Here is a 111011-nt window from a genome sequence, read left to right as displayed (position 1 = left end):
CCGCCTCGTTCCCGATCAGATTACGGAGGTAAGCCATGAATATGAATATCACACCACCTTGCGGTGTCGCGCCACAGCCGTTCGCTGCCCCGCCTGCTTCGATTCCCAGCATGGGGCATTCGGTGGTGCTCGATGCGTTCGGGGCGTATCAGCCGACGCGTGTGGCGCGCGCCGCGCCGCCGGCCTCCATGACCGAAACCACGGTTATCGGTAATTTTCCCGCCAAGGTGGAGAAGATCGACGGCGAGATTCGCCAGAAGCTTGATGAAATCATCAGCAAAGCCAGGAACCTCAATCTGGAACGCGTGGAGATCAAGGCATATGCGCCGGTCTTCAAGGAATTCGCCCGTCCGCATGCGAGAGCGGCACGCGAATATCTCCAGAACAACGGTATTCCGGCCGACCTGATCTCCACCAAGGTAAGGGGCAATAGCGGTGCTTTGGCGCGCAACTGGTCGGTGGCGATCGAGATCGTCGGCACACCGAAGCCTCCGCCAGCGTCCGCCATGCCCGTTACTTCTCTTTCGCCGACTGTGCTTCTATAACCAGCGTGTATTGGCCTTTTCCGCTGCCGCACCGCCATATGCACGGTCATCGGCGTGCATGGGCGGGCCGGCAACCGGGTATGCCATCCGGGCGGGTCGCGGCCAGTGCCGCTCCGTCCGGAATCGGAAATGGTCCGCTTTTATAAGGCGGACTACAGGCGGGACACAGCCGCCTATTCAGAATCCGGGTCTACGTCTCGTGCATGGCACTCCCCGGTAATGCATGGTTTCGACGTGATCCAAGTCCGGAAGTGAGAGGCTTATTCGTGCATCGTTCAGCGCAGCGAGCGCGCTTTTCCATATGGCAGATGCTCTATGCGCTCATGGCTGTCGCGTTGCCATTTGTACTTGCCGTTCCCGTCATCCATCACCAGGCTGAGCGCCGGGCCGAAGACCAGCTTCGAGTGGTGGACAATCTGGTGATCTCCCAGTCTGAGAATATCGTCGAGCATGCCATACGCGTGGCGATCGAAATCGATCCGCTGGCCGGCATGCCCTGCGGAGAGGCCTTCGGGCAGATCCACGAAGCGGGTTCGCTACGCCCTTATTTTCGATCGGTGGGATTGATCGCCGGCAATGTGCTGTACTGCTCCTCGGTTGGAGGCAAGCAGGATCGGCCGCTCTCCGAACTGGTTTCGGGCATGAACAAGCTGCCGCCGGGTATCACGCTGTCGATCGTGCGTGGAACGCCGTTGGTCAAGACGCGTCCGGCATTGTTCGTCTTCCTGGGCCTGGACGAAGGGCGCGGCGTATTGGCCAGCGTCGATGGCCAGTACCTGCATGACATCATCGATGCAGCCGACCAGGAAGGACGGTACGCCGTGCAATTGCGCATCGGAGCCGGCTATGCCCTGGGCGCGGGAGGCGTGCAGGAATGGCGGCCGCCGCCTCCGGACGATGGCGGTGTGACCCTCATGCGCACATCGGCCCTGTACCCGATCGAGGCCACCGCCACGCTCAGCGCCGCCCACCTTGTTTCCTATCGGGACGTGCTCTGGATGCAGTACATCCCTTTCCTGGCGATTGCGTCCGCCCTGCTGGCCTATCTGGCCCACCGCTTGAACACCCGGCGTATCGCCATGGCTACCGAGATCCGACGCGGCATGCGCCGGCGGGAATTTTGTGTCTTGTATCAACCCATCGTGGATCTGAGCACCGGTGCCTGCGTCGGCGCGGAAGCGTTGATGCGATGGCAGCATCCTGTCTACGGAATCGTGCAGCCGGAACTCTTTTTTCCCCTGGTGGGGGAAAGTGCCCTGGCCGTGCGCTTGACGCGACATCTTCTGGGGCTGGTCGAGCGGGACCTGGCCGAGGCGGCGTTGCCGCCTGACTTCCATTTGAGCGTGAACCTCAATGCGGAACATCTGTGCCGGCGCGAACTCGTGGGCGACGTGGAGCGCTTTCTTCACGGATTCAGGATCGCGTCGCCCAAGCTGGTATTCGAGCTGACGGAGCGCAAAGGCTTGCCGGATACGTTGGGGGTACTGAGCAATATGCGCGCGTTGCGGGCAATCGGCGTGGCCTTCGCAATCGATGACTTCGGGACTGGCCACAGCTCTCTTGCGTGCCTGGAAAAGATCACCGTCGACTATCTGAAAATCGCCCAGGGCTTTGTGTCCGTGATCGATACCGATGCTGTCAACGCCCCGGTCCTGGAACTGATCATTTCCCTGGGGGCGCGGCTGGGCGTCGCCCTGATCGCCGAGGGAATCGAAACCGAGACACAGGCTGCCTATTTGCGCGCAAAGGGCGTGAAGCTTGCCCAGGGTGGCCTTTTTTCACACCCCGTTCCGGCCATTTCCTTGCTGGCGCTGCTGTCCTGATCCGCGATGCCCCCGCGAGGGGTCACGCGCAATCTGCGGCGAGCTGTTCCTGCAGGGCCTTTTCCAGCTCGGCCAGGTGATCCAGTACCTTGGCTTGCGCCGCGTGTGTTCCCGTATCCGTCAACCGGCGCTGTGCAAGCACGTCGCCAAGGGGCGCGAAAATCGCGGCGGAGTGCTCGGGTTCACCGGTGAGAAAGGAGGCCGTTCCCTGCAGACGGTGGGCAAGATGATGGCTTTCCTCATAAGCATGTCGCGCCAGTGCGTCCTGGAGCGCTCGCCGGTCCGCGCCCAGAATGTCTTTTGCCCTTTGGAGAAAATCGCGTCGTCCTTCCCGATCTGGATAAAGCTCGTTCAAGGTATCAAGGTCCAGTAGCGGCATTGCAGGCTCACGGGGCAGGAGGGCAGGTATCGGCGGCGGGCAGGAAGCGGGCGCGCCGAAGCGCATCCAGCAGTTTTGCCCGCGTGGTGGGTTTGGGTACGTAGTCGTCCATGCCGGCGGCCAGGCAGGCCCGCGCGTCCGACTGCGTTGCGTTTGCGCTGAAGCCAATCAGAACGGTGCGGGGCCAACCGTTGATCATCTCTTGTGTACGGATGCGTCGGGCCAGGTCATAGCCATCCAGCCGGGGCATGTGGCAATCCACCAGCATGATGCGGGGGCGGTTGGCCAGCCATGCGGTATAGCCGGCCTCGCCGTCTTCGGTGGCGTAGGCGCTACAGCCCAGCAACGCCAGCTGCCGCAAGGTGATATCGCGATTGATCTCGTTGTCCTCCACCAGGAGGATATCGGACGCGCCGCGTGCGGGGGCCGCATGGGCGGCGGCATGCCTGCCGGAGCCGTCCGCAACGGTGCCCGGCGGCGCGCATTGCGGTTCGTCGGTCAGGTGCGTGGGCGAGGATGGAGCGGTGGTGGCGGCGCCGTCGACGCCGTCGACGCCTTGGGTGGGGGACTTTGGCGGCGCGAGCAACCGCGGCGTTACCCAAAGCGCTTCCAGTGTGCGCAAAAAGGGGTAGAGGGCATGCAGGGGACCATGGCGCGTTGTCGGCGTCGCGATCCAGAAGCCATCGCCGCCGTCCGTCAGTATCCGTATATCCGCCGGCGCGTCCGCGGGCAGGGTCCGTATCCCTGTCTTGCGGCACCAGGCCATCAGCATGGGCTTGAGCGCCGCATTGGAAAGGTGCAAGGCGGCCGTGTGGCTGGCGTAGTCCGGCCATGTCATGCGTTGCGTGTTCCAGCGTGCCGGAATGCGTATGCGGGCGCACGTGCCGTGTCCACGGCGGCTATGAATCGCGATCCGGCCCCCCATGCGCTCGACGAGATGCTTGACGATGGACAGGCCCAGGCCCGTCCCGCCATGCCGCCGCGTGGTGGACGTGTCCTCTTGGTGGAAGGGGGAGAACAGCCTGCGTTGGTATTCTTCGGACATGCCCGCGCCGGTATCGCGCACGGCAATCTCGATTTCGTCGCGCTGCGTGGACAGATGCCGCCGCGCCGACAGGGTGATGGTGCCGCGTTCGGTGAAGGCGATCGCGTTGCTCAGCAGGTTGCCGACCACCTGGCTTATCCGGATTTCGTCCCCAATGAGGCGCCGGTCGAAATGTGGCATGACGGCGACGCTCATCGTGAGCCCCTTGCGGCGCGCCAGCGGAAGATAGAGTTCCGCCATGTTCTCCATGGCACGGTAGAAGTCATAGGGGGCGTCGCACAGCTGCAGTGTGCCGCTTTCGATCTTGGCGTAATCGAGGATGTCGTTGATTACGCGCAGAAGCAGCCGCGCGGACTGCATGGCGGTGTCGAGGTAATGCTGTTGCTCCGTGCTGAGCGGGGTGTCCTGCAGGATGTCGAGTACGCCGATGACGCCATTCATCGGGGTGCGGATCTCATGGCTGACGGTGGCGAGAAAGGCGGACTTGGCGGAGTCGGCGGCTTCGGCGCGTTCCCGGGCCAGGATGGCTTCCGTGCGCGCTTTCTCCGCCGTGTGCCGCACGATACGCATACGCCATTGGGCCCACAGCAGCGTCGCGATAGCGAACAGCGCCAGGATGGCGCCGAGCGTGGCGAGGAGTATCGGGGTACGCCCATCGAGCATCACAGGCGAAGATCCATCGTACCGGGCCGTCAATCTCAGTCGCCGATGGACTGCTCGAACTTTTCTTTGAGATACAGCGCCAGGGCCAGGTCGTCGGCGAGGTCCAGCTTTTTCATGGCGCGGCGCTTGTGCGTGCTGATGGTCTTCTTGCTGCGCAGCAGCTTGGCGGCGATCTGCGTAACCGACAAGCCCAATGCGATGTTGCGCAGGATCTCCAGTTCCGCGTTGGTCAGCCGTTCTTCCGGCCGCTTGGGACGGCAATCGTGCACATGGCCGTCGGTGCAGGAGTAGAACGCGCGCGGCGTATTGACGGCAAGGCGGATCATGTCGGCGAGGAAGGGCAGGCGTTCGCCTTTGGGCACGTAGCCGTTGGCCCCTGCCTTGAACGCCGCGTACTCCGTGTCGACGATCTTGCCCGCGGAGAAAGTAATGATGACAAGTTCGGGATGCAGGCGCCGGATGCGCTTGATGAAGTGGATGCCTTCCCAGGTTTGCCGCGGCAGATAGAAGTCCACGATGGCGACGTCGCAGGGAACCTGCTTGAGGCTTTCCAGGAAGCGGACCGAAGAGGTTTCGGTATGGACAACTTCGAAATCGGCCTGGTGCTGCAGGAAGGAAGCCATGCCGAGGGCGATGACCGGGTGGTCGTCCAGTATGGAGACGCGAATGCGGTGGCGAGGTCGGGAAGTCAGCAGGTAACGCCGTACGGACGGTTCGCCCGATGTGAGGACCGGCGAGACGGCTGGGGGCAGGGAAGGGAGACAGCGGGCGATGGTCATGCATTTCCTTGCTTGCGGGGAACCGGCCATGCGTACGCGCGGCGCAGCGGCGTGCCAGCTCACGAAAGGGCGGCGCTGGCCGCGGGCGGTTACGGAGTTTAGGGAGGGCAGTTCCATGTCAGCCATTCCTCACAGAAAATAGGACCGGGCTTATGAATGTGGACAGGATCGGTTTCATTGCCGGCAAGGGTCCGCTGTCCGTAACAGCACTGCGCGCTTTGCTCCCCAACGGTGATACAATCGGAAAATTCGTCACGATATTGCTGTGGTGGCCCCCGGGTCGCCGTCCCGATTTCCATGCGCCCCGAGCACGCTTTCCCTTTGGTACGAACGTGGACAACGACTACGACCTGGAGTCATTGTCGGAAACCGCGTTGATCGTCATTCCGTTTGCAACCCCCCGATGGGGATCGCAACGCCAAGCAGAATCACAGAAGACGCGGCTCGTGCCGCGTTTTTTACTTGTTATTCAGGAAACCTAAGATGGTCCAGATCACCTTGCCCGATGGTTCGCGTCGCGAATTTCCGGGTCCTGTCACGGTCGCCGAAGTGGCGCAGTCCATTGGGGCCGGGCTCGCCCGGGCGGCACTCGGTGGGAAGGTGGCTTTCGATGGCGAGCAGCCTCGTCTGGTCGACACCAGCTTCCGCATCGAGCGGGACGCCCGCCTGGGCATCGTTACCCCCAAGGACCCGGATGGCCTTGAGCTGATCCGGCATTCCACGGCGCACCTGCTCGCCTACGCGGTGAAATCGTTGTTTCCCGAGGCGCAGGTCACGATCGGTCCGGTGATCGACAATGGCTTCTACTACGATTTTTCGTACAAGCGCCCGTTTACGCCGGAAGACCTGGAAGCCATTGAAAAGAAAATGGCCGAACTCGCCCGCAAGGACGAGCCGGTCACGCGCGAGGAATGGAAGCGCGACGACGCGGTGGCCTTTTTCAATGGCATCGGCGAAAAGTACAAGGCCGAAATCATTGCCTCCATCCCGTCGAACGAAACCATCAGCCTGTACCGCGAAGGCGATTTCATCGACCTCTGCCGCGGGCCCCACGTCCCCTCCACCGGCAAGCTGAAAGTCTTCAAGCTGATGAAGGTGGCGGGCGCCTACTGGCGCGGCGACAGCAAGAACGAGATGCTCCAGCGCATCTACGGTACTGCCTGGGCGAGCAAGGAAGAGCAGGACGCGTACCTCCACATGCTGGCAGAGGCCGAAAAGCGTGACCATCGCAAGCTGGGACGCGAGCTCGATTTTTTCCATTTCCAGGACGAGGCGCCCGGCCTGATTTTCTGGCACCCCAAGGGCTGGCAGTTGTGGCAACAGGTGGAGCAGTACATGCGCGCCGTCTACCGCGACAATGGCTACCAGGAGGTGAAGGGGCCGCAGATCCTCGATCTGTCGCTATGGAAAAAGACCGGTCATTGGGACAACTACCGTGAAAACATGTTCACGACGGAGTCGGAGAACCGCGTCTACGGCCTGAAGCCCATGAACTGTCCGGGGCATGTGCAGATTTTCAATTCCTCGCTGCACTCCTACCGCGACCTGCCCTTGCGCTATGGCGAGTTCGGCCAGTGCCATCGCAACGAGCCGTCGGGCTCCCTGCACGGCATGATGCGCGTGCGCGGGTTTACCCAGGACGATGGCCACATCTTTTGCACCGAAGCGCAGATGCAGGACGAATGCGCCGACTTCACGGCCTTGCTGCAGAAGGTTTACCGGGATTTTGGCTTCGAAGAGGTGCTCTACAAGGTGGCGACCCGTCCCGGAAAGCGCATCGGCGACGACGCGACCTGGGATGCGGCTGAGCAGGCCCTCATGGACAGCCTGCGGCGCACCGGTTGCGAATTCGAGATTTCACCCGGGGAAGGCGCCTTCTATGGCCCCAAGATCGAATACACCCTGAAGGACGCGATCGGCCGCCACTGGCAGTGCGGTACGCTGCAGGTGGATTTCTCCATGCCCGTGCGCCTGGGCGCCGAGTACGTGGACGCCGACGACCAGCGCAGGCCGCCCGTGATGCTGCACCGGGCCATCCTCGGATCCCTGGAACGATTCATCGGGATGTTGATGGAAAATCACGCCGGCGCCATGCCCGCCTGGCTGTCGCCTGTGCAGGCCGTCGTGTGCTGTATTTCCGACCCATCCGCGGCTTATGCTGCCGAAATCACGCAAACCCTGAAAAAACAAGGCTTTAGGGTAGAGTCGGATTTGCGTGGCGAAAAAATCACTTATAAAATCAGGGAGCACAGCCTGCAAAAGGTCCCGTACATCCTGGTCGTAGGCGACAAAGAGCGGGACGCCGGGTCGGTCGCTGTCCGCGCGCGCGGAGGGCTGGACTTGGGAACGCTTGCGTTGGATGATTTTGTCGCGCGTCTTGCGCAAGAAGTAGCACAACGGCGCGATATCGGCCGTCCCGAGCAGGTTTCGTAAACGTTTTAGGAGTTGTCAACATCGCCACTGAAAAAGCCAACCGCATCAACGGTGAAATTCGTGTTCCCGAGGTGCGTCTGATAGGTCTGGACGGAGAGCAACTGGGCATCGTGAAGATTGCCGACGCTTTCCGCCTGGCGGAGCAAAGCGACGTCGACCTGGTGGAAATCGCGCCCAATGCCGAGCCGCCGGTCTGCCGCCTGATGGACTACGGCAAGTTCAAGTACCAGGAACAGAAGCGCCAGGCCGAAGCTCGTTCCAAGCAGAAGGTCATCCAGGTCAAGGAAGTGAAGTTCCGGCCGGCGACCGACGAGGGCGACTATCAGGTCAAGCTGCGCAATCTGCGGCGCTTCCTGGAAGAAGGCGACAAGGCGAAAGTGACGCTGCGTTTCCGTGGCCGCGAAATGGCGCACCAGGAATTGGGTATGCGGGTGCTTGAGCGGGTGCGCGACGACTTGACGGAATTGGCGTTGGTCGAATCGATGCCGAAGCTCGAAGGCCGTCAGATGATCATGGTGTTGGCGCCGCGCAAGAAGGCGACGCCGGGCAAAGAGGCGACAGGGGCCTGAGGCTTTTTCGTCGCCGTCAATCCGCCGCCCTCCGCAAGGAGGGCGGCGCACGTTCCGGGTGTCGCAATGCATGTGCTTTTCATTATCGATCCCTTGCCGCTGTTGAAGGCGTACAAGGACAGTTCTGTTGCCATGATGCGTGCGCTGGTGGCGCGGGGCCACAGCCTCAGCGTAGCGCTCCAGGGCGATCTCTATATCGAGGAAGGCCAGGTACGGGTGAAATCCACGCCGGTTTCGCTGGTGCCGGACGCGGACCTGCATGGCCATGCATGGTGGCAGGAAACCGGCGACGCGGTGGAGCAACCGTTGTCCGCCCTGGGCGCGGTCTTGATGCGCAAGGACCCTCCTTTCGACATGGAATACGTCTACGCCACGCATCTGCTCGAATACGGGCAGGCGCAAGGCGCCAGGGTCTATAACCATGGCGGCGCCATCCGCAACCACCCTGAAAAGCTCGCCATCACCGAGTTCAGCGAATTCACGGCGCCCACGCTCGTGACGCGCGACATGGCGCGCATCAAGGCTTTCCACGCACGTCACCACGACGTGATCGTCAAGCCGCTGGATGGCATGGGCGGGACCGGAATCTTCCGCCTGCGCCAGGAAGAGCCGAACCTGAATGCCATTCTGGAAACGCTGACGTACGACGGCACGCGCACCATCATGGCCCAGCGTTATATCCCCGACATCGTCAAGGGCGACAAGCGTATCCTGCTGATCGGCGGCGAGGCCGTTCCCTATGCACTGGCGCGTATCCCGCTTGCGGGTGAAACGCGCGGCAACCTGGCGGCGGGCGGTAGAGGCGTGGCGCAACCATTGTCCGACCGCGATCGACAGCTCGCAGCGGCGATCGGTCCGCGCCTTGCGGAACGGGGCCTTCTGTTGGTCGGTCTGGACGTCATCGGCGACTACGTGACCGAGGTCAATGTGACCAGCCCGACCTGCTTCGTCGAGATCACGGAGCAGACCGGCTTCGATGTGCCCGGCATGTTCGTTCAGGCGCTGGAACGCGCGGTGGCCGCGTAAGCGGACCCCTATGACAGGCATCGTCATTGTCGTTCATACCCCGCTGGGCGCCGCGATGATGGATTGCGCCGGCCACGTAATGGGCAACGTCAAGGAGGTGGCCGTGCACGATATCCTGGCCGCCGATATGCCGGAGGAGAAAACGCCCGGCGTGGTGGCGGATATCCTGCGTCTGGGGCAGGACGGCAATGGCGTGCTCGTGCTGACCGACCTGGTCGGCGCCACGCCGGCGAACATCGCCAAGCGTGCGGTGATCGAAGCGCAGGCTCAAGGGGTGCAGTGCGCGGTGCTTGCCGGGCTGAACACCCCCATGTTGTTGCGCGCGCTGACCTACCGCAACCTGCCGCTGGTCGAGACGCGGGAAAAGGCCTTGGCAGGAGGTGTACAGGGCGTGTTGCGCGTGGACTAATGGCAAATTTATCCTATGATGTCATCTGGTCTTTCACCTTCATCGCCAGCGGTTCCGCGCCTGACCTCCCTTATGCCTAATACCGAAATCACGATCAGCAATAAACTCGGTCTGCACGCGCGTGCCGCAGCCAAGCTCACCCAGCTGGCCAGCAAATTCAATAGCGATATCTATATCTCGCGCGGCGCGCAACGCGTGAACGCCAAAAGCATCATGGGCGTCATGATGCTGGCGGCGGGCATGGGCGTCACGGTAAAGCTGGATGCTTCCGGTCCGGACGCCGAGAGCGCGCTGAAGGAAATCGAATCCCTGTTCGACAGCAAATTTGGTGAGCACGAATAAGCCGCTTCCCGCGCAGGCCAAGCCCAGGCCCGCGCGCGCGGGGGCCAGTGGTGCTGCTGTCGCCGAGCGCGTTCCTGCGGGCAGCCCTGCCAATGCCGTGATCTGCCTGTATGGGCAGGGCGTGGCGCGTGGCTATGCCATCGGCCGGGCCGTCGTCATGGGCGCCGCGGCGCTGGAAGTGGCGCACTATCGGATTTCACCGGACGACGTCCAGGCCGAGCGTGACAGGCTTTCCGCGGCGTTGCAGGCCGCCCGCGACGATCTGCTGCAGATGGCCGATACGCTGCCGGACGATGCGCCGCGCGAGCTGGGCGCCATGCTGAACGTGCATGGCCTGTTGCTGGCCGATCCGCTGCTTGCCGAACAGGCGCTGGCGCTCATTACGGAACGCCACTACAACGCCGAATGGGCGTTGACCATGCAAGGCCAGATCCTGGGCGAGCAGTTCGAGGCCATGGAGGACGAGTATCTGCGCGAACGCGGCGCGGATGTGCGCCAGGTGATCGAACGGGTGCTCCACGTGCTGGTGGGGACATCAGGTATTCCTGACGCCAGCCGGGTGGACGGCGACGATCCGCTGGTCGTGGTGGCGCACGATATTTCGCCCGCCGACATGCTGCGCTTGCGTGGCGGGCGTTTCCTCGCCTTCGTCACGGACCTGGGCGGCGCCACTTCCCATACCGCCATCGTGGCGCGCAGCATGGGCGTGCCCGCCGTGGTGGCGCTGGGCAATGTGCGCGAGCTGGTGCGCGACGGCGACATGCTGGTGGTCGACGGTGGCGCCGGCGCGGTCATCGTCAATCCCTCGCCGGCCATCCTCGAAGAGTACCGGCAACGCCAGCGCGCCTATGCAGACGAGCGCGCGGAGCTGGCGCTGCTGCGCGACGAGCCGGCGATCACGCTGGACGGCATCGGCATCGTCATGCACGCGAACATCGAGCTGCCCGACGAAGCCGAACTGGCGCTGGCCGCGGGAGCGCAAGGCATCGGCCTGTTCCGCAGCGAATTCCTGTTCATGGGCCGCCCGGACCTGCCTGGCGAAGAAGAGCAGTACCTGGCCTATTCCGCGGTGGTGAAAGTCATGGCCGGCAGGCCTGTCACCATCCGGACCCTGGACATCGGGGCCGACAAGACGCTGGACGGCGAAGCCACCGTGGCGACCAATCCGGCGCTGGGGCAGCGCGCCATCCGCTATTGCCTGGCGCGGCCGGAGATGTTCGGTACGCAGTTGCGGGCGATCCTGAGGGCGTCCGCGCACGGACCGGTGCGGGTGCTGATCCCCATGATCGCGCACATGCACGAGGTCGCCGCCACGCGCCTGGCACTGGACGCGGCGCGCCGCGAGCTCGACGCCCGCGGGCAGCCGTATGCCGCGCATATCGAACTCGGCGCCATGGTGGAGATACCCGCCATCGCCATCGCCATCGAGCCCTTCGCGCAGGCGCTGGACTTCCTGTCCATAGGCACGAACGACCTGATCCAGTACACGCTGGCCATCGACCGGGGCGACGCGCAGGTGGCTCCCTTGTACGACCCGCTGCATCCCGCGGTGTTGCGCCTGGTCGCCAACACCATCAATGCTGGCGAACGGGCCGGCAAGCCGGTCGCGGTTTGCGGCGAGATGGCGGGCGATGCCACGCTTACCCGCCTGCTGCTCGGACTGGGCCTGACCGAATTCTCCATGCACCCGCAGCAACTCCTGGACGTCAAGCGCGAAGTGCGCCGTGCCCATTCGAATGCGCTTCGGGTGAAGGTCGCGGCCGTCTTGAATCGCGCGCTGCCCGTCGATCTTATTTCGCTGCAGCAGTCCTGACCCCTCGTCCGCCGGTCCCGGCGACACGGTGGCCGCATGGCGCGCCCCGTCACTGTTGCGCGGGTTCGTCATACAGGTGGCAGGCGACAAGAGCCTGTTCGCGCGGCAGCAGCGCGGGCCGGCGCGTGGCGCATACCGGCATGGCATGGCTGCAGCGAGGGTGGAAGGGGCAGCCGGACGGTGGATTCACCGGATCGGGGAAGGACAAGCCCAGGCCCATGTCGGGAATCCCCAGGCCCGGCTCAGGCGTCAGCACCGACGCGAGCAGGGCCTGTGTATACGGGTGGCGCGGCCGCCGAAAGACCTCCGCGGCGGGGCCGGCCTCCACGATCCGGCCCAGATACATCACTGCGACTTCGGTGGCGATATGTTCTACCACCGCCAGGTTGTGGCTGATGAACACGTAGGTCAGGTTGAACTCGCGGCGCAGATCCATCAGGAGGTTCATGATCTGCGCCTGCACCGAGACATCCAGCGCCGACGTCGGCTCGTCACAGATCACCACTTCCGGATTCATGACCAGCGCGCGCGCGATGGCGACGCGCTGGCGTTGTCCGCCCGACAACTGCCCCGGGGTGTTGTTCGCCAGGCGAGCCGGCAAGCCGACACGCTCCAGCATGTCGATGGCCTTGCGTTGTCCGGGGTTGTCGATCCCATGCACCTCCAGGGGCAGCGATACGATGGAGGCGATGGAGCGCCGGGGGTTCAAGGACGAGTACGGGTCCTGGAAAACCGGCTGTACGCGGCGTGCCAGTTTGCGGCGCGGCATCTGCGAAATATCGGTGCCGTCCATCGTGATCGTCCCTTGGGTAGGCGGGATCAATCCCAGCAGCATGCGGGCGAGCGTCGACTTGCCGCAGCCGGACTCCCCCACAATGCCCAGAACGCCGCCGCGGTGGACGGCAAGATCGACGCCGTTGACAGCTTGCAAGGTGCGTTTGGGCCGGAACAGGCCCGCGTTGACGGAATAGCTGCGCGTAACGGCCTGGGCCTGGATGAGGGGCGTCATGGCGATGCGTAAGCTCCTTCGGTCGTTCGGATGCAACGCCATGCCTGCTGTTCGTCTCGATGGACCGGTATGGATTCGGCGCAAATGGCCTGGGCATGGGGGCAGCGGTCGCGGAAGGCGCAGCCATGGAGGTCGCCGAGCAAGGCTGGCACGACGCCCGGAATTGTCCCCAGGTGCTGTCCCGGCGCCGTGCGCCCGGGCACCGGAATACAGTCCAGCAGGCCCTGCGTATAAGGATGGCGCGGGGCGCGGAAAATCGCGTCGACGGCGCCTTCCTCCACGATCTGGCCGGCGTACATCACCGCCACCTTGCGGGCGATGCGCGCGACCACGCCGAGGTCGTGGGTGATCAGCACCATGGCGATGCCCAGTTCGGCTTGCAGGTCGGCCAGCAGACGCAGGATCTGCGCCTGGATGGTCACGTCCAGGGCGGTGCTGGGTTCGTCCGCGATCAGCAGCTCCGGCCCGCACATCAAGGCCATGGCGATCATGACGCGCTGGCGCAGTCCGCCGGATAACTGGTGCGGGTACTGGCCCAGGCGTTGTCCCGCCGAAGCGATGCCGACCTTGTCCAGCAACGCCACGGCCCGATCGCGCGCCTGTGCCTGCGTGGCGCGGCGATGGTACACGTAGTGCTCCGTCAACTGGTCGCCGATGGTGTAGGCGGGATTGAGCGCAGTCATCGGCTCCTGGAAGATCATCGCCATCTTGTCGCCGCGCAGTGCGTTCACCTGATTGCCGCGCAGGGAGGCGATGTCCTGGCCCAGTACGGCGAGCCGGCGCGCGCGGCGCCTGGCGGCCTTGGGCAGCAGGCCCATGATGGCAAGCGAAGTCATGGACTTGCCGCAACCGGATTCACCCACGATGCACAGCGTTTCGCCGCGGGCGACCTGGAACGAAACATCGCGCACCGCGTGCAGCGGACCGCGCGGGGTATCGATATCCACGTGCAGGCCTTGTACGTCCAGAACCACATCGTCCGCGCGCATGCTCAGGTCCTGTCCCCGGGAGTCAGCAACTGGTGCAGGCCGTCGCCGGCGAGGTTGATGGCGAAGATCAGCACCGCCAGCGCCGTGCCGGGGATGGCGATCAGCCAGAAGGAGAAGAACATATAGGCCTTGGCTTCCGAGATCATCAGTCCCCACGATGGCGTGGGGGGCTGCACGCCCAGTCCCAGGAAGGACAGCGCCGCTTCCAGGAGGATGGCGCTGGCGGCTTCGAGCGTCGCGATGACGATCAGGTGCGGAACCACATTGGGCAGCACTTCGCCGCGCACGATGCGCCACGTGGAGGCTCCCGCGGCCTGCGCCGCGGCTACGTATTCGAGCGCGCGGACCTGCTGCGTGGCGCTGCGCATGACGACGGCGAAGCGGTCCCACTTGAGCAGGCCCAGCACCCCGATCACCACCCACAGCGAACCGCCCAGAATGGCGACGGTGGCCAGCGCCACCAGGATGACCGGCATCGACAGACGCGTCGAGACCAGGAAGGACACGGCCATGTCCACCTTGCCGCCGAAGTAGCCGGCCGCCATGCCCAGGGTCGTGCCGATCAAGCCCGATATGGCGGCGACAGACACCCCGATCAGCAAGGAGATGCGTGCGCCATAGAACAGGCGCGACAGGTAGTCGCGCCCCAGCGGGTCGGTGCCGAAGGGATGCGCCCAGGAGCCCTTGGGATACCACACCGGCGGCACGGAGCGCGCTGCCAGGTTCTGCGCATAGGGATCGTGCGGAGACAGCCATGGCGCGAAAAGCGCGACCAGGACGATGAGTAGCAGGATGCCGCCCCCCAGCAGGAGGGCCGTATTGCGACGCAGCCTGCGCCACCGCAAAGGCGCGGGGGCGACCGCCGCGGCGACCGGGGGAACCTCCGCCACGGCGGGCAGGGTGGGCAGGGTGCGCATGACCATCCTCAGGACACCCGTATGCGGGGGTCGAGCCAGGCGTTGGCGATGTCGGCCGCCAGCGTCAGCAATACATAGATCACGGACAGCAGCAGGACGATGAGCTGCATGACGGGATAGTCCTTGAACGTGATGCTCTGGTAAGCCAGATAGCCCAGGCCGTCGAGCGCGAAGATGGTCTCGATGACAACGGAACCGCCGAGCAGGAAACCCAGTTGCACGGCCGCCAGCGCGACCACCGGAACGATCGCGTTGCGCAGCGCGTGCTTGAAGATGACCTTGCTGGCCGGCAGGCCCTTGGCGCGTGCGGTGCGGATGTAGTCGGCCTCCAGGACTTCGATCATGCCGGCGCGGATGAGGCGCATGAAGGCGGGGGCGACGTAATACCCCAGCGCGATGGATGGCATGACCAGGTGCTTCCAGGTACCGCTGCCGGAAACCGGGAGCACGCGCAGGCTGATCGAGAACAGCATGATCAGCAGCAAGGCGAAGAAGAAGTTCGGCAGTGCCTGGCCCAGTACCGCCACCGCCAGGCAGATGCGGTCGACGATACTGTGTTTGTAGAGCGCCGCGAGCACGCCGAAAGGGACCGAGATAAGCAGCGCGACGCCCAGGGAACACACACCCAGCATCAGGGTGGTCTTGAGCTTGGACAGGATAAGCGGGCCGGCGTCCGTCTTGAAGTACACCGAGGTCCCGAAATGGCCACGCACGATGGACCACAGCCAGTCGGCGTACTGGACGACGACGGGGCGGTCCAGGCCGTAGGCCTTGCGTATCATGTCGATGTCCGCCTGCCGCGCGCCTTCCCCGGCCAGCGCGATGGCCGGATCGCCGGACAGGTGCAGCAGCATGAAGGCCAGGACGGAGACGGTCAGGGCCACCAGTATGGCCAGGCCCAGCCTTCTGATCGTGAATCCGAGCATAGGGTCACCTTGGCCGCTATTTCCAGCTCATCTCCCAGAACCGCAGCAGCTCGTCGGGGTAGGGCCTGAAGCTGACTTCATTGCTGGCGACGTAATAGACCGGCAGCGACCACAAGGGCACGGCATAGGCATGTTGTGCGATCAGGTCGAGCGCCTGGCGGTAGGCTTCGTTACGCTTGGCGCTGTCTATGGTGCGGTCACCCAGGTCCAGCAACTCCTTGACCTTCGCATCGTGCGTGACGTCGTCGGACCCGAAGGCGAAGTACACCGGCGTGGATGCGGACACGTCGTTCACGAGGTTGGAGCCCCACGTCTGGTGCGTCAGCGCCGCCTTGCCGGCACGGATCATGTCGCGCATGGCGGCGTACTGCAGGAAATTCAGCTTGGCACGGATCCCGACCGCGCGCAGGTAATTGATGATGGCTTCGGTCTGGTTGCGCTCGCGATAGGCGACGATGTCGATGTCGAACCCGTTCGGGTATCCCGCCTCGGCCAGCAGCTTCTTGGACAGGGCGGGATCGTAGTTGTAGACCGTCGCCCCCTTGTCCGTGCAGCCCACCTGGGAGGGCGTGCAGATCGTGTTCAGGATCCGCGCGTCGCCGCCCACGATATTCTTGACGATGGCGTCGCGGTCGATGGCGTGCGCGATGGCCTTGCGCACCCTTTCGTCCTTCAGTTGCGGCGCGGGCGTATTCGGCAGGATGTTCATCTGCATGAACACGATACGCATCGTGTTGCCGCTGACGACCTGCAGGTTCGGCATGCTGGCCAGTTGCTCCGCCTGGTCCTTCGGCACATGCATGATCAGGTCTTCCTGGCCGGAAATCACTTCGGCCATCTGCGTCTGGCGGTCCGGGATAAAGCGGATCACCACTTTGCCGATCCTGGGCTGGGTCTTCGGCGATGCCTTGAAGTAATCGGCGTTGCGTTCCAGCGTGATGGACTTGCCGGGCTGGTAGTCGACGACCTTGTAGGGCCCCGTGCCCACCGGCTTGGCGTTCATTCCGCTGGGGCCGACTTCCTTGTAATACCTGGCGGGATGGATGGCCACGGTCGTGGACAGATATTCCTTGGCGGCTGGGAACGGCTCCTTGGTGACGATGCGCACCTTGTACGGGTCGATTTTCTCGACGCGCTCGATCCAGCGTACGTTCTGCTGCGTCGTGGCCTTGTTCTTGGGGTCGGACACGAACGTCAGGGTGTAGACGACCGAGTCCGCGTCGAAGGGCTCGCCGTTATGGAACTTGATGCCCTTGCGCAGCTCGAACTCGATCGTCTTGTCATCGATCTGTTTCCAGCTTTCGGCCAACTGGCCCTTGTACTCGTTGGTCAGCGGATCCCGATACAGCAAGGTGTCCCACACATTGGCGGCGATGATCACGCCGATGCGGACGTTGTTGAAATAGGGATCTACGCTCTCGGGCGCCTGGTCATACGCCATGCGCAGGGTGTCGTCCTTCTTGCCGGCCCACGCGGGCACCGTCGACAGGGCCAGCGCCGCGGCCAGCAGGCCGGCTGCCATGGCCCTGAACCTCCCTTGCACGCCGGGTGGCCGCGACGCGGCCCCAGCGCAGGAGCGCAAACTGGCGGAGCGGGCCAACAGCGGTGCAACGGTAACAGCGCGACGATCAACCATGTAAGCTCCTGGCTGTACCAAACGGATGGGACGAGATGCTGCGGTGCTGCGTGTATCGATATCGTTGCTGCGCCCGGCGCCCCGGCTGGGCAGTGCCGTTACGGGTTGACTTGCCACCGGGAATGCCCTAAATCACCGTGCCGGAACAATGGGATAGAGTGATGCCGCCATTTGTATACCAGCGGTATCGGCGCACCCATCCATGTTTTCCCTGAAGACCGGTCGCGCCGGATGCTTCCTCTTCCAACGTCACGCATCTCCCCATAACTTTTTCCCCATCCAAGGTATCGCCATGCCGAGTCCGCTCATGCAGGAAGCCATAGCCTTCGCCAACGCCCATGAAACGGCGTGGGACCGCAGTGTCGGCGGCGTCTGGGGCGTTCACCAGAACGATCCGCCGCCCTGGAACCGCTTGCTGGGCCCCGTGCACGACCGCGGTCCTGTATCGGGCACGGTGGTACTGGATGGCCGCACCGTCGCGTCCTGGGGCGAGCCCGCGCGGGCCGACCTGACCTTCAGCGTCGCCAAGATGTACCTGGCCCTGGTCGCCGGGGTCGCGCACGACCGCGGCCTGCTGCCCGACCTGGACGAGCCGGTGCGTGCGCGGGTGCCGGGTATAGGCTTCGACGCGGGGCGCAATGCCGAGATCACCTGGCGCCAGTTGCTGCAGCAGACCAGCGAATGGGAGGGCGAACGTTTCGGCGTGCCGGACCAGGTGGACCGCTACCGTGCGGTGACGTTCGCGAAACCCCCGGGGGGCAAGAAGGGGGATGCGCGTCCATTGCAGGCGCCCGGCACGTACTGGGAGTACAACGACGTCCGCATCAACCAGCTGTCGTTCGCATTGCTGCATCTGTTCCGGCGTCCCTTGCCGGAGGTATTCCGCGAAGCGATCACGCGCCCTGCGGGCTGCAGCGAGGATTGGCAATGGGTGGGCTACGACAATGCCTGGGTGGAGATCGACGGCAAACGCATGCAGTCGGTCCCTGGCGGCTCCCACTGGGGCGGGGGCATGTCCATCGGCAGCAACGATCAGGCCCTGATCGGCCGCATGCTGGCCCAGAACGGGAGCGCCAACGGGCGGCAGGTGCTATCGCGGGAGTGGATACAGGCCATGCGCACGCCTTGCGCCATTGCCCCGTACTACGGCTTCCTGATCTGGCTCAACCATGAGCGCACGGTGTTTCCGAGCGTGCCGGCGTCCAGCTACTTCGGCATCGGGGCGGGCAGTTCATTCACCTGGGTCGAGCCCGAACGCCGCATGGTGGTCGTGGTGCGATGGCTGGATTCCGCATATGCGAACGACTTCTTCGGCAAGGTGCTGGAGGCCGTGGAGGCGCTTTGATCCCTTCATTCCGTTCGTAGCGCGTCACCACGGCACGGTGCGGCCCATGCGGTCGAGATATTCCAGGCCGGGCCTCCTTCTTTTCGAGAGAAGTACGTCGACGACACCGGGAATGCTTTCTTCCACGCTGAGCGGCGCGTCCGGGCCGCCCAGTTCGGTGCGCACCCAGCCCGGAGCGATCAGCGCCAGCGCGCGCGAACTCCCGGCCCGGCGCGCCGCGTAGCTTCGCATGTACTGGTTCAGCGCCGACTTGCTGCCTCGATAGACCTCATGTCCGCCGTTTTCGTTGTTGCTCACGCTGCCTTGTCCGGACGACATGACGCCGATCAGGCCATCGGCGGTGACGAGATCCTCCAACGCTTCGACGACGCGCATCGGGCCGAGGGCATTCGTGACCATCACGCGCACGAACTCGTCCGTGGACACTTCCGCGATGGTTTCGTGCTGATTGCGGTTCGCGGTGCCGGCGTTCACGAACAGGATGTCGAAGCGGCGGGGCGAAAGGCGATCGCGCAGCCCGGCAATCTCGCCGGATTTCGTTATGTCGAGACACTCGATCTCGACGCGCCCCGGCTGTTCGAAGGCCAGTTCGTGCAGCGCGTTTCTGGCGTTGTCGCGCACCGTGCCGACGACATGCCATCCCTTCTTCAGAAATTCGACGGCCATGGCATAGCCAAGGCCGCGCGATGCGCCAACGAGCAAAATCGAGGGCGCGAGGCGACTGCTGACAGGGGTGACCATAAGGATGCAACCTTTCTTCGGGTAGGAACAGATGCGATTTTGGCCGGACCCCTACGGTTGCACCAGACGCACGAGATGCAATAATCCATTGCACCAAACGCCATGGTTCGCAATGTCGGGAGGCGGAACAACCATGCAGCAACCGGACCTGAATCTCATCACTTCGCTGGATGCGCTGCTCACCGAGCGCAGCGTGACGAAGGCAGCGCGCCGACTTGGGCTGAGCGCCTCGGCCATGAGCCGGACACTCTCCCGCCTGCGCACGGTGACGGGGGACAAGCTGCTCGTGCAGGCGGGCCGCATGCTCGTTCCCACCCCGCATGCCGAAGATATCGCTGAACGCGTCCATGCGCTTGCGCGCGATGCCCGGGCTGTTCTTCAGCCGTCCGGCGGCAGCCTGGACCTTGCCAGGCTCGAACGGACATTCGTGATTCGCGCCAACGACGGCTTCATCGAACGGATGGGGGCCCCGCTGATGGCGGCGCTCGGTCAGGCCGCGCCCCATGTCCGCCTGCAGTTCGTCCCCAAGCCCGACAAGGACGCGCAGCCGCTGCGGGATGGCATCATCGACCTGGAAATCGGCGTGCTCGGTACTAGCGCGCCGGAGTTGCAGACCCGGCTGCTTTTTCGCGATAGGTTCGTCGGCATTTGCCGTTCGGGTCATCCCGTTTTGACCAAACGGGGGGTGACGGCGAAGCGTTATGCGGGCTGCAGGCACGTGGTCGTATCACGTAAACGGGAGTTTCTCGGCCCGGTCGACGACGCCTTGGCGAAGGCGGGCCTGAACAGGATCATCGCCATGGTCGTGCCCACCTACGCTGATGCAGTGCGGATCGCTCGCCACACCGATCTGGTGGGGCTCATCCCGCATTCCTGCCTTGATGATGCGTCACGCCGCGATGACGAGGGCGGCGCGGGCCTTCGGCATTTCGATCTTCCGGTGCGAACGCCGGAGATCGAGGTTTCCGCCATCTGGCACCCGCGCGTCCACGCCGACCCCGCGCACCGCTGGCTACGCCAGATCGTCCTGACCGTTTGCCAAAAATGAAAGGCGCTCCGATCGGAGCGCCTTTTCACCGGACGGGTGATGCCAGGATCAGCTGTGGTACGCCGATTCGCCGTGGCAGGTGATATCCAGGCCTTCGCGCTCGACATCTTCCGGCACACGCAGGCCGCACACCATGTCGGCGATTTTGTATGCGATCCAGGCCACCACGCCGGACCACACGATGGTCAGCAGGACACCTTCCAGTTGTACCCATACCTGGCCGCCGATCTCGGCGGCGGTCTTCAGGCCCGGGCCGCCCAGCGCCTGGGCGTTGAACACGCCGGTCAGCAGGGCGCCGATAATGCCGCCCACGCCGTGCACGCCGAACACGTCCAGCGCGTCGTCCGCCTTCAGGATGCGCTTCAGGCCGTTCACGCCCCACACGCAGATCACGCCGGCGGCAATGCCGATGACGAAGGCGCCCACCATGCCGACCAGGCCGGCGGCCGGTGTGATGCCGACCAGGCCGGCCACCGCACCGGAGGCGGCGCCCAGCATGGACGGCTTGCCCTTGATGGCCCATTCGGTGAACACCCAGGCCAGCACCGCGGCGGCGGTGGCGATCATGGTATTGAAGAAGGCCAGCGTGGCTTGCTCGTTGGCCATCAGCGAGGAACCCGCGTTGAAGCCGAACCAGCCCACCCAGAGCAGCGAGGCGCCGATCATGGTCATGGGCAGGTTGTGCGGCTGCATGGCTTCACGGCCATAGCCCACGCGCTTGCCGATCACGTAGGCGCCGACCAGGCCGGCGATCCCCGCGTTGATGTGCACCACCGTGCCGCCGGCGAAGTCCAGGGCGCCCTTGGCGTTCATCAGCCCAGGCGCGGTCGGGGAGGCGAACCACACCATATGCGCGATGGGCACATAGGCGAAGGTGAACCAGATGACGGTGAAAACGAGCACTGCCGAAAAGCGTGCCCGTTCGGCGAAGCTGCCCACGATCAGGGCGCAGGTGATGCCGGCGAACGTCGCCTGGAACGACGCGAACAGGATTTCGGTCAGCGATCCGGACATGCCGTACTTGCCGTCGGCCGGAGAGAACATGCCGGAAAAGAACACGCGAGAGAAACCACCGAAGAAGGAATTGCCTTCGGTGAAGGCAAGCGAATAACCGTAGATGAACCACAGCACCAGGCCCACGACGAAGGTCCCCATGACCTGCATCAGGACGGACAATACGTTCTTGCTCCGTACCAGCCCGCCGTAGAACAGCGCCAGGCCGGGTACTGCCATCATCAACACGAGCAGTGTCGAGACCAGCATCCACGAGATATCTGCTTTATCCATTTCTAATGGCTCCAATAGCGTCTTTATTTGTATTTACAGTGCCGCTTCACCAGCTTCGCCCGTGCGGATGCGAATGACTTGTTCGAGCGGGGCGACGAAGATCTTGCCGTCGCCGATCTTTCCCGTACGGGCGGCCTGTTCGATGGTCTCGATGGCTTGTTCGACCAGGTTGTCCGGCACCGCGGCTTCCACGCGCAGCTTGGGCAGGAAGTCCACGGCATATTCAGCGCCGCGATAGAGTTCGGTATGGCCTTTCTGCCGTCCGAATCCCTTGACCTCCGTAACGGTGAGTCCTTGGACGCCGATTCCGGACAGAGCCACCCGCACCTCGTCGAGCTTGAATGGCTTGATGATGGCGATGATGAGTTTCATGGCTTGTTCCTCTCATGGTTGCACGTTGGCCCTGCGTCTAAAGCAAGATCGATGCCATGTTTTTCGGCCAGGAAAGGCGGGCTCTACGGGCGGGGCAGGGCCAGGCGGCGGGGAGGTGCGCACCAGGAAAGTGCGCACCGTAAAGTGGCGCGCCCAGGATTGGTGCATAACCGGGTGCGTGCAGGTGAAGGGCCGCGCCTTGCGGCGGAGGCAGCGTCGGCCCCGACGGGTTTTCTCATCCGAATGGCCGAGGCGGGCGGGAGGCTACACTGGAGCCTGTTCAGACCTCCTGTGAGAAAGCCATGAACGCGACGCAATGGATGGAAGACCTGCAGAAGAATATTTCCGACCTCATCGCCCGCAGCCCGGCCGCGGACATTGAACGCAATGTGCGGGCCATGTTGACGCAGGGCTTTTCGCGCCTGGACCTGGTGACCCGCGAGGAGTTCGATGTGCAGGCCGAACTGCTGGCGCGCACCATCGCGCGGGCCGACCAGCTGGCCAGCCAGCTGACCCAACTCGAGGCGCGCATCAACGTGCTGGAGTCCGCGGAAACCAAGGCTGGCTCCCCAACCTGAAGCGCTTAGGTCCGGGGCTCGCCGCCGCGGCCGTCCGCACGGACGCCGGCACGCGGCGGCCGGCGCAGCCTGGCTGCGTGTGCAGCCGGCGTCTTGGCGGTCAGAGGAAGGTCATGATGTCCGCGCGTGGCAGGCGAGACTTGGGAAGGCGGGCGTTGAAATCCTTTTCGCCGTGGTAGCCCAGTGAAAGCAGCACAACGCTGGTGTAACCCTGCTCCCTCAGCCCGAGTTCCGCATCCAGCAGGCGGAAGTCGAAGCCTTCCATGGGCGTGGTATCAATGCCCAGCGTCGGGGCGCCGGCCATGACGGTGCCCAGCGCCAGGTACACCTGCTTCTCCATCCAGTGCTGCAGATCCTTCTGCTCGTAGCGGTGCAGGTCGATGAATGATTTCCGCGCCTTGTCCTGGCCTTCCCTGGCGCCCGCGACGCGGAAACGGCCATCCCGGTCCTCCCGTTGCAGGACCGCTTCGAGATGGGCGGCGGTAATGTCGGTGGCGGCCGCGAACACGATAACGTGCGAGGCATCCATTATCTTGGGCGCGTTGTAGCCATAGGGGCCTTGCGCCGCTTTGGCGATCCTGGCCTTGCCCGCATCGTCCGATGCGATGATGAAATGCCATGGCTGGGAGTTCACCGACGAGGGGCTCTGGCGCAAGGCTTCCAGCAGTCCATCGATCTGCGCCTGCGGGATCTTGCGCGACGTGTCGTAGGCTTTGGTGGTGTAGCGGTTCTGGGCGGCGGTGAAGTAGTCCATGGCGATTTCCTTGAAGATGAAGTGGCATCCGGATGCAGGTCGACGGGCTGGGCTCGTCATGGACGCCATCATCTGCGCAGCTCTCGCTGTGAAAAACCGGTGGAGTCAGCTAAGACTTTCACCGCCGGCGGGGAAATGATGGGCCGCGTCATGCCCGCAGCCACGGGACGTGGCCAAAGGAATCGCGGCCTTCCAGGAGAAAATGATCCCGTGTTCGCGGACTAGCAGGGCTATTCACCTCGAGACCTTCCATGCACGCATACCAGAACCTGCTCTCGCCTTACGATTTCGGCTTCATCACGCTGCGCAACCGCATGGTCATGGGGGCCATGCATACCCGCATCGAGACGCTGGATCGCCCGGTGGCGCGGCAGGTCGAATTCTTCCGCGAACGCGCCCGTGGCGAAGTGGGGTTGATTCTGACCGGCGGCGTCGCGCCCAACCTGGCCGGCAGGATGGAAGAGGACGCACCCGTGCTGGAGGACCGCAGACCACTGGAGGCGCATCGCGCCATCACCGCGGCCGTGCACGAGGAGGGTGGCCGTATCGTGCTGCAGATCCTGCATGCCGGCCGATACGCGAGGCATCCGTTGTGCGTGGGGCCCACGGAAGAACGGGCGCCTATCAATGCATGCGCGCCGCGCGCCATGACCCTGGCAGACATCGCGCAGACCGTGCAGGCCATCGCCAATAGCGCCAGGCTGGCACGCGAGGCCGGCTACGACGGCGTGGAGATCATGGGTTCCGAAGGCTATCTGTTGAACCAGTTCACCAGCCCGAGGACCAATACGCGCACCGACGCCTACGGAGGGAGCTTCGATAGGCGCATACGGTTTCCGCTCGAAACCATACAGGCGGTACGCGCTGCCGCGGGGCCGGGTTTCCTGCTGGTCTACCGGATTTCCGCCATCGATCTGGTCGAGGACGGGATGACGGGCGAAGAGACTGCACGGTTCGCCCAACGCCTGGAGCAGGCCGGCGTCCATATGCTCAATACCGGCATAGGCTGGCACGAATCTGCCATTCCGACCATCGCAGCCTGCGTGCCGCGCGCAGGGTGGAAGTTCGCCGTGCATCCCATCAAGCGGGCGGTATCGATCCCTGTCATCGCCTCCAATCGCATCAATACCCCGGAGCTGGGCGAACGACTGCTCGCCGAGGGCGTGGCCGATTTCGTGTCGATGGCGCGACCGCTGCTGGCCGACCCGGAGTTTGCCCGGAAGGCACGCCAGGGCCGACCCGACCGGATCAACAGTTGTATTGCGTGCAACCAGGCCTGTCTGGACCACATCTTTACGCACCGGACCGCGTCCTGCCTGGTCAATCCACGTGCCGGCCGCGAGCTGGATTTCCCTGTGCGCAAGGCGCCATCGCCCATGCGCATCGCGGTCGCGGGCGGCGGCGCGGCAGGCATGGCGTTCGCGGTGTTCGCCGCCGAACGCGGCCACGAGATCGTGTTGTTCGAGGCGCGCCATACCCTCGGCGGCCTGCTCGACCTGGCACGGCGGATACCCGGTAAGAGCGAGTTCAACGAGACTTTGCGCTATTTCCATGTGAGGCTTGCCGAACTGGGCGTGCGCATCGAGCTCGGCAGGCGGGCCACGGCCGCCGAGCTGCAGCAGGGCGGATTCGGTGCCGTCGTCGTGGCCACGGGCGTTGCAGCGCGCAGGCCGGCCATCGATGGCATCGACCACGGCAAGGTCGCGTACTACGACGAGGTGCTATCCGGCCGGCGCAAGGTGGGCCAGCGCGTCGCCATCATCGGGGCGGGCGGTATCGCTTTCGATACCGCCGAATACTTGCTCGCCGAAGACGATGAATCGCTCGATCCGCGGCAATTCCGGAAACATTGGGGCATCGACGCCTCCCTGCACAGTCCTGGCGGCGTCATCGCGGCCCAGCCGCGCACGGCGGCCCGAGTCATCCATATGCTGCAACGCGGCCACGACAAGCCCGGCGCGCGCCTGGGCAAGAGCACCGGCTGGATCCTCAAGACGCGGCTGCGCGCGGCGAACGTCAAGATGATATCGGGCGCTGCCTACCGCCGGATCGACGACATCGGCCTGGAGTACTCGTGTCAAGGCACGACGCAGGTCTTGCCCGTGGACGACATCATTGTCTGTGCCGGCCAAGTGCCGTGCGATGAACTGAGCCCGGCGTTGGCGGCGTCCGGCATCCCGGTGGCCACCATCGGGGGCGCGCGGATCGCTGCAGAGCTGGATGCCGTGCGCGCCATCGATGAAGCCTTGCAGCTCGCGGACGCTTTCTCCAATGGAACAGCGCTTCCCTTCCAACCTGGACACACGGCACGGAACCCATGAAGGGTCGTTACTCCGCCTATATCTGTTTGACCTTCTATCGACCGCGCGCCGATCCCCTGTGGGCCCGTCCTTGACAAGGCTTGCCGGATGGTCTTCAGCCCACTTCGAGATGCCGCGGTTTGGAGCGAGGCGCGGGAGGCTCGCGCATTACCCGACATCGACAACGATTTTGGCCCGGGCCGTTCCCTGCGCGATGGCGTCGTAGGCCTGTTCGACGCTATCCATGTCGAAACGCCTCGGGTCTACATGCGGGCGCAACCTGCCGGCGTCGACCAGCTTGGCGGCTTCGCGCAGCATCTCGCCGTGGTGTTCGCGGAACTGGCCCGTCAACAGCGGGTGCAGGGTGAATACGCCCGAGTAGCTCGCTTCGCGAAACGACAACGGCGCCAGGGTGTGGGTGCCCCAGCCCAGCGCGCTGACCACATGGCCAAAATGGCTGACGGCGGCGAACGAGGCGTCCAGCGTGGGGCCGCCCACGCTGTCGTAGACGACGTCGAACCCGCGCCCTCCGGTGCGGGATGCGACGTATTGCTCCACAGCCTCGGCCCGATAATCGATAGGCGCGGCGCCCATGGCGGACACGCGCTCCAACTGTGCGCCGGTCGCCGTCGCGCTGACCTGCGCGCCCAAGGCCCGGGCCAGTTGCACCGCGATGTGGCCAACACCGCCGGCGCCGCCCTGGACCAGCACGGTCTGGCCGGCCTGCACATGCGCGCGGTCGACCAGGCCCAGGTAGGCCGTGATGAACGACAAGGGCAGGGCGGCCGCCTCGCGCAGGCTGAGCGTGGCGGGCTTGTGCGCCAGCAAGGCGGCATCGACGGCCGCGTACTGTGCCAGGGAGCCCTGGATGCCGCCCACGCCGCCCGTCATGCCATAGACCTCGTCGCCCGGATGGAAAGCGGTGACGCCGGCGCCCACCGCTTCCACGACGCCCGCCATGTCGATGCCCAGCACCAGCGGCAGGGGATGGCGGGCGTGGGCGGCGGCGCCGGCGCGGATTTTCAGGTCGAGGGGGTTGAGGCCGCTCGCGGCGATACGCACCAGCACCTGGCCCGGGCCAGGCTGGGGACGATCCAGTTCGACGCGCGCCAGCGGCGCGTTGTATTCCCGCAGAATCAAGGCCTGCATGCTCATGATGGACTCCTGTTTAGGAAAGCGATGTGGCATCATCCGTCGTGCATATCCGCATGTAAATCCACGATTTTGTATGTTCGGCAAACAAAAATGCATGGGGGCCTATGGAGTGGGATGACGTCCGGGTGTTTCTCGCCATCGCGCGCCACGGCACGCTAGCCGCGGCGGCACGGTCGATCGGGCAGACGCAACCGACCCTCGGCAGGCGGCTGCGCGCCCTGGAACAGTCCCTGGGACAGACGCTGTTCCAGCGCACGCCGCGCGGCTTCATCCTGACGGAAGCCGGCATGGCCGTGCGCAGTCACGCGGAACGCATGGAAGAAGAGGCCATCGGGTTCGTCCGTACGCTGGCGGGCCAGAGCCAGGCCTTGTCGGGCCTGGTGCGGGTATCGTCATCGGATTGGTTTGGCATCCATGTCCTGACGCCGGTCTTCGCCACTTTTCTGCGCAAGCATCCCCAGGTCAGCATCGAACTGGTCACCGATGCGCGGCGCTACAGCCTGGCGCGCCGTGAAGCGGACCTGGGCGTGCGCATTACGCCGTTCGAAGAGCCCGACATCGTGCAGCGCCGCCTTATGCACATGTCGTACGCCCTGTACGCACACCAGGACCTTGTCGCGCCGACGGGCGACGGGACGGGGCACGCGCTGATCACGATGGACAGCGCCTTCGCGGAATTACCCGATGTGCAATGGCTGCGCCACGTGTTGCCCGGGGCGCGTGTGGCCTACGCCAGCAACAACCGCGGCGCCCAGGCGTACATGTGCGCGCAAGGCATGGGGCTGGCGGTCCTGCCGTGCTCCCTGGGAGATACGACGCCCGGCCTGCGTCGCATCGATGTCGGCGATCCGCCGCCGGGGCGCGATGTGTGGCTGGGCTATCACCGGGACCTGCGGCGCCTGGGTCGATTGCGGGCGCTGATCGACGCAATGGTCGAGCAACTGGGTGGTCCGCCGGCTTAGGGGTGTCCTTGGTCGCCATCCGGCTCCGGCGACTGCGACCTTTTCATCACGCCACATGAGGTTTGCGGGCGGCGTCCTCGCATACTGTGCCGTCTTCCTGCCGGAGGGGCCAGTCGTGAGTCTTGCCATCCTGAACAGCCGTGCCTTGCTGGGGCTGCACGCTGTTTTCGTGCGCGTGGAGACGCACCTGGCCGCGGGACTGCCGTCGTTCACCGTGGTCGGCCTGGCCGGGGTGGAAGTACGCGAAAGCCGCGAGCGCGTGCGCGCGGCCATCCAGAACAGCGGATTCGAGTTTCCCGCTGGCCGCATCACGGTGAACCTGTCTCCCGCGGACCTGCGCAAGGAATCGGCCCGCTTCGACCTGCCGATGGCGCTGGGCGTATTGCTGGCATCGGGGCAGGTGGCGATGCCGGAGCTGAAGACGCACGAGGGCGCGTCATGCCTGGCCAGGCTGGTGGTCGCGGGCGAGCTGTCCTTGACAGGTGTCCTGGTGCCGGTTGCGGCACCGCTGGCGATTGCGCTGGCCGTGGCGCGCGATGATCCCGATGCGACCCTGGTCCTGCCGGCGGCCAGCGCGGCCCAGGCGGCGCATGTGCCAGGGCTGACGGTCCTGGGGGCGCGCACGTTGACGGAAGTAGTCGCGCACCTGGCCGGAACCGCACCGCTGCCGGCCGCCGAGCCGGCGCCCTGGCCGGCGGCGACCGCACCGCCCTGCCTGTCGGATGTGCGCGGCCAGGGCGGCGCGCGACGCGCCCTGGAACTGGCGGCCGCCGGTGGACATAGCCTGTTGATGGTGGGCCCGCCCGGCGCCGGTAAAAGCATGCTGGCGTATCGCATGCCGGGCCTGTTGCCGCCGTTGTCGCACCTGCATGCGCTGGAGGTCGCGGCCATCGCGGGGCTGGCCGGCCGCGGCGCCGGCTTCAGCCTCCAGCCGCCGTTTCGCGCCCCGCACCATTGCGCGACGGCGGTCGCTCTGGTCGGCGGCGGCAGCCGGCCGCGGCCCGGTGAAATCAGCCTGGCGCACCATGGCGTGTTGTTCCTGGATGAGTTGCCTGAGTTCGATCGCGGCGCGCTCGAAGCGCTGCGCGAACCGCTGGAGACCGGCAAGGTGTCGATTGCCCGCGCCGCCGGGACATTGCAGTATCCCGCGCGGTTTCAATTGGTCGCGGCGATGAATCCCTGTCCCTGCGGCTGGCGTGGCCATCCGCGCGTCGCGTGCCGCTGCACGCCCGAGCAGGCCATCCGCTACCGGGCCAGGCTGTCGGGTCCCTTGCTGGACCGCATCGACCTGCAAATCGAGCTGCCGCCGGCGGATCCGGAGTGGATGGATGCGCCGCCCGGGGAGCCGTCGGCCGCGGTACGGGACCGCGTGCTGGCCTGCCGCGCACGCCAGCACGACCGCCAGCGCGGGCTGAATGCCCATCTGGCCGGCGCGGAGCTGGACGCGCACTGTGCCCTGGACGACGATGCGCGCGTCCTGCTGCGCGAGGCCATCAGCCGGCTCAATGCCTCCGGCAGGGCGGCGCATCGGGTATTGCGGGTCGCGCGGACCGCGGCCGACCTGGAAGGCGTGGCCAGGGTAGGCAGCAGGCACATCGCGGAGGGGGTGCAACTGCGCCAGGTGATGAACTGAGAGGGGCTGGGCAAGGCCGGCCGAAGGGCAAGCGGACTGCGGTTAGACAAGTGCCGGAAAAATGCCATATAATCAAAGGCTTTCCGGCTTCGGCGTGTGCTTGTTGAGGCGTCGTGGCGGGGAGAACGGGGAAGTGCCCGGGGGCTAGCCGCAATGGAAACAACGCGCGGTAGCAACAACGGTAGTAACCCAGAGCAATACCCAGAGCAATACCACTACAAGTGGCGCCGGGTGGCCTCAGGCCCTTGAAGCCTTGCGCGGTCTTTCGTAGTTCGGACCGCCAAGCACCTGCGTGACCATAATGTTAACCACGTCCCCGCAACGGACGGTTCGAAACGGACATATCATGCCCAAGATGAAGACCAAGAAAAGCGCTTCCAAGCGCTTTAAGGTTCGCGGCAGCGGATCCATCAAGCGTGGCCAGGCTTTCAAGCGCCACATCCTGACCAAGAAGACCACCAAGAACAAGCGCCAGTTGCGCGGTTCGGCCGCTGTGCACGAGACGAATGTCGCCTCGGTCAAGGCCATGATGCCTTTCGCTTGATAGATCACGGAGATTCACTATGCCTCGCGTAAAACGCGGCGTTACCGCCCGCGCCCGCCACAAGAAAGTCCTCAGCGCCGCCAAGGGTTATCGCGGTCGCCGCGGCAATGTATTCCGCATCGCCAAGCAGGCGGTCATGCGCGCCGGGCAATATGCCTACCGCGACCGCCGCAACAAGAAGCGCACGTTCCGCGCCCTGTGGATCACCCGTATCAACGCCGCCGTGCGTGAACACGGCGTGACCTACAGCGTGTTCATGGCCGGCCTGAAGAAGGCGTCGATCGACCTGGACCGCAAGGTGCTGGCCGACCTGGCCGTGAAGGACAAGGCTGGCTTTGCCGCCGTGGTGCAACAGGCCAAGGCAGCCCTGTCCGCCTGACCGTCTTCACAGGTATCGCGCATTGCTGCAAACGGGGCTGTCATGGCCCTGTTTGCGTTTTGACGGCCGCGTTTCGCGCCGGCGTTTCTTAGGCAGCTTTCCTCATGACTCTGTTGATCGACGACCTGGTGCTCCAGGCGCAAGAACGATTCGCCGCTGCGCGCGACGCCGCGGCGCTCGAGAACGCGAAGGCGCGCTTCCTCGGCAAGGAAGGCGCCTTGACGGGCATGTTGAGGGAGCTGGCCCAACTCGGCCCCGAGCAGAAGCGCGAGATGGGCGCGCGCATCAACCAGGCCAAGCAGCAGATCGAAGGCCTTTTGAACCAGCGCCGTGCCGAGCTGGCCCAGGCGGAGCTGGATGCGCGGCTCGCCGCGGAAACCATCGACGTGACCCTGCCCGGGCGCGGTCGCGCGATGGGCGGTATCCACCCGGTGATCCGTACCTGGGAACGCGTCGAGGAAATTTTTCGTTCCATTGGTTTCGACGTCGCCGACGGCCCGGAGATCGAGAACGACTGGACCAATTTCACCGCGCTGAACAATCCGGAAAATCATCCGGCGCGTTCGATGCAGGACACGTTCTACGTGGACATGCAGGACGCGCAAGGACTGCCGTTGCTGCTGCGCACGCATACCAGTCCCATGCAGGTGCGCTATGCCCGCATGAACAAGCCGCCCATCAAGGTCATCGCGCCGGGGCGTACCTACCGCGTCGACAGCGACGCCACGCATTCCCCGATGTTCCACCAGGTCGAAGGCCTGTGGATCGCGGAAGACATCTCCTTCGCCGACCTGAAGGGCGTATACACCGACTTCCTGCGCTGCTTTTTCGAGAGCGACGATCTGGTGGTGCGTTTCCGGCCGTCCTTCTTTCCTTTTACGGAACCCTCGGCGGAAATCGACATGATGTTCACGAGCGGTCCCAACCGCGGCCGCTGGCTGGAGATTTCCGGCTCGGGCCAGGTGCATCCGGAAGTCGTGCGCAATTTCGGGCTCGATCCCGAGCGCTATATTGGTTTTGCCTTCGGCTCCGGCCTGGAACGCCTGACGATGCTGCGCTATGGCGTCAACGACCTGCGCCAATTCTACGAAGGCGATTTGCGCTTCCTGCGCCAGTTCAACGAATAACCTACGGCTGATCATGCAATTTCCCGAATCCTGGCTGCGCGCGCTGGTCAACCCTCCCATCGATACCCAGGATCTGGCTCATCGCTTGACGATGGCCGGTCTGGAAGTGGAAGAAACGGTCCCCGCCGCGCCGCCGTTCTCCGGTGTGGTGGTCGCGCATATCGTCGACATCGCGCCGCATCCCGACGCCGACAAGCTGCGCGTGTGCCAGGTCGACGATGGATCCGGGCAGCGCTTGCAGATCGTCTGCGGCGCGCCCAATGCAGCCGCGGGCATGAAGGTTCCGCTGGCCCGCGTGGGCGCCGAATTGCCGGGCGGACTGAGCATCCGTACCGCCCGGATGCGCGGCGTGGAGTCGGCCGGCATGCTGTGTTCCGCGCGTGAGCTCGGGCTGTCGCAGGATCATGCCGGCCTGCTGGAGCTGCCCGCCGACAGCGTCCCCGGCACCTCGTTGCGCGAGGCGCTGGACCTGGACGATACGCTGTTCACCCTGAAGCTCACGCCTAACCGGGCGGACTGCCTGTCGATGCTGGGGGTGGCGCGCGAAGTCGCGGCACTGACCGGTGCTGCCTTGCACCTGCCGTCCTCCCAGCCGGTACGCCCGGCGCTGACCGAAGTGCTGCCGGTATCCATCGCGGCGCCCGACCTGTGCGGCCGTTTCGCGGGACGTGTCATCCGCGGCGTGAATGCCCGCGCGGCGACGCCGCCGTGGATGAAGACCCGCCTGGAACGCGCCGGCCAGCGTTCGGTGTCCGCGCTGGTGGATATCTCCAATTACGTCATGCTCGAACTGGGGCGGCCTACGCACGTGTTCGACCTCGACCGGATTTCGGGCGGCCTGACGGTGCGCTGGGCCGAGCCCGGCGAGTCGCTGGCGCTGCTCAACGGGCAGACGATCGCCCTTGACAAGGACGTGGGCGTCATCTCGGCCGGCGCCGCGGTGGAAAGCCTGGCCGGCATCATGGGCGGCGACGCCACCGCCGTCACGCTGGAGACCCGCAATATCTACCTGGAGGCCGCGTTCTGGTGGCCGGAGGCCATTGCGGGGCGCGCACGGCGCTACAAGTTCAGTTCCGAGGCCAGCCATCGCTTCGAACGCGGCGTGGACTACGCCAGCATTCCGGCGGACCTGGAACTGATCACGGGGCTGATCCTGGATATCTGCGGCGGCGAATGCGGTCCCATCGACGACCAGATCGTTAATGTGCCGAGGCGCGAGCCGGTACGCATGCGGCTGGCGCGTTGCCGCCGCGTGCTGGGTATCGACGTGCAGCGCGACGACGTCGCGCAGATTTTCACGCGCCTGGGCCTGCCTCATACCATCGAGGACGACACGTTCGTCGTCGAGCCGCCGTCATACCGCTTCGACTTGCGCATCGAGGAAGACCTGATCGAGGAAGTGGCGCGTATCCACGGCTTCGAGCGTATTCCCGACGTGCCGCCCGTGGCCTTGGCGAAGATGCGCGTGCAGCCCGAGACCCGGCACAGCCCGCATGCCATCCGCCGCGACATGGCAGCGCTGGACTACCAGGAAGTGGTGAACTTCAGCTTTGTCGAAGCGGACTGGGAGCGCGACTACGCCGGCAATGCCGATCCCATCAAGCTGCTCAATCCCATCGCCAGCCAGTTGGCCGTGATGCGCTCGAGCCTGCTGGGCGGTCTGCTGGCCAACATTGTCCATAACGCCAACCGCAAGCAGACCCGGGTGCGCGTGTTCGAGCTGGGTCGCGTCTTCTTCCGCGATGCCGGCGTTGCCGACGGGGAACTGGCGGTGGCCGGGGTGAGGCAGCCGCTGAAGCTGGCGGGCGCCGCCTGGGGACCGCAGGTGGAAGAGCAGTGGGGCATGCCCGCGCGGCCGGTCGATTTCTATGACGTCAAGATGGACGTGCAGGCCTTGTTCGGCGCGCGCGCGTCCGCCCTGCGGTTCGAGGCGGCGGTGCATCCGGCCCTGCATCCGGGCCGCGGCGCGCGCGTCCTTTTCGACGGCAAGGCCATCGGCTGGCTGGGCGAACTGCACCCCCGCTGGGCGCAGCAGGCCGAACTCGCGCACGCGCCCGTATTGTTCGAACTGGACGTAGATGCGCTGGTCCAGGGGCGCCTGCCCGAAGTGCGCGAACTGTCGCGCCAGCCCGTGGTGGTGCGCGACCTGGCCCTTTGGGTGCCGCTGGAACTGCCCGCGCAGGCCTTGCTGGATACCATCGCGCAGGCCGTGGCGAACGATCCCCAACTGGGCATCGTGCAGGATGCACGGCTCTTCGACGTGTGGCGTGAAAAGACGCAAGTCGATGATTCTGCTAAAGAAAAAAGCCTTGCTTTCCGCTTCTGGCTACAGGACACTGATGCAACGCTGGACGAGGCGCGGGTCGCCGAGTGCCTCACGCGCATCAGGGACAGACTGGTCCAGGCACATGGCGCGCGTCAACGCGCGTAGGACAAAGAAAGGGGGATGATATAGCCATGCTTTCCGAGCCACGCACATTGACCAAGGCCGAACTCGCGGAGCTGTTGTTCGAACGGGTAGGTTTGAACAAGCGCGAGGCCAAGGACATCGTCGACACCTTCTTCGAGGAGATCCGCGATGCCCTGGCGCGCGGCGACTCCGTCAAGCTATCCGGTTTCGGCAATTTCCAGGTGCGGGACAAGCCGCCCAGGCCCGGACGCAACCCCAAGACCGGCGAGACCATACCTATTGCCGCACGGCGCGTGGTGACCTTCCACGCCAGCCAGAAGTTGAAGAGCATCGTCGAGCACACTGCGACGCCGGCCGAATCGTCAGCCGACGAATAAGAGCTTGCTTGCAGTGATGTGCCACCGGCCGCTTGGCCCTTGCCGCTGATTCCTACCATGACTCGACCCGAACCTGCCGTCACCCTGCCTCCCATTCCCGCGAAGCGTTACTTCACCATTGGCGAGGTGAGCGAACTATGCGGCGTGAAGCCGCATGTCCTGCGGTACTGGGAGCAGGAGTTCACGCAATTGAAGCCGGTCAAGCGGCGCGGCAACCGGCGCTATTACCAGCACCACGAAGTCCTGTTGATACGCCGCATCCGCTCGCTGCTTTACGAGCAGGGCTTCACGATCAGCGGCGCGCGCAACCGATTGGGCGATACCCGCGACGTGCCGCACGACCAGGATGCCGCCGTGCGTTTCAGCAGCGGGGAAATACAGGCCTTGCGCACCGAACTGAGCGGCGTATCGGCGGTATTGGACGAGGCCTTGAACAGCATCGGCATGAAGCCGAATGCAGCGGACCCGGTCCCTGCAGACCAGGCGCGCTGAACGCCGCACGCTCTGCGGACATCTGATATACTTTCGGTCTTTCGGGGCGTAGCGCAGCCTGGTAGCGCACTTGCATGGGGTGCAAGGGGTCGCGAGTTCGAATCCCGCCGTCCCGACCAGTAAAAACAAGGGCTTAGATGAGAGATCATCTAAGCCCTTGTCCTTTGGTGGACGCCGTCGTGGACATCAGGCATTCCTTCCACCCACGTCCGAGCCTGTGGCGCCTGAAGAAGCGCCTCATTGCGCAGAGAAGCCCTTAATCGCGCAGAGAAGCCCTAAGCGCGCAGACAAGCCCTAAGCGCGCAGACAAGCCCCTGATTGCACAGAACCTTCATTCAAGGAAGCGCCTTGCTGCGAGCCCCCATCGGCGGCGGGACGGGCCTAATTTGATAGGCGATTTGATAGGCGATTTGATAGGCGCTGGGGGCCTGAGGCTCGTGGCCTGACGTTCGAGCCTTGCCGTACAAGGTGGAACGCTGCGAGAGGTCCGCCGGCAGTCGCGGGATCGAAGCTATAGATCCAGGGCTGCCGCTCTTAACGTGCTCTCCAGCGCGAGCACGGCATGCGACACAGCCGCCGGCCGGTCGATGACGAACTCCAGGGTGCCCAGTTCCGGCATGCCGTGCTGCAGCCGGACCAGGCCTTCCGGAACAACGTAGTCGGCGAAGGCGCTGATCCCGAGGCCGGCCATGACGGCGGCCTTCAGCACCGCCACGCTGCTGCTCACCGTGGTGATGCGGTACTCGCGCCCGACCGCCTTCAAGGTCTCGAGCACGCGCGTCCTGGAGACGCTGGGCTCCGGGTGCAGGGCCAGCGGCAACACGGCTTCGCCGCCGGTGATGCGCGACTGCGGCCCCACGCACCAGTACAAGCGCTCGGTGCGCACGATCTGTCCGCGTTGGCTGCCGCTGATGCGCTTCGCGAACACCAGGTCGTGGCGGTCTTGATCCAGCTCACGGAAGAGGTCGCCGCTCATGCCGGTGACGATGTGCAGTTCGACGCCGGGATTGCGCTGCTGGAAGGTACCCAGCGCATCGGTCAGCCGGGTCGAGGCGAAATCCTCGGACATGCCCAGTCTTACCGTGCCGTTCAGCGCAGGGCCACCGACCGCGGTGAACGCCTGCTCCATCAGTTCGAGGATGTCGCGCGCGTAGCGAAACAAGACCTCGCCCTGGCGCGTCATGCGCACGTTGCGCGTATCGCGTTCGAAAAGCGGGCAACCCACGACGTCTTCCAGCCGACGTATGTGCTGGCTGACCGTAGACTGCGACAGGCTGACACGCTCGGACGCCAGCGTGAAGCTGCCGGCCTGCACGACCGCGACGAAGCTGCGCAGTAATTCGGGAGAGAGCGGGCGCATTACGAAACCCTTTGCATGGTGACACTGCGAGGCACCGGATACTGCTTGACCGGACGCTGCAAGGCCGGCTCCCCCAGGGTTGGTGGCTCTGTGGCCGACTGCCGCGTGACTGCATCCTGCATTGCGTATCCCTCTTAATGCCGGGTGACATCTTCATAAATCGCCGTCGCCAACGGTCATATGATTCTACTTGCCGATGGCGGCCCCCGTCGCGGGACCGCGTTTGTGGAGAGATCGATATGTCCAACTGGGACAATGCCAGGCGTGGCAGGCTGTCGCGACTGCAGGCCGGCGCGCACCTCGCCGAGGGCAAGCGCGTGCAGGCGCGGGACGCCACCGCGCTGCTGGAAGCGGTGATCCGGCCGGGCGACCGGGTGTGTCTGGAAGGCGACAACCAGAAGCAGGCCGACCTGCTGGCGGTGGCGCTGGCAGCCGCGGACAACCGCGTGGTGCGCGACCTGCACATGGTGCAATCCGGCATCGTGCTCCCTGAACACCTGGATGTATTCGAAAACGGTATTGCCACCCGCCTGGATTACGCCTACTCCGGCCCGCAGTCGCAGCGCATCGCGCAGCTGCTGTTTGGCGGCAAGATCAGGCTGGGCGCGGTACATACCTACCTGGAACTGTTCGCGCGCTATTTCGTGGACCTGACGCCCCAGGTGGCGCTGATCGCGGCGGTCAGCGCCGATCGTGACGGCAACCTGTACACCGGCCCCAATACCGAAGACACGCCCGTGGTGGTCGAGGCCACCTCCTTCAAGAACGGCGTGGTCATCGCGCAGGTCAATGAGATCGTCGATCGTGTTCCCCGCGTGGACATTCCCGGCGACCGCGTGGACTTTGTCATACAGAGCGACAAGCCCTTCTTCGTGGAGCCGCTGTTCACGCGCGACCCGTCCGCCATCACCGAAACGCAGATACTTACGGCGATGCTGGCGATCAAGGGCATCTACGCGCCCTATGGCGTGCGGCGGCTGAATCACGGTATCGGCTTCAACACCGCCGCCATCGAACTGCTGCTGCCCACCTATGGCGAACGGCTGGGCCTGAAAGGCAAGGTTGCCGCCCAATGGGCGCTGAACCCGCACCCCACGCTGATACCGGCCATCGAATCCGGCTGGGTCGAAAGCGTGCACTGCTTCGGCTCGGAAGTGGGCATGGACGAATACATCCGCGCGCGGCCCGACATTTTCTTCACCGGCCCGGACGGCTCGCTGCGATCGAACCGGGCCTTTAGCCAGACCGCCGGCCTGTATGCGTGCGACCTGTTCATCGGCTCGACGCTGCAGATAGATCTGCAGGGCCATTCGTCCACCGTCACGGCCGGCCGCATCGCCGGTTTCGGCGGCGCTCCGAACATGGGCAGCGACGCGCGCGGCCGCCGCCATCCGAGCGCGCCCTGGTTGCAGGCCGGCCTGGAAGCGGATCCCGATTCGATGCCCGCGCTGCGGCGCGGCCGCAAGCTGATCGTGCAGATCGGCGAGACCTTCGGCGACAAAAACGCGCCCACCTTCGTCGAACGCCTGGATGCGATCGCGCTGGCAGAGAAGCTGTCGCTGGATCTGGCGCCCATCATGATCTATGGCGACGACGTCAGCCACATCGTCACGGAGGAAGGCATTGCCAACCTCCTGCTGTGCCGCGATGCGGACGAGCGTGAACACGCCATTCGCGGTGTCGCCGGCTATACCGCGGTGGGCCGCGGCCGCGACCCGCGCATGGTCGAGCGGCTGCGCGAGCGACGCGTTATCCAGCGGCCCGAGGACCTGGGCATCAATCCGCTGGATGCCAATCGCAATATGCTGGCAGCGCGCTCGGTGAAGGACCTGGTGCGCTGGTCTGGCGGCCTGTACGCGCCCCCCGCGCGCTTCCGGAATTGGTGAGGACCCATCATGGAACATCTGAATTTTCGGCACGCGGGACAACGGCCTGCCGCGGCCACCCGCGCCAGCGCCATCGTCGGCGTGGTGGCATCCGGCAACCTGGAGGTGCTGGTCGAGCGCGTGCTGCCGCAGGATGAATGCGAGGTTGACATTCGTACTCCGGTGACGGGCTTCGATTCCGTCTGGCAGGCGGTGGTGGGCGACTTCGCGGCGCGCGGCGCCGTCGGAGGCCTGCGCTTTTCCATCAACGACGGCGGCGCGCGGCCGGACATGGTCGGCCTGCGGCTGGCGCAGGCGCTGCGCGCCATGGCGGGAGAAACGCCATGAGCACGGCGGCATATTCTTCGACGCCCGCATCGGCGTCAGGATCGGTTTCTTCCCCGGCTTCTGGCCCCGTGCCGGCGGCGGCGGTCTCAGGTGCGGCGTCGGCGCCACCGCGGATGCTCGCCGCTGACGCCAGCTGGTACGAAGCCTCGGCACGCCAGCGCGTGAACGCGCTGCTGGACATCGGCAGTTTCGTGGAATTCATCGGGCCCGAGGCGCGCGAAACCAGTCCCCACCTGGCCCTGTTCGACTTGCCCGAGCAGTTCGACGACGGCATGGTCGTCGGCAAGGGCATGCTGGACGGCAACCCCGTCTTCATCGCTGCGCAGGAAGGCAAGTTCATGGGCGGTGCGTTCGGCGAAGTGCACGGCGCCAAGCTGACGGGCCTGCTGCGCGCGGCTGCGGTACGCAAGACGCCCGTGCTGATCCTGTTCGAAACCGGCGGCGTGCGCCTGCAGGAAGCCAACGCGGGCGAACTGGCCATCGCCGAGATCATGCGCGCGTTGATCGATGCCCGCCTGGCGGGTGTTCCGGTGGTCGGGCTGATCGGCGGCCGTGCCGGCTGCTACGGTGGTGGCAGCCTGATCGCGGGCTGCTGCTCGGCACTCGCCATCTCCGAGCAGGGGCGCCTTGGTGTTTCGGGTCCGGAGGTCATCGAGACCAATCGCGGCGTGGAGGAATTCGACGCCTCGGACCGTCCGCTGATCTGGCGCACGATGGGCGGGAAGCACCGCTATCTGCTTGGCGCGGTGGACGCCTATGCAGACGATACCGTACCCAGCTTCCGCGCGGCCGCCATGCGATTGATCGCGCGAGCATCCGGCGTGAGCGAGGACCTGGGGCTCGCTCGCCTGCAGCGCACGCAGGCCCGGCTTGCCGAACGGCTGGACAAGCTGGGTGGTTGTCCGGACGCGGCCGATCTCTGGCAAGCCCTGGGCGTCGATGAACAAATTGATATCCCCGACCTGTCATACGAAGCATTCGTCCAACTCGCGGATACATTGAAGGAGGCCCGGCATGACGCTGAATGATGTGTTGTGTGCGCTGTTCCCCGCCGGCCATGACGTGGCGGTGCAGGACAACCTGCTGGCCGGTTCCGGCAATCTTGGCCAGGCCGGGCGCGTGCAGGTCATCGGCGTTTGCGGACGCGCACCCGTCGGCGTGGACCAGGCGCTGGTGCTGGCAGGGCGCGTACTGGACATCGTGCAACAGCCGCCTTCCCCCATCCTGGTCCTGATCGACAGCGATAGCCAGCGCATGAGCAAGCGCGACGAATTGCTGGGACTCAGCCAATTCCTTGCGCACCTTGCCACCTGCCTGCGATATGCCGACGCCCGCGGCCATCACACCGTGGGCCTGCTGTACGGCCATACGGCGGCGGGCGCCTTCATCGCCACTGCGCTGGCGACACGTACGCTACTGGCGCTGCCGGGCGCGGACCCGGCGGTAATGGATCTGCCTTCGATGGCACGCGTGACCAAGATGCCCCTGGCCGTGCTGCAAGAGAAGGCGCGCGCCACACCGGTGTTCGCACCGGGACTGGACAACCTGGCGCGAACGGGCGCCATCGCCGCTGTGCTGGACCCTGCCGCGTGTCTTGCGGACCAGGTCATCCAGGCGTTGAAGGACGCCGATGGCATCGACATTCGCGACCAGGCCGGCCGCGAACGCGGAGGCAGGCCCAAGGCGGGCGATATCGCCGCACGTGTCTATGACGCTGCACTCGCTGCCGCTTGAATACTGCCACCGGCGCCATACGCTGGTGTACCTGCATCCGCCGGCGTGGTCATGCCTGCTGCGCGATCATGCGTGGCTGGCGCAGCACGCGCTGGTGCACGCGTGGGCCGCGCGCGGCTGGCCGCTGATCGCGCGGCGGCGTGCTGCGCACGACGGCGATGGCGTCGCGGTGGGGCTGCCTTTGCCGCCCTCCGCAGGCAAGGCGCGAATCGCTCTGATGGTTCGAGAGGGCGACATCGCGCGCGTCACCGCATTACCCGCGCTGGCACAGGTGATATGCAGGGCGCCCGCCCCGTGGCGCCCGAACCTTCACGCCCTGGCAGGTATCGCGGCGGATCATGAAGTTTTTGTTCAAGTGTTCGGCAGCCTGGCCTGGCAGTATCTGACAGGCCTATCCTATGTGACCGATGCGTCCGACCTGGATCTCGCATGGACCGCGCCGCGCGGCCCGCGCATGGCGTCGCTGATGGATGCAATAGCGCGGGCCGATGAGGTCGCGCCCATGCGCGTAGACGGCGAAATCATCTTCGCGGACGGCACGGCGGCCAACTGGCGCGAGCTGCGCGGCCAGGCCGCGCAAGTAATCCTGAAGACATCCGCGGGACTCACATTGGCGAGCCGCGCGGATGTCGCGCAACTGCTGGACGCATGACGATATGAACGCCGCACTCCTTTCCCGCGCCTGGTCCGACCGCACGCCTACCGGGCGTGCCCTTGATTGCGCCGACCATATCGCCGTGCACGCGGAACATTGCCTGCGGCGCGAAGTGGAAACCTGGCCCAAGCCCGGGCTGGTCAGCCACGTCGACAGCGGCAGCCATCGGGACATGGACGTGCATACGTTCCGCCGCAGCGCTCGTGCGCTGCGTCCGTATTTTGCGGAACTGGCGCGCGCGGGTGCGCTAGGCGCGCCCATGGCGGCGCTGCGCAAGATCGGCGTGCGCGCAGAGGCCGCGATGATGAGCGCGACGGGCGGCGTCAACACGCATCGCGGCGCGATCTTCGGCGTAGGCCTGTTGTGCGCGGCAGCGGGAGCGCGTGATGTGCCCGGCGAGGCGTTGGGTGTTGTGGTCACGAACCGCTGGGGCGCGGACATCGGCGCCGGCCCGCGGCCTGCCGACAGCCACGGCGTGGCCGCCGCCCACCGCTACGGTGCCGGCGGCGCCCGCGCCGAGGCCGCGTCGGGTTTCCCCAGCGTGTACGAGATCGGACTGCCTGCGCTGCGCGAAGCCGAACGGATGGCGGCGGGGGATGAAGAGGCAATGCGCGTGCAAGCCTGCTTCGCCCTGATCGCAGTCGTCCAGGACACCAACCTGCTGCACCGGGGCGGCGCCGAAGGCCTGCGCTTCGCGCAGGAAACCGCGCGCCGCTTCATGCGGCAAGGCGGCATCGCCAACCCGCACTGGCGCGAGGCCGCGCGCGCCGCGCATGCCGCATTCGTGGCGCGCAATTTGAGCCCGGGCGGCTCGGCCGACCTGCTCGCCATGAGTCTTTTCGTACACGGCATGCCATGACACTCGCGCTGCTGTGCTCCGGCCAGGGAAACCAGCATGCGGAGATGTTCCGCATGACCGGAACCGCGGCGGCGGCAGAGTCGCTGTTCTTGCATGCGGCGGGACTGCTTGGCGTGGATCCGCGTCGTGCCGTCGGCGATGGCACGACGGACATTTTCGGCAACCGTGCCGCCCAGGTGGTTTGCACTGCCCAGGCCCTGGCCGCGCACGCCGCGTTGCGGGACCTGCTGCCGCGCCGTCTGTGCGTGGCCGGCTACAGCGTGGGCGAAGTGGCCGCCTGGGGCGTGGCGGGGGTGTTTACGCCGGAAGTCACGCTGGATCTCGCAGCCGCGCGCGCCGACGCCATGACGGACGCCAGCGGCGGCATCGTGGCGGCCCGAAACGCGCGCGGCGTGCAGGACACACATCGCGCGGCGGACACACAAGGCGCAAAGATCACAGCAAGGCCCCAGGACTCGCAAGGGATGCTGTTCGTGCGCGGATTGAGCGAACAACGGATAGCCCGCCTGTGCGACGGACGCGATGCCGCGCCCGCCATCGTCAATCCCGGCGATGGATACGTCATCGGCGGCATGCGCGACGCACTGGATCTCATCGCCGCCGACGCCGAACGCGAGGGCGCGTCCAACGTGGGCTTCCTGAAGGTTTCCGTCGCGTCGCATACGCCCTTCATGGCCGGCGCCGCCACGGCATTCGACCGCCACCTCCGCGCAGCGCCGCGCACCGGCAGGCTGGCGCCCGGCGTGCGATTGATCAGCGGCATCGATGGCACAGCCGTCTTCGACGTGGATGATGGCATGATCAAGCTGGCGCGGCAGATCGAACAGACCATTCAATGGAGTGCGTGCCTGCAGGCCTGCGTCGAAGCGGGAAGCACCGCCTTCCTGGAACTGGGGCCCGGCCGCGCGCTCGCGGCCATGGCGAAGCTTGCGTACCCTGCCGTGCCGGCGCGCAGCATGGAGGAATTCCGCGACCTGGAAGGTGTGCGGGCGTGGCTGAAGAAAATGGATCGGAACGCCGCCTAGGCTGCCTGCACTCGACAACACGCCCGCATGCGTGGAGCAGATCGGACCGGCCCCGCCTTGCTGGCGCGGGGCCGGCCGATGGCGTCAGAAGATGTGCCGTATGCCGGTGGCCACGCCCACCTGCGAGGAATGCCCCGCGATTTCGGCCGAGGCGGCGTCATAGACCTTGTTGAAGTCGACGGTGCCGTACACCTGGGTGCGCTTGGACAAGGCATATTCGGCCACGGCCACCAGGGCGTAGCGCTTGCCCTTGTCGCCTTCTTCGATCAGGTTCTTGCTGGTGTCGAAATAGGCGGCTCCCGTAAGGGTCCATTTGGCCATCGGCTGCCATTTGACGCCGGCGTAGTAACCGTTGTCCTTGCGTTCCAGGCCGTTGTCCGGAAGGCTGGTATTGCCCATCACGGCATTGACGAAGCCGGTCTCGTCGCGGCCATTGAAGTAGCCGACGAACAAGCTCGTGTCATCCATCAGTTGATAAACCGCGTTCAGGTTCCATACGCGTTGGCTGTAGTCGGAGTCGGTGGCTGACCGCGTCAGCAGGTAGCCACCGCCCACGGTGAGCGGCCCGGTCGTGTAGCTCAGCGTTCCACCATATTGCTGGCCCAGCTTGTGGTCTTCGAAAGAGTCGCTGAACGCGTACGACAGGATCACGTCGAATCCGCCCAGCTTGTTATTGCGATAACGCACACTGTCGGAATAGCGGCCACGCGACATGGCGACCGGCAGCCAGGAGTTCTGCTCGTAGTTGCCCACCGTCAGGGGATCGAAGGTGTCGCCCAGAATGGTGAAAAGCGGTGTGTCCTGGCGTCCCAGCGAGATGGCGCCGATCTCGCCGCCATCCAGGCCGACGTAGGCGTGGCGATTGAAAAGGCGGCCGGGGTCGCTCTGCGTGCCGTCCTGCATGTTGAAGCCGCTTTCCAGGCGGAAGAAGGCGCTGTTGCCGTTGCCCAGGTCTTCCGTGCCGCGCAAACCGAAGCGGCTGTTGGTGATGGCGCCGTTCTCCATGGAGACGCGGCTGCCGTCGGCCTGGTATCCGGCGCCCGTGCTCAAATATCTGACGCTGACGTCGGCGATGCCGTACAGCGTAACGTTGGTGGCAGCCTGGGCGGCGGGGATCGCCGCGCATACCAGTGCCAGACCCATTGCGGTTCGCTTCATTACTTCTCCTCTCCCAGAAAACGGCACATTTAGTGTCGGCCTCCAGAGCCGTGTCGCCGATCGGTGGATAACCGTGGCGACATCAGTTTTGTGCTGTCCAACATGCCGCGCCTTGGCTTCAGGCGGCGTACGGTGCGCTCTGTTGGACGCAACAGGCCCTGGACCGGCGGTTCGTCTGAACGCATAGACCAGAACAGTCGTGTTCAGCGGCGGGAGTATAGGGGAAACAGATACAGGGGCCTTCAGGGTTAGCCCTATTCTGTTGCGTCGATGACGCAAAGACCTCGTGGAATTACCTCGGCGTTTTGAATTCTTGCGCGAGGACCGCGCGACGCCATGTGCGTATGCGGCCGCAGGCCGGGCGCGGCGCAGGTCGCCGCGGCGTCACGCCCTCGGCAACAGCGCGGCAATGACCTGGAGCAGTTCCCGGGGCTCGAAGGGCTTGTCCAGCACGCTGTTGAAAAGGTCGGGGACCTGCCGCGCCAGCAGGCCTTGCGCGCCTGTCACCAGGATGATCGGCAGCTTGCGCGTGGCCTCGTCGGCGCGTACCGCTTCCGCCAGTTCCAGGCCGGTCATCAGCGGCATCATGAAGTCGGTGATAAGCAGGTCCGGCCGCCGGGCCCGTATCAGGTCCAGTGCGACCCTGCCGTGCGGCGCGGTCACGACGTCGTACCCCGCATCTTCGAGGAGGTCGGCCAGCATCTCGGAGAGCAGGACCTCGTCGTCCGCGACGAGAATCAATGCCATGATGGCCTGCCTCGGGGCGCTTTAGACATCATGGTCAGGACCCGCTGAAGTTGCCGGACGATGGCTGGGCGGTTCCTGAAAACCCCAGGCGAGCCCCGATACGCAAGCCCTTGCTGGTGATCTCCAGTACGCGCGTGCTGGAGTCGAAGGCGCTGTCCCGCATCTTCTGGACGGCAATGGTGCGTATGAGATCGTGGTCCCGCTCGATTTGCCTGAGCAGGATCACGTTGTCGAACATGGCGGACAACTGTTCCGAAGGTGAAGTGACCTCTCTGTCCAGGATTTCGCGCAATTCCCATGTGAACATGGTGGTGACGCCCATGTCCCGCAGCCGGTTGGTCAGCGTGGCGAAAAACTCCACAAGACGCGCACGCTGCGTGGCCGCACGTTCGAATCCTCCAATACCGTCGATGAAAACCCGTTTGGCGCCGTGGCGGGACACGTCGTCCAGCAACTGATGGCCCAGCTTATCCAGCAGGTTCTCGGCGAGGGGATTCCACCTCACATGCAGATGGTCATTCGGCGGAAGCCTGATACCCAGTGCGTCGGCCTTGCGCTTGAGCAGGGCCGGCGTTTCGAAGAATCCGAAATGCAAGGCGGGCGCCTCGGCTGTGCCGACGCTGAGAAAGTGCAAGCCCAGTGTGGTCTTGCCCGTACCGGTCGGGCCGGCGAGCAAGGTCACCGAACCGCAGGGCAGGCCGTCGCCGACCAGCGCGTCCACCCCGGCGTCACCTGTGCTGACACGGTGCGTTGCGATGCGCTCCGGCACGGCTGGCCACTCAACCGCCTCGATGCGCGGGTAGATCGTGATACCCATCGGCGAGATCTCGTACTGGTGCAGCCCGCCGATGGACGCGCTGCCGCGCGACTTGCGGACTTGCAGTTGGCGCACCGAGCGCACGCCGAACAACTCCTCGTTCAGCTCCAGTACCCCGTCGACCATGGTGTGCTCCGGGCTGGCATCATCCAGCCGCGTGCTGGTCAGGAACAATACCGTGCAGCCGACGAATCCCGCCTGCCCCTGGACTTCGGCGACAAAGGTCTTGACGTCCAGGTCGGTCTCGGCAAGCTCGCGCGCATTGAGCAGCCCATCGAAGATCAGGAGGGTGGCGTTGTGGCGCTTGGTTTCCTGGCGCAGCAGCTTGACCACGGCGCCAAGGCCTTCCTCGCGCAGGGCGTGGAAGACGCTGACGTAGGCGATCTCCTGGCCCAGCTTGTCGCGGTCGAAGAAGTCCAGCGTTGACATCGCCTGGAACAGCCGCTCGTGGCTTTCCGCCAGCAGGGTGACGTACAGGACCTTGGCGCCCTTGGCCGCATGCGCGAAGGCGATCTGATTCGAAAGTATGGTCTTGCCTGCTCCGGGGCGGCCCTGGATGATGTAGGAAGCGCCTTCGATGAACCCGCCATTCAGGATGCGGTCCAACCCATCGATCCCACTCGCCATACGCGCGAGATGTCGCACTACCAGTCCTCCCAATCGCCTCCGCCCACGGCGGTCCGGCCAAAGTTTCCCGCATGTTGGATTTGGGCGTCAAGGGAAAACGTCCACGCTTTCCCGTTGGTGCAGCTTGATACGCCGCGGCCAGGTATACCGCTTGCGTTCTGCTCATCCCATGGTAAGAGCCCAGAGGAATCAGAAATGAAGCGAATGCCTATTCTCGTCGCCATCCTGTTCGCCGCTTCGACCGCGCTCGTCAGCGGATGCACGGTGGGCGGCGCGGTGGCTGGCGGTGTAATCGGCCACGAGACCACTCACAGCACGGCGGGTACGGTCGGCGGTGCGGCGCTGGGCGGCATCATAGGCCATGAAATCGGCGAGCACTAGCCCGGCCGTCCCGCCATGCCTGCCGTCGCCGGTGTGCAGTGGCCGGGTCCCGGCGTGATCCAGCCGGCTCCGGTCCCGCGTCCGGCAGCGGCCAGGCCACCGCCCGAGTCGTCAAGCTCTTCAGCCGGATGGTTGAGATACGGTCTAGACCACCCGCGCGGCCCAGCCATAGGGCGCACAATAGGGTCGGAAAAGCGCGGCGGCACCTTGTCGGTTCGCCTTAGTCGGTTGGTATGCGTGTGGCCCCCGGGGGAAAACAAAGGAGCGCCGTCCAAACGGCCATCGTCTCAGCCGGCCACGCCCAGTATGGGACGGCGTCCGCAAGAGGGTCGCGGGGCGTTTTGGGGCGCCATCCAGGGCCCGAGGCCATGCCCGGGCGGATGGCCGTATGCCCGATGCAAAATCGTCAAAGATCCTTGCATTTGCAAGCTTTTTCAGCCTTGGCGTTGCCATGCCGCAGTGCGATAGTACGGCTCGCGTTCAGGTGCGTCGGATTGCTCAAGGGGAAGCTGCGACACGCGTGGCGCGCGATGTGGCGGGGCGGGTTGCGCGACCCGTGCCTTGCCGTCCAGGCGGCGTGCCGCTTGCCTCTGAGATGCGCGGAGCGAGCCCATGATCCAGTACAAAAACTTCGTCATCGAATGTGCCGTGGAAAGCTTGAAGGACGGCCTGTACCGGGCACGTATCTTCATTTCCATGCTGGAAGGCGGTAATCCGGTGAACGGCTTCGCCTTTCCGCCGTACCCCGGCGCGATGATCCAGACCGAAAGCATGGCGCGCAAGGGCGCCGAGCAGTGGGCACGCGAGTGGATCGACGAGAATTTCTAGCCCGGGCGGGGGATGCGGTATTGCCGCATCGGCACGTTACGGCTTGGCGTCGCCGCCATCCTGGCTCTTGGGCTGCGGGATGGGCTCGCAGTTGAAGGTGACGTAGGTGACCTGCTGCCGCGGCCCGGTGGCATGGTTGGATGCCACCTCCGGCTTGGTCATTTTCTGGCCCTGGGATTGGCAATACTGCTTGGCGCGGTCCAGCGCGTCGCTCTTGAGTTGCACCCAGGACGTAGTCCGGCTGCCGGCGCGGCTGGTGAGCGTGTATTGGTTCGGCTCCCCGGTCGGTATGATCGGCCCCATGGCCGACGTGCAGGCCCCCAGCAAGGCCAGCGGGACCGCTAGAAAGGCGGTACGAAAGTGCATGAGTACTCCAATGCGGCGTGTGGCCGACATTATGCAGGAGCGCCCGCGTCGGCGGAAAGACGATTGGCGGGGGCCCCGCGGGCCCGGAACCGGGGCCGGCCGGAGCGCCACCCGCCGGAGAACATCACCGCCATCCGCGTTAGCGCCCGCTCCTGTCCAATTCAATACGGACCGCCCTGCACCGTGCGCCCCATGGCGGGCTGGCGATCGAACTGCGCGGCCAGGGATTCGGTCGCGCGGGCCAGCAAGGTAGCGTCGACCCCCACCGCGACGAAGGTCGCTCCCAACGACAGGAAATGTTTCGCCCGTTCGGGCCTGGTGTGCAGGATGCCGGCTGCCTTGCCGGCGCCGATGATGCGCGCGATGGCCCCGTCGATCGCGGCCGTTACTTCGGGATGCTCGGGGTTGTTCACATAGCCCATGCCGGCAGACAGGTCCGCGGGCCCGATGAACACACCGTCGACGCCGTCCACGGCGAGAATGCCTTCCAACGCTGCCAGTCCTTTCGGCGTTTCTATCTGCAGCAGCACACACATTTCATCGTTCGCGCGCAGCGGGTAATCCGGGATCCGGTTCCAGCGGCTGGACCGAGCCAGGGCGCTGCCCATGCCGCGTATGCCGGCGGGGGGATAGCGCACCGCCGCGACCGCGGCCTGGGCTTCCTCGACCGATTCGATCATGGGAATGAGCAGGTTCTGGGCGCCGATGTCGAGGATCTGCTTGATGCGCACGAAGTCGTTCCAGGGCGGGCGGACCACCGGCGCGACGGGGTAGGGCGCGATGGCCTGCAGTTGGGTCAGCATGCTTTGCAGCTCGTTGGGCGCGTGCTCCCCGTCGATCAATAGCCAGTCGAATCCGGAGCCGGCGCTGATTTCCGCCGTATAGGGATGGGCCAGTGCCGCCCAGAGGCCGATCTGCGGCCGCCGCTCGCGCAGCGCGCGCTTGAAGGGATTGCTGAGGATGTCCATGCGATTGTTGCCCCCGAGTCGATGCAAACCGCCAAGCATACCCGTCGGGCGGGATGGGGGCATGTGGAGGCGCCGACGGCGTCGTCCGCCCGGCAGCGCGCACGGCGCGGCGGCGCGCCTTGGACGATAATAGTGCGGACCGCCACCTAGACGGTCTGGAGAAGCCGGATGGCATTGCATCAATTCAGGAAGGGCGAGCTGGGCTATTGGCTCGGCGTCATCGCCGAAGGCGGCATGGACAAGACCGGGCCGGTGCCCCAGGCCTTCGTCGATGCGCTGGTCACACTGCGCTGCATCGAGATCGATGCATCCGGCGCGCCCGTCATTACCGACAAGGGTCGCCTGGCGCTGCGCATGGAAAACCAAGACCTGCATTCCGGCTCATGAGCACGCCGGCGCCGCGCACCGATGCCGCGCTCGCCGCCCTGGTGGCGGAACTGCGCGCGCACTACCAGGAAGTCATATTGCCCCTCTGGCTCGGACGGGGTTTCAACGAGACGCTCGCGCTTCCGTACGAAGCCGTGTCGGGCGCCACGGGCGTACCGCTGCCGCCGAAGCGCTACCGCGCCATGGCGTGCGCGCGGCAGTTATTCGTGTTTTCGCTGAGCGACGCCCCCGTGGCCACCGCCCACGGCAAGCGCCTGTTCGAATCGCTGCGCGCACGCTTCGGCCATCCCCAGGGGGGCTGGCTGTATAGCATCGATGCGGACGGCGCGGCGCTGGAAACGCATCATGACCTGTACACGTACGCATTCGTCGTGTTCGCGTGCGCAGCCTGGTTCAAGCGCTCGCGCGATCCGCAGGTTCTGCAGCTGATGCGCGACACGGTGTCCATGATCGAGTCACGTTTCGGCGCCACGGGCGGGCTCTACTGGGCACAGCTGGAGGCCGATGGCAGCACGCCGCGCCAAGGACCGCAGCAGAACCCCATCATGCACCTGACCGAGGCCTATCTGGCGGCTCGCGATACAGGCGAGGCGGACTGGTATGACGCGGCGCTGGGCCGTATCGCGCAGGCCGTGGCGGCGCACTTCAGGGATACGGCGACGCAGTGCATCTGCGAACTGCCGGTGCGCGAGCCGCAGAACCGGGTCGAACCCGGGCACCAGTTCGAATGGTATGCGCTGGTGCGGGGCGCACCGGGCGTATTCGGCGATACGGCGCTATGGGAGTCGGCGCCCAAGGCCTTCGAGTACGCCCGCCGGCATGGGGTGGAACCGGACCTGGAAGGCGTCTGCGCCAGCCTGGACCTGGCGGGTGCGATGAGCGACGCGACGCAACGTATCTGGGCGCAGACGGAATATGCCCGCAGCCTTGCCATGCAGCCGGACGACACTGCCCTGCAGGGCTTGAAGCGGCAATTGAGCCACTTCCGCGAGCGCTTCATCCATGCGGGCGGCTGGTATGAATGCCTGGATGGACACGGCCGTGTGGCGCGTGCCGACATGCCTTCCACCACGCCCTACCACCTGGCCACCTGCTACGCCGCCTTGCCGCCCGCGTAGCGGACGAGGCGTTGTCCCGTCCCTGTTATGTTTCGCTTTGTGCGTATTTCTTGCGAAATATGTAGATTTCTGCGATCCTGCGCGCCATTCACCGGCGTGGCCGGTCCTGCACGGGAGCGCACCTATGACACCCAGGTTGATTCAGGGCTTTACCGTATACGCCTATTCGACGCCGCCGCAGGGCCGAGAACCGGCCCGGGCTTTCATGGAGACTCGCAAGGAGGGTCCGGACGCGGAGACCCAGACCTTCGAGATCTACGTGTCGCGTCGCTTCCGCAGCGGCATCGAGGCAATGTCGGCTGCCCGTAATGCGCTGGCTGCCGTCAAGACGGTGGACGAGAACGGCGTGCCCGACCACCTCCCCGAATGACGCCGGCCAGCGGGCGCCGCGCGGCGCCCGCTGTTTCCTATGCGCGCAACTGATCCGCGATGGGCAGCGTGCGGATCCGCTTGCCGGTCGCGGCGAAAATGGCGTTGCACAGGGCCGGCGCGAAGGGCGGCAGGAAAGGCTCGCCGACCCCGCCCAGCGGCATGTCGTAGCCATGAGGGACCATGTGGACGCGGATATCGATGTTCGCGTCCTGCATGCGCGTCACCTGGTACTGGTGGAAGTTGGTCTGCTCGGTCTGCCCGTCCTTGAAGGTGATTTCGCCGAGCGTGGCCAGGCTCAACCCCATGATGCAGGCGCCTTCGGCCTGGGCCCGGATGCGGTCCGGCTGGACCTGCGGACCGCAATCGCCGGCAATGTCCACGCGCTTGACGCTGACCTGGCCGTCCTGCCCCACGGCGACTTCGACCACCATGGCGACGTAGGTGACGAAGCTATAGGCGTAGGCGAGCCCGAGGCCGTGCCCGGGAGGAAGCTTGCGTCCCCAATCGGCTTCCCGGGTGGCCACCTCGATGACCTTGCGGATGCGGCCGGTGTCGACCGGGTAGATCTCTGGCGATTCCCCATAGTTGGTGGTGTCGGCCAGGGCGCGCGGCGAGACGCGGCGTGGCGGCCCGATCAGTTCCAGCAGGAAATCGCGGTGGTCGCGCTTGGCCGCGTGGGCCATTTCGGCGATGAAGGACTGCACGGCGAAGGCATGGGGGATGTTCGAGACCGAACGGAACCAGCCGATGCGCGTGTGTGCTTCCGTTTCCGGCGCTTCGACGCGCATGTTGCGCACGTCGAAGGGGAGGTTGACGGCCGACATGCCCAGTTCCGAGGGCTGTTCGCCCCTGGCCTGCAGCGAGAAGGTCGAGGCGATCGGTGGCGCGGCGGTGCGGTGCAGCCAGGCCACCACCTTGCCCTGGCCGTCCAGGCCGCCTTGCAGGTGCTCGTACGAGACGGTGTGGAAGTAGTCGTTGCGGATGTCGTCTTCGCGGGTCCAGGTGACCTTGACCGGCTTGCCTTCCATCGCCTTGGACAATAGCGCCGCTTCGGCGGCAAAGTCGGGCTTGGATTTGCGGCCGAAGCCGCCGCCCAGCAGGGTAATGTGGACCGTGACGTCCTGCGGCTTGAGGTTCAGGTGCTGGGAGACGATGTCGGCCGTCGCCTGCGGCGCCTGTACGCAGGCCCATATCTCGAATTTGCCCCCTTGCACGCGGGCGACGGCCGCCGGCGGTTCCATGGTGGCGTGGGCGAGGTGCGGCAGGTAGTACTCGGCCTGCACGCGCGTGGCGGCCGAAGCCAGGGCTGCCATGGCGTCGCCGTCGTTGCGGGCGACCTTGCCGGGCTTCTGCACGAGGTCATGCAGATAGGTCTTGTATGCGGCCGAATCGTAGCTGCCGTTGGGACCATTGTCCCAGTCGATCTTCAGGGCCTCGCGGCCCTTGATGGCCGCCCAGGTGTTGGTGGCGATCACGGCGATGCCGCCCAGCGGATGGAACTGCGCGGGCAAGGGCGTCGCGGCGACCTCGACCACCTTGACCACGCCCGGTACTTTCAGGGCGGCGTCGGCGTCGTAATGCCTGACCTTGCCGCCCAGCACGCCGGGCCGGGCAATCACGGCGTACAGCATGCCGTCCAGGCGGGTATCGATGCCGTACTGTGTATTGCCGGTCGCGACGTTGCGCCCGTCGACGTTGCGCACGTCCGGCTTGCCGATATAGCGGAACTGGTCGGGCTGTTTCAGCCGCAATGCCTCGCCCTTGGGCACCGGCATGGCGGCCGCCTGCTGCGCCAGTTCGCCGTACCCCAGCTGCCGTCCCGTCTTGGCATGCACCACCTGATGCTGGCGTGCCTGTACTTCGGATAACGGTACATTCCATTGTTTGGCGGCGGCGGCTTCCAGCATGCCCCGCGCCGCGGCGCCCACGCGCCGCATCGGCGCGAAAAAGTGCCGCGTGCTGCGCGAGCCGTCGGTGTTCTGGTTGCCGTACTTGTTCTGGTCGCCGGGCGCCTGCACGACGCGCACGCGGTCCCAGTCGGCCTCCATTTCGTCGGCGATCACCAGCGGCAGGCCGGTGCGGACGCCTTGTCCCATCTCGGGCCGCAAGGCCATGATGGTCACGATGCCATCCGTGCCGATATTGACGAAGACCGTGGGGTCGTCGACGGTGCCCCCGGGAAAGCCGTCAGCGCCATACTTGCGGGTGTCGGCGGCCAGCACGTTGCCGGACCAGCCGCCCATGAGCACCAGGCCGGTGGCGGCGCCGGCCGCCTTCAACAGCGCACGGCGCTGGGGCGATGCGACGTCGGATCGGACGGCGGACGCGTCGGTGTCATGCGTATCGCGCCCGTTGGCGCCGGCACCGCTGGCGAGCAGGGAAAGGGTGTGCCTGGTCATCATGCCTGGCCTCCCTTGACGGCGGCCGCGGACTGGACGCCGGCTGCCTGCTTGATGGCGGTGCGGATGCGCGTGTAGGTGCCGCAGCGGCAGATGTTGCCGCTCATGGCGCCGTCGATGTCGGCATCGTTCGGTTTGGGGGTATTTTTCAAAAGCGCGGTGGCCGACATGATCTGGCCGGCTTGGCAATAGCCGCATTGCGGGACGCCGACGGCGACCCAGGCGTCCTGGACCTTCTTGCCGACTTCGTCGGCGGCAATGCCTTCGATGGTGGTGATCTGCTTGCCGGCGGCGGCCGAGACAGGCGTGACACAGGAGCGTATCGGTGCGCCGTCCAGATGCACCGTACAGGCGCCGCACAGGGCCATGCCGCAGCCGAATTTGGTGCCGGTCAGTCCGACCACATCGCGCAGGGCCCAGAGGATGGGGGTATCGTCGGGAACATCGACGTCGTGTTGCTTGCCATTGATTGTCAGGCTGGCCATGGATGTGCGGTCCTCATGGTGAATAAGGGGCGTCCGGTACGGGCGGGTAAACTCAGCCGATGAGCATAGTACCGATCAGCCAATTACGGAACGGGTTTGTAGGCGTGCTGCTGGCCGGCGGGCGTGGCGAGCGGTTCCGCGCGTCTGCACAGTGCGCGGATGCTGACAAATTGCTGGCTGTCCTGCCCGACGGGCGATACGTGGCGGCCGCCGCGGCGGCCGCCATGCGGGAAGTGCTGCCCACGGTGGTGGCTGTCGTACGGCCCGGGAATGCTGCCTTGCGGGGGGCGTTGCAGGATGCCGGCTGCATCGTGCTGGAAAGCAGCGCGGCGGTGCGCGGCATGGGCGCCAGCCTGGCACATGCCGCGCAGGCGCTGGCACGCGCGCATGCCGATGCCGATGCCGATGCTGATACCGATGCTGATGCTGATGCTGATGCTGATGCTGATGCTGATGCTGATGCTGATGCCGGTGCGCATGGGCGCGCGGATGCGCCGCCGACGGCGCCACCCCGCGGTTGCGTGGTGGCCTTGGCCGATATGCCATGGGTGGCGCCGGCGACGTTCGAATCGGTGCGGCAAGCCGCGCTGGCGCATCGCATCGCCGCCGCGGCGCACGGCGGACGCCGTGGACATCCGGTGGCTTTCGCGTGGGACCTCCTGCCCGAGCTCGCCGCGCTGGACGGTGACGAGGGCGCGCGTTCCCTGCTGCGGCGCCACGGCGTGTACGAAGTTCCCTGCGACGATCCCGGCGTGCTGCGCGATGTCGACACGGTGGACGATCTGGCCTGAATCATCCTGGCCCGAATCATCGGGGCCTGGATCATCGGCTACGTTCGGCGCCTTGCGCGATCGCAGGCGTGACGGCTCACGTGAGCGTGCAGCGGCGCACGCCCAGGCTTTTGCGGGATGCCCGGCGCTTACGCAGCCGTCTGTGCATCGGCCGCATCCGCGTCGGCATCGGCGTCCGAGCCGCCGTGCGCGGCGCTGCGCTGCTGGCGATTCCACATACCCGCATAGACGCCGTCGCGCGCCAGCAGGGCTGCATGCGTACCGCGCTCCACCACGCGGCCGTCCCCGAGGACGATGATTTCGTCGGCATCGACGACGGTGGACAGGCGGTGCGCGATGATCAGGGTCGTGCGTCCGGCGCTGACTTCGCGTAGGTTGGCCTGGATCTCGCGTTCGGTATGCGTGTCCAGCGCACTGGTGGCTTCATCGAAGACAAAAATGGCGGGCTGCTTCAGCATGGTGCGCGCGATGGCGACGCGTTGTTTCTCGCCGCCGGACAGTTTCAGTCCACGCTCGCCGACCACGGTGTCATAGCCGTCCGGCATGTTCAGGACCAGCGTGTGCACATGCGCCATGCGCGCGGCCGCCTCGACCTCGGCCTCGCTTGCCCCGGGACGGCCGTAGGCGATGTTGTAGCGGATGGTGTCGTTGAACAGTACGGTGTCCTGCGGCACGATGCCGATGGCGGCGCGCACGCTGGCCTGGGCCACCGTGCGGATATCCTGCCCGTCGATCAGGATGGCGCCGGCGTCGACGTCATAGAAGCGGAACAGCAGCCGCGCCAGGGTGGACTTGCCCGCTCCGGATGGCCCGACCACCGCCAGTGTCCTGCCGGCCGGTATGGCGAAGTCGACGCCTTTCAGGATGGGCCTGCGCGCGTCATAGCCGAAGGTCACGCCGCGGAATTCCACGTGCCCGCCCTGCAGCCGCAGCGCCGGCGCGCCCGGCGTATCCTGGATCTCGCGGTCTTCGCCCAGCAATTCGAACATGCGCTCCATGTCGATGATGGATTGCTTGATTTCCCGGTAGATAAAGCCGAAGAAACTCAGCGGATCGTAGAGTTGCAGCAGATAGGTGTTGACCAGGACGAAGTCGCCCAGGGTGTACTGGCCGCGCGTGATGCCGCGCGCGGCCATCCACATGACCAGCGTCAGCCCGACGGAGATGATGACAGCCTGGCCGATATTGAGCAGGGACAGGCTGACCTGGCTGCTGACCGCCGCGCGCTGGTATTGATGCAGCGACATGTCGTAGCGGCGCGCTTCATGTTCCTCGTTGCCGAAGTACTTGACCGTTTCGTAGTTCAACAGGCTTTCGATGGCCTTGGTGTTGGCTTCGGAATCGGTTTCGTTCATGCGGCGCCTGAACTTGGTGCGCCATTCCGTGACCAGCAGCGTATAGGCGAGATACAGCACGACGGTCACGGCGGTGGTCAGCGCCAGCCAGATATCGAACATGCGCCACAGCAGCCCGCACACCAGGGCGATCTCGAAGAAGGTGGGCAGCACGTTGAACAGCAGATACTGCAGCAGCGTCTGGATGCCGCGCGTCCCCCGTTCGATGGCACGTGTCAGCCCTCCGGTGTGCCGGCCCAGGTGAAAGCGCAAGGCCAATGCATGGAGGTGGCGGAAGATCTGCAGGCCGACTTCACGCACGGCGTGCTGGCCGACCTTGGCGAACAGCGCATCGCGCAATTCCGAGAACAGCAGCGACAGGATGCGCGCCGCGCCATAGGCGAGGATCAAGCCGATGGGCAAGGCGGCCGGGCCGGCGTCATGGCCGTGGCTCAGCGCGTCCACGGCGGATTTGTACAGGATGGGGATGTAGACCACGGCCGCCTTGGCCGCGAACAGGCAGGCCAGCGCGGCGATCACGCGCAGCTTGAGCTCAGTCTGTCCGGGAGGCCACAGATAGGGGCCGAGCGACCGCAGTGTCGCGATGCTGCCGCGCGGCGCGCGGGCCGGCGGCGCGGCGGTGGAAGAGGGCGGGGAGGACATGGGAAGCGCCAGGAGCGAAAGGCAGCGATGCAGAGCCGCCATTATCGTCCAAGCCTATCCGGCCATTCACGTCCCGGAGGACGGTTTCTCTCCGGCGGCGAGGAAAGCGCTGAGCATGGACACCTCGGCGCGATTGGTGGCGTCGTCGCGCGCCAAGCGCTCGTACAGGCGCGCCGCGCTTTCGAAGAAGCGGCGTCCGCTTTCGTCGTCCTTCAGGAAGCCGGCGATTTCCTCCATCTCGGCCACCCAGCGGTAGGCCTTGCCATACATATCCGGTACGGTACGCGTGAAGTGCTTGAGCAGGTGCGGCTGGCTATCAGCCAGTTCTTCGTAAAGGGCCTGCGCGGTGCCATTGCGCGTCGCGCCCAGCATCATGGTGCAGGCCAGCGCGACCAGTCCCTTCGTGATGCCGGCATACGACATCTTGAGCGCCGAGGCGGCGCCCAGCGCGTCGGACAGCACCCGTATGCGCAAATTGCCTTCGCGCAGCACGCTCAGGGCCGCTGCGCCAGGGCCGGAGCAGTACAGCACCGGCCCCGGGGCGCCCGGGCGCGGCGGGCCGCCGATGATGCCGCCGTCGACGAAGGCGGCGCCGCTCGGCTGGATGATGCGCGCCACTTCGTCGGCGTTGGCCGGATTGATGGCGTTGCAGTCCACGTAGACCGGCGCGCGCCCCTGTGCCTGGAACAACGGCGCGAAGCGCCGGGCCAGACCGATGGCCTCGGCCGGCGGGACGATGGACAGGAAAATGTCGGCATGCGCCAATTCGGCATCGGGCCGGTGGTGCATCCCGCATGAGCGCGCGCGTTCGATGCTGGCCTGGCTGCGGCCGATAATCGAGGTAAGCACCTGGAATCCATGTTCGTTCAGCCGATGCGCGATGGCGCTGCCCATGGCCCCGGGCGCGACGATTGCGACGCGTGGCTTCATGTCCTTCCTCCTGCGGCGGTATATGTGGCCTGGCCCGGATGACTGTACACGTCCAGCCCGCCGTCAGCCAACGGGACATGTTAGCGTCTACGATCGAGTCCGCCGCCTGGGGCAGGGGACAGGCCGGCGTCGTATCCAGCATGCCCCTGGGATTCATCCACTTTCCGCAGCACGGAATATCGTCATGCCGATTGATCTCCAACGTTTCTCGCGCAATACCGCCGGCAGGGACTGGGCCGTCGGAGACATCCATGGCCATTTTTCGCGGCTGCGCGCGGCGCTGGAAGACGTAGGCTTCGACCCGGAGCGGGACCGGCTGTTTTCCGTGGGCGACCTGACCGACCGCGGCCCCGAATGCGCCGAGGCCCCGCGCTGGCTGGCGCAGCCCTGGTTTCATGCCGTCCAGGGCAATCACGAGGACTATGCGGTTCGTTATGTGCGCACCGGCATGGTAGATACCGAGAACTGGCGCACGAACGGCGGCGGCTGGTTCCTGGAGATGTCGGCGGAAGACCAGCGCACCCATGCCGAAACCTATGCGCAGATGCCGCTGATGATCGAGGTCGAGACCGCAGCGGGCCTGGTCGGCATCGTCCATGCCGACTGTCCCGTACGGGACTGGGCCAAATTGGAACCCTACCTGCGGGACCGCTACAAGCGGGCGCGCGGCATTTGCCAATGGTCGCGGGAGCGGCTGGCGCATGGCGACGCCACGGTGGTCCGCGGCGTGCGCGCCGTCGTGGTGGGGCACACGCCACTGCCGGCGCCGGTCGTGCTGGGCAATGTCTACCACATCGATACCGCCGGCTGGAAGGCCGACGGCTATTTCACCCTGCTGGACCTGGCGACGCTGCGCACCACGCCGGTGGCCGTCGAGGCGGATGCCCCGTACGCATGACCCGCGCGCCCACCCAGAGCGGGCCGCTCAGGGATGAATGGCGATCGCCGTCGCCGGTTGCGGGGCGTCGGCGCGCGGAACCGGAATGGGCGGGAAGGCCGGCGCGGCCGGCGGCGCCGCGCTCGAGCTGGGCGATCCGGCTGGCGGCCGGCCCTGGTCGGCCTGCGGCACCGGAATGGGAGGGATGACGGACCCGGAGGGCATCTGGCCCTGTGCCGGCGAGTTCATCATCGGCACACCGCCGGTGCCACCGCGATTCAGGAAGTCCCCCAGCGGGTCCTCGGTGGGCAGGTCCAGCGACGCCACGGCCTGACCCGGCGGGAATTCCGACAGGTAGTATTCGCCGTTGGCGACGAGCATGCCCGACGGCATGGGCCGTTTCGGCGCCACGGGGACGCCTTTCAATGCGGTCTGCATGTACTGCAGCCAGGCGGAAAGCGTCAGGCCGGCGCCGAACTCGTTCGAGCCCAGCGACTTGGGCTGGTCGAACCCCATCCAGACGGTGGTCGCCAGGGCCGGCGTATAGCCCGAGAACCAGACATCGACCGAATCGTTCGTCGTGCCGGTCTTGCCGCCGACATCGTCGCGCTTGAGCACCTGGTGCGCCCGTGCGGCGGTGCCGTAGGTCGCCACCCCGCGCAGCAGGTCGTCCATGATCCACGCCACGCGGGGGTCGATCACGCGGTTCGCGTCGTTGCCGGCGTGCTGGGGCTGGGCCTGCATCAGGACCTTGCCGCTGCTGTCGGTGACACGGTCGATCAGGAAGGGCGTGACGCGATAGCCGCCATTGGCCCAGACGGCATAGGCGTTCGCCACTTGCAATGGCGTGGCAGAGCCGGCGCCCAGCGCGATCGGCAGCACGGCGGGCCAGCGGCTTTTTTCAAAGCCGAACCGTGTCAGGAAATCCTGCCCGAACGCCGGCGTGATGGCCTGCAGGATGCGGATCGACACCATGTTGCGCGATTTGTAGAGCGCCTGCCGCAAGGTCAGCATGGGCTCGTAGGCATTGCCGTCGTTCTTCGGGTTCCAGGCCTTGGAGCCCGTCTGTTCCGCGGTGAGCGAAAACGGCATGTCGGAAATCTGGGTGGCCGGGGTGAGGCCGCGTTCCAGGGCCGCCGCGTAGATGAAGGGCTTGATGTTCGAACCGGGTTGCCGCCACGCCTGGACCGCGCGGTTGAAGTTGCCCCGGTAGAAATCGAAGCCGCCCACCATGGCGCGGACGGCGCCGTCGTCCGGCATGAGCGACACCAGCGCGCCCTGCAGCGTCGGCATGTTCAGCACTTCCCAGGTGTCGCCGTTCTTGTGCACGTACACCACGGACCCGCGCCGCAGCCTTTCGTCGTCCTTGGCCTTCGGATTGAGCGCGCGCGCGACGATGGCCAGCGCCTTTTTGTCGTCGATGGTGATGATGTCGTGCGAACCGCGCGCCACCGTGATGGAGGTCGGACTGGCGGACAGGACGACGCCGAGGTACAGGTCGCCGCTGTCCGGGTATTTGTCCTGCAGGCCGTCGATCAGGTCGTCCAGCGCCTGCGGGTCTTTCTCGATGTCGTCCGGCAGGTCGACCTGGTCTTCCGGGCCCGGATAGCGGGCGCGCCGCGTGTAGTCCAGGATGCTGGCGCGCACGGCCTGGTAGGCCGCTTCCTGGTCCTTCGCATTGATGGTCGTGTAGACGTTCAGGCCGCGCGAATAGGTCTGGTCGCCATAGATGCCGTACATCAGCTGGCGCGCCAGCTCGGCGGGGTATTCGCCATGCACCCGAAAGCCGCCGGAGCCGTTTTCAGCGGCCCCGCGCAGCGTGATGGGTTGCGCGAGCGCCGCCTGGTACTGGGCTTCGTCCAGCCAGCCCAGCGCACGCATGCGGCCCAGCACGTAATGCTGGCGGATCTGCGCGCGGGGCAGGTTGGTCGCCGGGTTGTAGCGCGACGGGGCCTTGGGGATGCCGGCCAGGATGGCGGCTTCGGCGGGGGTGACGTCGGCCAGGGGCTTGCCGAAATACGTGCGCGCGGCCGCCGCGAAGCCATAGGCGCGATGGCCGAGGTAGATCTGGTTCATGTAGAGCTCCAGGATCTGGTCCTTGGTCAGCGCGGACTCGATCTTGAAGGTCAGGAGCAGCTCATACAGCTTGCGCGTGTAGGTCTTTTCGGAAGACAGATAGAAGTTGCGCGCCACCTGCATGGTGATGGTGCTGGCGCCCTGGGACTTCGACAGGCTCAGCGCGTTGGTCAGCACGGCCCGGATGACGCCGGTCCAATCGACGCCACCGTGTTCGTAGAAGCGATCGTCTTCGGCGGCCAGGACGGCGTGCTTCATGACCTCCGGGATCTCGTCGAAACGCAGGACGTTGCGGTGCTCCTCGCCGAATTCCCCAATGAGGACGTTGTCCGCGGTGTAGACGCGCAAGGGGATGCGTGGCCGGTAGTCCGTCATCGCGTGCAGGTCGGGCAGGCTGGGCCAGGCCAGCGCGATGGCCAGGCAAAGGGCGATCACGCCGCATGCCGCCAGGCCGCCCAGGACCAGGGCCGCCTTGATCGCCAGGCGGGACAGGCGGAAGCCGGACGCTTTGGAGGAATCGGGTTGCTTGGATTGGGGGTGATTGCTCATTCGCTCGCGAGTCTTGGGCAGAGTTGCATAGACCCCGCCTGGAGGCCGAAGGTTTCACGCCGCGCCTACCCCGCGTAGGCAGGAGCCGCGCGGCGGCACAAGCTGCACATTATCGCAGGCCCAGCGGTCCGGCCGTGGGGTGACCGCCCGCGTGGTCGCACGCCGGCGTCGGCGGTGCGCGATTGGCATCCCTGCAATCAATTTGATACAGCTTGATTCAGGTAGGTGTTGGGTGCAGTGCCCATGGCGCGCTTGAACATCGCGGCGAAGGCGCTGGGACTGCGATACCCGAGATCGGCGGCGATGCGGGCCACCGGCTGGCCCAGCGACAGGCGGCCCACCGCTTCGGCCAGGCGCACCTGCTGCACCCATTGCCGGTAGTTCAGGCCCAGTTCCGACTGGAAAAGGCGGATGAGGGTGCGGCCGCTGGCCCCGACCTCGTCGCCCCATTCGTGGACGGTCCGTTCCAGGCCGGGGTGGGCGAGGAGGGCGCGGCATACCGCCTGCAGCCGCCGGTCGCTGGGCCAGGGAATGTGGATGGGGAGGACCTTGGCGTCGGCCAGTTCGGCCAGCGTCAGCGCGGCGATCTGCCCGGCGCGTCCGTTCAACGGATATTCGATGGGAAGGTCGACCAGCGCCAGGATCAGTTCGCGTAGCAGCCCGCTGACCTCGATGACGCAGCACTCCGCCCACAGCGTCCGCGCCGCCGCGGGCGCGACGTAGAGTGTCCGCATCGACACCCGCCCCACCATATCCACCTGGTGATCGATGCCGGCCGGCACCCACAGCGCCCGCAACGAGGGCACGGCCCAGACGCCCTGCGCGGTGGTGATGCGCATGACGCCTTCGACCGCGTAAATGAGCTGGCCACGCTCATGCCGATGCGGACCGGTGGTGAAGCCCGGGGTGAATTCCTTGGCCATGGCGGTAACGGCGCGGGGCACGCCCTGGTAGTCCTCGGGATCGATACTTCTATGGGGCCAACGGGTGGGCGGATGGGCAGGCATGGGCGGGTTCCGGCGCGATGTTCGGAGTGTCACTTATTCGATGATGGTTGTCACTCGGCCGCCCACGTGACTTATTACACTGGGCGTATCCGCTTCCATCCCTTTCAACTGTCGCTGTCCCCTGTTCCGGCCATGAACCCTTCCGTGCCAACTACCGCCCCCGCCTCGGCCCCTGTCGCCCCGCCCACCGCAGCCGCCAACGCCACGGCCTTCAAGGTACTGGGCGCCATCAGTGTCGCGCACCTGATGAACGACATGATCCAGTCGATCCTGTTGGCCATCTACCCGATGCTGAAGGATTCCTTCTCGCTCAGCTTCGCGCAGATCGGCATGATCACGCTGACGTATCAGATCGCCGCGTCGCTGCTCCAGCCTTGCGTGGGGCTTTATACGGACAAGCGGCCCTTGCCGTACTCGCTGCCGGTGGGCATGGGGTTCACGCTGGTCGGGCTGTTGCTGCTGTCGGTGGCGCCGTCCTATCCCGTCCTGCTGATCGCCGCCGTGCTGGTGGGTACGGGTTCCTCCGTATTCCACCCCGAGTCGTCGCGCGTGGCGCGCATGGCGTCCGGTGGGCGCCATGGGCTGGCGCAGTCGCTGTTCCAGGTGGGCGGCAACGTCGGATCGGCGCTGGGACCGCTGCTGGCGGCCCTGGTCATCATTCCGCACGGCCAAGGCAGCGTGGCGTGGTTCTCCCTGGCGGCCCTGTTCGGCATGGTCGTGCTGGTGGGCATCGGACGCTGGTATGGCGCCAATCGCTGGCGGCTCAAGCCCAAGGCCCGTGCCGCCGGCGGCACGGCGCCGCTCGGCCGGCGACGTGTCGCCGCGACGCTGGGCGTGCTGGCGGTGCTGATTTTCTCCAAGTATTTCTACCTGGCCAGCCTGAACAGCTACTTCACGTTCTACCTGATCGACAAGTTCGACCTGCCGGTGCGCTCCGCGCAACTGTACCTGTTCATCTTCCTGGCCGCGGTGGCGGTCGGCACGCTGGTGGGCGGACCGGTGGGCGACCGCGTGGGCCGCAAGGCGGTCATCTGGACCTCGATCCTGGGCGTGACGCCGTTCACGCTGTTGCTGCCTTACGCCGACTTGTTCTGGACCGGGGTGCTGGTTGCCGTGATCGGCGTGATACTGGCGTCCGCGTTCGCCGCGATCGTGGTGTATGCGCAGGAGCTGGTGCCGGGCAAGGTGGGCACCATCGCCGGGCTGTTCTTCGGCTTCGCCTTCGGCATGGGCGGCGTGGGGGCGGCGGTGCTGGGGCATATCGCCGATGTGACCAGCATCTCCTACGTCTACAAGCTTTGTTCCTTCCTGCCGCTGCTCGGCATCATGGCCGTGTTCCTGCCCAATATGGAGCGGCACAAAGAATGATGGTGCGCGGGCCGGCCGCGCAAGGCCGGCCCCCGTGGCGGCGCGTGCTTCAGGGCCGCAGGTGTTGTACGAAGAATTTTTCCATGGCGGCGTAGAACTCGAACTTGTTCTCGTCGTTGTGGAAGCCATGGCCTTCGTTGTCCTTGACCATGTATTCCACCTCGACGCCCCGCGCGCGCAGCGCCTGCACCACCTGGTCGCTCTCCGCCTTGTTCACGCGCGGGTCCTTGGCGCCCTGGGCGATGAACAGCGGTGTCTTGATGCGGTCCACGTGCAAGGCGGGCGAGGTGGCCGCCAGCCGGTCCTTGTCCTTCTCCGGATGGCCGACCATGTCGTACATCTTTTCGAGCATGGGCTTCCAATAGGGCGGTATCGTGTTCATGAAGGTGAACAGGTTCGATACGCCGACATAGTCCACGGCGGCGGCATAGAGATCCGGGGTGAAGGCGATCCCCGCCAGCGTCGCATAGCCGCCGTAGCTGCCGCCGTAGATGCCGAGGCGCTGGGGGTCGGCGATGCCCTGGGTGACCAGCCACTGGACGCCGTCCGTGATGTCATCCTGCATCGACAGGCCCCATTGTCCGAAGCCGGCTTCCCAGAATTTGCGCCCATAGCCCGTGGAGCCGCGGAAATTGATCTGCAGTACGCAGAAACCGCGATTGGCCAGGAACTGCACCTCGGGGTTGTAGCCCCAGCTGTCGCGGGCCCAGGGTCCGCCATGCGGGTTGACGATGCAGGGCAGGCCCTGCGCCGGCCGTCCGACCGGCAGCGTCAGATAGCCGTGCACGGTCAGGCCGTCGCGGCTCTGGAAGCTGATGGGCTGCATCGGCGCCATGTCGGCTTCGGGAATGGCGGGATTGATGTCGGCCAGCTTGACCAGGGCATCGGTCTTCACGTCGTACAGGTAGCGCGATCCCGGCGTGCGGTCGTTGTACGCTGCGACGATGTATTTGTCCTCCGCGCGGGTTTCGCCTTGCAGCGCGAATTCGTAGCCCTGCAGGCGGTCGGCCAGCTTGCGGTACAGCGCTTCGGTCTGCATGTCGAAGAACTTGCGCTGCGGCTTGTCGGTCTGGTAGGTGGCCACGGTCAGCACTTTGCGGCGCCGTGAATAGCCGACGCCGCCGAGGTCCGCCCGGCGCGGGTCGAACAGCATTTCCTCGGCGTCCGGCTGAGCCGGGTCGATGCGCACCAGCGCGAGCGTGTCGCGGCCGCGGTTGCTCAGGGCGTAGAGCTGCTTGTCGTCGAAGGTGAACAGGATGGGACTGACGCTGGTGCGGTAGTCGGTGGTGATGAGCGGGCGGAAGGCCTGGTTTTCGTCGTCGCGGTACAGCAGCGTGGTGTGCAGGCCGTCGCTGGTGACGGCGGCGCGCACCTTGCCGGCATGGTCGGTCTGCCAGCCGACCACATTGCCGGGATTCTGCGCGACCTGGACGGACTCGCCGGTGCGCACATTGACGCGGTAGACGTCGAAGACCTGCGGGTCGCGGTGGTTATGGCCGAGCAGGATGTGGTCCGGATCGTCTTCCAGGTCGTCCTCGATGCCGGCCCTGACCTGTTCGTACGGGGTCAGGTCCACGACCTGGCCCGTATGCACGTTCACGGCCAGGACATGGAAGTTCTCGTCGCCGCCGAAGTCCTTGGCATAGAGTATGGTGTCCGAGCCCTTCCACAGGTAGTTGCTGATATCGCGCGCCGACTCGCTGGTGATCTTGCGCGGTTCGCCGACCGGCGTGGCGCCTTGCAGCGGCTGGACGAAGATATTCATGCGCGGCGGCTGGCCGTCCACGCTGACCGGACGCATGAAGGCAAGCATGGCGCCATCCTCCGACAGGCGGAAGTAGCCGCGGTCGGGGTTGCGGAAGAAGTCTTTCAGGGGATATTGGCGCGGCGGCGTGGCCGAGGCGCCCGGGGCGGCGCCGATCAGGGTGGCGGCCAGCAAGGTGCGCGTCATGAGTTTGAACAAAAGCGGTCTCCGAGGTTGTGCCTATCAACGAATGGGGAGTCCGTTCGATGATAGCGCTTTCGCCACGCCCGGGCCGGCGGCGCGCGGCTGCGCGCGGCTGCGCGCGGCTGCGCGCCGGATGGGGGATAATTGCGCCTCCTTGATCGGAGGACCTATGTTGAGGATATTCGCGGCCGCCGCGGCGCTGGCGCTGGGCCTGGCCGGATGCACACTGGGCATCGCGCCCGGCACGCCATCGCCGTCCGGCGACTACAAGCTGGGCGTCAGCTACCAGGATGCGTACAAGAGCGCCCTGGCGCAGGCCAGGCTTTGCCTGACCGGCGATGATGCGTACAAGATCGAGAACAGCCTGGATACCGCCGGCCGTACGGCGCAGGTGCGCGTCGTGGCGCCGTTCACCAGCAACGATATCGCGCGGGTCGACATCGCGGCCATCGACGACCGCAACAGCCAGGTGAAGGTGGTCATGTGGGGGCGGGGCATCTGGAACGCGGATGCCGTGGTCGCCATGCGCGATGCCATCCGCTTCAACCTGCCGGCGTGCACATCCTATATGCCCAGCGATTCCGTCAAGCCGCTCAAGGCGCCACGCTGACCGGCTTGGGGCGTATGACGCGGAACGTGCCGGACGCCTTGCAGACGACTTCGCCCGCGCCGTTGCGCACTTCGCCTTCGCAGAAGGCGATGGAGCGGCCTCTCTTCAGGCAGCGTGCCTCGATGGAAAGATCGCCCGTGGCGGGCGCGAAGAAGCTGGTGGTCATGTCTATGGTGGCCATGCTGGTGCCATGCTCCAGCCCGCCGCGCGCTGCCGCGCTGAGCGTGAAGTCCAATACGCTCATCAAGGTGCCGCCGTGCACGTCGCCGCGGCTGTTGGTAAGCTCGACGCGCCACGGCAGGCGGGTGCGCGCCAGGCCGGACTCGATGTGTTCAGGCACCAGGCCCAGGAATTCCATGAGGGGGATGCTGGCGCCGAAATAGTCCGTCGTGAAGCGCGGGCCGTCGAAATGCGTTGTGTCCATAATCCTGTGCGTCGATGGGGGCCGCCATGATAGGCTTTTCCCCGCTGTTTCCCGTCCGTGCACGCCGCCGTACCCGCGTTGACTTTCACCATGCGCAAAATCGTACATATCGACATGGACGCCTTCTATGCGTCGGTCGAACAGCGCGATGACCCCACGCTGCGGGGGCTGCCGGTCGTGGTCGCCTGGAAGGGACCCCGTTCGGTGGTGTGCGCGGCGTCGTACGAGGCGCGCCGGTACGGCGTGCATTCGGCGATGTCGGTCGCGCGTGCGCTGCGGCTGTGCCCCCAGGCCGTCTACGTGCCGCCGGATTTTACGCGTTATCGCGAGGCGTCCCTCCAGGTGCGGTCCATTTTCCGGCGGCACACCGATCTGGTGGAACCGCTCTCGCTGGACGAAGCCTATCTGGATGTCACCACCAACAAGACCGGCCTGCCTTCCGCGACCGCCGTCGCGCAGGCCATACGGGGCCAAATCCGCGAGGAAACGGGCCTGACCGCGTCGGCAGGCGTGGCGCCAAACAAATTCCTGGCCAAGATCGCGTCCGACTGGAACAAGCCGGATGGCATTTTCGTGGTGCGTCCGCGCGATGTAATGGACTTCCTGCGTCCCCTGCCGGTGCGCAAGGTGCCGGGCGTGGGCAAGGTCACCCAGGCGCGCCTGCAGGAATTGGGCATCCTCACCGTGGGGGACCTTGAACTCCGGCCGGCGGCGGAGCTGGAGCACCATTTCGGCCGTTATGGCCGGCGCTTGCACGAACTGGCCCATGGGATAGACGAACGCAGCGTCGACGCCGACCAGGTGGCCCAGCAGGTCAGCGCGGAAACCACGTTCGAGCAGGACCTGCGGCTGGACGAGCTGGGGCCGGCGATCGAGCGGCTGGCGGAGCGGGTATGGGAGCAGGCGTCGCGCAAGCGCGGCATCGGCCGCACGGTGACGCTGAAGCTGAAGACCGACCGCTTCCGCCTGCTGACCCGCAGCCATACGTTGACCGGCGCGCTGGCTTCGGCGCAGGCATTGGCCGGGATGGCCAGCCAACTGCGCGGCCGCGTCGAATTGCCGGCGTCGACGCTTTACCGCCTGGTGGGCGTGGGCATGAGCAATTTTCCGGATGGCGACGAAGGGGTACGGCAAGTGGAGCTATTCGGCGCCGAGCCCGAGTATTGAGGCGGCCCGGCGCGGCAGGACCACGCGCCGGCGGCGCCCGCGCGGCGCGCCGTGGCGTCCGCGCTTATGCGAGACGCGCCTTCACCTGCTGCGACACGGCGGACATGTCAGCCTTGCCGGCCAGCGCCGGTTTCAGGATGGCCATGATCTTGCCCATGGCCGCGGGTCCGGTGACGCCCTGCTTGTTGACCTCTGCGACAGCGGCGGCGATGGCGGCGTCGATTTCGGCCGGCGTGGCGGCCTGGGGCAGGAATTCCTGCAGCACGGCCAGCTCGGCCTTCTCCTGTTCGGCGGTTTCCGTGCGGCCCGCCTGTTCGAAGGCGGCGATGGATTCGCGCCGTTGCTTGACCTGCTTCTCGATGATCGCCGTGATCTCGGCGTCCGCCAGTTCGCGGCGTTCGTCGACTTCTTTCTGTTTGACCGCCGCGAGCAGGAAGCGCAGCGTGGCGAGCCGCGCGCTGGCCTTGGCGCGCATGGCGTCCTTGACGGCGGCGGACAGCGTGTCTTTGAGCGTAGAGGTGCTCATGGGGATAAACCTCGTGCGTTGCGCGTGTAGCGATGGGATGGCCGGTTAGTGTAAACCGGCCATCCCCCGATGCGCTTACTTCACCACGGCCAGGTCGCCGCGCAGCGCGACGCCGGCGATGACCGCGCCGGCATGGCATTCGTACTGCTGCGGGTCTTTGCGCTCCACCTTCTTGTAATAGCTGACGATATTGATGACGGCGTTCGCGCCGGCGCTCTTGGCCGCTTCCTGCAGCGAGATGAGCGCGGATTGCGCCGCCCAGTCGCAGGCTTTTTCGTCGCTCTTGCCGAAGGCGTTGGTCTTGCGGTTGGTCACCACGTTGGCTTGCAGCACCTTGCCGGAGGGGCCGGTGCCGGCCAGATAGAACTTCACGCTGCCATCGAGCTTGCCTTCCGCGGTGGCATTCTGGATCGCTTCCTGGAGCGGCCGCATGACCGTGCGGTCGGCGGCGTGCGCGGCGGGGACGCAGGCCAGCGCCAGCGTCAGGCTGGCCAGGGTTTTCAGGCTCGGGGACATCGATGCTTCCTTTGCAGGGTTGAGGGAAAGGGTCAGCGCCAGCGGCGAAAGATCAGCGACGTATTGATGCCGCCGAAGGCGAAATTATTGTTCATGACGTATTCGTTCACCAGCACGCGTCCGTCACCGCGCAGGTAATCCAGTTGCCCGCAGCGCGGGTCGACATTCTCCAGGTTCAGCGTGGGCGCGTACCAGTCGCTGTTCATCATCTCGATGCTGAACCAGGACTCCAGGGCGCCGCACGCGCCGAGGGTATGGCCCAGGTAGCTTTTCTGCGAGCTGATGGCCATGTCCCGCCCGAAGACCGCTTCGGTCGCCTGGGTTTCGGCGATGTCGCCCTGTTCCGTCGCCGTGCCATGGCCGTTCACATAGCCGATCGCCGACGCGGGCAAGCCGGCATCGCGCAGCGCCATCTCCATGGCGATGCGCATGGTGGCCGCTTCCGGCCGCGTGATGTGGGTACCGTCGGAGTTGCAGCCAAAGCCGACGATTTCGGCGTGGATGGGTGCGCCGCGCGCCTGCGCGTGGTCCAGGTCTTCCAGCACCAGCATGCCTGCCCCTTCGCCCACCACCAGGCCATCGCGCGCCGCGTCGTAGGGCCGGGGGCTCAGGTGCGGCGTGTCGTTCTGCTGGCTGGTGGCGTACAGCGCATCGAAGACCAATGCCTCGCTCGGGCAGAGCTCCTCGGCGCCGCCGGCCAGCATCAGGGCCTGGCGCCCGTAGCGGATGGCTTCGAAGGCATAGCCGATGCCCTGGCTGCCCGAGGTGCAGGCGCTGGAGGTCGGGATGATGCGGCCCTTCAGCCCGAAGAAGATGCCGATGTTGGCCGCCGTGGTGTGCGGCATCATGCGGACGTAGGAATTGGCGCTGAGATCTTCCGTCACGCCATTGAGCAGCATGTTGCCGAAGGCCTTGATCTCCGCCGTACTGCCGGTGGACGAGCCGCAGGCCACGCCCATGCGGCCATCCGCGATGTCCGGATCGCCCAGCAGGCCGGCATGGTCCAGCGCGACTTCGGCGGCGCGCACGGAAAGCTGCGACACGCGGCCCATGCTGCGCAACTGCTTGCGTGTCCAGTGCGCGGGCGGGGCGAAGCCGGGCACGGGGCCGGCCAGCCGGGTTCCGAGCTCCTTATAGCGTTCCCATTCGGACATGTACTGGATGGCATTGCGCCTGTTCGCGAACGCCGCGCGCACGGTTGCCCAATCGTCGCCCAGTGCGCAGATGCCGGACATGCCGGTGACCACCACGCGTTTCATCAGCACAGTCCTCCGTTGACGCCCAGCACCTGCCGGGTGATGTAGGCCGCCCCCGGCGATATGAAGAAGGCGACCGCGGCGGCGACTTCGTCCGGCGTGCCCATGCGTTCGGCCGGGACGGCCTTGAGGATCTGCTCCACGGGGACGTCGGCGTCGATCATGTCGGTATCGATAAGGCCCGGCGCCACGCAATTGACCGTGATGCGCCGCTTGGCCAGCTCGACGGCCAGCGCCTTGGCGGCCCCGATCACGCCCGCCTTCGACGCGCTGTAGTTGACCTGGCCGCGGTTGCCGATGATGCCCGATACGGAAGTCAGGCAGACGATGCGGCCGGGCGCGCGGCGCCGGATCATCGGCATGATGAGCGGGTGCAGCACGTTGTAGAAGCCGTCCAGGTTGGTGCGCAGCACGTCGTCCCAGTCGTCGCCCGTGAGCGCCGGGAAGGCGCCGTCGCGGGTCAGGCCGGCGTTGAGTACGACGCCGTAATAGGCGCCGTGTGCGTCGATGTCGGCGTTCAGGGCGGCCGCGGTGGCCGCACGGTCGCGCACGTCGAATTGCAGCACCCGGGCGGCACGGCCCAGGGCCTGCACCTGGGCGCGGACGGCCTCGGCTTCGTCGCGCCGGGCGCGGCAATGCAGGATGGGGGTGTAGCCCTGTCCGGCTAGGGTCAGCGCGATGGCGCGGCCGATGCCGCGGCTCGATCCGGTCACCAGTACCGGCATGGAAGGCGGGGCGGTCTGTGTCATGGGGCGGTGTCGTTGGTGAACAGCAAGGGTTGCGCCGGATCCTGGTCCGGCGTCGCGGCATCGCGCCGCGCCGGCGGGACCGCGATCGTCGCGGGGTCGTCCGGCGGCGCCGATTCCTGGGTAAATGCACGGGCGTCCGCCGGTCGATAGACGTTGAGCCGGGCGTGCGCCAGCAGCGTGTCGCCGGCGTGCAGCGTGCACTCGAATACGCCCATGCCGGCAGCGTCCTGCAATGAGCGCTTCACCTGGACGGCCAGGCGGGTGCCGGGCTGGAAACATGGCGTGTGGCATTCGTAGCGCCGCGTGCCGAGCAGGAAGCCCAGGCCTACGTCCATGCCGGCATGGCGAGCCTGGCAGCCGGCCCAGGCGCCGACGGCCTGCGCCATGATCTCCAGGCCCATCCAGGGCGGCAGGGTGCCGTCCTCGTCGCTGTACGGCCCATCGGCCTTGATGACGGCGGTCGCCCGCAGCGTTTCTTCATCCCAGTCCTCCACGGCGTCGATCAGGATGGCGGCGCCGGCGTGGGGCAGCAGTTGCGATACGGACCACGGAGCGGCGCTCATGGCAGCGCTCCAAGGATCAGGCTGGCATTGCTGCCGCCGAAGGCGAAGGAATTGCTCATGGTCACGCGCGGGCGGTCGGCGGGCAGGCGGCGGCCGGCCGTGGTGAGGTCCAGCGACGGCAGCGCCGCGTCGGCGACACCGTCCCAGGACTGCGGTGGCAGGCGGCCGGCGAGGCCCGCCTCGTCCAGCACGGCCCAGCACAGGGCGGCCTCGATAGCGCCTGCCGCCGCCAGGGTATGGCCGGTGAGCGGCTTGGTGGACGTGCATGCGACACCGTCCGGGAATACCTCGGCCACCGCCTTGCTTTCCATCGCGTCATTGTGCTGCGTGGCGGTGCCGTGCAGATTCAGCCAGCCAATATCGCCGGGCTGCATGCCGGCATCGGCGAGCGCGGCGCGCATGGCGCGCGCAGCGCCCGCGCCGGTGGGGTCGGGGGCCGACATATGCCAGGCGTCGGAACTGGCGCCGCCCCCCAGCAGGGCCGCGGCGCGGCCGGCGGGTCGGTCGCGCTGCATGATGAACAGGGCCGCGCCTTCGCCGATGTTGATGCCGTCGCGATGGGCGGAAAACGGATTGCAGTGTGCGGCGGCCAGGGCTTCCAGCGCGGCGAAGCCGTTGATGGTCAGCCGGCAAAGCGTATCGACACCGCCGCAGACCACCGCGTCGCACACGCCCATGGCCAGCAGGCGCTTGGCCGAGAGCAACGCGCGCGCGCCGGACGTGCAGGCGGTGGAAAGCGTATAGGCAGGACCCGCCAGCCCCAGCCAGTCGGCCAGGAAGGCGGACGGTGCGGCCAGCGCCTGCCGGCGGTAGTCGTACCCGGGCGGCCAGGCGCCGTCTTGCGCCAGCGTGTGGAAGGCGGCGGCGTTTTCGTTGACGCCGGAGGTGCTGGTGCCCAGCACGATACCGACGCGCGTGTTGCCGTACCGCGCGACGGTGGCTCGCAGCGCCGGTTCGATCTGCAGGGCGGCGTCCAGCAGCAGCCGGTTGTTGCGGCTGTCGTAGTGGGAGGGCATGCCCGCCGGCAGCGCCGGCAGGGGCGCCTGCACCGCCCCCACCACGATGCGGCGGTCCCGGACCCAGCCGGCTTGCGCCTGCATGCCGGCGCTCGCGCCGCGCAGCGCCGCCGCCGCGACGTCGTCGATGCCGCGCCCCAGGGCGCACACGATGCCCGGCGTGCCGAGCCAGGCGGTGGGGGCCGACGCAATCACGGCGTATCCTTCAGCGGTTCCACGCGCCAGGTGCTGCCGCCACCCGTGGTGATGGTGAAGGTATCGGCCGCGGCGCCTTGCCGCCATGTGACACGCCAGCGCGTCCCGCATAGTTCGTTCATCACGCGCTCGCGCCCGCCGTCGGGCGTGGCGGTGTCGCGCCAGTCCTCGCCCGCATACGCGGACGGCAGCGCCGCGACCGGCGTCCAGGCGAACAGGATGGCCGAAAACATGTCGCTGGCCTCCCCGTTGGGCCGCATGAACCCATCGTTGCGCCATTGGCCGTCCTGCAGGATCTGCCGCGCCTTGGGCATGCCCAGCGGATCGAACAGCGACCACCGCGTGCCGTGCGCGCCTTCGGCCTGTACGACCAGCAGCGCGTCCTGCCGGACCTCGCCTGGCGATTGCAGGGTGACGTGGACACGGCGCGGCAGTCCCAGATCGGCGGACGCCACCGGTGTGGGCGGCACGCCGGCGCAGCCGGCCAGGACGAGCGCGCAGAGGACCAGCAGCGCGCGCATGGCGGGGCGCAGGGTGGGGTGGGAGGGATGGATCATCGGCGGCAATTGTCTCTTCGGTCTCTTCGGTCGCTTCAGGCCGTCGCGGCCGCGGGAGGTCTGGGCGCGCAGATTTCCGCCAGGGCGCGCAGGCGGCGCGCATGCTCGGCGACGAAAGGATTGGCGCGGTCCCAGGCATAGCCGGCCAGGATGGAGGAAATCATGCGGCGGATATCGGGTTGCGCACGTTCATAGAACACCACGTCGCGGAAAGTGCCCGCATACCAGCCTTCGACATAGGTGCGGAAGGTTTCCACGCCCCGCATGAGCGGCGCGGCGAAGTCGGCTTCCCAATCGACCGCCTGACCGTGCAATTGACGGTGCAGGGCGTCGGTGGCGAGCTTGGACGAATGCAGCGCGATGGTGACGCCCGACGAGAAAACCGGGTCCAGGAACTCCGCCGCGTTGCCCAGCAGGGCATAGCCGGGGCCGTGCAGCCGCGTGACGCTGGCGGCATAGCCGCCTATGGTGTTGGCCGGCGTGTCCCATACGGCGTCGGCCAGCAGCCGCTTCAGGTTCGGCGCGGCGTCGACCAGGCGACGCAGCGTGGCCATGAGGTCCGCATCGTCCCCAAGCAGGCTTTCGCCGCCCACCACCCCCAGCGAGCAGCGCCCGTCGGAGAACGGAATCAGCCAGTACCAGATGGCCGGCTGGTCTGGATGCACGGTGATCAGGATTTTTTCGCGGTCGAAGGCCGGGTCGGTGATGCGGTCCTCGACATGGGTGAAGATCGCCTTGCGGGGCGGCAGGCCACTGGGCCGTTCCAGGTCCAGCAGGCGGGCCAGCACACGGCCGTAGCCGCTGGCGTCCAGGACGAAGCGCGCGCCGATCCGGCGTACCGGCGCGTCAGGCACGCCGGCGTCGCGCACGGACAGCAGGGGCGTCGGGCCCGTGAAATCCGCAGCGACGACTTCCTGTTCGTAGCGCACCTCGGCGCCCTGGCGCGCGGCTTCGTCGGCCAGGATCTTGTCGAAGCGCGCCCGCAATACCTGGAAGGTGGTGCCGGGGCCCGGCGTGACCTTGTCGCGGAAATCGAAGGCGGTGTAGCGATCGCCCCAGGCGAAGGCCGCGCCGTTCTTCACCTGGAAGCCCGCCGCCTCCACGGCCGGCAGCATGCCGGCTTCATCGATGAATTCGATGCAATGGGCCAGCAGGCTTTCGCCGATGGAAAAGCGCGGGAAGCGCTGCCTTTCCAGGACCAGGACCCGATGCCCCTGCCGGCGCAGCAGGCCGGCGGCGACCGCGCCGGCGGGGCCGGCCCCGATGATGACGATTTCGTGGTTTTCCATGTGGGTTCTTATGCTTTTGAGGAAGGGCCGGCGGGCGTCCCGGCAGGGCCGGCAGGCCGTACCCAGGGCGCCCACAGGACGCAGAACGCCACGCCGATGCCGACGGACAGGCCGAAATTGGAAATGGCCGGCGTGGTGCTCAGCGCCAGCAGCCCGAAGGACAGCATGGTCGTCGCCGCGGCGAGCAGGATGCCGACGAAGCTGGCCGGCGCGCCTGCCACGCGCTCGTGCATGACGATGGCGTAATCCAGGCCGATTGCCGACACCAGCAGCAGCCCGAACAGGCTGAACAGGGTGAGCGGCTGTCCCAGCAGTCCCAGCGCGGCCAGGGTGCAGGCGGTGGCCGCGAGCGGGACCGACAGCAGGCGCCAGGTCGCCGCCCGTCCCAGCGTGGCCCAGAGCAGCGCCGCCGCCGCCACATAGGACAATAGCTTCAGTTCGGCCGCCCGGATGCGGGTGGCGGCGAAGGTCCCGTTCAGTTCGCCGCTGCGGTCGACGAAGGACACGCCGTCCAGTCCGCGCGCCGCTTCGGCGGCAGCCTGAGGGTCGCGCAGGCCTTGCAGCGTGACCAGGGCCGCAACCTGGCCGTGGTCCTGGCCCAGCCACAACATGCGCCGGCTCTGGCCCAGCGGGCCGGCGAGCACCTCGTCGATGGTGGCGGGGGGCAGCTCCGTCAGCGCATCGAGCTCCTGTTGCAGGGCTTCGGCCGGGATGCCGACCGCCTCGAAGGACGGTGTCAGGCGGGCCCGCCAGTGGGCGTCCCGCAGGCGGTCGCGCAAGGCCTGTTGCGCACCATCCGGCGCCAGCAACTGGTTCAGCGACAGATAGCCGTCCAGCGCCTTGGAGGCGGTCAGCGCGTCCAGCCGGCGGTCCAGCGCGGCCTGGCGCTGCCACAGCTCATCGGGATCGGCCGCACGCACCAGGTAGTACTGGCTGGTCGGTTCGATCCCGGTGATGCGGCCGATTTGCTGCGCCTGCTGCAGCAAGGGCGCCGGCAGGGCCAGCCATTGGCGCAGGTCGTCCTGCGTGCGCAGATGCAGGACGCCGCCGATGCATACCAGGGCGACGCCGGCGGCCAGCCACGGCAGGGTGCGGCGGGCGCTCCATGCGGCCAGCCTGCGCAGCAGCGCGTCGGCAAGGCCCAGCAGCGGCGTGAAGGGACGCGGCTGCCAGCCGCGCAGCCAGTTCGGCAATTCGCACACGGTGCAGGCATACGCCCCGAGCAGGCCCGCGGCGGAAAATACGGCGGTTTGCGTCAAGGCGGGAAAAGGCGTGAACACCAGCGCCAGGTAGCCCACCAGCGTGGCAGCCAGGCTGATCGTCAGCCCGGGCAGCACGCGATGCAAGACCGGCCAGGCCTGCCAGTCGGCCATGCCGTAGCGCTTGCCCAGCAGGTGCATGGGGAAGTCGATGGCGATGCCGATCAGGCTGGCGCCGATGACCAGCGTCAACACATGGATGGTGCCGAACACGGCCACGCAGGCCACGACGCCGCAGAGCAGGCCCACGGCCACGGGGACGAAGGCCAGCAGCGAGCGCCAGCGCCGCATCGTCAGCAGCAGGACGGCAATGATGCCCAGCATGGCGACGCCGCCGATCCAGCTGCTCTCCTGCACGGCGCGCGCGCGCCCTTCGGCCGCGAACAGGGGGCCGCCGGCCACCAGCAACCGGCCGCCGTCCTGCGCGATGGAGGCGCGCGTCTCGGCGACCAGTGCCGCGACTTTTTCGGGCGAAGCGCCGTCGAAGGCATCGCCGCTGGTCTGGGCGCGCACCAGCACCCAGTCCTTGTCGTCCGCATGCGCGATCAGCGTGCCACTGGACAGGTCCAGCTGTACCGCGCCGGGGCTGCGCAAGGCGCGTTCGGCGGCGCGCGCCAGGCCCAGCAGGTCGTCGTTGGCCGGCACCAGCCCCCCCGACGAAAATGGATCGGACAATTCACGGACGCGGCGCGCGGCATAGCCGGCGGGATCGCGCATGAGGGCGTCGCGGGCCGCGGGCGGCAGCAGCGCCAGGCGCTGCGTCGACAACTGCTTGCGCACGGCATCGACGTCGATGTCGGCGTCCACGTGCACATCGGCGAACAGCCCGGTATGGCGCCACAGGTGGCCCATGCCCCGCGCCAGTTCGATGGCGCGTTCGCGCTCCGGCGCGCTGACCAGGGCGACCAGTTGCCGCTTCAGCGGCGCTTCGATGCGCTCGTCGGCGCGCTGCTGCATGGCATCGCCCCGCGTTGCGGGCACCAGGTCCAGCAGGCTGGCCGATACCGGAAAGCCATGGCGGCACTGCCACAACCCCAGGCATACGACCAGTACCAGGGCGATGCGGAACCACAAAGTCAGGCGGCGTTCTTTGGGAGCGAGTCGTTCAGGGGTTGAAATCGCGGCTTTCATCTTCGTTCAGCTTGGTGTCGGCACGCGCGTTCTTCATTTCCATGACGGTCCGGTCGCCCTGGGTTTCACGCAATTCGATGCGCTGGACCAGCTTGCCGCCGGAGATGCGGATGTCGGTGAATATCTGTTTGAGCAGGGCGGATTTAGGGGTCATGACGAGCTGCCAGTCGCCGGCGCTGCCGCTCAAGGCCATGTCGAAATTGTCCTGCAGGGCCTGGGTGTCGCCCCCCAGCACCGTGAGGAACATGCGCGTTTCGCGCGCCGAGCCGATGGACTGCGGCAGGGCCTGCCACTTGCCGCCGTCGTCGCGGCGGAACATGGCGCTGGGCGTCAGCAGCAGGTCCTGGTGCAGCGGGGCGCGCAATTCCCACAACAGGCCATTGTTCGCGGATAGCGTGAAAAGTCCGTTGCTGGTCAGCGGCTGGGGCAGCGAGCGCAGGAACTTCTGCTGCACGAATTGTCCGCGCACCACCGGCGCCTCGCGCAGTTGTGCCTGCAGGTCGTTCAGGTCGAAGGCCCAGGCGGCGGTGCTGCAGGCGCCCAGCAGCACGGCCGCCATGGCCGACCGTGTCCAGCGTATGCAACGCGCCGTCATGCCAGGGCCCCGCGCACGGCGTCGAGCAGTGGCGCAGGCGACACCAGCTGCATTTCGCGGGTGTCCATGCGCACGGCCACTTGCACGGAGCTGGCACGCGTGAGGCGCTTGCCGCTGGCCGCATCGGTAATCAGATAATGAACTTTCAAGCGATTCTCCCATTCCACCAGCTCGGCGCGCGCGCGCAGGCGCTGTCCGAACACGGCGGGATGCATATAGCGTAGTTGCAGATCGATGATGGGCCACGCGTAGCCGGAGGCCAGCATGGCGTCGTAACCGTAGCCGATCGCATCCAGCAAGGCGCAGCGCGAGAGCTCCAGGTACTTGACGTAGTGGCCATGCCATACGACGTTCATCGGATCCACATCGAAGAAGGGCACCGTCACGTCCGTGTCGACGGCAAACACGCCGCGTTTACGCATGAGGGCTCCAGAAAGGATAGAAATTGAACCACTGCTGCGGCGCATCCCGGCATTCGCGCGCCAGCCGGTCGGCGTAGCGTTGCGCCCATGCCCTGACGCCGGCCTCGCGTTCGCCGCGCTTGAGCTCGATGCGCTCGGCCAGGCGTTCCAGGGTAATGCGGTAGCGGTGGCCGATCTTGGTGCAGAACAACAGGTTCACCGGGCATTTCAGCAGGGCGGCCAGCAGCCATGGCCCTTGCGGGAACGGCGCCGGCGCGCCCAGGAAGTCGACATCGACGACACGATCGCCGCGCACCGGAATGCGGTCGCCGGCGATCGCCAGCCATTCGCCGCGTTCGATGCGTTCATGCAGTTGCAGCATGACGGCCGCGTCCAGTTCGGTGACCTGGATCAGGCGCAGGCGGCTGGCGCCCGCGTCGGCCAGCAGGCGGTTGAAGGCCTGCGCATGCCGCGTATGGACCAGGACGTTCAGCGTCAATTGGCCGCCGCGTTCCACCAGGGCGCGGCAGATCTCGAGATTTCCCAGGTGCGAGCCGACCAGGATCTGGCCGCGCCCGGTGTGCATCTGGGCGTGCAGTCCATCGGGGTCCTGCATCACCACGTCGCGCCCGGTCAGGCGGCCCTGCCAGACGTCGAGCTTGTCCAGGATGGCTTCGGCGAAGGCCAGGAACTGGCCATATACCGGCCGGCGCGCGGGGAGGGCCGCGGCCGCGCCGGCCAGCCGCAGGCGCTGCTGGTATTGCGCGATACTGCGCCGGGCCGAAGGGCTGAAGCAATAGAAATAGAAAACGATCGCCGCCACCACCGGACGCAGGGCGCGGCGCCCGCACCTGCGCGCCGCCCATGCGGTCAGCCGCATCAGCAGCGGCGCGCCGCGCTCGCGTTCACGCGCCCAATGGCGGCCGGACCGCTGCGGCGCGCCGCGACGTGTCGTCGGGGCTGGCGTTCTTGGTGTCATGGGGCGCGCCTTTCCAGCTTGCGCGCCAGCAGGCCCGGCGCGCGTGGAAGCATGCCGAAGAACAGGCGCGCGTGCATCGCGCTGATGCGCGCGTTGTCGCGCAAGCCCTGGAAGTGCGACACGCCGCCGACGGGATAGATGACGCGCGTCGGGCGCCATACCATCGGAACGCCACGCCAGTGCAACAGCACCAGCACGGCGATATCGAAGTCCATGCGGTGTCCCGGATCATGGCGTGCAAGCAGCGCCAGGGTCGGTGCCAGCGGGTAGATGCGAAAGCCGCACATGGCGTCCGGGATCGCGGTGGACAGGGTATTGATCCACACCCACAGCCGTGTCAGCCAGCGCCCGTACAGGCGGCTGCGTGGCGCGTCCGCGCCGTAGGCCGGCGCCCCGCCGACCAGCGCATCGGGATGGGCAAGAGAGGCATCGCGCAGCGCGGGAATGTCGTCCAGGGCATGCTGGCCGTCGGCGTCGATTTGCAAGGCGTGGGTGTAGCCCAGGCTGCCCGCATGCCGCAAGCCGTCCTGCACCGCGCAGCCCTTGCCGCCATTGCGGGGGCGGCGCAGCAGCACGGCCTGGCCGGCGGCCGCCAGGGCGTCCAGTCGCGCCGCGCAGCGCGGCTCGGAGCCATCGTCCACCAGGATGCAGGGAATGCCCTGGGCCCGCACCCGTTCAACTACGGCTGCGACCGTATCGCCGTGGTTGTAGACAGGGATGATGGCGCAGAGGCGGTGCGTCGTCATGATGCGGCGGAAAGCGAGGCGGCCGGGGTCGGGGCGGAGTCCTGGCGCGGTGGCGTCGCGTCGTGCGGGCGAGCCAGAATGCGGCCCGAGGAGCAGGGTTGGCCCGCCAGACGATACTCGAAATACAGCTTGCCGCGTCCGGCATGCCAGGTCAGCACCAGCTCCACGGCATCGCCGGGCCGCAGCAGGCGCTGGAACTTCAGGGCTTCCATGCCATGGAAGCCCAGTGACGGCGAAAGAAGGCGCCGCGCCAGGCCCATAGCCCACTCGATCTGCACCACGCCGGGAACGACGGGGGTATCGGGAAAGTGGCCGCTGAACTGCACCAGGTCCAGGGGCACCTCCAGGTGCAGCCGCAGCTCGCGCGGCGCTTCGCCGGACACGGTGTCCGTGCGGATATCGGATAGGCCCGCGGCCGCGGCTTCAGCATGGCCATGGGCACGCGCTGCGTCGCGCCCGCCGATGCCGGCCATGTCCCGGTCCTGCAAGTCCGGCGTTCCGGGTGAAAGGACCTGGTCCACCGCGCCGTCCGGCCGGACGTGTGGCCAGCGCGGCCGCTGCGCGGCGGACAGGAACACATCGCGCGGCAGCTTGCCCTGGGCGTTCCACGGCAGTTCGCGCATCATGCGCCAGTGGCGCGGCACGCCCAGCGGCTCGACCGCGGCCGCCATGTGGGCGCGCAGCGCTTCGATGACCGTCCTGCGTCCGTGGTTGCGCAACAGGTGTATGCCGGCCGGCGCCAGCGCCACCAGGGCCGTCAGTCGCGGCGCATCGGCGACGTCCAGGCGCGCTTCGCGCACATAGGGGTGTTCCGCGAGCTTTTGCTCCAGTCCGGGCAGCGCGAGGCGTTTTTCCTCGATCTTGACGATGCGGTCCAGCCGCCCGCGCAGATGGAAGCCCCCGGCGCCGTCGGCCGTAGCGGCATCGGCGGTCCGCAGCCCGCCTGCTTCATACAGCCAGGGCGAGCGTACCGATAGCACGTCGGCGTCGATATCGACCTGGACGCCGGGCAGCGGCTGCCATGCCGCCGCGCCCTGGCGCCACGCGACCGCGCCGGTTTCCGAACTGCCGTAGATTTCCGTGGGGCGGCAGCCGAGCTGCGTGCCGAGGAGGTCCGAAACGCCTTCGGGCAGCGGACCGCCGGCTGAGAATATTTGCCGTATGCCCGGCTTGAGCGCTTCCCAGCCCAGCCGATCGCCCAGGCGCTTGAGCAGCGCGGGACTGGCAATCCAGACGAAGGACGGATGCGCCAGACTGGCCTGTTGCAGCGCCTCCGGAAACGGCAACTGCCGCCGGTCGATGCTGCGTCCCGCGCACAAGGGCCACAAAAGCCGGAAAGGCAGTCCATACATGTGTTGCGCGCTGACGCTCCCCAGCACGCAGGCGGGCGTGTCCGACCAATGCCAACGCCGTTCCAGGGCCTCGATTTCCGCCGCCAACTGGCGCCAGCGTTTGAAGATCTGCTTGGGCACGCCACTGGACCCGGACGTGCACAGCACCACGCCGCCGCTGTCGAGGTCCAGGATGGCGGCCGGCAGAGCCGCCGCGGCCCCATCCAGGAGTGACGTGAGCGCGGCCCGCCGCGCCGCCGGCACCGGCAAAGCGGGATGATCGGTCAGCCACAGGTCCACCTGTCCGTCGATGGCCGCGCACGAGGGCGCGCGTGCGTCGCTGGCGAGCACCGCCACGGCGCCGGCGCGCCAGCAGCCGAACAGCGCGACCGCCAGTTGCGCCGCATCGTCGAACCAGAGTCCCACCCGATGAACCTGGCGCGCCCGCAGGCCGCCCGCCACGGCAAGCGCCTGCTCCGTGAAGTCGTCATGACCCAGCGCCGGCGCGCACGCATAGACCGTGTCAGCGCGGTCGCATGCCAGCAGTCGGGCAAGGTCGATCCAGGCCATGGAGCGGTCCCTCAGCGGCCGTCAGGCGTGGCGATACGCGCGCCGGCGCCCGGTACGAGACCGGGTCGGGTCTTGCCGGCCGCCGGCCGCACGCACCACTCGCCGACGATCAGCACGCCGATCAGGACATAGCTGATCGCGCCGTTGTACAGCGTCCACCAATCCCACGGCGCCCACAGCGACAAGGCGGCAGCCGCCAGTCCGTTGCAGGCGAAGAATGCGGTCCAGACCTGTGTCACGCGGCGCGTGTAGGCCACGCCCGATGGTGGCAGCTGGCGCTGGCGCACGCGAGCGATGCGCTCGATGACCGGCATGCCGCCGCGCAGGCTGGCGGCGAAGATGGCGAACAGGGCGGCGTTCACCAGTACCGGATATGCGCGCAGCCAGCGCGGATCATCGACAAAGCCGATGACGGCGCAAAACGCAAGCGCGCACGCAGGCAACAGCCGGCCGCCCGGCGCGGGACCGCCACGCGCGAAGAACGCGCGTGCCAGCCACAATCCGGCCAGCGGCAGCGCGATCCAGCGCGCGGTGCCATGCTGCAAGCCTGCATGCGCGACGAAGGGATAGGCCACGCCCGCCACCAGCAGGGCGGCCGCGACCACGGCACGCATCATGCGGCGGATTCCCGCTGTCCCAGCGCTTCCTGCTGCTGCCACACGGCGTCGACCACGTCCTGCACGGTACGGACGGAACGGAAGTTTTCCGCCGCCAGCTTGTATCCCGTCTCCCGCTTGATGTGATCGAGCAGGTCGATGGCGTCGATACTGTCTATTTCGAGATCCGTGTACAGGTGCGCGGAGGGCACGACACGTTCGGCCGGGATCTCGAACAATTCCACCAGGGCTTCGCGCAGGACGCTGAAGATGTCTTCCCGGGTTTGCATAACACTTGCTCCAGTTGCTCAGGCGCCGCGCTGGGCGGACACGAATTTGCTGAGGTTCGCGACCGTGGCGAAATGGTCGCGCATATTGCGGGTTTCGGGATCGATGGCAACGCCATAGCGCTTCTGCAGGGCCAGGCCGAGTTCGAGCGCGTCCACCGAATCCAGGCCGAGGCCGTCCCCGAAGAGGTTGGCATCGCTGGCGATGTCCTCGGGCTCGATATCTTCCAGACCCAGCGCTTCCACGATGAGTTTCTTGATGTCACTTTCCAATTGATCCATCCGGCCCAAGCTCCGTTCTGAAATAGTGATGCAGGTGATCGTTCATGCGCCGGCCGGCGATGGGGGCGGGATGATGGTCCGTCCAACGGCGCGGGTCGATGTCGGGCCCGACCCGCAGCACATAGTGCATGCGCCGGTGGGGAATGCGATACCACGGTTCGCCCTTGGTAAGAGAGCGCGTATTCATGCTGATGACCAGCGGCGTGATGACCTGGGCGCCGCGCAAGGCGATGGCGCAGGCGCCCCGGTGAAACTGCGGAGCCGCGCCGGGGGGCGTGCGCGTGCCTTCCGGGAATACGATCAGCGTTTCGCCGCCGCGCAGCGCCTGCGCCGCGCGTTCGAGCATCTCGGCGCTTTCGTCGTTGGTGATGTAGCCCGCGTTGCCGACCGGCCCGGCGGTGAACGGATTGCGCGCCAGCCCATGCTTGACCACGCAGTTGGCGCCCGGTATGTGGGCGATCAGGAACACGACGTCCAGCAGCGAGGGGTGGTTGGCGACGATCATCTGGCCTGGCCGGCCCAGTCGTTCGACGCCCCGGAACTCGTAGGTCAGTACGCCCATGCGGACCAGCAGCCGCACGAAGCGGTAGAAGGTCCAGGTGATGACGGCGCGGGCGCGGACATGCCGGCGCGCGGGATCGGCGATCAGCAGGCGCTGCGCCGGAAAGACGAACAGGCGCAGCGTCATCCCGCCCAGCCCGAACAGGGCAAAGGCAAAGCCGGTGGCAACCAGCCGCAGCAGCCAGGCATCCTGGCGTGGCGGGGCGGCGTGCAAGGTCTCGGTCTTCATGCTGTGCCGCTCACGACGCCCGCTGCCATTGCCAATCGCGATTGCGGCCAGGATGCTGCCAGGCGGCGGTCCCCAGCAGCAGGTGGCGCAACAGGCTCAGCGGGTGTGGCCAGGCGGGATCGGCCGACGCGGGTGCGGCGGCCGCTTTTGCGGCCGGTGCGTCCACGCCCGCCGGCGCACGGGCCTGCAGCTGGAACGTGCCGCGTGGCGGCGCCTCGCCATCGACATGGTCTGGCGCCGCCCCGGGCTCGCCGGCGTCGACACGCAAGGCCAGCGCATACGGAAAGGGGATGTCGTCGATCCAGGGACGGTATGCCGCCGGGGGGGCCTCTTCGGCCAGGACCACGAGGGCACGCGGATGGCCGGCCGCCAGCAGCAGGCAGGCTTCCGCGATGGCGCTCTCCAGGCCGTCGCCAGCCACCGACAACGCCACGCTTTCCACGGTTTCCTTGCGCAGGATGGACCACATGCCGGCCGTCGCGTTGTGCACGGACAGGCTGAAGGAGGTCGGCGACAGGGCTTCGTCGCGCGCCAGGCAGTGCAGCAGATCGTAGCCGCGCGTCGTTTCGCCATGATGCGAGGCGTACACCACCGGCATGGGGCCTGGCGCGTCGGCGAGCGGCCAGGCGCAGGCGACCGCCATGCGCGCCAGCGGGCTGAGCCGACGGCGTTGCAGCGGAGGCAGGAATCCGAGGTCCGGAGCGGTGCACGGGACGGTCGGGCAGTAGGGCGCGCGCGCCCATGCCTGCCACGCGGAGGCGTCAGCAATTCCAGGCGCCCAGGCGCGCCACGCAGAAATCGCAAAGTTGAACATGCGCGGAAGTGTACCGTCCGCCGAGGCTGACTACAGGCTTTCTTGGTATGGTTTATGGGCGCTTTGCGACGCGTTTTCGTCGTTTTAAAACGATTATTCAGCACTTTGTAAGGATAGGCGGCATGCCCAAGGAGGATGCGGCGCTTTTTTCGTGGTGGGCCACGCCCGTGGCCGCGCGCCACTATCGGCAGGACCGCTTGCGTGCCGACGACGTGGCGCGCGCCCGGGCCCCGCGATCGCCGCGCGCCGAGCGGGACTGGCAGGTCAGCCGCGCACTGCTGTCGGAGGCCTTGGCGGCCTGGCCGCGGGGCGCCGACCCGGCCCTGTCGCTTGCCCACTCCCAGGGCCACGCCGTGGCGGCCCTGGCCCCCGCGGGGTGGCGTGTGGGCGTGGACCTGGAATCCATGCGGCCGCGCGATTTCGCCGCCTTGGCGCAATGGTGCTGCACGGCCGAAGAACAGGCCGCCGTGGCGGCGTGCGACGCCGCCACCCGGCCGCGCTTGTTCTACCTGTTGTGGACGTTGAAGGAGGCTTTCATCAAGGCGGCCGGCCTGCGCTTTCCAGCGGATATGCGCGCCGTGGGCTTGCTGCCGTCGGGCGACCCGTCGGGCGAGCCGGGCGGCTGGCGCTTGCGTGCTCCCGACGGGCCCTGGCAAGCCTATGCGGCGGTGCTCGATGGCACCTGGGTGGTGAGTGTGGTCAGTTGCGCCCCGCAGGAAGGAACCGGGCACGCCGGTATGGCGGGCGAGGCGGCCGCCGGTTCGAGCCGCCCCGCGGCTGCGCCGCCACACGATCCTGCCGTGCCGGCATGGCGTGCGGGGCCGGAGGCGGCGTTGCCCCGCGTCGACGCTGCGTGGCGCTGGTCCTGACCCGCCGCGGCGCGCCGGGCTTCAGGGCGCCAGCGTCCGGACCAGTTCGGCGCATGCCAGGTTCAAGGTGCCAGGGTTCGGACCAGTTCGGCGCATGCCAGGTTCAAGGTGCCAGGGTTCGGACCAGTTCGGCGCATGCCAGGTTCAAGGCGCCAGCGCCCGGGCCACTTCGGCGCAGGCCAGGCGCAGGCACTCGACGAAACCGTGGTGCAGGGCCGACATCGGGTCATCGGCGTGCACCAGCGCGCCGATCTGGAAATACACGGGTGGCTCCAGGCGCCGTACGGACAGCGCCGGGCGCGAAATGCCATGCGCGCTGTAGGCATCCACGATCGCATCGCCGCAGCCTGCTTCCACCATCGCGCACGCCATATAGTGGGTCTGCACCTGCAGGGCCGTCTCCATGCCCACGCCATGGTCGGCCAGCGCGGTTTGCAGCAGGCTGCCGAGCGGATCGCGCGGGTCCATCGCGATCAGCCGCTCGGGCCGTACGCTGCCAAGCGGCATGGCGGCAGTGCCCGGGTCCTGGCTGACATAGACCATCTCGGACCGGTCCAGGTCGATACGCGCAATGCCGGGGTGGGCAGGCGGTTCGTAGGTAACCGCCATATCGATCTCGCGGGCCAGCAGCCCGGCGACGAGTTCGCCGGTGTGATGCGTCTGCAGGCTGAACGTAATGTCCGGCTGCCTGGCGCGGCTGATGCCGGCGGCGCGCGGCACGATCCCCAGTCCCAGGCTGGGCGCGCAACCGATGCGCAGATGCCCGTGCGGATGATGGCGCAGATTGGCGGCCAGTTTGCGCACGCTTTCCAGGTCGCGCGACAGGCGGGCGATGTCTGGCGCCAGGATCTCCGCTTCGCGGGTGGCGCGCAGGCGCCCCTTGACCCGCTCGAACAGGCGGAAACCGACCTGCGCTTCGGCGTGCGCCAGCATCTTGCTGGCCGCAGGCTGCGAAATGTGCAGCGCCTGGGCGGCGCGGCTGAGCGAACCGGTGGCGCGGATGGCCTCGAACAATTCGATATGGCGCAGGCGCATGGCCGCCGCTCCTCGAACAATGGGAATAGCCGTAGGTTATACCGGATGATCCGCCTTTATCGAGAGGAGCGGGCTGATTTGTGAGTGAAGATATAGCCTGTGGTTATGGCTTACCTCGGGTTTGGCATTTGTCCGGATGGTTGCGGGCGTCCAGAATTCGCCCATGCGACTTTTCGGGGCGATGTGATGCGCGTGTGCGTAATCGGGGCGGGCGTCGTCGGCGTGACCTCCGCCTATTTCCTGGCGCGCCAGGGATATGAGGTAACCCTGGTGGACGCCCGGCCGCGTCCGGGTGAAGCGACCAGCTACGCCAACGGCGGCCAACTGAGCTATAGCTATGTGGCGCCGCTGGCGGGCCCGGGCGTGCTGCCCAGCGTTCCCGCATGGCTGCTGCGCGAGGATTCGCCCCTGCGTTTCCGGCCGCGCCTGGACCCGCACCAATGGCGTTGGTGCCTGGGCTTCGCCATGGCCTGCCGCGCCGCTGTGTCGCGCAAGTCCACGGCGGAGATGCTGACCTTGTCGTACCTGAGCCGGGACGTCCTCCATGCGCTGCTGGAGCAGGAGCCGCTGTCCTTCGGGCATATGCGTAACGGCAAGCTCATCGCGTACCGCAGCGCCGTGCTACTGGAAAAGGCGCGGGCCTTCGTGGCATACCAGGCGCGCCATGGCGCCGAGCAACGGGTGCTGACGGCCGCCGAAACGCTGGAACTGGAGCCGGCCCTGGCGGGCATGGGCCCGAGGCTGGCCGGGGCGGTCTACACCCCGGGGGAAGAGGTGGGAGACTGCCTGCGCTTCACCGAGGGCCTGTTCGAGCGTTTTGCACGGTTGCCCAACACGCAGGCAAGGATGAGCACACCGGTTTCCGCGCTGAAGCGCCGCGGCGCGGCCATCGTCGCCGCCCAGACACCGGCGGGCGATATCGAGGCCGATGCCTTCGTGGTGGCGTCCGGCATGGGCAGCCGCGCGCTGCTGCGGCCGCTGGGACAGGATGTCCCCCTCTATGGGCTGAAGGGGTACAGCCTGAGCGTACCGCTGCATGGGAATGAGGACACCGGGCCGACCATCAGCGTGACGGACTACGAGCGCCGCATCGTCTATGCGCGCGTGGGGCCGGTGCTGCGCATGGCGGCGATGGTGGACATAGGCGGCGATGCCGGCATCGACGAACGGCGCATCGGGCTGCTGAAGCGGCAGGTTCGCGAGGTCTTTCCGAACCTCGACCTGGATGCCGCCGTCCCATGGGCCGGCTTGCGCCCGGCGACGCCTGGCGGCAAGCCCTGGATCGGCCCGAGCCGGGCGGCCGGCAATCTGTGGATGAATCTGGGCCAAGGGGCGCTGGGATTCACGCTGGCCTGCGGCAGTGCGGCCCTGCTGACCGCACAGATGAAGGGACTCCCCACCCCAATCGCGGCGACCCCGTTCCTGCCCTCCTGACGCGGGACGCAAAACTTACCGCCGGTGTAAAGGCGCGTACATCGAAAGGTGGATGAAAACCGCCCTCGCGGGGAGGGCGGTATTGCGCGAAGAGGCGCGCAAGACAAGGCAGGTCGGGCTCCTGCTCAGCGGGGTTTCCAGCAAGGTCCGCCGGGGCGGACCTTGCGCAACGCGGGCGCCAGCCTAGCGTTTCTGACCGGATCCGGACTCCTGGCCCGGACGCTGGCCCCCTTGCTGCTGGCCGGGACGGTTCTGCTGCTGCTGCTGCTGCTGTTGCGAACGCTGTTGGTTCTGGTTGGGCTGCTGGCCTTGCTGGCCCTGTTGATCTTGCTGTTTTTGCTGGTCTTGTTGGCGTTGGCCCTGCTGGTTGGATTGCTGGTTCATTACGGGCTCCTCATGCATGGACATTGCCGCCAAAGTGAACACCAAACGGCGGATATATAGGGCGGAACGAGTCCGCACGGGTGGGCAGCAATTGCTGTGCCCTGGGGCTCGTGCTTGAGCATTCATCAAGGTGTAGACCGGGACTAAGCCTTATCGATATTGCGGCCGGCGACAAACCATGCTGTCATCCTCCGGATGGCCCGCCGTCCTCGGTGTGGGCCCGTCGATCAGGGGGAACGCCATGGCGCTGACCGACTCGCGGGGCAACCCCGTCTCCACCCATAATCCGCGCTCGCTCGAACGTTATGAAGCGGCCCAGTCGCTGCTGCATGGGTACTACGGCGATCCGCTTGGCGTCATCGATGCGGCCCTGGCCGAGGATCCGGCCTTCGTGATGGGCCATGTCATGCGCGCCGGCATGATGATCACCGCCAGCGACAAGTGCGTCGAGCCCATGCTGCGCGAAAGCGTACAGGCCGCGGAAAGCCTGCATGCCATCGCCAATGAGCGCGAACGCCGGCATACCGCCGCGGCCCGCGCCTGGCTGGATGGCGACCTGGAGATGTCGCTGCGGCGCTATGCGGACATCCTGATCGACCATCCGCGCGACACCCTGGCGCTGCAGGTGGGCCATATCGGCGATTTCCTGCTGGGGCGCTCCGCCATGTTGCGCGACCGCGTGGCCGGTATTTTGCCGGCCTGGGACATCCGCATGCCGGACTTCGGCTATGTGCTGGGCATGCATGCGTTCGGCCTGGAGGAAACCAATCTGTATGAAGAGGCCGAGGCCCAGGGTCGCCGTGCGCTCGACATGAACCGGCGCGACCCCTGGGCCATACACGCCGTGGCCCATGTGATGGAAATGCAGGGCCGCATCGACGATGGGATTGCATGGCTGACCTCGCGGCGCGACGATTGGGCGTCGGACAACATGATGGCGGTGCACAACTGGTGGCACCTGGCTTTGTTTCACCTGGACCACGACGAGGTGCAGCAGGTGCTGGCGATGTACGACCAGCGTCTGCGCGAGGAGGCAGCGGGCCAGGTGCTGGACCTGATCGACGCTTCGGCGATGTTGTGGCGCTTGATGTTGCGCGGGCTGGACGTCACGCCGAGGTGGCGCGATCTGGCCGGCGTGTGGCAGGCACGCGGCGGCGCGGGGTACTACGCGTTCAATGATGTACATGCCCTGATGGCCTACCTCGGCGCGGGCGACAGCCAGGCGGCGCGCGCCCTGATCGAAACGATGGAGGCCGCCGCGCAAGGCGCAGGGACCAACGCCATGATGACGCGCGAAATCGGGCTTCCCGTGGCCCATGCCCTGTTGGCCTTCGTGCAGGAGGACTATGGCCGCACGGTGGCGCTGCTGCGCGATCTGCGGCTGATCACGCATCGCTTCGGCGGCAGCCATGCCCAGCGCGACGTGCTGGTGTTGACGCTGATCGAAGCCGCGCTGCGCGACGGCGCGCGCAACCTGGCCAAGGCCCTGACCGCCGAGCGCATGGCGCTCAAGCCGGCCAGCCAGGGCAACCGCCGCCTGGCGGCGCGCGCGGCGGACCTGTAGTACTAGTGGTTATTGCCAGTCGGGGGCATGCGCGCCGTGCGGGTATGCATGGCGCGGGGATGCCTGGCTTCGTTATCCGGGCCGTGCATGCAGGGCGCCGGGATGCCCGACGCCAATGGGAAGTGCCGGACATCAATGGAAATCCCGGCTGCCGATCGACAGTTTTCCCAGCAGCGGCGTCAGGTCGACCAGGCGGGCCGCGATCAGGTGGCGCACATTGCTGACGTTCTGCCAGGTGCCATAGACGCCCAGCAATGTCGCGCCCAGCAATTCCTTGCGCTGCCGCTCGATGAGTTCCGGCCGCACGACCACGTTGACCGCGCCGGTTTCGTCCTCGATGGAAACGAAGATGGTGCCGTTGGATGTGCCCGGCCGCTGGCGCACGGTGACCAGCCCGCAGGCGCGTGCCACGCGCCGGTCGGGGTAGCCGTTCAACGTTTCCGCGGTTTCGAACCGCCGCGCCTTCAGCTTGTCCCGCAGCAGCGCCAGGGGATGGCGGTGCAGCGTGAATTGCAGCGAGCGGTAGTCGTCGGAGATGGTCTGTCCTTCGGTGGGCGCGGGCAGTTGGGGGCTGTCGGACTCCAGGATGGGGGCATCGCGCAGCAGGCCCTTGGCCGGCGCCCCGGCGGCGGCTTCCCAGCGCGCCTGTCGGCGATGGCCGGCCAGGGTCAGCAAGGCATCGGCGGCGGCCAGCGCATCGAGGTCATGCCGGCGGAGGTCGGCACGCCGCGCCAGGTCGGTGGTATGGGCAAAAGGCTGTTGCGTGCGCGCGGCCACGATACGCTCGGCCACGGCCTGCGACATGCCCTTGACCAGGCTCATTCCGAGCCGCACCGCCGGGCGCGGGCCGTGGCTGAAGTCCAGGATGCTTTCCCACTCGCTGGCGCAGGCATCCACCGGCAGGACGCGCACATCGTGGCGGCGCGCATCCTGGATCAATTGCGCCGGTGCATAGAACCCCATGGGCTGGGAGTTCAGCAGCGCCGCCAGGAAGGCTTCGGGTTCGTGGCGCTTGAGCCAGGAACTGTTATAGGCCAGCAGCGCGAAACTGGCGGCGTGGCTTTCCGGAAAGCCGTACTCGCCAAAGCCTTCCACCTGCCGGAAGATTGCCTCGGCGAATTCCTTGGTATAGCCGTGGGCCAGCATGCCGCCCACCAGCTTGACGCGGAACTTGTCGACGCCGCCCTTGCGCCGCCAGGCCGCCATGGCGCGGCGCAGCTCGTCGGCCTCGCCCCCCGTGAACCCCGCCGCCACCATGGCGATCTGCATGACCTGCTCCTGGAAGATGGGCACGCCCATCGTCCGTTCCAGCACCGTGCGCACTTTGCCGCTGGGGTAGGTGACCGGTTCGAGTCCCTGGCGCCTGCGCAGGTAGGGATGCACCATGCCGCCCTGGATCGGTCCCGGCCGCACGATGGCCACCTCCACCACCAGGTCGTAGTACACGCGCGGCTTCAGCCGCGGCAGCATGGTCATCTGCGCCCGCGATTCGATCTGGAATACACCGACGGTGTCGGCCTCGCAGATCATGTCGTAGGTGGCCTTGTCGTCCGGCGGAATGTCCTGCATGGCAAACGGCTGGCCGCGCCGCTGCGAGGCGAGGTCGAGCGCGCGGCGTATTACCGACAGCATGCCCAGCGCCAGCACGTCGACCTTGAGCAGCCGCATCGCGTCCAGGTCGTCCTTGTCCCACTGCACCACGCTGCGGCCCGGCATGGCCGCGTTTTCGATGGGTACCAGGCGCGACAGCTTGCCGCGCGCGATGACGAAGCCACCGGGATGCTGCGACAAATGGCGGGGAAAGCCCATCAACTGCGTGGCCAGGGCCGCCCACTGGCGCGCGACGAGCGAAGTAGGGTCCAGTCCGCAGCCTTCGAAGCTGCGCAGCAGTCCGCCGCGATCGTCCCACCATTGATGTGCCTTGGCCACCGCGTCCACGATGGCAAGATCCACGCCCAGCGCCTTGCCGGTGTCGCGCAGCACGCTGCGCGGACGGTAGGTAATGACCACCGCCGTCAGCGCCGCCCGTGGCCGGCCGTACTTTTCGTAGATGTACTGGATGACTTCCTCGCGCCGCTGGTGCTCGAAGTCGACGTCGATGTCGGGCGGTTCGTTGCGCTCCTTGCTGATGAAGCGTTCGAACAAGGTATTGCCGCGCGCGGGGTCGACTTCCGTGATGCCCAGGCAGTAGCACACCGCGGAGTTGGCGGCCGACCCGCGTCCCTGGCACAGGATGTCCTGCGATCGCGCAAAGCGCACGATGTCGTAGACCGTCAGGAAATAGGCTTCGTAGTGCAGTTCCTGGATCAGCGCCAATTCCCGTTCGATCTGGTCCAGCACATTGGCCGGCGGTTGCGCGCCGAAGCGTCGCCGCACGCCCGCATAGGTTTCAGCCCGCAGGTGGGAGGCCGGCGTCATGCCGGGGGGAACGATTTCATCGGGATATTCATAGCGCAGCTCGTCCAGGCTGAACGTGCAGCGGCGGGCGATGTCCAGGGTCTGGCGCAATGCCTCGGGCGGATAGAGGCGGGCCAGTTGCAGGCGCGAGCGCAGATGCCGTTCGGCATTGGCGGCCAGCGCATAGCCGCATTCATGCACGGGTTTGCCCAGGCGTATGGCGGTCAGCGTGTCATGCAGCGGCTTGCGCGAGCGCACGTGCATTTCGGCCCAGCCCAGCGCCGCCACGGGCAGTCCGCAGGCCACTGCGGCGTCTTCCACCACGCCGCGATGCAGGTCGTCGCGGGATTGATGCTGCAGATTCAAGCCTATCCAGGCGCGTTCGGGAAAGACCCGCGCCAGCCATTGCGCCTGCGCGGCCAACTGGCCGGCCGTTATGCCGTGCGGCGGGGCGAGGATGGCCAGGCATTCGGGTATCCCGCGAAGATGGGCGTAATCCACCGGCGGCTGTTCGAGGTCAGATGGCGTCAGGCGATACGAGCCTTTCTTTGCCGTGCCGGTGCGCGCCAGGGTGATCAATTCCGCAAGGTTGCCGTAGCCTTCGCGGGTCTGCGCCAGCAGGATCAGGCGCAAGGGCACGTCGTCATCGCGCGCCAGTTCGAAATGGCTGCCGATGATCAGGGGCAGCTTGTGTTCCCTGGCTTCCACATGCGCGCGCACCACGCCCGCCAGCGAGCATTCGTCGGTAATGGCCAGCGCCGCGTAGCCCAGCTGGGCCGCGCGTTCCACCAGTTCTTCCGCGTGCGATGCGCCGCGCAGGAAGGTGAAATTCGTCATGCACGCCAGTTCGGCGTATTCCGGCAAGCCGCTGTCGGGCATGGCCGCCATATCGGCCGCGGCGCCCGGGGCAGGGATGTATTCGATGTCGTCGTCGCTTGGGTACATGGCGATTCAGGCATACAGCCCGTGCAGGTACCAGCGCGGGTCCGCCGCGCCGCGTTCGCGATAGATCCAGTAGCGGGCCGCCCCCGCGTCCTCGGCCACGAAATAATCGCGCACGGCGGCGGCCTCGTCCCACCAGCCGCTTTCGATGCGTTCCGGCCCGCGCACCAGGGTCAGCGGCGTGCCATACACGGGCTGGTCCCGCCGCACCTTCAGGGGCTGCGGCGGACTGAGCAGCCAGAACGGCCGGTCCAGTTCCGGCATGGGTTCGGCGCCAGGGGTTTTGTCGTGTACGCCCGTCCAGCGGTTGGCCACTTCAGGCCGATGGTCGGCCGCGGGATGGGGGCGCAGCACCCGGTCGGCCCCCAGGCGCGCCGTGAGCAGGTCCAGCAGGCGGGCGCGTTCGACCACGGCCTGGCCCGGTTCGGGAAACAGCGTGGTGTTGGCGGCCGGCTGGGGCACGGTGTCCGGCGCATCCAGCACCACGGCGACAACGGGCGCCTGCAATGTCATGCGCCCCAGGCGTTCGCGCAGCAGGCCCAGCAGGTGGGCGGGCTGCCAGGCCGGTTCGGCCAGCGTCAGTTCCAGCGGCGTCGGCGCACAGGCGTGGCGGCCGCGTTCGTGTTCCAGCAATAGCCGCAGGCGCGGCACGGCGCGCTGGCGCGCCATCAGCCAGCCGCTCATTTGTTCCACCAGCTTGCGGGCCACCGCCAGCACGGCGTCGGTATGCTCGATGCGCTCGATCAATTCGAAACGGCGCTGGAATCGCAAGGGCGCCACCACCCAGGCATGGACTTCCGGCGCGTGGCCATAGGCCGCATCCAGCACCTTCAGCAGCGCGGGTCCGCAGCGGCGCTGCAAGCCCGCGCGGGGCAAGCGGCGCAGCATGCCCAGCTGGCGGCACCCGATGCCGTGCAGCCAGTCCAGGTAAGGCCGTGCCTGCGGCAGCAAGGCGCAGGGCAGGGCATCCAGGCGGCGCGCCAGGCGGGGCAAGGCCAGGGCATGGCGGGGGCCGGTACGGCTCACGGGCGCATCGGGGCGGCTAGCCAGCAGCCACGCCCCGCCGGCGGTGCAGGCCATGCCCAGGCGGGCTTGCAGTTGCAAGGCCCGCAGGGTGGCGTCGACACGGCGCGCCAGCGCACGCGGTCCTCCGAACACGCGCAGGCTGGCGCCGACGTTCATCAACAGGCTGTCCGGTCCACCCAGGGCGACTTCTGGCGTGTATTGCAGCAGGGCCAGGGCGGCGCCTTCCAGCGTGGCCTGTTCGGCGGCGACATTGCGATCGAGCAGGATGGCGTGCGGCGCCAGGGCCGAGGCGCCGGCGCGGCGCATGCCCGGCTTGATGCCATGGCGTGCGGCGTCCGGCGTCAGGGCCATGACGCATTCGTGCTCGACCACCGCGCAGGCCGTGGCGTCAAGCGGCCAGGGCGGGTGCAGGGCGTCCAGCGCCAGCCGCGGCAGGTAGACGGCGATCCAGAGTTGCATGGGCAGGAGTCGTGATGACACGCGCGGGCCGGGGCGTTTCCAGCGCGATGAAAAGGGAATGGCCGCAGACCGGTCCGCGGCGCTTGACAATGTCCACCTTCAATCCGCCGTGGGTCGAGGCCAGCGCCAGCCGCAGCGGTGCGGGCGAAGCCTGGCCGGCCGCGCGGGCCGGACGCAGGCAGAAAAACAGCGTCTGCCCGCCTTGCGCGGCCAGGTGCAGCCGCCGCAGGGATTCCGGCCGGACTTGGGGCAGCCAGCACAGCAGGGCGGCGCAACTGCCATTCTTCAAGACCTGTTCCGCGGCCCACAAGGCATCGGCGGGCCGTGCGGGGTTCACCCACAGCAGCCGTGCCGGATCCAGACCCCAACTGCGCCAGGCGGCGATATGGGGAATGCAGGGAGGTTGCACCAGCACGATGCTGCCCTGGCCGTCCAGCGTGCGCAGGGCCGGCTGCAGCAGCCGCATCTCCCCGATGCCAGGCCGGGGCAGCAGGAGTTCGTTCAGCGCGCCGGACGGCCAGCCGCCGCCAGGCAGTTCACGCGTCAGTTCCGCATGGCCGGTCGGCACCACGGCCCGAGCGGCGTGGGCGAGCTGCGTCCCCCGCCATAGGGCGGGATGGATTTGCTCGGGCAGCAGGACGGCGGGCGTCGGCATGGGGTGGGAATAAGGCGGAAACGCCCGGCGGGTGAGCGCCGGGCGAGGAGTTTATGCTGTATGAATATACAGTAAAAAAAGCGCGCTGGCCTTTCCTCCAGGCAGGGGAATCGGTCCCCCACAGCGCAGTTCCCCTGGAAGTGAATCCCTGCTCGCGCGCCGGCCAGGGCGGTCATGCGGCGGTTCCCGCCATGGCATGCACGAGGCGAAGGGATGCCAAAAAATCCGTTGACACTACAGGCACTGGTGTATATCGTACGATATAGATCTTAAGATATAGATCGTACGATACATAGCCAGACAAGGAGCCAGCATGCATTTCATGCATCATTTTCCAAGGCCGTATGGCGCCCATCCGGCGCGCATGCGTCACGAGGCCATGGGCCGCCCCGGCCCCGGTCCCGGCCGGGGCGGTGGGCACGGCCACCATGGCCATTCAGGGGACGACGACGCGGGCGACGGTCACGGCTGGACGCGTGGCCGCAAATTCGGCGCGGACGACCTGCAACTGATGCTGCTCGGCATCCTGGAAAAGAATCCCAGCCACGGCTACGAGCTGATCAAGGCCCTGGGCGGGCTCAGCAACGGGTTCTATACACCCAGCCCCGGCATGGTCTACCCGGCGCTGACCTATATGGAAGAACTCGGCTACGCCACCGTCGAGCTGGAAGGCAGCAAGAAGCGCTATCACCTGTCCGACGCCGGCCGTGCCCACCTGGACGCCAACCGCGACCGGCTGGCCTTGCTGTTCGCCAAGCTCAAGCACATCTCGCGCAAGATGGAATGGATGCGCCGGGCCTGGTCGGGCGAACCGCTGCAAACCGGTCCCGAAGGCGAAGACCTGGCCACCGGCTGGGTGCCCGAATACGTCCAGGTCCGCCAGGCGCTGAAGCAGGCCCTGATGCAGCGTGCCGACGCCAGTCCCACCGAGCAACGCCGTATCGCCGCCATCCTGGCCCGCGCGCTTGCCGACATCGAGAACAATCAATGACCCGACCCGATCTTGCCGTACAACGCGTGCGCCATGAATTGAAGATGCGCATGCTCGAAGTCCTGCGCACGCAACGCCTGTCTCCCCAATTGCTGCGGGTCACCCTGACGGGCGATGACTTGCGCGGCTTTGTCTCGGCCTCGTTCGACGATCACGTCAAGGTGTTTTTCCCGGGTCCGGGGCAGGTCCGCCCCGTCCTGCCCACGGCGGGGCCCGACGGCATCACGATGCCGCCCGGCGTGCCGCGCCCGGCCGCGCGCGACTACACACCGCGTCGCTACGATGCGGATACCAACGAACTCGATATCGATTTCGTCCTGCATGGCGACGGCCCGGCCTCGACGTGGGCGGCGCAGGCGCAACCCGGCCAGTACATCGGCGTGGGCGGCCCGCGCGGCTCCTTCGTGGTGCCCACCGGCTATGACTGGCATCTATTGGTCGGCGACGAGACCGCCTTGCCGGCCATCGCGCGCCGGCTCGAAGAATTGCCGCCCGGCACGCGCGCCATTGCGCTGCTGGAGGTCGCCGATGCAAGCGCCCAGCTTCCGCTGGACGCGCATGACGGCATCAGCGTGCGCTGGCTGCATCGCAACGGCGCCGAAGCGGGCGATGCTGCCCTGCTGGAACAGGCATGCCGCGAGGTCGAATTGCCGCCAGGCCAAGGATACGTGTGGGCCGCGGCCGAGTCCGCCGCATCCCGCGCCGTGCGGCAGGTGATGGTGCAGGAACGCGGCGTCGACAAGTCTCGCATCCGGGCATCCAGCTATTGGAAGCGCGGGGCCGCGGCGGTACACGAAACGCACGACGATTGAGTTCCTGCCTGCGGGCCGACGGCATGTTCCAGCCAGCTTGGTCCAAGGCCCTGCCTACCCCAGTTTCAGATTCGTCGCCTTGATGATCTTGCCCCACTTCTCCACTTCAGCCTGGATGAAGCGCTGGAACTCCTGCGGCGTGTCGCTGACCAGATCGACACCGACTTCCTTGAAGCGCGCGATCACGGCGGGGTCTGCCAGTACCTGGCGCACGGCGGCATTCAACCTGGTGATGACATCGGCCGGCGTCCGGGCCGGGGCCACCAGTCCGAACCAGGCATCGGATTCGAACCCCGGAATCGTTTCGGCGATGGCGGGGATATCCTGCATGCTGGGCAGCCGCTGCGTGGAGGCGACGCCCAGCGGCCGCATCGTCCCAGCCTTGACCTGCGGATAGGTGGTGGGGGAGTTGTCGAACATCACCTGGATCTGGCCGCCGATCAGGTCCGTGGCGGCGGGCGCGCTGCCGCGATACGGTATGTGCTGCATATCGACGCCGGCATCCAGCTTGAGCAATTCCATGGTCAGGTGGCTGGTGGTCCCGCTGCCCTGCGAGCCATAGGCGACACGGCCCGGATGCTGTTTGGCGTATGCGATCAGTTCGGGCACCGTCTTGAAGGGCGCGTTCACGTTGGCCACCAGCATGATGGGCACGGATGCCAGCAGCGATACCGGCGCGAAATCCTTGATGGGATCGTAGCCGGGGCTGGCATACAGCTGCTGGTTGATGCTCAACGGACCGGCGCTGGACACCAGCAGGGTATAGCCGTCCGGCTTGGCCCGCGCGACATACGCCGCGCCCACATTGCCGCCCGCGCCCTGGCGGTTTTCCACGATCACCGTTTGCTTCAGGATCGGCCCGAGTTTTTCCGCCAGTACGCGCGCGACCACATCGGTGGTGCCGCCGGGCGGAAAAGGCACGATCATGGTGATGGTCTGCGCGGGGTAGGGCTCGGCCGCCAGCGCCGGCATGGCGGGCAGCGCCCCGGCCAGGATGGCGGCCATCGCCGCGCACCGTAGTTGCTTGAACATGTGTTTGTCTCCGTCCTTCCTGTGTTTCTATGTCGTTGAAGTTGTTGTTGTTGTTGTTGTTGTTGTTGTTGTTGTTGTTGTTGTTGTTGGCGATGCCGCTGTAGAGGGTGTCGCTGCGGAGCGCGATGTCGATATCGATATCGTTGCCGCATCGCGCGGCCGATACCCCCGCGGCCGCCGTCAGAACCCGTAAAGCGCGGCCGGGTTGGACACCAGCATCTTCTGCTGCACCGCCGCGTCCGGCACCCACAGCGGGATCAGGTCCACCAGATCGCCGTCGTTCGGCATGGCGACGTCGCAGATCGGATGCGGCCAGTTGCTGCCCCAGATGATGCGATCGGGCCAGCGCTGCGCGACGGCATGGATCATGGGCAGCATGTCCGCATGCGGATAAGGTTCGTTCGACAACCGATAGAGGCTGGCCAGCTTGATCCATACGCGGCCACTGTCCATCAGCGCCGACAACGCATGGAAGGCCGGGCTGTCGACACCTTCCTCGGCACGGATACGCGCCAGGTGGTCCAGGACCACATCGACCTGCTGCGCCCGCAGGCGCGGCGCCAGTTCGACGAGCTCAGCGGAATTGCGGAAATGCAGGACCAGGTGCCAGCCCATTTCGCGCGCTTCCCCGGCCAGGGCGTCGAAGGCGTCGAAGCCCACGCCGCCGCCCACCACCGTCGACATGCGGTAGCCCCGCATACCCAATCGATGCATGGTCTCGCGCTCGGCCAGCGGCCGTCCTGGCGGGATGACGGCGACCCCGCGTGCGCGCGGCCCCATGCGGCGCAGCGCGTCCAGCGTGGCGGCATTGTCGGTGCCGTGCGCGCCGCCATGCACGATGACGGCGCGGTCGATGCCCAGCGTGGCAAGCAGTTTCTCGTAATCCTCCACCGTGCAGTCTTCCGGGGTATAGCTGCGCTGGGGCGAATATGGAAACCGGTGTGCCGGGCCGAAGATATGGGCGTGGCAATCGCAGGCATTGGGTGGCATGCGAAAGCGTGGCTTGCGGGTATTGCGGTCTGGGCCGGGGCAGGCGTGCATGGCAAGCGTCCCGTGTGGTTCAGTTCGACGTGCCGGCGGTGGCCTGGGCCTCGCGCTCGGCGATGCGGGCCAGGATCTCGGCGCCGCGGTTGGCGGCCGACACGCCCCGGAAAAGATAGGCCATGCTGACCACGGCCTGCATCTCTTCCCAGCTTGCGCCGGCTCGCCGCGCCGCGATGCCATGAATGGTGGCGGCATCGCTCAGCTCGACCATCAGCATTCCGAAAATCATGAGTTGCGCGGTCTTGGCATCGAAGCAGGCCGGGTTCATGGCGTGGGCGCGTATCTCTTCCTGCATCCGCACCAGCTTGGGATCGAGCGCGCCGGTAACCGACAGGCGCGATTCGACGCGTGGCGGAAGATAGCCGAGCAGCGCCCGGTATGACTGCGCCAGTTCGCCCATGCTGTCGTGCGGGGCGCCCATGGCCTGGCGGGCGATGTCGAGGTCGATGCGGGCTGCGGACATGAAGCACTCCTGTGTACGGCGGCCTTGCGGCGGGAGCGCCCATCTTTAGCCAAGTGGAAATCGAAGTCAACAGGAAAATCGATTTTTACGAGTATATCGATTAGTCGTCCGAAGCAGTAGAATCCCGCCATGCCTTACCCACCCCGCACATGAAGACCCTGCCGCAAGCGCCCACGGAGCCGCACGCCGAGGTCGGCCCTTCGCTGACCGCCTCCGTGGCCATTCAAGTGCGCGCCGCCATCCTCGAAGGCAGTTTCGCGCCGGGGGCGAAGTTGCGCCTGGACGATCTGCGACGGCAGTACGGCGTCAGCCTGAGCCCCTTGCGCGAGGCCTTGACCCGCCTCGCGGCGGAAGGCCTGGTGCAGATCACGGACCAGCGCGGCTATCGCGTCGCGCCCGTGTCGGCGGAGAACCTGATCGAAGTCACGCGGCTGCGCACGCAGCTGGAGGTCATGGCGTTGGTCGAATCCCTGCGCCATGGCGACGAAACCTGGGAAGACAGCCTCGCCGCGGCCTACCACCGCTTGAGCCGGCTGGAGCGCGATGGCAAGCGGGCCGACGGCTGGGAGAAGGCGCACCGCGCCTTTCACCTGACCTTGTTCTCCGCGTGCGGCATGCCCTTGCTCCTGCGCTTTTGCGGAACCCTGCACGACCTGAGCGACCGCTACCGCCGGCTCTTCCTGGCCACCCATGCCCCGGACGAGAATGTGCCGGCTGAGCATCATGCGATTTTCGAGGCCGCCATGGCGCGCGATGAGGCGTTGGCCGCGCGCATACTCACCAACCACTTGCAGCGTACCGGGCGCAATGTGATGGCCATATTGGAAGAGGCCCAAGGCGCCAAGGGCGACGTCCCGTCGCCCTGAGACGCGCCCGCGATGGGCCTGAAGGGCGGCCGACTGAAGCTGTAAGCGCAACTGATCCGGAGCGCTGCTTTTCCCGGCTTTCTTCAGGGCCATTGGCCACATGCCTCGTGGCGCGCGGAAAGACAGTCGCGGGAACGCCCATTGCGCTAAGGCATCGGCATTGTTGCTGCGTGCCGGGTGCGGTCCGCGTGGACGGCTCTTTTCAATTCGACCAGCACACACCATGAAAACGCCATTCCAAGTTGACGATCTCTGCCTGTACCAGACGCTCCAGGATCTGGATGCCGTGTCGACGAGCCCATTCGCCGCGTGCCAGCTGCAAAGCATTACGCCAAGCAAAGACGGTGTCGCCACATGCATATGGCTGGCGCCGCTCGACGGCGGCGCGCCGCTGCCATTCACTTCCGGCGTATCCGACAGCATGCCGCGCTGGTCGCCCGACGGAATGCGGCTCGCATTCCTGTCCGATCGCGGCAATGGCCAGCAGGTCTATCTGATCGAACCGAAGGGCGGCGAGGCGCGGCAATTGGGTTACTTCCCGTCGGGGGCATCGTCCATGGACTGGGCGCCCGATGGCCAGAAGCTGCTGGTGTGCTGCACCCTGATGGTGGACCCCGAGATACGCGGCGACCACAGCAAGGAACAGGATACGAATCGCGGGCCGGATGCGCCGAAGGTCATCTGGCGCCTGCCCTACAAAATGGATGGAGTGGGCTATATCCTGGATACGGAAATCCATGCCTACGTGCTGGACGCGACCTCGGGCGAACACACGGCGCTCACCGCAGGCTCGTACAAGATCATGAGCGCGCAGTTCTCTCCAGACTGCCGCCAAATCGCATACACGCGCACCCGCGAAGGGCGTCTGGCCCATCGCACCGACCTCTGGTTGATGGACGCCGACGGCGCCAACCAGCGCCAGGTCACGTTCGACCTGGCGTCCGTCTCTTATCCGAAATGGTCCCCCGACGGCCGGCACATTATCCTGACCGGCAGTCTGCAGGACGGCGATGCGCAATTGCGTTTGTGGCGCTACGACGTTGCCGAGGGAACCACGGCGCCGCTGGGAGACGACTGGATAGAGATCGCCTCCGGCCAGAGCGTCTGCTGGTCGGCGGACGCATCCCGCGTGTTCGTGGTGCTGGCGCACAAAGGCCGCCAGGAGATTGCATCGGTCTCCGTACCGGATGGCACGGTCACGCACCTGCTGACCGGTAACCGGCACATATCGCGGATGGCTCAGGCGCGCGATGGCCTGGTCTATGTCAGCCAGGACGCCGCCTCGCCCAACGAGCTCTGGTACGCCGATATGCAAGGCCAGCGTGAGACGCGGTTGAGCGACTTCAATGCGTGGTGGCGCGAGCGGATCCTGCCCGTGGCGGAAGTCAGGCGCTTCGACGTTCCCGATGGCCGGGGCCATACCGAGCAGGTCGATGGATGGCTGCTGCGTCCGCGCGATGCCCAGGGTCCCACGCCGCTGCTGGTGGACGTCCACGGCGGACCGGCCAGCTATGTGCTGCTGGACTACAACATGCATTCCTATTGGTATGTGCTGATCTCGCGAGGCTGGAGCGTGCTGGCGCTCAATGCGGTTGGCTCCAGCAGCTATGGGCGCGAATTCAGTTCGCGGTTGCGCCAGCACTGGGGCAAGTACGACCTGGACCAGCACCTTGCGGCCATTGATATCCTGCGCCGCGAAGAGCTGGTCGGGACGCGCGTAGCCATCGCGGGCAAATCCTATGGCGGCTTTCTTTCGGCCTGGGCGGTCTGCAACTCCACGGCTTTCTGCGCCGCCGTGGTCGCCGCGCCGGTAACCAGCCTGGAGAACCACTTCGGCGCCTCCGACAGCGGCTACTACGCCGATACCTATTCGATGTATGGCGAACCCGCCGCCAAGCGCGATGTGATGCGCGAGCTATCGCCCATGGCCTACGTCGAGAAGGTCCGTACCCCCACCCTGATCCTGCAGGGCGAAGCGGACGAACGCTGCCCGAAGTGCCAGGCCGAAGAGCTGTACACCGGCATCATGTACTCCACGGAAACGGAGGCCGAGATGGTCTTGTATCCCGGGGCCGGCCACCACTTCCTGGAAAGCGGCAATCCCTCGCACCGGGTGGATGCCGCCCGCCGCCTGGTCGGGTGGCTGGAGCGGTACTGTACATAGCGCCGTGGGCAGCGGCCGCCGCGGCGGTGTCGGGATGACGGCCATCGGGGACCTCGGAAACGGTCGTGGCGGCTTTGCGTAGCGCTGACCGGCATGCGGAACGATCAACTACCATGCGGACGCGTAGGCTTGGCGGCGCAGATCGGCCGCAGCCTCCAGCATGCCGCCGTGGTACCGCACCGCCTTGATGGAACCGAAGTAGAAGGGGTGGACCGAGTCTTCCACTACGCGCACGCCGGCATGCCTGAGCAGCGCGACGGTCTCGTCCGGAAAACCGGGCTCGCACATGAGCTGGCCGTCGCGGCCGATGCTCCAGCGCGGCAAGTCCAGGGCCTGTGGCAGGGGTGTGCGGTCGAGCAGAACGTTGGAGATGCATTGAACGCCCGTCGTCGTTTGGCTTACGCCGCCCGGCGATACGGCATACAGTGCCGGCCGCCCATCCTCGAAGACCATGTAGGGATTCAGCGTATGCACCGGCCGCTTGCCGGGCGCAAGCATATTGAAACGGGTCGGATCGGTGCTGAATTCGCTGAGCCGGTTGTTCATCAGGACGCCCGTCGCGGGATCCACGCAGCCGCTGCCGAATGGCTGGAATACGCTCTGCAACATGACCAGTCCATTGCCGGCGCCGTCGGCCAAAACGATGCCGGCGGTATCGCCGGGTTCGCTCCGCATGGGTTCGGGCACGGCCGCGGCAAGTGCATCGTCATGCCAAGGCCACCGAGCGTTGTCGTCGGCAACGCGGTCGTGCAGAAGGGACAGGCGCTCGCGCGCATTCATGACCTGGGCATATAGCCGCCGCGCGCGCGGCGCCGCGAAGCTGTCCTGCAGGCGCGCCAGCTGCGCCAGCATCAGGACGCCGACGGAGTTCGGCGGCATGACGGCCGCCTCCAGGTCGCCATATCGTTGCCGTACGGGTTCCCGCCAGTCAGCCGCGACGCGCTGAAGGTCCTCCTGCTGCAACAGGCCGCCGGTTTGCGCCGCGAAGGCGCACAGGGCGCGGGCCACGGTGCCTTCGTAGAAGCCTTCTTCGCCATACAAGGCGATATGTTCCAGCGTTTCGGCCAGGGCGTCCTGGCGCCACGGCGTTCCAGGCGCGCGGTCATGGCCATCGACCTGGAAGGCCAAGTCGAAGCCCGCCTGTGCGCGCACCTGTGGCCCCGCCAAGGCCAGATTTCGCGAAATCTCGCTGGAAAACGCCGCGCCATCGGAGGCCAGCTCGATGGCTTGCGCAAACAGGTCGCGCCATGGCCGGCACCCGTTCGCGCGGTGCGCCCGTGCCCATAGGCGGACCAGGCCGGGGACCACCCAACTGCGCGGCCCGCGTGCGTCGATGCTCTGCCCGAATACCGCCGCCGTGGCACGCTGGGGCGCGATGCCCGAGCCGTTGAGGGCTCGCGTCTTTCCTGTGACGGCATCATGCAGCAGCATCATCCCGCAACCGCCCAGCGAGGTGGCGTGCGGCAGCACCACGGTCAGGACGGCGGACGCGGCGATCATCGCGTCGACCAGCGAGCCGCCACGCTCCAGTTGCGCGCAGGCGGCGCGCGTCGCGAGATGATGGCCGGTCACCACGGCATTGCGGCGCCCGTAGAGGCTGGCGCGCGGACGTACCCCATCGCTCATCGCAAATATCCCGCCAGGAAGGTGCCGGCGAAGCACCCCAGACCGCAGGCCAGGGGCAGCCACCAGGAAACCTGGGGCCGCAGGCTGCCCGAGGCCGCCGCGGGACGGTGCGGAGTAGGTGTCGGCTCGTACTGCCCTGCGCCATCGCCGCGGAACGATTCGGGCTCGACCAGGGGCGCCGCCAGGCGCTTCTGGACGTTATGGAAGAACCGTTCCGAAAATTTGCGCGCCGCGCCATCGATCAGGCGGCTCCCCAACTGCGCCAGCTTGCCGTTGATCGCCGTCTCCGCGGAATACGCCAGCAGCGTGCCGCCGGGCATGTCGCTGAGCTCGATGCGGATGCGGCCCTGGGCCGAGCCTGCCATGCCGCCGTTGCCTTCCCCGACCAGCACATAGGACTGCATGTCGGTTTCCACTTCGCGGCGGAAAACGACGTCGAATGATGCGCGCACGGGGCCTACGGCGCTGACCAGGGTTGCGGCGTAGCGGTCGGTATCGACCGCCTGCAGGTTTTTGCAATCCGGGATCGTGGCGCGCAGGAAGTCGGCATCCGCCAGCGCGCGCCACACCGTGGCGCGGTCGGCCGCCAGCGTCTTGCTACCGTCTATCAGCATGGCTGTGCCCCGTATCCACGTGTATGCCGGCCAGCGCAAGGCCGCGGTCGGCGATGCGCATGCGGTTGTTCAGCGAACGGAAGCGGCCGAAGCTCCACACCACCAGGGGCCGCGCGAAGTCCAGCACCGTGGGCCACTGCCGCGTGAACGCATCGTAGCGGCAGGCCCAGGCCTGGGTGCGGTCGCTGATGAAGCGTACCCGCCGCTCCCACTCCCGCAGCGCAGCCGGGATGTCGGTGGCATCGCGCACCAGCGTGGCCAGCGCCAGGGCATTCATCAATGTCAGTCCGGCGCCCTGGCCAAGGGTGGGCGGCAGGCCATGGGCGGCGTCGCCCAGTATGGCGACATTGTCCACGGCCCAGCGCGGGCAGCTCACCACGCCATAGGGGTATTGTGTCGCCGGAGCGGCGGCAAGCACCTCGAACAGGGGCCGCAGCAGCGGAAAGCGGCGCGACCAGTCGGCCACATCCAGCGGCAGGCGCGCGGCTTTGGCGTCGGATGCCGGAGCCACCATGTAGACATAGGTATGCGCCGGTCCGGCGGGTGTCACCCCTATGCGGCGGTTGCCCGACCAGTGTTCGACCGTTTGCAACTCGGCCGTGAACGCGCGTGATTCGATCAGGAAGCGGTCTATCAGCGTAGGCAGTTGGGTGAAGCCCCCGCCGATGTCCAGCGATTCCCGCACCGCGGAATGCACGCCATCCGCCCCCACGATCAGGTCGGCCGGGTGGCTGCCGTCCGTGGTATGCAGCTGGCCTTTGGCCGCACCGGTGACGCGGGATCCCGTAAGGATTTCCACGCCGCTGTCGAGCGCCACGTCGCGCAAGCCTTCGATCAGGGCCTGGCGGGGAAACGTGTGGACGCGCGATGGCCCGGCCAGTTGGCGTTCCTGCTTGACGCGACCGTCGGCGAAGCGGATCTGCGCGCGCTCCAGCCTGGTGCCGCGCGCCTCGATGCGGCGCATGACGCCCAGGTGTTCGAGAACTTCGAGGCTATTGTTCTTGATGTAGATGCCGGCGCCGATTTCCCGGATCTCATCGCCTTGTTCGTGGATGCGGACGCGCCAGCCCTGGCGGGCCAGCAGCGCGCCGGCGGTCAGGCCGCCGATACCGCCCCCGGCAATTTCTGCGGTGCGTGTCATGCTGTCCTCACTCGATCTCGACGACCATTTCCAGCTCGATCGGCATATTGAAAGGCAGGGCCGCGAAACCCACCGCGCAGCGGGCGTGTATCCCGGCGGCGCCGAATACGGCGGTCAGTACGTCGGAAGCCCCGTCGATGACCTCCGGTTGGCGGAAGAAGTCCGGCGTCGATGCCACCATGCCGAACAGGCGCACCACGCGCTTGACGCGGGACAGCTCGCCGATTTCGCCTTTCAGCGAGGTCAGCGCGCTGATTACCGCATTGCGGGCGCCTGCCTTGCCTTCCTCGATGGACACTTCGCCACCGAGTTTGCCTTTGTGCGTCTGCAGGGAGCCATTGAAGGTGCCGTGGCCGGCGACGAAGACCAGATTGCCCGTGGTGACCGCGCCCGCGTAGTTGCCGACGGGCTGGCGCCGCTCCGGCAGTTCGATGCCGAGCTCGGCCAGGCGGGCTTCCGGCGTGGCGCCCTTGAGCGTGTTGAAGGTTTCGATGGACATGGCAGGTTCCTAAGGGTTGGATGATGGGTTGCGCTCGCGCAGGATGCGCAGCTGTGTGGCCGCGCCGGAGGTGAGCAGGGCGTGGATGGAAAATTCGTCGCGCAGGCGTTCCGGATTCATCTCCAGCAACGCTTCGCGTTCGTCGGGCGCCAGCGCATAGTCGTCGCACCATGCTTGCGGATCGGCCAGGTAGCGGCGCGCGCTGTCGGGGTCGCTGCGCAGGCGGTACAAGGCTTCCACCAGGGGCACTCGCTGGGGCGGCAGCGCGGGATAGATCAAGGGCGCGGTTCCGATGGCTTCGGTCAGATCCCAGGCCAGCACGCTGTAGGTGTGATGCCAGGAGGGCTCGAAGGTAGAGATGAAGGGTTTGCGGTTGCCCATGGCGCCTGCGGCGATCAGCGGCGCGCGCAATTCCAGATTCCCCGTGCGATCCAACGCTGCGTCGTCCAATGCGAGCAGGGCGGTAAGGTTGCCGGCGCGCATCTGCTCGTACAGCTGTCTGTCCGTGTCGACGTCGGGATGCGGATAGTGCGCGGTGCCCGGATAGTGGGACAGGCCGCCGCTGGCGATCAGCACGGCGCGGCGTCCCATGCGCGCGACGGCGCGCGCCAGGCCCTGGCCGAAGGCGTGGCAGCGCAGCGCCGACGGCTGCGGCGGTACGTAGGCATTCACGAAGATCGCCGTCAGCGGTACCTCCCGGCCGAAACCCATGAACTCGTGGGGGATGGTGAAGGCGGTGGGAAGCCTTGCCGACAGGGTATAGGCGAGGTCGAATCCTTCCTGTTCCATGGTCCGCACCAATCCGTATCCCATGGATGGATCCAGCGTCCACGTGCCGCGGTGCTTGTGCATGCCGTCGGCGGTGGCGGCGGCATGCACGCAGAAGGCGGGTACCGAATGCGTTACGAAGTGGTCGCCGTGATCATTGGACATCATGATGATGCAGTCGGGCCGCAGCGCTCGCAGGCGTTCGCCGGCCTCTGCCATCGCGGCACGCACCCGTTCGACCTGCTCAAGATCTTCGGTTTCCGGCCGCGACAGGAACTGGGGCGCGTGCGGCACGCAGGCCACGCCGACGATGCCCGTTTGCGGGGAAGGATTCATGTCGATTCCTCTATGGTGGTCTGGATGGCGGCGACAATGCCCTGGTAGCCGGTGCATCGGCAGATGTTGCCGCATAGGTGTTCGCGGATACTGGCGGGGCAAGGGGACTGGCCCCGCGATACCATGTCGTGGGCCGTGATCAGCATGCCCGGCGTGCAGAAACCGCACTGCAAGCCATGATGGCGGTGCAGCGCGTCGCGCAGGCGATCCGCCAGGGCGTCGTCGAGGCCTTCGGCCGTGGTAACGGCGCAGCCGCCGCAAGCGGCGGCCAGGGTCAGGCAGGCGCGTACCACTTCGCCGTCGACGATGACGTTGCAAGCGCCGCACACGCCGTGTTCGCAACCCAGATGTACCGACGTGGTGCCGGCCAGTTCGCGCAGTGCGTCCGCCAGGCTGGCATGGGGCTCCACTTCCATCGTCGCCGTCTTGCGGTTGACGACCAGGTCGACGCTCAGGCGGGTTTCAGTCATGGTGATGCTCCCGCGCCTGTTCGATGGCGCGTAACAGGTTGGCGGCATGGCGATGATGGGCGGCGGCCGGTTCGCCGGGCAGCAGCTGGACCACCTCGTCCATGGCTTGCCGCATCAGCTGCGCGGCGTCGGGGTGGCCGGCATCGAGCAGGGCGGCGCATCCTTGCAGCGCGCGTGGGCCGGTGGAGGGCGCCATGATCCAGCAGGACCATCGTCCCGACGCGCGCCGCAGCGCCACCGCCGATGTGGTGGCGTACTCGCCGGCCCGATGCATCAGCTTGGCGCGGCCCCAGGCGGTCAAGCCTGCGTTGTCCGCATCCAGCGTGACGGCGGTCAGCAGCTCATCGATCTCGATGGCGGTGGTGAGCGGTCCCTGGATGAAGTCGCGCAATGCGGCTTCGCGACGCCCGCGCAGGCTGCGCAGCTCGACGGTGGCATCCAGGGCCGAAAACAGTAGTGGCCAGTCGCCGGCGGGGTCTGCGTGGACCAGGCTGCCGCCCACCGTGCCCTGCGTGCGCACGGCCGGGAAAGCGATTTGCTCTGCATGCGCCGCCAGCAGGGACGCCAGCGGCGTAGTGCGCGCGCCCCGGGCCAGATCGGCGTGGGTAGTCATGGCGCCGAGCGATAGGGTGCCGTCGCGCGATCCCGCGCCGCGCAGCATGGGCACGCGCTTGAGATCCAGCAGCACCGCCGGACGAGCCAGGCCGTAGCGCATGGTCGGCAAGAGGCTCTGCCCGCCTGCCAGCACCTTGGCGTCGCTGCCCAGCGCTGCCAGGGTGTCCAGCGCGTCGTCCAGGGAGGCGGGCGCCCGGTATTCGAAATCCGGCAGCTTCATCGCGTTTGCTCTCCCGCCAGCCACTGCGCCAGCAGGTAATCAGGGTCTATCGGCGTGCGATCCACCGCCACTCCGCGTTCATGCAGCGCGGCGCGCACCGCGTTGGCGATGGCGGCGGGCGGCGGGACCGACCCGCCTTCGCCCATGCCCTTGACGCCGAAGGCGGAGAAAGGCGAGGGCGTGCAGAGATGGATGATCTCGATATGCGGGACCTCCATGGCGCTGGGCACCACGTAGTCGCCGAAAGTCACCGTCAGCGGCTGGCCGTCCCGGTTGTAGCGCATGGCCTCGTACAGCGCCTGGCCGATGCCCTGCGCGACGCCGCCTATGACCTGCCCATCGGCGATCAGGGGGTTGACGACGGTGCCGCAGTCTTCGACCACCAGGTAATCCGTGATCGTGACGAAGCCCGTGTCGACATCGACCTCCACGCGCGCGGCGTGTACCGCATAGGAAAACGTTCCGGTTTCGACGCTGGGCCGGTAGAAGGCCTGCAGCGACATGCCCGGCTCGATGTCCTTCGGCAGCTTGTGTATCTGCACGGTGGAGATGCGGGATACTTCGGCCAGGCTCAGGCTGCCGTGCACGCCATGCAGCGCGCCATCCCGCAATGCCAGCTCGCCGGGCGCGTCGCCCAGGTTCGCCGATGCGATGCGGCGCGCCTTGGCTATCAACGCTTCGCAGGCCTGGGCCACCGCGCCGCCGCCCATGACGATGGATCGGGACGCGACGGTTCCCATGCCGTAGGGCGTGGCGGCCGTATCCCCCTGGCGCACGCGTATATCGGCGATGGAAATGGCGGTGATCTGCGCGGCGATCTGCGCATAGCTGGTGGCGTGGCCCTGGCCATGGGCGAGCGTACCGACATCGATCTCCAGCGTGCCGTCGCCGTTCAGGGTGACCCGTGCAGCCTCGTGTCCATAGACGGTGGGAGAGCCGCGCCGGAACCATTCCTCCGATCCGTGTCCTGCTTGTTCGACCAGCATGGCGTAGCCGATGCCGGCGCGTCGGCGTGCATGCGCAGGCGGGCGCGTGCGCCAGTTTGTTTCGACATGCCGCGCCGCCTCGTCCACCGCTTGCCGGTAATCGCCGGAATCGTAGGCCAGCCCGGTCGCGGTCACGTAGGGCATTTTCTCCGCCGGGATCAGGTTGCGCCGGCGTACCTCCACCGGATCCATACCGAGGCAATGCGCGACTTCGTCGACGATGCGCTCCATGGCGAAGCACCCGCCTGGCCGGCCGACGCCGCGATAGGGACCGACAGGGCTTTTGTTCGTATAGATGCTGATCGCCTGGAAGCGGTAATGCCGGATGTCGTAGGGACCCAGCATCACGTTGGCCGCCATGTTGGCCTCGATCGCCCCGGTGGACGATTTCGCGCAATACGCGCCCGCGTCGACGATGAAGGTCGCGTCGACCGCGTGGATGCGGCCCGTGTCGTCGAACCAGGCGGCGATATCCTGGTCGTGCTGGCGGCTATGGTTGCTGGCGACGAAGTGCTCGTAGCGGTCTTCTATCCATCGCACCGGACGGTCCAGCTCCATGGCAAGCGCGGTCAGCAAGACTTCTTCGGGATACAGGTTGCTCTTGGCGCCAAAGCCGCCGCCGACGTCCGGTACGATCACGCGCAGGTCGCTTTCCCGCAAACCCGGTATCTGCGCGGTGATGAAGCTGCGTATCAGGTGGGGACGCTGCGTCGACAGGTGAACATGCATCGCGCCGCTGGCCTTGTCGCGATAGGCCAGGCAGCCGCGGCCTTCCAGGGGGCTGGCCAGCACCCGTTCCATGGTGAAGCGGCGTTCGATGCGGTGCAGCCCTGCACCGTCGCGCGCGGCGGCCTCGATGCGGTCGAAATCGCCGATCGTGCGCGCGGCGCGCATGATGAGATTGCAGTCCAGGTTCCCATGCAGCGGAATGCCGGGGCGTTCCCATTCGCTGCGAGCGTCCAGTACCGGCGCCAGCGGTTCGATATCCAGCGAGATCGACTCCGCCCAGCGTTCGGCCTGCGCCCGCGTGGGCGCCATGACGAGTGCGACCGGCTCGCCGACGAAGCGCACCTTGCCCGTGGCCAGCAGCGGATAGGGCGCCCCATGGAAGCCGTCGCGCAGCAACTCCGCCTTGATGGGGAGGGCGCGTCCTTCAAAGTGTTCCGCCAGCCTGATGTTTCCGGGCGGCACATCCTCGCCTGGATGCACGCCCTTCAACACGCCATGCGCGACGGGGCTGCGCACGAAGGCGATTTCCAGGCAATCCCGCACGGCGATGTCCGCGATGAAGGCCGCGGCGCCGGCGAGGTGGCGTGCGTCTTCCCGGCGCGGGACCCGCGCGCCGATGAGGTTCGCCGCGATGCCGGCATTGCGTGCCGGTGCTTCTACGCTGTGCATGGTCTTACTGGTCCACGGTAATGTTGCCGGCCTTGATGATGGCGATCCATTTCTCGCTATCGGCTTTCATCCGGTCGGCCAACTCCTGGGGCGTTCCGCCTGTGGGTACCAGGCCCAGGTCGAGCAGGCGCTTCTGGATTTCCGGTTTGGCCAGGATGCGGTTGATCGACGTGTTCAACTGCTTGACGACGCCGTCGGGGGTGGCCGCCGGTGCCAACAGGACGAACCAGCTGGCCATATCCGTATCCGGCAAGCCGAAGTCCTTCAGCGGCGGAACCTCGGGAAGGGTGGGAAAGCGTTTCGGGCCGGCGATGCCCAGGACGCGGATGCGCCCATTGGTGATCTGCGGCAGGGCAGGAGCCAGGTTCTCGAACGAATAATCGACTTCGCCGGACGCCAGTGCGACGACCTCCGGTCCGCTCCCCTTGTAGGGGATATGTACGCCCTTGAGGTGCTCCACCTGGTTGAGCCACTCGCCTGCCAGATGCAAGGTACTGGCCGTGCCGGCGGAGCCGAAGGACAGCTTGTTGCTGTCCGACCGCTGATGCGCGGTGGAGAGAAACTCCGGTACGGTCCTGGCCGGCATGGTGGGGCCGACGATCAGGAAGGCGGGAACATCCACCAGGCCGATGACCGGACGCAGCGAGCGGGCGGCGTCGTAGTTGAGGTTCTTGTACAGATAGGCGTTGTTGATCACCGAGGT

110 protein-coding genes and 1 tRNA gene (1 of these 111 running past the window's edge) are annotated in these 111011 nt (G+C 66.7%); 47 read left to right on the top strand and 64 right to left on the bottom strand.

Annotation, left to right across the window (positions count from 1 at the left end; genetic code table 11):
- The first annotated feature begins 35 nt into the window (after nt 1–35).
- Nucleotides 36–545, top strand: coding sequence for an OmpA family protein (locus BAU07_RS16790; RefSeq protein WP_157122276.1), 510 nt, complete (start codon nt 36–38; stop codon nt 543–545).
- A gap of 275 nt (nt 546–820) precedes the next feature.
- On the opposite strand, the gene BAU07_RS27385 is transcribed toward BAU07_RS16790, so the two are convergent.
- Nucleotides 821–997, bottom strand: a complete 177-nt coding sequence (locus BAU07_RS27385) for a hypothetical protein (protein WP_198168813.1) — start codon at nt 995–997, stop codon at nt 821–823.
- On the opposite strand from BAU07_RS27385, the gene BAU07_RS16785 reads away from it, so the two are divergent.
- Complete coding sequence (locus BAU07_RS16785) at nt 965–2368, top strand: EAL domain-containing protein (RefSeq protein WP_198168812.1); 1404 nt, start codon at nt 965–967, stop codon at nt 2366–2368. The genes BAU07_RS27385 and BAU07_RS16785 overlap by 33 nt on opposite strands.
- A 22-nt stretch (nt 2369–2390) precedes the next feature.
- Here BAU07_RS16785 and BAU07_RS27190 read toward each other — a convergent pair whose 3' ends face one another.
- Genes BAU07_RS27190 through BAU07_RS16775 form a run of 3 tightly spaced genes read right to left on the bottom strand, consistent with a single transcriptional unit; the run spans nt 2391 to nt 5234 of the window.
- Nucleotides 2391–2747, bottom strand: a complete 357-nt coding sequence (locus tag BAU07_RS27190; RefSeq protein ID WP_157122274.1) for a hypothetical protein — start codon at nt 2745–2747, stop codon at nt 2391–2393.
- A gap of 7 nt (nt 2748–2754) precedes the next feature.
- Nucleotides 2755–4455 (bottom strand): ATP-binding protein, encoded by a 1701-nt coding sequence (locus BAU07_RS16780; protein WP_066659758.1) that lies wholly within the window; start codon nt 4453–4455, stop codon nt 2755–2757.
- A gap of 35 nt (nt 4456–4490) precedes the next feature.
- Nucleotides 4491–5234 carry a response regulator transcription factor gene (locus BAU07_RS16775; RefSeq protein WP_066659756.1) on the bottom strand — a complete coding sequence of 248 codons (744 nt, stop codon included), beginning with the start codon at nt 5232–5234 and terminating at the stop codon, nt 4491–4493.
- 152 nt (nt 5235–5386) lie between these two features.
- On the opposite strand from BAU07_RS16775, the gene BAU07_RS27185 reads away from it, so the two are divergent.
- The 7 genes from BAU07_RS27185 (at nt 5387) to ptsP (ending at nt 11826) form a co-directional block, all read left to right on the top strand.
- Nucleotides 5387–5716: a hypothetical protein gene (locus BAU07_RS27185; protein WP_157122270.1), complete on the top strand. Its 330-nt coding sequence runs from the start codon at nt 5387–5389 to the stop codon at nt 5714–5716.
- Nucleotide 5717: 1 nt separating this feature from the next.
- On the top strand, nt 5718–7667 hold the full coding sequence (gene thrS, locus BAU07_RS16770) for a threonine--tRNA ligase (protein WP_066659752.1): 1950 nt from the start codon (nt 5718–5720) through the stop codon (nt 7665–7667).
- A 20-nt stretch (nt 7668–7687) separates the two neighbouring features.
- Complete coding sequence (gene infC, locus BAU07_RS16765) at nt 7688–8236, top strand: translation initiation factor IF-3 (RefSeq protein ID WP_066659750.1); 549 nt, start codon at nt 7688–7690, stop codon at nt 8234–8236.
- 66 nt (nt 8237–8302) lie between these two features.
- Nucleotides 8303–9262 carry a glutathione synthase gene (gene gshB / locus BAU07_RS16760; protein WP_066659748.1) on the top strand — a complete coding sequence of 320 codons (960 nt, stop codon included), beginning with the start codon at nt 8303–8305 and terminating at the stop codon, nt 9260–9262.
- Between the two features lie 10 nt (nt 9263–9272).
- Nucleotides 9273–9671 carry a PTS sugar transporter subunit IIA gene (locus BAU07_RS16755; protein WP_066659747.1) on the top strand — a complete coding sequence of 133 codons (399 nt, stop codon included), beginning with the start codon at nt 9273–9275 and terminating at the stop codon, nt 9669–9671.
- A gap of 72 nt (nt 9672–9743) precedes the next feature.
- Nucleotides 9744–10013 (top strand): HPr family phosphocarrier protein, encoded by a 270-nt coding sequence (locus BAU07_RS16750; RefSeq protein ID WP_066659742.1) that lies wholly within the window; start codon nt 9744–9746, stop codon nt 10011–10013.
- A 121-nt stretch (nt 10014–10134) separates the two neighbouring features.
- Nucleotides 10135–11826, top strand: a complete 1692-nt coding sequence (gene ptsP / locus BAU07_RS16745; RefSeq protein WP_066665504.1) for a phosphoenolpyruvate--protein phosphotransferase — start codon at nt 10135–10137, stop codon at nt 11824–11826.
- 49 nt (nt 11827–11875) lie between these two features.
- Here the strand turns inward: ptsP and BAU07_RS16740 are convergent, their stop codons facing one another.
- The 5 genes from BAU07_RS16740 to BAU07_RS16720 are packed head-to-tail and all read right to left on the bottom strand — an operon-like array spanning nt 11876 to nt 17189.
- A complete protein-coding gene (locus BAU07_RS16740; RefSeq protein WP_066659741.1) occupies nt 11876–12835 on the bottom strand; it encodes an ABC transporter ATP-binding protein in 960 nt (319 codons plus the stop codon).
- On the bottom strand, nt 12832–13824 hold the full coding sequence (locus tag BAU07_RS16735) for an ABC transporter ATP-binding protein (RefSeq protein WP_066659739.1): 993 nt from the start codon (nt 13822–13824) through the stop codon (nt 12832–12834). The genes BAU07_RS16740 and BAU07_RS16735 overlap by 4 nt, the downstream gene beginning before the upstream one ends.
- Before the next feature lie 2 nt (nt 13825–13826).
- The gene (locus BAU07_RS16730; RefSeq protein WP_232338147.1) at nt 13827–14741 is read right to left on the bottom strand and encodes an ABC transporter permease; all 915 of its coding nucleotides are present in this window, start codon (nt 14739–14741) and stop codon (nt 13827–13829) included.
- An 8-nt stretch (nt 14742–14749) separates the two neighbouring features.
- The gene (locus BAU07_RS16725; protein WP_066659735.1) at nt 14750–15667 is read right to left on the bottom strand and encodes an ABC transporter permease; all 918 of its coding nucleotides are present in this window, start codon (nt 15665–15667) and stop codon (nt 14750–14752) included.
- 16 nt (nt 15668–15683) lie between these two features.
- A complete protein-coding gene (locus BAU07_RS16720; protein WP_066659730.1) occupies nt 15684–17189 on the bottom strand; it encodes an ABC transporter substrate-binding protein in 1506 nt (501 codons plus the stop codon).
- A gap of 391 nt (nt 17190–17580) precedes the next feature.
- Between BAU07_RS16720 and BAU07_RS16715 the strand changes: the two genes are divergently transcribed.
- Complete coding sequence (locus tag BAU07_RS16715; protein ID WP_066665503.1) at nt 17581–18648, top strand: serine hydrolase domain-containing protein; 1068 nt, start codon at nt 17581–17583, stop codon at nt 18646–18648.
- A gap of 24 nt (nt 18649–18672) precedes the next feature.
- Here the strand turns inward: BAU07_RS16715 and BAU07_RS16710 are convergent, their stop codons facing one another.
- Nucleotides 18673–19389: an SDR family oxidoreductase gene (locus BAU07_RS16710; protein WP_066659729.1), complete on the bottom strand. Its 717-nt coding sequence runs from the start codon at nt 19387–19389 to the stop codon at nt 18673–18675.
- Nucleotides 19390–19522: 133 nt separating this feature from the next.
- On the opposite strand from BAU07_RS16710, the gene BAU07_RS16705 reads away from it, so the two are divergent.
- Complete coding sequence (locus BAU07_RS16705; RefSeq protein WP_066659728.1) at nt 19523–20437, top strand: LysR substrate-binding domain-containing protein; 915 nt, start codon at nt 19523–19525, stop codon at nt 20435–20437.
- Nucleotides 20438–20485: 48 nt separating this feature from the next.
- Here the strand turns inward: BAU07_RS16705 and amt are convergent, their stop codons facing one another.
- Complete coding sequence (amt, locus tag BAU07_RS16700; RefSeq protein ID WP_066659726.1) at nt 20486–21724, bottom strand: ammonium transporter; 1239 nt, start codon at nt 21722–21724, stop codon at nt 20486–20488.
- 33 nt (nt 21725–21757) lie between these two features.
- Entirely contained in the window at nt 21758–22096 is a 339-nt protein-coding gene (locus BAU07_RS16695) for a P-II family nitrogen regulator (RefSeq protein WP_066659724.1), read from the bottom strand.
- Nucleotides 22097–22398: 302 nt separating this feature from the next.
- On the opposite strand from BAU07_RS16695, the gene BAU07_RS16690 reads away from it, so the two are divergent.
- Nucleotides 22399–22674, top strand: coding sequence for an accessory factor UbiK family protein (locus tag BAU07_RS16690; protein WP_066659722.1), 276 nt, complete (start codon nt 22399–22401; stop codon nt 22672–22674).
- Between the two features lie 100 nt (nt 22675–22774).
- Here BAU07_RS16690 and nfsB read toward each other — a convergent pair whose 3' ends face one another.
- Nucleotides 22775–23428, bottom strand: coding sequence for an oxygen-insensitive NAD(P)H nitroreductase (nfsB, locus tag BAU07_RS16685; protein WP_066659720.1), 654 nt, complete (start codon nt 23426–23428; stop codon nt 22775–22777).
- A gap of 251 nt (nt 23429–23679) precedes the next feature.
- On the opposite strand from nfsB, the gene BAU07_RS16680 reads away from it, so the two are divergent.
- Nucleotides 23680–25749, top strand: coding sequence for an oxidoreductase (locus tag BAU07_RS16680; RefSeq protein WP_066659718.1), 2070 nt, complete (start codon nt 23680–23682; stop codon nt 25747–25749).
- Nucleotides 25750–25896: 147 nt separating this feature from the next.
- Here the strand turns inward: BAU07_RS16680 and BAU07_RS16675 are convergent, their stop codons facing one another.
- Entirely contained in the window at nt 25897–26883 is a 987-nt protein-coding gene (locus BAU07_RS16675; RefSeq protein ID WP_066659717.1) for a zinc-dependent alcohol dehydrogenase family protein, read from the bottom strand.
- A gap of 104 nt (nt 26884–26987) precedes the next feature.
- Here BAU07_RS16675 and BAU07_RS16670 point away from each other — a divergent pair, with 104 nt between their 5' ends.
- The 9 genes from BAU07_RS16670 to BAU07_RS16630 all read left to right on the top strand — a co-directional run bounded on the left by BAU07_RS16670 (nt 26988) and on the right by BAU07_RS16630 (nt 34926).
- Nucleotides 26988–27845, top strand: coding sequence for a LysR family transcriptional regulator (locus BAU07_RS16670; RefSeq protein WP_066659715.1), 858 nt, complete (start codon nt 26988–26990; stop codon nt 27843–27845).
- A gap of 115 nt (nt 27846–27960) precedes the next feature.
- Complete coding sequence (locus tag BAU07_RS16665; protein WP_066659713.1) at nt 27961–29478, top strand: YifB family Mg chelatase-like AAA ATPase; 1518 nt, start codon at nt 27961–27963, stop codon at nt 29476–29478.
- Nucleotides 29479–29824: 346 nt separating this feature from the next.
- Complete coding sequence (gene rpmI / locus BAU07_RS16660) at nt 29825–30022, top strand: 50S ribosomal protein L35 (protein WP_066659711.1); 198 nt, start codon at nt 29825–29827, stop codon at nt 30020–30022.
- A 19-nt stretch (nt 30023–30041) separates the two neighbouring features.
- Complete coding sequence (gene rplT, locus BAU07_RS16655) at nt 30042–30401, top strand: 50S ribosomal protein L20 (RefSeq protein ID WP_066659709.1); 360 nt, start codon at nt 30042–30044, stop codon at nt 30399–30401.
- A 104-nt stretch (nt 30402–30505) separates the two neighbouring features.
- Nucleotides 30506–31528, top strand: a complete 1023-nt coding sequence (gene pheS / locus BAU07_RS16650; RefSeq protein ID WP_066659704.1) for a phenylalanine--tRNA ligase subunit alpha — start codon at nt 30506–30508, stop codon at nt 31526–31528.
- A 13-nt stretch (nt 31529–31541) separates the two neighbouring features.
- On the top strand, nt 31542–33959 hold the full coding sequence (gene pheT / locus BAU07_RS16645; protein WP_066659703.1) for a phenylalanine--tRNA ligase subunit beta: 2418 nt from the start codon (nt 31542–31544) through the stop codon (nt 33957–33959).
- A gap of 26 nt (nt 33960–33985) precedes the next feature.
- Nucleotides 33986–34315: an integration host factor subunit alpha gene (locus BAU07_RS16640; RefSeq protein ID WP_066659699.1), complete on the top strand. Its 330-nt coding sequence runs from the start codon at nt 33986–33988 to the stop codon at nt 34313–34315.
- A gap of 57 nt (nt 34316–34372) precedes the next feature.
- Nucleotides 34373–34807 carry a MerR family transcriptional regulator gene (locus BAU07_RS16635; protein WP_066659697.1) on the top strand — a complete coding sequence of 145 codons (435 nt, stop codon included), beginning with the start codon at nt 34373–34375 and terminating at the stop codon, nt 34805–34807.
- 42 nt (nt 34808–34849) lie between these two features.
- Nucleotides 34850–34926, top strand: a tRNA-Pro gene (locus tag BAU07_RS16630).
- A gap of 392 nt (nt 34927–35318) precedes the next feature.
- Here BAU07_RS16630 and BAU07_RS16625 read toward each other — a convergent pair.
- Complete coding sequence (locus BAU07_RS16625) at nt 35319–36167, bottom strand: LysR family transcriptional regulator (protein ID WP_066659696.1); 849 nt, start codon at nt 36165–36167, stop codon at nt 35319–35321.
- A gap of 239 nt (nt 36168–36406) precedes the next feature.
- Between BAU07_RS16625 and mdcA the strand changes: the two genes are divergently transcribed.
- The 7 genes from mdcA (at nt 36407) to BAU07_RS16590 (ending at nt 42653) form a co-directional block, all read left to right on the top strand.
- Entirely contained in the window at nt 36407–38053 is a 1647-nt protein-coding gene (gene mdcA / locus BAU07_RS16620; RefSeq protein WP_066659693.1) for a malonate decarboxylase subunit alpha, read from the top strand.
- Nucleotides 38054–38062: 9 nt separating this feature from the next.
- Complete coding sequence (mdcC, locus tag BAU07_RS16615) at nt 38063–38380, top strand: malonate decarboxylase acyl carrier protein (RefSeq protein WP_066659691.1); 318 nt, start codon at nt 38063–38065, stop codon at nt 38378–38380.
- 113 nt (nt 38381–38493) lie between these two features.
- Nucleotides 38494–39408 carry a biotin-independent malonate decarboxylase subunit beta gene (locus BAU07_RS16610; protein ID WP_066659685.1) on the top strand — a complete coding sequence of 305 codons (915 nt, stop codon included), beginning with the start codon at nt 38494–38496 and terminating at the stop codon, nt 39406–39408.
- Complete coding sequence (locus BAU07_RS16605) at nt 39395–40114, top strand: biotin-independent malonate decarboxylase subunit gamma (protein WP_066659683.1); 720 nt, start codon at nt 39395–39397, stop codon at nt 40112–40114. The genes BAU07_RS16610 and BAU07_RS16605 overlap by 14 nt, the downstream gene beginning before the upstream one ends.
- Complete coding sequence (gene mdcG, locus BAU07_RS16600; RefSeq protein ID WP_066659682.1) at nt 40089–40766, top strand: malonate decarboxylase holo-[acyl-carrier-protein] synthase; 678 nt, start codon at nt 40089–40091, stop codon at nt 40764–40766. The genes BAU07_RS16605 and mdcG overlap by 26 nt, the downstream gene beginning before the upstream one ends.
- 4 nt (nt 40767–40770) lie before the next feature.
- Entirely contained in the window at nt 40771–41628 is an 858-nt protein-coding gene (mdcB, locus tag BAU07_RS16595) for a triphosphoribosyl-dephospho-CoA synthase MdcB (protein WP_066665502.1), read from the top strand.
- A complete protein-coding gene (locus BAU07_RS16590; protein WP_066659680.1) occupies nt 41625–42653 on the top strand; it encodes an ACP S-malonyltransferase in 1029 nt (342 codons plus the stop codon). The genes mdcB and BAU07_RS16590 overlap by 4 nt, the downstream gene beginning before the upstream one ends.
- An 84-nt stretch (nt 42654–42737) precedes the next feature.
- Here the strand turns inward: BAU07_RS16590 and BAU07_RS16585 are convergent, their stop codons facing one another.
- The 3 genes from BAU07_RS16585 to BAU07_RS16575 form a co-directional block, all read right to left on the bottom strand.
- Nucleotides 42738–43811 (bottom strand): porin, encoded by a 1074-nt coding sequence (locus BAU07_RS16585; RefSeq protein WP_066659677.1) that lies wholly within the window; start codon nt 43809–43811, stop codon nt 42738–42740.
- Nucleotides 43812–44195: 384 nt separating this feature from the next.
- Nucleotides 44196–44558, bottom strand: coding sequence for a response regulator (locus BAU07_RS16580; RefSeq protein WP_066659676.1), 363 nt, complete (start codon nt 44556–44558; stop codon nt 44196–44198).
- 34 nt (nt 44559–44592) lie between these two features.
- Nucleotides 44593–45981, bottom strand: coding sequence for an ATPase domain-containing protein (locus tag BAU07_RS16575; protein ID WP_198168811.1), 1389 nt, complete (start codon nt 45979–45981; stop codon nt 44593–44595).
- Nucleotides 45982–46206: 225 nt separating this feature from the next.
- Here BAU07_RS16575 and BAU07_RS16570 point away from each other — a divergent pair, with 225 nt between their 5' ends.
- Together BAU07_RS16570 and BAU07_RS16565 are read left to right on the top strand one after the other, a co-directional pair.
- Entirely contained in the window at nt 46207–46383 is a 177-nt protein-coding gene (locus BAU07_RS16570) for a glycine zipper 2TM domain-containing protein (RefSeq protein ID WP_198168936.1), read from the top strand.
- A gap of 612 nt (nt 46384–46995) precedes the next feature.
- On the top strand, nt 46996–47211 hold the full coding sequence (locus tag BAU07_RS16565) for a hypothetical protein (protein WP_066659669.1): 216 nt from the start codon (nt 46996–46998) through the stop codon (nt 47209–47211).
- A gap of 36 nt (nt 47212–47247) precedes the next feature.
- On the opposite strand, the gene BAU07_RS16560 is transcribed toward BAU07_RS16565, so the two are convergent.
- Together BAU07_RS16560 and hpaI are read right to left on the bottom strand one after the other, a co-directional pair.
- Nucleotides 47248–47577, bottom strand: coding sequence for a hypothetical protein (locus tag BAU07_RS16560; RefSeq protein ID WP_066659668.1), 330 nt, complete (start codon nt 47575–47577; stop codon nt 47248–47250).
- A 161-nt stretch (nt 47578–47738) separates the two neighbouring features.
- A complete protein-coding gene (hpaI, locus tag BAU07_RS16555; protein ID WP_066659666.1) occupies nt 47739–48545 on the bottom strand; it encodes a 4-hydroxy-2-oxoheptanedioate aldolase in 807 nt (268 codons plus the stop codon).
- A 168-nt stretch (nt 48546–48713) separates the two neighbouring features.
- Here hpaI and BAU07_RS16550 point away from each other — a divergent pair, with 168 nt between their 5' ends.
- The 3 genes from BAU07_RS16550 to BAU07_RS16540 all read left to right on the top strand — a co-directional run bounded on the left by BAU07_RS16550 (nt 48714) and on the right by BAU07_RS16540 (nt 50420).
- Entirely contained in the window at nt 48714–48932 is a 219-nt protein-coding gene (locus BAU07_RS16550) for a hypothetical protein (RefSeq protein ID WP_066659664.1), read from the top strand.
- Entirely contained in the window at nt 48929–50050 is a 1122-nt protein-coding gene (locus tag BAU07_RS16545) for an AGE family epimerase/isomerase (RefSeq protein WP_066659662.1), read from the top strand. Before BAU07_RS16550 ends, BAU07_RS16545 begins: the two co-directional genes overlap by 4 nt.
- A gap of 124 nt (nt 50051–50174) precedes the next feature.
- Entirely contained in the window at nt 50175–50420 is a 246-nt protein-coding gene (locus BAU07_RS16540; RefSeq protein ID WP_066659660.1) for a hypothetical protein, read from the top strand.
- A 37-nt stretch (nt 50421–50457) separates the two neighbouring features.
- Here the strand turns inward: BAU07_RS16540 and BAU07_RS16535 are convergent, their stop codons facing one another.
- Together BAU07_RS16535 and BAU07_RS16530 are read right to left on the bottom strand one after the other, a co-directional pair.
- Nucleotides 50458–52824: a xanthine dehydrogenase family protein molybdopterin-binding subunit gene (locus tag BAU07_RS16535; protein WP_232338146.1), complete on the bottom strand. Its 2367-nt coding sequence runs from the start codon at nt 52822–52824 to the stop codon at nt 50458–50460.
- Entirely contained in the window at nt 52821–53306 is a 486-nt protein-coding gene (locus BAU07_RS16530) for a (2Fe-2S)-binding protein (protein ID WP_066659658.1), read from the bottom strand. Before BAU07_RS16530 ends, BAU07_RS16535 begins: the two co-directional genes overlap by 4 nt.
- 59 nt (nt 53307–53365) lie before the next feature.
- On the opposite strand from BAU07_RS16530, the gene BAU07_RS16525 reads away from it, so the two are divergent.
- Nucleotides 53366–54097 carry a nucleotidyltransferase family protein gene (locus tag BAU07_RS16525; protein WP_084025833.1) on the top strand — a complete coding sequence of 244 codons (732 nt, stop codon included), beginning with the start codon at nt 53366–53368 and terminating at the stop codon, nt 54095–54097.
- Nucleotides 54098–54225: 128 nt separating this feature from the next.
- Here BAU07_RS16525 and BAU07_RS16520 read toward each other — a convergent pair whose 3' ends face one another.
- Entirely contained in the window at nt 54226–56094 is a 1869-nt protein-coding gene (locus BAU07_RS16520; RefSeq protein WP_066665500.1) for an ABCB family ABC transporter ATP-binding protein/permease, read from the bottom strand.
- Nucleotides 56095–56160: 66 nt separating this feature from the next.
- Complete coding sequence (locus tag BAU07_RS16515; protein ID WP_066659649.1) at nt 56161–57024, bottom strand: NAD(P)-dependent oxidoreductase; 864 nt, start codon at nt 57022–57024, stop codon at nt 56161–56163.
- A 184-nt stretch (nt 57025–57208) separates the two neighbouring features.
- Between BAU07_RS16515 and BAU07_RS16510 the strand changes: the two genes are divergently transcribed.
- On the top strand, nt 57209–57922 hold the full coding sequence (locus BAU07_RS16510; protein ID WP_066659647.1) for a metallophosphoesterase: 714 nt from the start codon (nt 57209–57211) through the stop codon (nt 57920–57922).
- A 27-nt stretch (nt 57923–57949) separates the two neighbouring features.
- On the opposite strand, the gene BAU07_RS16505 is transcribed toward BAU07_RS16510, so the two are convergent.
- Complete coding sequence (locus BAU07_RS16505; RefSeq protein WP_066659646.1) at nt 57950–60526, bottom strand: penicillin-binding protein 1A; 2577 nt, start codon at nt 60524–60526, stop codon at nt 57950–57952.
- A 197-nt stretch (nt 60527–60723) separates the two neighbouring features.
- Nucleotides 60724–61533 carry an AraC family transcriptional regulator gene (locus BAU07_RS16500; RefSeq protein WP_066659644.1) on the bottom strand — a complete coding sequence of 270 codons (810 nt, stop codon included), beginning with the start codon at nt 61531–61533 and terminating at the stop codon, nt 60724–60726.
- A 132-nt stretch (nt 61534–61665) separates the two neighbouring features.
- Between BAU07_RS16500 and BAU07_RS16495 the strand changes: the two genes are divergently transcribed.
- Nucleotides 61666–62901, top strand: coding sequence for an MFS transporter (locus BAU07_RS16495; RefSeq protein WP_066659639.1), 1236 nt, complete (start codon nt 61666–61668; stop codon nt 62899–62901).
- 49 nt (nt 62902–62950) lie between these two features.
- Here the strand turns inward: BAU07_RS16495 and BAU07_RS16490 are convergent, their stop codons facing one another.
- Nucleotides 62951–64852 carry a S9 family peptidase gene (locus BAU07_RS16490; RefSeq protein ID WP_415830454.1) on the bottom strand — a complete coding sequence of 634 codons (1902 nt, stop codon included), beginning with the start codon at nt 64850–64852 and terminating at the stop codon, nt 62951–62953.
- 166 nt (nt 64853–65018) lie between these two features.
- On the opposite strand from BAU07_RS16490, the gene BAU07_RS16485 reads away from it, so the two are divergent.
- Nucleotides 65019–65459 carry a BPTD_2524 family lipoprotein gene (locus BAU07_RS16485; protein ID WP_066659637.1) on the top strand — a complete coding sequence of 147 codons (441 nt, stop codon included), beginning with the start codon at nt 65019–65021 and terminating at the stop codon, nt 65457–65459.
- Here the strand turns inward: BAU07_RS16485 and BAU07_RS16480 are convergent.
- The gene (locus BAU07_RS16480) at nt 65443–65883 is read right to left on the bottom strand and encodes a PaaI family thioesterase (protein ID WP_066659636.1); all 441 of its coding nucleotides are present in this window, start codon (nt 65881–65883) and stop codon (nt 65443–65445) included. The genes BAU07_RS16485 and BAU07_RS16480 overlap by 17 nt on opposite strands.
- 90 nt (nt 65884–65973) lie before the next feature.
- Between BAU07_RS16480 and dinB the strand changes: the two genes are divergently transcribed.
- On the top strand, nt 65974–67050 hold the full coding sequence (dinB, locus tag BAU07_RS16475) for a DNA polymerase IV (RefSeq protein WP_415830452.1): 1077 nt from the start codon (nt 65974–65976) through the stop codon (nt 67048–67050).
- Nucleotides 67051–67114: 64 nt separating this feature from the next.
- Here dinB and BAU07_RS16470 read toward each other — a convergent pair whose 3' ends face one another.
- From BAU07_RS16470 to BAU07_RS16380, 19 genes are all read right to left on the bottom strand, one after another.
- The gene (locus tag BAU07_RS16470) at nt 67115–67576 is read right to left on the bottom strand and encodes a GatB/YqeY domain-containing protein (protein WP_066659635.1); all 462 of its coding nucleotides are present in this window, start codon (nt 67574–67576) and stop codon (nt 67115–67117) included.
- 75 nt (nt 67577–67651) lie between these two features.
- The gene (locus BAU07_RS16465; RefSeq protein ID WP_066659633.1) at nt 67652–68092 is read right to left on the bottom strand and encodes an excinuclease; all 441 of its coding nucleotides are present in this window, start codon (nt 68090–68092) and stop codon (nt 67652–67654) included.
- Nucleotides 68093–68124: 32 nt separating this feature from the next.
- Nucleotides 68125–69351: a beta-ketoacyl-ACP synthase gene (locus BAU07_RS16460; protein WP_066659631.1), complete on the bottom strand. Its 1227-nt coding sequence runs from the start codon at nt 69349–69351 to the stop codon at nt 68125–68127.
- Nucleotides 69351–70097 carry a 3-oxoacyl-ACP reductase FabG gene (gene fabG, locus BAU07_RS16455; protein WP_066659629.1) on the bottom strand — a complete coding sequence of 249 codons (747 nt, stop codon included), beginning with the start codon at nt 70095–70097 and terminating at the stop codon, nt 69351–69353. The genes BAU07_RS16460 and fabG overlap by 1 nt, the downstream gene beginning before the upstream one ends.
- Entirely contained in the window at nt 70094–70660 is a 567-nt protein-coding gene (locus BAU07_RS16450; RefSeq protein WP_066659627.1) for a hotdog family protein, read from the bottom strand. The genes fabG and BAU07_RS16450 overlap by 4 nt, the downstream gene beginning before the upstream one ends.
- A complete protein-coding gene (locus tag BAU07_RS16445) occupies nt 70657–71871 on the bottom strand; it encodes a beta-ketoacyl-ACP synthase (RefSeq protein WP_415830451.1) in 1215 nt (404 codons plus the stop codon). Before BAU07_RS16445 ends, BAU07_RS16450 begins: the two co-directional genes overlap by 4 nt.
- Nucleotides 71868–72428, bottom strand: coding sequence for a hypothetical protein (locus BAU07_RS16440; protein ID WP_084025832.1), 561 nt, complete (start codon nt 72426–72428; stop codon nt 71868–71870). The genes BAU07_RS16445 and BAU07_RS16440 overlap by 4 nt, the downstream gene beginning before the upstream one ends.
- Before the next feature lie 35 nt (nt 72429–72463).
- Nucleotides 72464–73717: an NAD(P)/FAD-dependent oxidoreductase gene (locus BAU07_RS16435; RefSeq protein ID WP_066659625.1), complete on the bottom strand. Its 1254-nt coding sequence runs from the start codon at nt 73715–73717 to the stop codon at nt 72464–72466.
- A gap of 8 nt (nt 73718–73725) precedes the next feature.
- Nucleotides 73726–76107, bottom strand: coding sequence for an MMPL family transporter (locus BAU07_RS16430; RefSeq protein ID WP_066659623.1), 2382 nt, complete (start codon nt 76105–76107; stop codon nt 73726–73728).
- Nucleotides 76082–76702, bottom strand: coding sequence for a LolA family protein (locus BAU07_RS16425; RefSeq protein WP_232338145.1), 621 nt, complete (start codon nt 76700–76702; stop codon nt 76082–76084). Before BAU07_RS16425 ends, BAU07_RS16430 begins: the two co-directional genes overlap by 26 nt.
- Nucleotides 76699–77124 carry an acyl-CoA thioesterase gene (locus BAU07_RS16420; RefSeq protein WP_066659619.1) on the bottom strand — a complete coding sequence of 142 codons (426 nt, stop codon included), beginning with the start codon at nt 77122–77124 and terminating at the stop codon, nt 76699–76701. The genes BAU07_RS16425 and BAU07_RS16420 overlap by 4 nt, the downstream gene beginning before the upstream one ends.
- A complete protein-coding gene (locus tag BAU07_RS16415; protein WP_066659617.1) occupies nt 77117–78082 on the bottom strand; it encodes an LpxL/LpxP family acyltransferase in 966 nt (321 codons plus the stop codon). The genes BAU07_RS16420 and BAU07_RS16415 overlap by 8 nt, the downstream gene beginning before the upstream one ends.
- Nucleotides 78079–78828, bottom strand: a complete 750-nt coding sequence (locus BAU07_RS16410) for a glycosyltransferase family 2 protein (RefSeq protein WP_066659615.1) — start codon at nt 78826–78828, stop codon at nt 78079–78081. The genes BAU07_RS16415 and BAU07_RS16410 overlap by 4 nt, the downstream gene beginning before the upstream one ends.
- A complete protein-coding gene (locus BAU07_RS16405) occupies nt 78825–80729 on the bottom strand; it encodes an ApeI family dehydratase (protein WP_066659613.1) in 1905 nt (634 codons plus the stop codon). The genes BAU07_RS16410 and BAU07_RS16405 overlap by 4 nt, the downstream gene beginning before the upstream one ends.
- An 11-nt stretch (nt 80730–80740) precedes the next feature.
- Nucleotides 80741–81346 carry a COG4648 family protein gene (locus BAU07_RS16400; protein WP_232338144.1) on the bottom strand — a complete coding sequence of 202 codons (606 nt, stop codon included), beginning with the start codon at nt 81344–81346 and terminating at the stop codon, nt 80741–80743.
- Nucleotides 81343–81615, bottom strand: a complete 273-nt coding sequence (locus tag BAU07_RS16395) for an acyl carrier protein (protein ID WP_066659612.1) — start codon at nt 81613–81615, stop codon at nt 81343–81345. Before BAU07_RS16395 ends, BAU07_RS16400 begins: the two co-directional genes overlap by 4 nt.
- 18 nt (nt 81616–81633) lie before the next feature.
- Nucleotides 81634–81894: a phosphopantetheine-binding protein gene (locus BAU07_RS16390; RefSeq protein ID WP_066659611.1), complete on the bottom strand. Its 261-nt coding sequence runs from the start codon at nt 81892–81894 to the stop codon at nt 81634–81636.
- Nucleotides 81875–82684 (bottom strand): lysophospholipid acyltransferase family protein, encoded by an 810-nt coding sequence (locus tag BAU07_RS16385; protein ID WP_066659610.1) that lies wholly within the window; start codon nt 82682–82684, stop codon nt 81875–81877. Before BAU07_RS16385 ends, BAU07_RS16390 begins: the two co-directional genes overlap by 20 nt.
- A gap of 10 nt (nt 82685–82694) precedes the next feature.
- Nucleotides 82695–83498, bottom strand: a complete 804-nt coding sequence (locus tag BAU07_RS16380; RefSeq protein WP_066659609.1) for a beta-ketoacyl synthase chain length factor — start codon at nt 83496–83498, stop codon at nt 82695–82697.
- Nucleotides 83499–83620: 122 nt separating this feature from the next.
- Here BAU07_RS16380 and BAU07_RS16375 point away from each other — a divergent pair, with 122 nt between their 5' ends.
- On the top strand, nt 83621–84367 hold the full coding sequence (locus tag BAU07_RS16375; protein WP_066659607.1) for a 4'-phosphopantetheinyl transferase family protein: 747 nt from the start codon (nt 83621–83623) through the stop codon (nt 84365–84367).
- A gap of 144 nt (nt 84368–84511) precedes the next feature.
- Here the strand turns inward: BAU07_RS16375 and BAU07_RS16370 are convergent, their stop codons facing one another.
- A complete protein-coding gene (locus BAU07_RS16370; protein ID WP_066659606.1) occupies nt 84512–85402 on the bottom strand; it encodes a LysR family transcriptional regulator in 891 nt (296 codons plus the stop codon).
- 186 nt (nt 85403–85588) lie between these two features.
- On the opposite strand from BAU07_RS16370, the gene BAU07_RS16365 reads away from it, so the two are divergent.
- Nucleotides 85589–86836, top strand: a complete 1248-nt coding sequence (locus BAU07_RS16365; protein ID WP_066659605.1) for a D-amino acid dehydrogenase — start codon at nt 85589–85591, stop codon at nt 86834–86836.
- Between the two features lie 183 nt (nt 86837–87019).
- On the opposite strand, the gene BAU07_RS26885 is transcribed toward BAU07_RS16365, so the two are convergent.
- Nucleotides 87020–87220 carry a hypothetical protein gene (locus BAU07_RS26885; protein WP_198168810.1) on the bottom strand — a complete coding sequence of 67 codons (201 nt, stop codon included), beginning with the start codon at nt 87218–87220 and terminating at the stop codon, nt 87020–87022.
- 241 nt (nt 87221–87461) lie between these two features.
- Here BAU07_RS26885 and BAU07_RS16355 point away from each other — a divergent pair, with 241 nt between their 5' ends.
- On the top strand, nt 87462–88784 hold the full coding sequence (locus tag BAU07_RS16355; RefSeq protein ID WP_066665495.1) for a tetratricopeptide repeat protein: 1323 nt from the start codon (nt 87462–87464) through the stop codon (nt 88782–88784).
- Between the two features lie 132 nt (nt 88785–88916).
- Here BAU07_RS16355 and BAU07_RS16350 read toward each other — a convergent pair whose 3' ends face one another.
- The 3 genes from BAU07_RS16350 to imuA form a co-directional block, all read right to left on the bottom strand.
- The gene (locus tag BAU07_RS16350) at nt 88917–92069 is read right to left on the bottom strand and encodes an error-prone DNA polymerase (RefSeq protein WP_066665494.1); all 3153 of its coding nucleotides are present in this window, start codon (nt 92067–92069) and stop codon (nt 88917–88919) included.
- Nucleotides 92070–92132: 63 nt separating this feature from the next.
- The gene (locus BAU07_RS16345; RefSeq protein ID WP_066659603.1) at nt 92133–93608 is read right to left on the bottom strand and encodes a Y-family DNA polymerase; all 1476 of its coding nucleotides are present in this window, start codon (nt 93606–93608) and stop codon (nt 92133–92135) included.
- On the bottom strand, nt 93538–94263 hold the full coding sequence (gene imuA, locus BAU07_RS16340) for a translesion DNA synthesis-associated protein ImuA (protein ID WP_066659602.1): 726 nt from the start codon (nt 94261–94263) through the stop codon (nt 93538–93540). The genes BAU07_RS16345 and imuA overlap by 71 nt, the downstream gene beginning before the upstream one ends.
- Nucleotides 94264–94627: 364 nt before the next feature.
- Here imuA and BAU07_RS16335 point away from each other — a divergent pair, with 364 nt between their 5' ends.
- The gene (locus tag BAU07_RS16335) at nt 94628–95254 is read left to right on the top strand and encodes a PadR family transcriptional regulator (protein WP_066665493.1); all 627 of its coding nucleotides are present in this window, start codon (nt 94628–94630) and stop codon (nt 95252–95254) included.
- Nucleotides 95251–96066 (top strand): siderophore-interacting protein, encoded by an 816-nt coding sequence (locus BAU07_RS16330; RefSeq protein WP_066659601.1) that lies wholly within the window; start codon nt 95251–95253, stop codon nt 96064–96066. Before BAU07_RS16335 ends, BAU07_RS16330 begins: the two co-directional genes overlap by 4 nt.
- A gap of 54 nt (nt 96067–96120) precedes the next feature.
- On the opposite strand, the gene BAU07_RS16325 is transcribed toward BAU07_RS16330, so the two are convergent.
- Nucleotides 96121–97098 carry a Bug family tripartite tricarboxylate transporter substrate binding protein gene (locus BAU07_RS16325; RefSeq protein ID WP_066659600.1) on the bottom strand — a complete coding sequence of 326 codons (978 nt, stop codon included), beginning with the start codon at nt 97096–97098 and terminating at the stop codon, nt 96121–96123.
- A 4-nt stretch (nt 97099–97102) separates the two neighbouring features.
- On the opposite strand from BAU07_RS16325, the gene BAU07_RS27180 reads away from it, so the two are divergent.
- Nucleotides 97103–97291 carry a hypothetical protein gene (locus tag BAU07_RS27180; protein WP_157122266.1) on the top strand — a complete coding sequence of 63 codons (189 nt, stop codon included), beginning with the start codon at nt 97103–97105 and terminating at the stop codon, nt 97289–97291.
- On the opposite strand, the gene BAU07_RS16320 is transcribed toward BAU07_RS27180, so the two are convergent.
- Both BAU07_RS16320 and BAU07_RS16315 read right to left on the bottom strand, forming a co-directional pair.
- Complete coding sequence (locus BAU07_RS16320; RefSeq protein ID WP_198168809.1) at nt 97279–98088, bottom strand: amidohydrolase family protein; 810 nt, start codon at nt 98086–98088, stop codon at nt 97279–97281. The genes BAU07_RS27180 and BAU07_RS16320 overlap by 13 nt on opposite strands.
- A gap of 70 nt (nt 98089–98158) precedes the next feature.
- Nucleotides 98159–98605, bottom strand: a complete 447-nt coding sequence (locus tag BAU07_RS16315) for a carboxymuconolactone decarboxylase family protein (RefSeq protein ID WP_084025828.1) — start codon at nt 98603–98605, stop codon at nt 98159–98161.
- 149 nt (nt 98606–98754) lie between these two features.
- Between BAU07_RS16315 and BAU07_RS16310 the strand changes: the two genes are divergently transcribed.
- Both BAU07_RS16310 and BAU07_RS16305 read left to right on the top strand, forming a co-directional pair.
- Entirely contained in the window at nt 98755–99471 is a 717-nt protein-coding gene (locus BAU07_RS16310) for a GntR family transcriptional regulator (protein WP_066659598.1), read from the top strand.
- Between the two features lie 223 nt (nt 99472–99694).
- A complete protein-coding gene (locus BAU07_RS16305; protein WP_066659596.1) occupies nt 99695–101635 on the top strand; it encodes a S9 family peptidase in 1941 nt (646 codons plus the stop codon).
- Nucleotides 101636–101743: 108 nt separating this feature from the next.
- On the opposite strand, the gene BAU07_RS16300 is transcribed toward BAU07_RS16305, so the two are convergent.
- The 9 genes in view from BAU07_RS16300 to BAU07_RS16260 are tightly spaced (at most 9 nt apart) and all read right to left on the bottom strand, a layout consistent with a single transcriptional unit that may run on beyond the window.
- Nucleotides 101744–103261, bottom strand: a complete 1518-nt coding sequence (locus tag BAU07_RS16300; protein ID WP_066659594.1) for a gamma-glutamyltransferase family protein — start codon at nt 103259–103261, stop codon at nt 101744–101746.
- On the bottom strand, nt 103258–103875 hold the full coding sequence (locus BAU07_RS16295) for a CoxG family protein (protein WP_084026073.1): 618 nt from the start codon (nt 103873–103875) through the stop codon (nt 103258–103260). Before BAU07_RS16295 ends, BAU07_RS16300 begins: the two co-directional genes overlap by 4 nt.
- Nucleotides 103859–105016 (bottom strand): FAD-dependent oxidoreductase, encoded by a 1158-nt coding sequence (locus BAU07_RS16290; RefSeq protein ID WP_066659583.1) that lies wholly within the window; start codon nt 105014–105016, stop codon nt 103859–103861. The genes BAU07_RS16295 and BAU07_RS16290 overlap by 17 nt, the downstream gene beginning before the upstream one ends.
- 7 nt (nt 105017–105023) lie before the next feature.
- A complete protein-coding gene (locus tag BAU07_RS16285) occupies nt 105024–105515 on the bottom strand; it encodes a RidA family protein (RefSeq protein ID WP_066659582.1) in 492 nt (163 codons plus the stop codon).
- A gap of 9 nt (nt 105516–105524) precedes the next feature.
- On the bottom strand, nt 105525–106619 hold the full coding sequence (locus BAU07_RS16280; protein WP_066659581.1) for a DODA-type extradiol aromatic ring-opening family dioxygenase: 1095 nt from the start codon (nt 106617–106619) through the stop codon (nt 105525–105527).
- A complete protein-coding gene (locus BAU07_RS16275; RefSeq protein ID WP_157122264.1) occupies nt 106616–107089 on the bottom strand; it encodes a (2Fe-2S)-binding protein in 474 nt (157 codons plus the stop codon). The genes BAU07_RS16280 and BAU07_RS16275 overlap by 4 nt, the downstream gene beginning before the upstream one ends.
- Complete coding sequence (locus BAU07_RS16270; RefSeq protein ID WP_066659579.1) at nt 107082–107924, bottom strand: FAD binding domain-containing protein; 843 nt, start codon at nt 107922–107924, stop codon at nt 107082–107084. Before BAU07_RS16270 ends, BAU07_RS16275 begins: the two co-directional genes overlap by 8 nt.
- Nucleotides 107921–110308 (bottom strand): xanthine dehydrogenase family protein molybdopterin-binding subunit, encoded by a 2388-nt coding sequence (locus BAU07_RS16265; protein WP_066659578.1) that lies wholly within the window; start codon nt 110306–110308, stop codon nt 107921–107923. Before BAU07_RS16265 ends, BAU07_RS16270 begins: the two co-directional genes overlap by 4 nt.
- A 4-nt stretch (nt 110309–110312) precedes the next feature.
- On the bottom strand, nt 110313–111011 hold the 3' portion of the coding sequence (locus BAU07_RS16260; protein WP_084025826.1) for a Bug family tripartite tricarboxylate transporter substrate binding protein. It continues 312 nt past the right edge of the window; 699 of the gene's 1011 nt are visible here — the last part of the coding sequence; the start codon falls outside the window, past its right edge; the stop codon is at nt 110313–110315.

The sequence above is a fragment of the Bordetella flabilis genome, assembly GCF_001676725.1.
Classification (GTDB): Bacteria; Pseudomonadota; Gammaproteobacteria; order Burkholderiales; family Burkholderiaceae_B; genus Bordetella_C; species Bordetella_C flabilis.
The sequence above is the reverse complement of the archived record's forward strand: the minus strand, read 5'-3'. Positions and strand labels throughout refer to the sequence as shown.

Excerpts from the sequence above, each read along its gene's own strand:
- BAU07_RS16790 (WP_157122276.1), top strand. The coding sequence starts at position 36 with ATGAATATGAATATCACACCACCTTGCGGTGTCGCGCCACAGCCGTTC.
- BAU07_RS27385 (WP_198168813.1), bottom strand. The coding sequence starts at position 997 with ATGCTCGACGATATTCTCAGACTGGGAGATCACCAGATTGTCCACCAC.
- BAU07_RS27190 (WP_157122274.1), bottom strand. The coding sequence starts at position 2,747 with ATGCCGCTACTGGACCTTGATACCTTGAACGAGCTTTATCCAGATCGG.
- BAU07_RS16780 (WP_066659758.1), bottom strand. The coding sequence starts at position 4,455 with ATGCTCGATGGGCGTACCCCGATACTCCTCGCCACGCTCGGCGCCATC.
- BAU07_RS16775 (WP_066659756.1), bottom strand. The coding sequence starts at position 5,234 with ATGACCATCGCCCGCTGTCTCCCTTCCCTGCCCCCAGCCGTCTCGCCG.
- BAU07_RS27185 (WP_157122270.1), top strand. The coding sequence starts at position 5,387 with ATGAATGTGGACAGGATCGGTTTCATTGCCGGCAAGGGTCCGCTGTCC.
- thrS (WP_066659752.1), top strand. The coding sequence starts at position 5,718 with ATGGTCCAGATCACCTTGCCCGATGGTTCGCGTCGCGAATTTCCGGGT.
- gshB (WP_066659748.1), top strand. The coding sequence starts at position 8,303 with ATGCATGTGCTTTTCATTATCGATCCCTTGCCGCTGTTGAAGGCGTAC.
- BAU07_RS16755 (WP_066659747.1), top strand. The coding sequence starts at position 9,273 with ATGACAGGCATCGTCATTGTCGTTCATACCCCGCTGGGCGCCGCGATG.
- BAU07_RS16750 (WP_066659742.1), top strand. The coding sequence starts at position 9,744 with ATGCCTAATACCGAAATCACGATCAGCAATAAACTCGGTCTGCACGCG.
- BAU07_RS16740 (WP_066659741.1), bottom strand. The coding sequence starts at position 12,835 with ATGACGCCCCTCATCCAGGCCCAGGCCGTTACGCGCAGCTATTCCGTC.
- BAU07_RS16735 (WP_066659739.1), bottom strand. The coding sequence starts at position 13,824 with ATGCGCGCGGACGATGTGGTTCTGGACGTACAAGGCCTGCACGTGGAT.
- BAU07_RS16730 (WP_232338147.1), bottom strand. The coding sequence starts at position 14,741 with ATGCGCACCCTGCCCACCCTGCCCGCCGTGGCGGAGGTTCCCCCGGTC.
- BAU07_RS16725 (WP_066659735.1), bottom strand. The coding sequence starts at position 15,667 with ATGCTCGGATTCACGATCAGAAGGCTGGGCCTGGCCATACTGGTGGCC.
- BAU07_RS16720 (WP_066659730.1), bottom strand. The coding sequence starts at position 17,189 with ATGGCAGCCGGCCTGCTGGCCGCGGCGCTGGCCCTGTCGACGGTGCCC.
- BAU07_RS16710 (WP_066659729.1), bottom strand. The coding sequence starts at position 19,389 with ATGGTCACCCCTGTCAGCAGTCGCCTCGCGCCCTCGATTTTGCTCGTT.
- BAU07_RS16705 (WP_066659728.1), top strand. The coding sequence starts at position 19,523 with ATGCAGCAACCGGACCTGAATCTCATCACTTCGCTGGATGCGCTGCTC.
- amt (WP_066659726.1), bottom strand. The coding sequence starts at position 21,724 with ATGGATAAAGCAGATATCTCGTGGATGCTGGTCTCGACACTGCTCGTG.
- BAU07_RS16695 (WP_066659724.1), bottom strand. The coding sequence starts at position 22,096 with ATGAAACTCATCATCGCCATCATCAAGCCATTCAAGCTCGACGAGGTG.
- BAU07_RS16690 (WP_066659722.1), top strand. The coding sequence starts at position 22,399 with ATGAACGCGACGCAATGGATGGAAGACCTGCAGAAGAATATTTCCGAC.
- nfsB (WP_066659720.1), bottom strand. The coding sequence starts at position 23,428 with ATGGACTACTTCACCGCCGCCCAGAACCGCTACACCACCAAAGCCTAC.
- BAU07_RS16680 (WP_066659718.1), top strand. The coding sequence starts at position 23,680 with ATGCACGCATACCAGAACCTGCTCTCGCCTTACGATTTCGGCTTCATC.
- BAU07_RS16675 (WP_066659717.1), bottom strand. The coding sequence starts at position 26,883 with ATGAGCATGCAGGCCTTGATTCTGCGGGAATACAACGCGCCGCTGGCG.
- BAU07_RS16670 (WP_066659715.1), top strand. The coding sequence starts at position 26,988 with ATGGAGTGGGATGACGTCCGGGTGTTTCTCGCCATCGCGCGCCACGGC.
- rpmI (WP_066659711.1), top strand. The coding sequence starts at position 29,825 with ATGCCCAAGATGAAGACCAAGAAAAGCGCTTCCAAGCGCTTTAAGGTT.
- rplT (WP_066659709.1), top strand. The coding sequence starts at position 30,042 with ATGCCTCGCGTAAAACGCGGCGTTACCGCCCGCGCCCGCCACAAGAAA.
- pheS (WP_066659704.1), top strand. The coding sequence starts at position 30,506 with ATGACTCTGTTGATCGACGACCTGGTGCTCCAGGCGCAAGAACGATTC.
- pheT (WP_066659703.1), top strand. The coding sequence starts at position 31,542 with ATGCAATTTCCCGAATCCTGGCTGCGCGCGCTGGTCAACCCTCCCATC.
- BAU07_RS16640 (WP_066659699.1), top strand. The coding sequence starts at position 33,986 with ATGCTTTCCGAGCCACGCACATTGACCAAGGCCGAACTCGCGGAGCTG.
- BAU07_RS16635 (WP_066659697.1), top strand. The coding sequence starts at position 34,373 with ATGACTCGACCCGAACCTGCCGTCACCCTGCCTCCCATTCCCGCGAAG.
- BAU07_RS16625 (WP_066659696.1), bottom strand. The coding sequence starts at position 36,167 with ATGCGCCCGCTCTCTCCCGAATTACTGCGCAGCTTCGTCGCGGTCGTG.
- mdcA (WP_066659693.1), top strand. The coding sequence starts at position 36,407 with ATGTCCAACTGGGACAATGCCAGGCGTGGCAGGCTGTCGCGACTGCAG.
- mdcC (WP_066659691.1), top strand. The coding sequence starts at position 38,063 with ATGGAACATCTGAATTTTCGGCACGCGGGACAACGGCCTGCCGCGGCC.
- BAU07_RS16610 (WP_066659685.1), top strand. The coding sequence starts at position 38,494 with ATGCTCGCCGCTGACGCCAGCTGGTACGAAGCCTCGGCACGCCAGCGC.
- BAU07_RS16605 (WP_066659683.1), top strand. The coding sequence starts at position 39,395 with ATGACGCTGAATGATGTGTTGTGTGCGCTGTTCCCCGCCGGCCATGAC.
- mdcG (WP_066659682.1), top strand. The coding sequence starts at position 40,089 with ATGACGCTGCACTCGCTGCCGCTTGAATACTGCCACCGGCGCCATACG.
- mdcB (WP_066665502.1), top strand. The coding sequence starts at position 40,771 with ATGAACGCCGCACTCCTTTCCCGCGCCTGGTCCGACCGCACGCCTACC.
- BAU07_RS16590 (WP_066659680.1), top strand. The coding sequence starts at position 41,625 with ATGACACTCGCGCTGCTGTGCTCCGGCCAGGGAAACCAGCATGCGGAG.
- BAU07_RS16585 (WP_066659677.1), bottom strand. The coding sequence starts at position 43,811 with ATGAAGCGAACCGCAATGGGTCTGGCACTGGTATGCGCGGCGATCCCC.
- BAU07_RS16580 (WP_066659676.1), bottom strand. The coding sequence starts at position 44,558 with ATGGCATTGATTCTCGTCGCGGACGACGAGGTCCTGCTCTCCGAGATG.
- BAU07_RS16570 (WP_198168936.1), top strand. The coding sequence starts at position 46,207 with ATGCCTATTCTCGTCGCCATCCTGTTCGCCGCTTCGACCGCGCTCGTC.
- BAU07_RS16565 (WP_066659669.1), top strand. The coding sequence starts at position 46,996 with ATGATCCAGTACAAAAACTTCGTCATCGAATGTGCCGTGGAAAGCTTG.
- BAU07_RS16560 (WP_066659668.1), bottom strand. The coding sequence starts at position 47,577 with ATGCACTTTCGTACCGCCTTTCTAGCGGTCCCGCTGGCCTTGCTGGGG.
- hpaI (WP_066659666.1), bottom strand. The coding sequence starts at position 48,545 with ATGGACATCCTCAGCAATCCCTTCAAGCGCGCGCTGCGCGAGCGGCGG.
- BAU07_RS16550 (WP_066659664.1), top strand. The coding sequence starts at position 48,714 with ATGGCATTGCATCAATTCAGGAAGGGCGAGCTGGGCTATTGGCTCGGC.
- BAU07_RS16545 (WP_066659662.1), top strand. The coding sequence starts at position 48,929 with ATGAGCACGCCGGCGCCGCGCACCGATGCCGCGCTCGCCGCCCTGGTG.
- BAU07_RS16540 (WP_066659660.1), top strand. The coding sequence starts at position 50,175 with ATGACACCCAGGTTGATTCAGGGCTTTACCGTATACGCCTATTCGACG.
- BAU07_RS16535 (WP_232338146.1), bottom strand. The coding sequence starts at position 52,824 with ATGATGACCAGGCACACCCTTTCCCTGCTCGCCAGCGGTGCCGGCGCC.
- BAU07_RS16530 (WP_066659658.1), bottom strand. The coding sequence starts at position 53,306 with ATGGCCAGCCTGACAATCAATGGCAAGCAACACGACGTCGATGTTCCC.
- BAU07_RS16525 (WP_084025833.1), top strand. The coding sequence starts at position 53,366 with ATGAGCATAGTACCGATCAGCCAATTACGGAACGGGTTTGTAGGCGTG.
- BAU07_RS16520 (WP_066665500.1), bottom strand. The coding sequence starts at position 56,094 with ATGTCCTCCCCGCCCTCTTCCACCGCCGCGCCGCCGGCCCGCGCGCCG.
- BAU07_RS16515 (WP_066659649.1), bottom strand. The coding sequence starts at position 57,024 with ATGAAGCCACGCGTCGCAATCGTCGCGCCCGGGGCCATGGGCAGCGCC.
- BAU07_RS16510 (WP_066659647.1), top strand. The coding sequence starts at position 57,209 with ATGCCGATTGATCTCCAACGTTTCTCGCGCAATACCGCCGGCAGGGAC.
- BAU07_RS16505 (WP_066659646.1), bottom strand. The coding sequence starts at position 60,526 with ATGAGCAATCACCCCCAATCCAAGCAACCCGATTCCTCCAAAGCGTCC.
- BAU07_RS16500 (WP_066659644.1), bottom strand. The coding sequence starts at position 61,533 with ATGCCTGCCCATCCGCCCACCCGTTGGCCCCATAGAAGTATCGATCCC.
- BAU07_RS16495 (WP_066659639.1), top strand. The coding sequence starts at position 61,666 with ATGAACCCTTCCGTGCCAACTACCGCCCCCGCCTCGGCCCCTGTCGCC.
- BAU07_RS16490 (WP_415830454.1), bottom strand. The coding sequence starts at position 64,852 with ATGACGCGCACCTTGCTGGCCGCCACCCTGATCGGCGCCGCCCCGGGC.
- BAU07_RS16485 (WP_066659637.1), top strand. The coding sequence starts at position 65,019 with ATGTTGAGGATATTCGCGGCCGCCGCGGCGCTGGCGCTGGGCCTGGCC.
- BAU07_RS16480 (WP_066659636.1), bottom strand. The coding sequence starts at position 65,883 with ATGGACACAACGCATTTCGACGGCCCGCGCTTCACGACGGACTATTTC.
- dinB (WP_415830452.1), top strand. The coding sequence starts at position 65,974 with ATGCGCAAAATCGTACATATCGACATGGACGCCTTCTATGCGTCGGTC.
- BAU07_RS16470 (WP_066659635.1), bottom strand. The coding sequence starts at position 67,576 with ATGAGCACCTCTACGCTCAAAGACACGCTGTCCGCCGCCGTCAAGGAC.
- BAU07_RS16465 (WP_066659633.1), bottom strand. The coding sequence starts at position 68,092 with ATGTCCCCGAGCCTGAAAACCCTGGCCAGCCTGACGCTGGCGCTGGCC.
- BAU07_RS16460 (WP_066659631.1), bottom strand. The coding sequence starts at position 69,351 with ATGAAACGCGTGGTGGTCACCGGCATGTCCGGCATCTGCGCACTGGGC.
- fabG (WP_066659629.1), bottom strand. The coding sequence starts at position 70,097 with ATGACACAGACCGCCCCGCCTTCCATGCCGGTACTGGTGACCGGATCG.
- BAU07_RS16450 (WP_066659627.1), bottom strand. The coding sequence starts at position 70,660 with ATGAGCGCCGCTCCGTGGTCCGTATCGCAACTGCTGCCCCACGCCGGC.
- BAU07_RS16440 (WP_084025832.1), bottom strand. The coding sequence starts at position 72,428 with ATGATCCATCCCTCCCACCCCACCCTGCGCCCCGCCATGCGCGCGCTG.
- BAU07_RS16435 (WP_066659625.1), bottom strand. The coding sequence starts at position 73,717 with ATGGAAAACCACGAAATCGTCATCATCGGGGCCGGCCCCGCCGGCGCG.
- BAU07_RS16430 (WP_066659623.1), bottom strand. The coding sequence starts at position 76,107 with ATGAAAGCCGCGATTTCAACCCCTGAACGACTCGCTCCCAAAGAACGC.
- BAU07_RS16425 (WP_232338145.1), bottom strand. The coding sequence starts at position 76,702 with ATGACGGCGCGTTGCATACGCTGGACACGGTCGGCCATGGCGGCCGTG.
- BAU07_RS16420 (WP_066659619.1), bottom strand. The coding sequence starts at position 77,124 with ATGCGTAAACGCGGCGTGTTTGCCGTCGACACGGACGTGACGGTGCCC.
- BAU07_RS16415 (WP_066659617.1), bottom strand. The coding sequence starts at position 78,082 with ATGACACCAAGAACGCCAGCCCCGACGACACGTCGCGGCGCGCCGCAG.
- BAU07_RS16410 (WP_066659615.1), bottom strand. The coding sequence starts at position 78,828 with ATGACGACGCACCGCCTCTGCGCCATCATCCCTGTCTACAACCACGGC.
- BAU07_RS16405 (WP_066659613.1), bottom strand. The coding sequence starts at position 80,729 with ATGGCCTGGATCGACCTTGCCCGACTGCTGGCATGCGACCGCGCTGAC.
- BAU07_RS16400 (WP_232338144.1), bottom strand. The coding sequence starts at position 81,346 with ATGATGCGTGCCGTGGTCGCGGCCGCCCTGCTGGTGGCGGGCGTGGCC.
- BAU07_RS16395 (WP_066659612.1), bottom strand. The coding sequence starts at position 81,615 with ATGCAAACCCGGGAAGACATCTTCAGCGTCCTGCGCGAAGCCCTGGTG.
- BAU07_RS16390 (WP_066659611.1), bottom strand. The coding sequence starts at position 81,894 with ATGGATCAATTGGAAAGTGACATCAAGAAACTCATCGTGGAAGCGCTG.
- BAU07_RS16385 (WP_066659610.1), bottom strand. The coding sequence starts at position 82,684 with ATGAAGACCGAGACCTTGCACGCCGCCCCGCCACGCCAGGATGCCTGG.
- BAU07_RS16380 (WP_066659609.1), bottom strand. The coding sequence starts at position 83,498 with ATGTTCAACTTTGCGATTTCTGCGTGGCGCGCCTGGGCGCCTGGAATT.
- BAU07_RS16375 (WP_066659607.1), top strand. The coding sequence starts at position 83,621 with ATGCCCAAGGAGGATGCGGCGCTTTTTTCGTGGTGGGCCACGCCCGTG.
- BAU07_RS16370 (WP_066659606.1), bottom strand. The coding sequence starts at position 85,402 with ATGCGCCTGCGCCATATCGAATTGTTCGAGGCCATCCGCGCCACCGGT.
- BAU07_RS16365 (WP_066659605.1), top strand. The coding sequence starts at position 85,589 with ATGCGCGTGTGCGTAATCGGGGCGGGCGTCGTCGGCGTGACCTCCGCC.
- BAU07_RS26885 (WP_198168810.1), bottom strand. The coding sequence starts at position 87,220 with ATGAACCAGCAATCCAACCAGCAGGGCCAACGCCAACAAGACCAGCAA.
- BAU07_RS16355 (WP_066665495.1), top strand. The coding sequence starts at position 87,462 with ATGGCGCTGACCGACTCGCGGGGCAACCCCGTCTCCACCCATAATCCG.
- BAU07_RS16350 (WP_066665494.1), bottom strand. The coding sequence starts at position 92,069 with ATGGCGGCCATGCCCGACAGCGGCTTGCCGGAATACGCCGAACTGGCG.
- BAU07_RS16345 (WP_066659603.1), bottom strand. The coding sequence starts at position 93,608 with ATGCAACTCTGGATCGCCGTCTACCTGCCGCGGCTGGCGCTGGACGCC.
- imuA (WP_066659602.1), bottom strand. The coding sequence starts at position 94,263 with ATGCCGACGCCCGCCGTCCTGCTGCCCGAGCAAATCCATCCCGCCCTA.
- BAU07_RS16335 (WP_066665493.1), top strand. The coding sequence starts at position 94,628 with ATGCGTCACGAGGCCATGGGCCGCCCCGGCCCCGGTCCCGGCCGGGGC.
- BAU07_RS16330 (WP_066659601.1), top strand. The coding sequence starts at position 95,251 with ATGACCCGACCCGATCTTGCCGTACAACGCGTGCGCCATGAATTGAAG.
- BAU07_RS16325 (WP_066659600.1), bottom strand. The coding sequence starts at position 97,098 with ATGTTCAAGCAACTACGGTGCGCGGCGATGGCCGCCATCCTGGCCGGG.
- BAU07_RS16320 (WP_198168809.1), bottom strand. The coding sequence starts at position 98,088 with ATGCCACCCAATGCCTGCGATTGCCACGCCCATATCTTCGGCCCGGCA.
- BAU07_RS16315 (WP_084025828.1), bottom strand. The coding sequence starts at position 98,605 with ATGTCCGCAGCCCGCATCGACCTCGACATCGCCCGCCAGGCCATGGGC.
- BAU07_RS16310 (WP_066659598.1), top strand. The coding sequence starts at position 98,755 with ATGAAGACCCTGCCGCAAGCGCCCACGGAGCCGCACGCCGAGGTCGGC.
- BAU07_RS16305 (WP_066659596.1), top strand. The coding sequence starts at position 99,695 with ATGAAAACGCCATTCCAAGTTGACGATCTCTGCCTGTACCAGACGCTC.
- BAU07_RS16300 (WP_066659594.1), bottom strand. The coding sequence starts at position 103,261 with ATGAGCGATGGGGTACGTCCGCGCGCCAGCCTCTACGGGCGCCGCAAT.
- BAU07_RS16295 (WP_084026073.1), bottom strand. The coding sequence starts at position 103,875 with ATGCTGATAGACGGTAGCAAGACGCTGGCGGCCGACCGCGCCACGGTG.
- BAU07_RS16290 (WP_066659583.1), bottom strand. The coding sequence starts at position 105,016 with ATGACACGCACCGCAGAAATTGCCGGGGGCGGTATCGGCGGCCTGACC.
- BAU07_RS16285 (WP_066659582.1), bottom strand. The coding sequence starts at position 105,515 with ATGTCCATCGAAACCTTCAACACGCTCAAGGGCGCCACGCCGGAAGCC.
- BAU07_RS16280 (WP_066659581.1), bottom strand. The coding sequence starts at position 106,619 with ATGAATCCTTCCCCGCAAACGGGCATCGTCGGCGTGGCCTGCGTGCCG.
- BAU07_RS16275 (WP_157122264.1), bottom strand. The coding sequence starts at position 107,089 with ATGACTGAAACCCGCCTGAGCGTCGACCTGGTCGTCAACCGCAAGACG.
- BAU07_RS16270 (WP_066659579.1), bottom strand. The coding sequence starts at position 107,924 with ATGAAGCTGCCGGATTTCGAATACCGGGCGCCCGCCTCCCTGGACGAC.
- BAU07_RS16265 (WP_066659578.1), bottom strand. The coding sequence starts at position 110,308 with ATGCACAGCGTAGAAGCACCGGCACGCAATGCCGGCATCGCGGCGAAC.